The organism is Cohaesibacter gelatinilyticus (assembly GCF_900215605.1).
Lineage (GTDB): Bacteria > Pseudomonadota > Alphaproteobacteria > Rhizobiales > Cohaesibacteraceae > Cohaesibacter > Cohaesibacter gelatinilyticus.
Window position 1 is genome coordinate 288,107 of record NZ_OBEL01000004.1, and the last position, 115,343, is coordinate 403,449.

92 protein-coding genes and 1 pseudogene (2 of these 93 running past the window's edge) are annotated in these 115,343 nt (G+C 50.1%); 49 read left to right on the top strand and 44 right to left on the bottom strand.

Annotated elements, in window-relative coordinates; genetic code table 11:
• On the bottom strand, positions 1-26 hold the beginning of the coding sequence (locus CRO57_RS17310) for a GFA family protein (protein ID WP_097154730.1). 352 nt of this gene lie to the left of the window's left edge; only the first 26 of its 378 coding nucleotides appear in the window; it begins with the start codon at positions 24-26; its stop codon lies off the left edge, out of view.
• A 289-nt stretch (positions 27-315) separates the two neighbouring features.
• On the opposite strand from CRO57_RS17310, the gene CRO57_RS17315 reads away from it, so the two are divergent.
• From CRO57_RS17315 to CRO57_RS17330, 4 genes are all read left to right on the top strand, one after another.
• Complete coding sequence (locus tag CRO57_RS17315; RefSeq protein ID WP_097154731.1) at positions 316-621, top strand: virulence factor; 306 nt, start codon at positions 316-318, stop codon at positions 619-621.
• A gap of 4 nt (positions 622-625) precedes the next feature.
• Entirely contained in the window at positions 626-1,528 is a 903-nt protein-coding gene (locus CRO57_RS17320; RefSeq protein ID WP_097154732.1) for a methylenetetrahydrofolate reductase, read from the top strand.
• Positions 1,525-2,445 (top strand): methyltetrahydrofolate cobalamin methyltransferase, encoded by a 921-nt coding sequence (locus CRO57_RS17325; protein ID WP_097154733.1) that lies wholly within the window; start codon positions 1,525-1,527, stop codon positions 2,443-2,445. The genes CRO57_RS17320 and CRO57_RS17325 overlap by 4 nt, the downstream gene beginning before the upstream one ends.
• Positions 2,446-2,538: 93 nt before the next feature.
• Positions 2,539-4,614 carry an ASKHA domain-containing protein gene (locus CRO57_RS17330; RefSeq protein ID WP_244580134.1) on the top strand — a complete coding sequence of 692 codons (2,076 nt, stop codon included), beginning with the start codon at positions 2,539-2,541 and terminating at the stop codon, positions 4,612-4,614.
• Positions 4,615-4,669: 55 nt separating this feature from the next.
• On the opposite strand, the gene bmt is transcribed toward CRO57_RS17330, so the two are convergent.
• Together bmt and CRO57_RS17340 are read right to left on the bottom strand one after the other, a co-directional pair.
• Positions 4,670-5,713: a betaine--homocysteine S-methyltransferase gene (bmt, locus tag CRO57_RS17335; protein WP_097154735.1), complete on the bottom strand. Its 1,044-nt coding sequence runs from the start codon at positions 5,711-5,713 to the stop codon at positions 4,670-4,672.
• Between the two features lie 207 nt (positions 5,714-5,920).
• On the bottom strand, positions 5,921-8,431 hold the full coding sequence (locus CRO57_RS17340; protein ID WP_097154736.1) for a GcvT family protein: 2,511 nt from the start codon (positions 8,429-8,431) through the stop codon (positions 5,921-5,923).
• A 421-nt stretch (positions 8,432-8,852) separates the two neighbouring features.
• Between CRO57_RS17340 and CRO57_RS17350 the strand changes: the two genes are divergently transcribed.
• The gene (locus CRO57_RS17350) at positions 8,853-10,412 is read left to right on the top strand and encodes a trimethylamine methyltransferase family protein (RefSeq protein WP_097154738.1); all 1,560 of its coding nucleotides are present in this window, start codon (positions 8,853-8,855) and stop codon (positions 10,410-10,412) included.
• A 58-nt stretch (positions 10,413-10,470) separates the two neighbouring features.
• Here CRO57_RS17350 and CRO57_RS17355 read toward each other — a convergent pair whose 3' ends face one another.
• Together CRO57_RS17355 and lhpI are read right to left on the bottom strand one after the other, a co-directional pair.
• Complete coding sequence (locus CRO57_RS17355; protein WP_097154739.1) at positions 10,471-11,826, bottom strand: MFS transporter; 1,356 nt, start codon at positions 11,824-11,826, stop codon at positions 10,471-10,473.
• A gap of 255 nt (positions 11,827-12,081) precedes the next feature.
• Positions 12,082-13,824, bottom strand: a complete 1,743-nt coding sequence (lhpI, locus tag CRO57_RS17360; RefSeq protein ID WP_097154740.1) for a cis-3-hydroxy-L-proline dehydratase — start codon at positions 13,822-13,824, stop codon at positions 12,082-12,084.
• Positions 13,825-14,016: 192 nt separating this feature from the next.
• On the opposite strand from lhpI, the gene CRO57_RS17365 reads away from it, so the two are divergent.
• Positions 14,017-14,811: a dimethylarginine dimethylaminohydrolase family protein gene (locus CRO57_RS17365; protein ID WP_097154741.1), complete on the top strand. Its 795-nt coding sequence runs from the start codon at positions 14,017-14,019 to the stop codon at positions 14,809-14,811.
• A gap of 87 nt (positions 14,812-14,898) precedes the next feature.
• Here CRO57_RS17365 and CRO57_RS17370 read toward each other — a convergent pair whose 3' ends face one another.
• Both CRO57_RS17370 and CRO57_RS17375 read right to left on the bottom strand, forming a co-directional pair.
• Positions 14,899-15,525: a TetR family transcriptional regulator C-terminal domain-containing protein gene (locus tag CRO57_RS17370; RefSeq protein ID WP_097154742.1), complete on the bottom strand. Its 627-nt coding sequence runs from the start codon at positions 15,523-15,525 to the stop codon at positions 14,899-14,901.
• Between the two features lie 77 nt (positions 15,526-15,602).
• Entirely contained in the window at positions 15,603-16,547 is a 945-nt protein-coding gene (locus tag CRO57_RS17375; protein WP_097154743.1) for a LysR substrate-binding domain-containing protein, read from the bottom strand.
• Positions 16,548-16,688: 141 nt separating this feature from the next.
• Between CRO57_RS17375 and CRO57_RS17380 the strand changes: the two genes are divergently transcribed.
• The 7 genes from CRO57_RS17380 to CRO57_RS17410 all read left to right on the top strand — a co-directional run bounded on the left by CRO57_RS17380 (position 16,689) and on the right by CRO57_RS17410 (position 23,398).
• Positions 16,689-17,717 carry an ABC transporter substrate-binding protein gene (locus tag CRO57_RS17380; RefSeq protein ID WP_097154744.1) on the top strand — a complete coding sequence of 343 codons (1,029 nt, stop codon included), beginning with the start codon at positions 16,689-16,691 and terminating at the stop codon, positions 17,715-17,717.
• Between the two features lie 121 nt (positions 17,718-17,838).
• Positions 17,839-18,894, top strand: coding sequence for an ABC transporter ATP-binding protein (locus tag CRO57_RS17385; RefSeq protein WP_097154745.1), 1,056 nt, complete (start codon positions 17,839-17,841; stop codon positions 18,892-18,894).
• Positions 18,894-19,772 (top strand): ABC transporter permease, encoded by an 879-nt coding sequence (locus tag CRO57_RS17390; RefSeq protein ID WP_170956154.1) that lies wholly within the window; start codon positions 18,894-18,896, stop codon positions 19,770-19,772. Before CRO57_RS17385 ends, CRO57_RS17390 begins: the two co-directional genes overlap by 1 nt.
• A 12-nt stretch (positions 19,773-19,784) precedes the next feature.
• Positions 19,785-20,579, top strand: coding sequence for an ABC transporter permease (locus CRO57_RS17395; RefSeq protein WP_097154746.1), 795 nt, complete (start codon positions 19,785-19,787; stop codon positions 20,577-20,579).
• Positions 20,580-20,581: 2 nt separating this feature from the next.
• Complete coding sequence (locus CRO57_RS17400; protein ID WP_097154747.1) at positions 20,582-21,670, top strand: NAD(P)/FAD-dependent oxidoreductase; 1,089 nt, start codon at positions 20,582-20,584, stop codon at positions 21,668-21,670.
• Complete coding sequence (locus CRO57_RS17405; protein WP_097154748.1) at positions 21,670-22,014, top strand: (2Fe-2S)-binding protein; 345 nt, start codon at positions 21,670-21,672, stop codon at positions 22,012-22,014. The genes CRO57_RS17400 and CRO57_RS17405 overlap by 1 nt, the downstream gene beginning before the upstream one ends.
• Positions 22,004-23,398, top strand: a complete 1,395-nt coding sequence (locus CRO57_RS17410) for an NAD(P)/FAD-dependent oxidoreductase (protein WP_097154749.1) — start codon at positions 22,004-22,006, stop codon at positions 23,396-23,398. The genes CRO57_RS17405 and CRO57_RS17410 overlap by 11 nt, the downstream gene beginning before the upstream one ends.
• 91 nt (positions 23,399-23,489) lie before the next feature.
• On the opposite strand, the gene CRO57_RS17415 is transcribed toward CRO57_RS17410, so the two are convergent.
• Positions 23,490-25,937 (bottom strand): GcvT family protein, encoded by a 2,448-nt coding sequence (locus CRO57_RS17415; RefSeq protein WP_097154750.1) that lies wholly within the window; start codon positions 25,935-25,937, stop codon positions 23,490-23,492.
• Between the two features lie 142 nt (positions 25,938-26,079).
• On the opposite strand from CRO57_RS17415, the gene CRO57_RS17420 reads away from it, so the two are divergent.
• Positions 26,080-26,829, top strand: coding sequence for a DeoR/GlpR family DNA-binding transcription regulator (locus CRO57_RS17420; RefSeq protein WP_097154751.1), 750 nt, complete (start codon positions 26,080-26,082; stop codon positions 26,827-26,829).
• 91 nt (positions 26,830-26,920) lie between these two features.
• Here CRO57_RS17420 and phnY read toward each other — a convergent pair whose 3' ends face one another.
• The 3 genes from phnY to CRO57_RS17435 all read right to left on the bottom strand — a co-directional run bounded on the left by phnY (position 26,921) and on the right by CRO57_RS17435 (position 30,932).
• Positions 26,921-28,369: a phosphonoacetaldehyde dehydrogenase gene (gene phnY, locus CRO57_RS17425; RefSeq protein WP_097154752.1), complete on the bottom strand. Its 1,449-nt coding sequence runs from the start codon at positions 28,367-28,369 to the stop codon at positions 26,921-26,923.
• Between the two features lie 93 nt (positions 28,370-28,462).
• The gene (gene phnA, locus CRO57_RS17430) at positions 28,463-29,707 is read right to left on the bottom strand and encodes a phosphonoacetate hydrolase (RefSeq protein WP_097154753.1); all 1,245 of its coding nucleotides are present in this window, start codon (positions 29,705-29,707) and stop codon (positions 28,463-28,465) included.
• A gap of 37 nt (positions 29,708-29,744) precedes the next feature.
• Positions 29,745-30,932 carry a 2-aminoethylphosphonate--pyruvate transaminase gene (locus CRO57_RS17435; RefSeq protein WP_244580135.1) on the bottom strand — a complete coding sequence of 396 codons (1,188 nt, stop codon included), beginning with the start codon at positions 30,930-30,932 and terminating at the stop codon, positions 29,745-29,747.
• A 118-nt stretch (positions 30,933-31,050) separates the two neighbouring features.
• Between CRO57_RS17435 and CRO57_RS17440 the strand changes: the two genes are divergently transcribed.
• Positions 31,051-31,923, top strand: a complete 873-nt coding sequence (locus tag CRO57_RS17440; protein WP_097154755.1) for a LysR substrate-binding domain-containing protein — start codon at positions 31,051-31,053, stop codon at positions 31,921-31,923.
• 94 nt (positions 31,924-32,017) lie between these two features.
• Here CRO57_RS17440 and CRO57_RS17445 read toward each other — a convergent pair whose 3' ends face one another.
• The 7 genes from CRO57_RS17445 to CRO57_RS17475 form a co-directional block, all read right to left on the bottom strand.
• Positions 32,018-34,033: a putative 2-aminoethylphosphonate ABC transporter permease subunit gene (locus CRO57_RS17445; RefSeq protein WP_097154756.1), complete on the bottom strand. Its 2,016-nt coding sequence runs from the start codon at positions 34,031-34,033 to the stop codon at positions 32,018-32,020.
• Positions 34,026-35,192 carry a putative 2-aminoethylphosphonate ABC transporter ATP-binding protein gene (locus tag CRO57_RS17450; protein WP_097154757.1) on the bottom strand — a complete coding sequence of 389 codons (1,167 nt, stop codon included), beginning with the start codon at positions 35,190-35,192 and terminating at the stop codon, positions 34,026-34,028. The genes CRO57_RS17445 and CRO57_RS17450 overlap by 8 nt, the downstream gene beginning before the upstream one ends.
• A 106-nt stretch (positions 35,193-35,298) precedes the next feature.
• Positions 35,299-36,318, bottom strand: a complete 1,020-nt coding sequence (locus CRO57_RS17455) for a putative 2-aminoethylphosphonate ABC transporter substrate-binding protein (RefSeq protein ID WP_097154758.1) — start codon at positions 36,316-36,318, stop codon at positions 35,299-35,301.
• Positions 36,319-36,587: 269 nt separating this feature from the next.
• On the bottom strand, positions 36,588-37,703 hold the full coding sequence (locus tag CRO57_RS17460) for a RuBisCO large subunit C-terminal-like domain-containing protein (protein ID WP_097154759.1): 1,116 nt from the start codon (positions 37,701-37,703) through the stop codon (positions 36,588-36,590).
• A 60-nt stretch (positions 37,704-37,763) separates the two neighbouring features.
• Positions 37,764-38,768, bottom strand: a complete 1,005-nt coding sequence (locus tag CRO57_RS17465) for a transketolase family protein (protein ID WP_097154760.1) — start codon at positions 38,766-38,768, stop codon at positions 37,764-37,766.
• Positions 38,769-38,787: 19 nt separating this feature from the next.
• Positions 38,788-39,717: a transketolase gene (locus tag CRO57_RS17470; protein ID WP_097154761.1), complete on the bottom strand. Its 930-nt coding sequence runs from the start codon at positions 39,715-39,717 to the stop codon at positions 38,788-38,790.
• A gap of 163 nt (positions 39,718-39,880) precedes the next feature.
• Positions 39,881-41,944, bottom strand: a complete 2,064-nt coding sequence (locus CRO57_RS17475) for a bifunctional aldolase/short-chain dehydrogenase (RefSeq protein WP_097154762.1) — start codon at positions 41,942-41,944, stop codon at positions 39,881-39,883.
• Positions 41,945-42,037: 93 nt separating this feature from the next.
• Between CRO57_RS17475 and CRO57_RS17480 the strand changes: the two genes are divergently transcribed.
• Positions 42,038-43,012 carry a sugar-binding transcriptional regulator gene (locus tag CRO57_RS17480; protein WP_097154763.1) on the top strand — a complete coding sequence of 325 codons (975 nt, stop codon included), beginning with the start codon at positions 42,038-42,040 and terminating at the stop codon, positions 43,010-43,012.
• Between the two features lie 113 nt (positions 43,013-43,125).
• Here CRO57_RS17480 and mtnA read toward each other — a convergent pair whose 3' ends face one another.
• Both mtnA and mtnK read right to left on the bottom strand, forming a co-directional pair.
• A complete protein-coding gene (mtnA, locus tag CRO57_RS17485) occupies positions 43,126-44,220 on the bottom strand; it encodes an S-methyl-5-thioribose-1-phosphate isomerase (protein WP_097154764.1) in 1,095 nt (364 codons plus the stop codon).
• Positions 44,217-45,488 (bottom strand): S-methyl-5-thioribose kinase, encoded by a 1,272-nt coding sequence (gene mtnK, locus CRO57_RS17490; protein ID WP_097154765.1) that lies wholly within the window; start codon positions 45,486-45,488, stop codon positions 44,217-44,219. The genes mtnA and mtnK overlap by 4 nt, the downstream gene beginning before the upstream one ends.
• Before the next feature lie 347 nt (positions 45,489-45,835).
• Here mtnK and CRO57_RS17495 point away from each other — a divergent pair, with 347 nt between their 5' ends.
• From CRO57_RS17495 to CRO57_RS17505, 3 genes are all read left to right on the top strand, one after another.
• Entirely contained in the window at positions 45,836-47,365 is a 1,530-nt protein-coding gene (locus CRO57_RS17495; protein WP_097154766.1) for a sugar ABC transporter ATP-binding protein, read from the top strand.
• Between the two features lie 75 nt (positions 47,366-47,440).
• Complete coding sequence (locus CRO57_RS17500; RefSeq protein ID WP_097154767.1) at positions 47,441-48,451, top strand: ABC transporter permease; 1,011 nt, start codon at positions 47,441-47,443, stop codon at positions 48,449-48,451.
• 42 nt (positions 48,452-48,493) lie between these two features.
• Positions 48,494-49,543 (top strand): substrate-binding domain-containing protein, encoded by a 1,050-nt coding sequence (locus tag CRO57_RS17505; protein WP_097154768.1) that lies wholly within the window; start codon positions 48,494-48,496, stop codon positions 49,541-49,543.
• 145 nt (positions 49,544-49,688) lie between these two features.
• Here the strand turns inward: CRO57_RS17505 and CRO57_RS17510 are convergent, their stop codons facing one another.
• Complete coding sequence (locus tag CRO57_RS17510) at positions 49,689-52,001, bottom strand: cytochrome P450/oxidoreductase (RefSeq protein WP_097154769.1); 2,313 nt, start codon at positions 51,999-52,001, stop codon at positions 49,689-49,691.
• A 113-nt stretch (positions 52,002-52,114) separates the two neighbouring features.
• Here CRO57_RS17510 and CRO57_RS17515 point away from each other — a divergent pair, with 113 nt between their 5' ends.
• Entirely contained in the window at positions 52,115-52,792 is a 678-nt protein-coding gene (locus tag CRO57_RS17515; RefSeq protein WP_097154770.1) for a helix-turn-helix domain-containing protein, read from the top strand.
• A gap of 15 nt (positions 52,793-52,807) precedes the next feature.
• Here the strand turns inward: CRO57_RS17515 and CRO57_RS17520 are convergent, their stop codons facing one another.
• A complete protein-coding gene (locus CRO57_RS17520; protein ID WP_097154771.1) occupies positions 52,808-53,446 on the bottom strand; it encodes a glutathione S-transferase family protein in 639 nt (212 codons plus the stop codon).
• Positions 53,447-53,755: 309 nt separating this feature from the next.
• On the opposite strand from CRO57_RS17520, the gene CRO57_RS17525 reads away from it, so the two are divergent.
• From CRO57_RS17525 to CRO57_RS17540, 4 genes are all read left to right on the top strand, one after another.
• The gene (locus tag CRO57_RS17525) at positions 53,756-54,853 is read left to right on the top strand and encodes an RHE_PE00001 family protein (protein ID WP_097154772.1); all 1,098 of its coding nucleotides are present in this window, start codon (positions 53,756-53,758) and stop codon (positions 54,851-54,853) included.
• A 315-nt stretch (positions 54,854-55,168) separates the two neighbouring features.
• A complete protein-coding gene (locus tag CRO57_RS17530; RefSeq protein WP_097154773.1) occupies positions 55,169-57,376 on the top strand; it encodes a dehydrogenase E1 component subunit alpha/beta in 2,208 nt (735 codons plus the stop codon).
• A 20-nt stretch (positions 57,377-57,396) separates the two neighbouring features.
• Positions 57,397-58,422, top strand: a complete 1,026-nt coding sequence (locus CRO57_RS17535) for an ACP S-malonyltransferase (RefSeq protein WP_097154774.1) — start codon at positions 57,397-57,399, stop codon at positions 58,420-58,422.
• A gap of 99 nt (positions 58,423-58,521) precedes the next feature.
• The gene (locus CRO57_RS17540; RefSeq protein ID WP_244580136.1) at positions 58,522-59,430 is read left to right on the top strand and encodes a LysR family transcriptional regulator; all 909 of its coding nucleotides are present in this window, start codon (positions 58,522-58,524) and stop codon (positions 59,428-59,430) included.
• 100 nt (positions 59,431-59,530) lie between these two features.
• Here CRO57_RS17540 and CRO57_RS17545 read toward each other — a convergent pair whose 3' ends face one another.
• On the bottom strand, positions 59,531-61,057 hold the full coding sequence (locus CRO57_RS17545) for an alkaline phosphatase family protein (protein WP_097154775.1): 1,527 nt from the start codon (positions 61,055-61,057) through the stop codon (positions 59,531-59,533).
• 374 nt (positions 61,058-61,431) lie between these two features.
• Between CRO57_RS17545 and CRO57_RS17550 the strand changes: the two genes are divergently transcribed.
• Together CRO57_RS17550 and CRO57_RS17555 are read left to right on the top strand one after the other, a co-directional pair.
• Complete coding sequence (locus tag CRO57_RS17550; RefSeq protein ID WP_097154647.1) at positions 61,432-63,003, top strand: Re/Si-specific NAD(P)(+) transhydrogenase subunit alpha; 1,572 nt, start codon at positions 61,432-61,434, stop codon at positions 63,001-63,003.
• Positions 63,004-63,013: 10 nt separating this feature from the next.
• A complete protein-coding gene (locus tag CRO57_RS17555; RefSeq protein WP_097154648.1) occupies positions 63,014-64,447 on the top strand; it encodes an NAD(P)(+) transhydrogenase (Re/Si-specific) subunit beta in 1,434 nt (477 codons plus the stop codon).
• Between the two features lie 100 nt (positions 64,448-64,547).
• On the opposite strand, the gene CRO57_RS17560 is transcribed toward CRO57_RS17555, so the two are convergent.
• The 3 genes from CRO57_RS17560 to CRO57_RS17570 all read right to left on the bottom strand — a co-directional run bounded on the left by CRO57_RS17560 (position 64,548) and on the right by CRO57_RS17570 (position 66,147).
• Positions 64,548-64,841 carry a CcdB family protein gene (locus CRO57_RS17560; protein ID WP_097154776.1) on the bottom strand — a complete coding sequence of 98 codons (294 nt, stop codon included), beginning with the start codon at positions 64,839-64,841 and terminating at the stop codon, positions 64,548-64,550.
• Positions 64,842-64,850: 9 nt separating this feature from the next.
• Entirely contained in the window at positions 64,851-65,069 is a 219-nt protein-coding gene (locus CRO57_RS17565) for a type II toxin-antitoxin system CcdA family antitoxin (protein WP_097154777.1), read from the bottom strand.
• Between the two features lie 136 nt (positions 65,070-65,205).
• On the bottom strand, positions 65,206-66,147 hold the full coding sequence (locus CRO57_RS17570) for a LysR substrate-binding domain-containing protein (RefSeq protein ID WP_097154778.1): 942 nt from the start codon (positions 66,145-66,147) through the stop codon (positions 65,206-65,208).
• A 130-nt stretch (positions 66,148-66,277) separates the two neighbouring features.
• Between CRO57_RS17570 and CRO57_RS17575 the strand changes: the two genes are divergently transcribed.
• The 3 genes from CRO57_RS17575 (at position 66,278) to CRO57_RS17585 (ending at position 68,969) form a co-directional block, all read left to right on the top strand.
• A complete protein-coding gene (locus CRO57_RS17575; protein ID WP_097154779.1) occupies positions 66,278-67,111 on the top strand; it encodes a transporter substrate-binding domain-containing protein in 834 nt (277 codons plus the stop codon).
• 10 nt (positions 67,112-67,121) lie between these two features.
• Positions 67,122-68,096, top strand: a complete 975-nt coding sequence (locus CRO57_RS17580) for an amino acid ABC transporter permease (protein WP_097154780.1) — start codon at positions 67,122-67,124, stop codon at positions 68,094-68,096.
• 96 nt (positions 68,097-68,192) lie between these two features.
• Positions 68,193-68,969 carry a gamma-glutamyl-gamma-aminobutyrate hydrolase family protein gene (locus CRO57_RS17585; RefSeq protein ID WP_097154781.1) on the top strand — a complete coding sequence of 259 codons (777 nt, stop codon included), beginning with the start codon at positions 68,193-68,195 and terminating at the stop codon, positions 68,967-68,969.
• Here CRO57_RS17585 and CRO57_RS17590 read toward each other — a convergent pair.
• The 6 genes from CRO57_RS17590 to CRO57_RS17615 are packed head-to-tail and all read right to left on the bottom strand — an operon-like array spanning position 68,931 to position 75,862.
• Positions 68,931-69,815 (bottom strand): LysR family transcriptional regulator, encoded by an 885-nt coding sequence (locus CRO57_RS17590; protein WP_097154782.1) that lies wholly within the window; start codon positions 69,813-69,815, stop codon positions 68,931-68,933. The genes CRO57_RS17585 and CRO57_RS17590 overlap by 39 nt on opposite strands.
• A gap of 46 nt (positions 69,816-69,861) precedes the next feature.
• Positions 69,862-70,071 (bottom strand): formate dehydrogenase subunit delta, encoded by a 210-nt coding sequence (locus tag CRO57_RS17595; RefSeq protein ID WP_097154783.1) that lies wholly within the window; start codon positions 70,069-70,071, stop codon positions 69,862-69,864.
• Positions 70,072-70,086: 15 nt separating this feature from the next.
• Positions 70,087-70,932, bottom strand: a complete 846-nt coding sequence (gene fdhD, locus CRO57_RS17600) for a formate dehydrogenase accessory sulfurtransferase FdhD (protein ID WP_097154784.1) — start codon at positions 70,930-70,932, stop codon at positions 70,087-70,089.
• A complete protein-coding gene (gene fdhF / locus CRO57_RS17605) occupies positions 70,919-73,771 on the bottom strand; it encodes a formate dehydrogenase subunit alpha (RefSeq protein WP_097154785.1) in 2,853 nt (950 codons plus the stop codon). Before fdhF ends, fdhD begins: the two co-directional genes overlap by 14 nt.
• Positions 73,772-73,781: 10 nt before the next feature.
• Positions 73,782-75,341: a formate dehydrogenase beta subunit gene (locus CRO57_RS17610; RefSeq protein ID WP_097154786.1), complete on the bottom strand. Its 1,560-nt coding sequence runs from the start codon at positions 75,339-75,341 to the stop codon at positions 73,782-73,784.
• Positions 75,338-75,862: an NAD(P)H-dependent oxidoreductase subunit E gene (locus tag CRO57_RS17615; RefSeq protein ID WP_244580137.1), complete on the bottom strand. Its 525-nt coding sequence runs from the start codon at positions 75,860-75,862 to the stop codon at positions 75,338-75,340. Before CRO57_RS17615 ends, CRO57_RS17610 begins: the two co-directional genes overlap by 4 nt.
• A gap of 388 nt (positions 75,863-76,250) precedes the next feature.
• Between CRO57_RS17615 and CRO57_RS17620 the strand changes: the two genes are divergently transcribed.
• Positions 76,251-77,036: a YdcF family protein gene (locus CRO57_RS17620; RefSeq protein WP_097154787.1), complete on the top strand. Its 786-nt coding sequence runs from the start codon at positions 76,251-76,253 to the stop codon at positions 77,034-77,036.
• A gap of 118 nt (positions 77,037-77,154) precedes the next feature.
• Here the strand turns inward: CRO57_RS17620 and CRO57_RS17625 are convergent, their stop codons facing one another.
• The 3 genes from CRO57_RS17625 to CRO57_RS17635 all read right to left on the bottom strand — a co-directional run bounded on the left by CRO57_RS17625 (position 77,155) and on the right by CRO57_RS17635 (position 79,307).
• The gene (locus tag CRO57_RS17625; protein ID WP_097154788.1) at positions 77,155-77,535 is read right to left on the bottom strand and encodes a VOC family protein; all 381 of its coding nucleotides are present in this window, start codon (positions 77,533-77,535) and stop codon (positions 77,155-77,157) included.
• 69 nt (positions 77,536-77,604) lie between these two features.
• Complete coding sequence (locus CRO57_RS17630) at positions 77,605-78,345, bottom strand: helix-turn-helix domain-containing protein (protein WP_097154789.1); 741 nt, start codon at positions 78,343-78,345, stop codon at positions 77,605-77,607.
• Between the two features lie 95 nt (positions 78,346-78,440).
• On the bottom strand, positions 78,441-79,307 hold the full coding sequence (locus tag CRO57_RS17635) for an AraC family transcriptional regulator (RefSeq protein ID WP_244580141.1): 867 nt from the start codon (positions 79,305-79,307) through the stop codon (positions 78,441-78,443).
• 118 nt (positions 79,308-79,425) lie between these two features.
• Here CRO57_RS17635 and CRO57_RS17640 point away from each other — a divergent pair, with 118 nt between their 5' ends.
• Positions 79,426-79,782, top strand: coding sequence for a cupin domain-containing protein (locus CRO57_RS17640; RefSeq protein WP_097154791.1), 357 nt, complete (start codon positions 79,426-79,428; stop codon positions 79,780-79,782).
• 38 nt (positions 79,783-79,820) lie between these two features.
• Here the strand turns inward: CRO57_RS17640 and CRO57_RS17645 are convergent, their stop codons facing one another.
• Positions 79,821-80,447 carry a LysE family translocator gene (locus CRO57_RS17645; RefSeq protein WP_097154792.1) on the bottom strand — a complete coding sequence of 209 codons (627 nt, stop codon included), beginning with the start codon at positions 80,445-80,447 and terminating at the stop codon, positions 79,821-79,823.
• Positions 80,448-80,504: 57 nt separating this feature from the next.
• Complete coding sequence (locus tag CRO57_RS17650) at positions 80,505-80,891, bottom strand: RidA family protein (RefSeq protein WP_097154793.1); 387 nt, start codon at positions 80,889-80,891, stop codon at positions 80,505-80,507.
• 66 nt (positions 80,892-80,957) lie between these two features.
• On the opposite strand from CRO57_RS17650, the gene CRO57_RS17655 reads away from it, so the two are divergent.
• Positions 80,958-81,488, top strand: a complete 531-nt coding sequence (locus CRO57_RS17655) for an Lrp/AsnC family transcriptional regulator (RefSeq protein WP_097154794.1) — start codon at positions 80,958-80,960, stop codon at positions 81,486-81,488.
• 37 nt (positions 81,489-81,525) lie between these two features.
• Here CRO57_RS17655 and CRO57_RS17660 read toward each other — a convergent pair whose 3' ends face one another.
• The 3 genes from CRO57_RS17660 to CRO57_RS17670 form a co-directional block, all read right to left on the bottom strand.
• Positions 81,526-81,804, bottom strand: a complete 279-nt coding sequence (locus tag CRO57_RS17660) for a WGR domain-containing protein (RefSeq protein WP_097154795.1) — start codon at positions 81,802-81,804, stop codon at positions 81,526-81,528.
• Positions 81,805-81,906: 102 nt separating this feature from the next.
• A complete protein-coding gene (locus CRO57_RS17665; protein WP_097154796.1) occupies positions 81,907-83,808 on the bottom strand; it encodes a sensor domain-containing diguanylate cyclase in 1,902 nt (633 codons plus the stop codon).
• A gap of 283 nt (positions 83,809-84,091) precedes the next feature.
• On the bottom strand, positions 84,092-84,340 hold the full coding sequence (locus CRO57_RS17670; protein ID WP_097154797.1) for a hypothetical protein: 249 nt from the start codon (positions 84,338-84,340) through the stop codon (positions 84,092-84,094).
• Between the two features lie 244 nt (positions 84,341-84,584).
• On the opposite strand from CRO57_RS17670, the gene repA reads away from it, so the two are divergent.
• The 3 genes from repA to repC all read left to right on the top strand — a co-directional run bounded on the left by repA (position 84,585) and on the right by repC (position 88,385).
• The gene (gene repA, locus CRO57_RS17675) at positions 84,585-85,802 is read left to right on the top strand and encodes a plasmid partitioning protein RepA (protein WP_097154798.1); all 1,218 of its coding nucleotides are present in this window, start codon (positions 84,585-84,587) and stop codon (positions 85,800-85,802) included.
• On the top strand, positions 85,799-86,860 hold the full coding sequence (gene repB, locus CRO57_RS17680) for a plasmid partitioning protein RepB (protein ID WP_097154799.1): 1,062 nt from the start codon (positions 85,799-85,801) through the stop codon (positions 86,858-86,860). The genes repA and repB overlap by 4 nt, the downstream gene beginning before the upstream one ends.
• Before the next feature lie 226 nt (positions 86,861-87,086).
• Complete coding sequence (gene repC / locus CRO57_RS17685) at positions 87,087-88,385, top strand: plasmid replication protein RepC (protein ID WP_097154800.1); 1,299 nt, start codon at positions 87,087-87,089, stop codon at positions 88,383-88,385.
• Between the two features lie 2,122 nt (positions 88,386-90,507).
• Here repC and CRO57_RS17690 read toward each other — a convergent pair.
• From CRO57_RS17690 to CRO57_RS17705, 4 genes are all read right to left on the bottom strand, one after another.
• Positions 90,508-91,533, bottom strand: a complete 1,026-nt coding sequence (locus tag CRO57_RS17690; protein WP_097154801.1) for a trans-3-hydroxy-L-proline dehydratase — start codon at positions 91,531-91,533, stop codon at positions 90,508-90,510.
• A 43-nt stretch (positions 91,534-91,576) separates the two neighbouring features.
• Positions 91,577-92,824, bottom strand: a complete 1,248-nt coding sequence (locus tag CRO57_RS17695) for an NAD(P)/FAD-dependent oxidoreductase (RefSeq protein ID WP_097154802.1) — start codon at positions 92,822-92,824, stop codon at positions 91,577-91,579.
• A 223-nt stretch (positions 92,825-93,047) separates the two neighbouring features.
• Positions 93,048-93,983 carry a 4-hydroxyproline epimerase gene (locus tag CRO57_RS17700; RefSeq protein ID WP_097154803.1) on the bottom strand — a complete coding sequence of 312 codons (936 nt, stop codon included), beginning with the start codon at positions 93,981-93,983 and terminating at the stop codon, positions 93,048-93,050.
• On the bottom strand, positions 93,974-94,933 hold the full coding sequence (locus tag CRO57_RS17705; RefSeq protein WP_097154804.1) for a dihydrodipicolinate synthase family protein: 960 nt from the start codon (positions 94,931-94,933) through the stop codon (positions 93,974-93,976). The genes CRO57_RS17700 and CRO57_RS17705 overlap by 10 nt, the downstream gene beginning before the upstream one ends.
• A gap of 274 nt (positions 94,934-95,207) precedes the next feature.
• Here CRO57_RS17705 and CRO57_RS17710 point away from each other — a divergent pair, with 274 nt between their 5' ends.
• The 14 genes and pseudogenes from CRO57_RS17710 to CRO57_RS17775 all read left to right on the top strand — a co-directional run.
• The gene (locus tag CRO57_RS17710) at positions 95,208-95,867 is read left to right on the top strand and encodes a GntR family transcriptional regulator (protein WP_097154805.1); all 660 of its coding nucleotides are present in this window, start codon (positions 95,208-95,210) and stop codon (positions 95,865-95,867) included.
• A gap of 1,732 nt (positions 95,868-97,599) precedes the next feature.
• Positions 97,600-98,367, top strand: coding sequence for a tetratricopeptide repeat protein (locus tag CRO57_RS17715; protein WP_097154855.1), 768 nt, complete (start codon positions 97,600-97,602; stop codon positions 98,365-98,367).
• A gap of 26 nt (positions 98,368-98,393) precedes the next feature.
• The gene (locus CRO57_RS17720; RefSeq protein ID WP_210200918.1) at positions 98,394-98,978 is read left to right on the top strand and encodes an invasion associated locus B family protein; all 585 of its coding nucleotides are present in this window, start codon (positions 98,394-98,396) and stop codon (positions 98,976-98,978) included.
• Entirely contained in the window at positions 98,978-99,799 is an 822-nt protein-coding gene (locus CRO57_RS17725) for a tetratricopeptide repeat protein (RefSeq protein ID WP_097154807.1), read from the top strand. The genes CRO57_RS17720 and CRO57_RS17725 overlap by 1 nt, the downstream gene beginning before the upstream one ends.
• A gap of 4 nt (positions 99,800-99,803) precedes the next feature.
• Positions 99,804-101,543 carry a ShlB/FhaC/HecB family hemolysin secretion/activation protein gene (locus CRO57_RS17730; protein ID WP_097154808.1) on the top strand — a complete coding sequence of 580 codons (1,740 nt, stop codon included), beginning with the start codon at positions 99,804-99,806 and terminating at the stop codon, positions 101,541-101,543.
• Between the two features lie 37 nt (positions 101,544-101,580).
• Positions 101,581-108,309 carry a two-partner secretion domain-containing protein gene (locus CRO57_RS17735; RefSeq protein WP_141401270.1) on the top strand — a complete coding sequence of 2,243 codons (6,729 nt, stop codon included), beginning with the start codon at positions 101,581-101,583 and terminating at the stop codon, positions 108,307-108,309.
• Complete coding sequence (locus CRO57_RS17740) at positions 108,306-108,779, top strand: SMI1/KNR4 family protein (protein WP_097154810.1); 474 nt, start codon at positions 108,306-108,308, stop codon at positions 108,777-108,779. The genes CRO57_RS17735 and CRO57_RS17740 overlap by 4 nt, the downstream gene beginning before the upstream one ends.
• Positions 108,780-108,929: 150 nt before the next feature.
• Positions 108,930-109,190: a hypothetical protein gene (locus CRO57_RS17745; RefSeq protein WP_141401271.1), complete on the top strand. Its 261-nt coding sequence runs from the start codon at positions 108,930-108,932 to the stop codon at positions 109,188-109,190.
• Positions 109,191-109,210: 20 nt separating this feature from the next.
• Positions 109,211-109,693 carry a hypothetical protein gene (locus tag CRO57_RS17750; protein ID WP_097154812.1) on the top strand — a complete coding sequence of 161 codons (483 nt, stop codon included), beginning with the start codon at positions 109,211-109,213 and terminating at the stop codon, positions 109,691-109,693.
• 15 nt (positions 109,694-109,708) lie between these two features.
• A pseudogene (locus tag CRO57_RS17755) lies at positions 109,709-109,993 on the top strand (transposase); the annotation flags it as partial.
• Positions 109,994-110,037: 44 nt separating this feature from the next.
• Positions 110,038-110,418 (top strand): hemagglutinin repeat-containing protein, encoded by a 381-nt coding sequence (locus tag CRO57_RS17760; protein ID WP_342068284.1) that lies wholly within the window; start codon positions 110,038-110,040, stop codon positions 110,416-110,418.
• On the top strand, positions 110,415-110,774 hold the full coding sequence (locus CRO57_RS17765; RefSeq protein ID WP_097154814.1) for a hypothetical protein: 360 nt from the start codon (positions 110,415-110,417) through the stop codon (positions 110,772-110,774). Before CRO57_RS17760 ends, CRO57_RS17765 begins: the two co-directional genes overlap by 4 nt.
• Positions 110,775-111,056: 282 nt before the next feature.
• Entirely contained in the window at positions 111,057-111,692 is a 636-nt protein-coding gene (locus CRO57_RS17770) for a hypothetical protein (protein WP_097154815.1), read from the top strand.
• Between the two features lie 25 nt (positions 111,693-111,717).
• Positions 111,718-115,343: part of a calcium-binding protein coding region (locus CRO57_RS17775; RefSeq protein WP_244580139.1), annotated on the top strand (this coding region is incomplete at its 3' end). 7,115 nt of the annotated region lie beyond the right edge of the window; the window shows 3,626 of its 10,741 annotated nt.

Here is a 115,343-nt window from a genome sequence, read left to right on the forward strand (position 1 = left end):
GCGCCACATAAACATTGTCCTCTCATATGATCTACTCCTCGTGGTTGATGTCAACAGACGACGAAGGTGCTCCGCCACGTCATATGATATGCAATACCTTTCTCGATAATTATCCGCAAAACGACATGTCGCTTTCAGAACGATTTTAGTCGCCGTGGTTACAGACGGAAGAATTCCCATATTTCTGCCATTCTTGAAGGATGAAAGCGCCGTTTTTTCGAGCGCGGATGTCGCCTTCAGGATAGCTCCATATCCGAATGAGAGAAAGAATATCGGATATACGAGGCGATTGGAGCGCCTTGATGGGAGGATATATTGGCTCAGAAAATCATTGTCTATTGGAGGGATATTCCGGCTCAGGTGATCGTCAAAAAGGGACGAATAAACGCCAAACGAGAATTACCGGACATCTTCATCAAAGCAATCGACAAATGCGCCATGATTGACGGTGCCAAGGATAGCGACGCCTACCTGGCAGACTGGCGTCGTGAGGTGCCGATTACCGTTTCCGACAATCTGGATGACGAAGCTGCGATGGCACATGACATCCTGGTTGAAGCTTATCCAACTTCCCGTCTCGCTCAATTGGTTTCCCGCAAAGGCTTTGAACAGAAGGACTGAGGCTATGATGCGACCAACTTTGAATGCGGCAGGCAGACTCCCCGCTTCTATTGAAGTATCGCCAAAGCAAGCCGTGGAACGAGACGATATTTATGATCTCATTCCAAAAGGCTGTCGTGTCTATGTGACCGATCTAGGCAATGCGCCCGAAGACATGATTATCGCTGCCAATGCCCGTTTGGCACGGGCGGGATATTGCCCCGTTCCTCATTTTGCTGCTCGCCGTTTCGCAAGTGTCGAGCATTTTGAAAAGCGTCTGGAAAGGCTGGCAGGTGAAGCTGGTATCACGGATGTTTTGACCATTGCTGGTGAAGCAGTTCAACCAGGCCCTATTGCCTCCTCGCTGGATATGATGCGCACCGGCGCATTTGACCGGCATGGTATCAGGCATATAGCGGTTGCTGGGCATCCAACCGGAGCACCTGATATTCCAACTCCGACCATCCGATCCTTCCTGATGCAAAAGCATGAATATGCCCAGACCAGTGATGCAGATTATCGGATCGTCACCCAGTTTGGATTTGATCCAGGTCGCATTCTGGAATGGTTTGATGAGTTGAAAAGCTGGGGCAATGAATTTCCTGTCCATGTCGGAATTGCTGGTCCTGCCAAGACGACCACCTTGATGAAATATGCCGCAATGGTCGGGTTGGGAAATTCAGTTCAGTTTCTGAAGAAAAAAGGTTCCTCTTTGATGCCATTGCTCACCGGTTATAACCCCGATGTTGTGGTGGGGCCATTGGAAGAAGCAGTGAACCGAGATGCTGCCAAACAATTGGCTCAAATTCACGTTTATCCATTTGGTGGCGTTGCCAAGGCAGCAGAATGGTTGAATAACCGGCAGAGTTGGCCCGGCTTGACCCAAGACAATACCCCATCCCCTTTTAGAGCAGAGGCCGTATCATGACTAGAACCATTGTCAGCTCCCATAAGCAGGAAGTCGTGATCGGCTTTGATCAACCCTTCTGTATCATTGGTGAGCGTATCAACCCGACAGGCCGCAAGAAGCTTGCCGCTGAAATGAAAGAGGGTAACTACGAGACCGTGAAGGCTGATGCACTCGCGCAGGTGGCAGCTGGCGCTCATATGTTGGATGTGAATGCTGGTATTCCTCTTGCCGATGAGCCCGCCATTCTGGCAGAGACGATCCAGCTCGTTCAGTCTCTGGTGGATGTACCAATTTCCATCGACAGTTCTATCATCGACGCTCTGGAAGCAGGTCTTTCTGTTTATCAGGGAAAGGCATTGGTCAATTCCGTAACAGGAGAAGAGGAAAGCCTTGAGCGCGTCCTACCATTGGTCAAGAAATATGGTGCAGCCGTCGTTGCCATTTCCAATGATGAAACAGGCATTTCAACCGACCCCGATGTGCGTTTTGCTGTTGCCAAGAAGATTGTCGAACGCGCTCAGGATCATGGCATTCCAGCTGCAGATGTCGTTGTCGATCCTCTTGTCATGCCAATCGGTGCCATGAATGATGCAGGACGTCAGGTCTTTCATTTGCTGCGTCGGTTGAAGGAAGAGCTGAAAGTCAACAGCACCTGCGGAGCCTCCAACATTTCCTTTGGCATTCCCAACCGTCATGTGATGAATGCCCATTTCCTTGCCATGGCATCGGTCGCCGGCATGACATCTGCTATCATGAACCCTCTCCATAAGGAAGAGCTGGATGGCATTCGCGCTGCCGATACTCTGAATGGCGTGGATCCGGATTGCATGGCATGGATCAAGGCCAATCGTGATCCGGCTGCAGCTGGAGGAGAAGATGCTGCTGGTGGTCGCCGTCGTCGCGGTGGTCGTCGGGCACGCAGCAGCGCTGCATAATGCGATCAGGCCCGGCCAACTAGTTCAGACCAAATCTACCCGAGGGGGCTATTTCGCACTCTCGGGCTCGTGCATTTGAAGATGAGGCAAATCGTGCAGGACCCAATCACTTCTGATATTCCGAACAAAGAGCAAAAAGAAGCATTGGTCGTGTTTCAACCAAGTGGCAAGCGCGGCCGGTTTGCTCATGGAACCAACGTTCTGGATGCTGCACGATCACTGGGTGTTTATATTGAGTCTGTGTGTGGCGGACGGGGAATCTGCGGGCGTTGCCAGATTGAGATAGCTGAAGGGTCCTTTGCAAAAGACGGAATTCAATCGCACCAGGACCACCTCACTGCTTTTTCCGAAAAAGAAAAACGCTATTCTGAATTGCGAGATCTGAAGGATGGGCGCCGTCTTTCCTGTTCGGCTCAAGTTCAGGGCGATCTGATGGTGGATGTACCTCAGGATGTTCAGATCAATGCCCAAGTGGTTCGCAAGCGTGCAGAAGTCCTGCATATCAAGCCGGATCCCTCCACCCGTCTGATTACCGTATCCGTTGAGGAGCCGGATATGCATAAAGGGGAAAGTGACGCCAGTCGTCTGTTGCAAGCGCTTCGCCAACAGGCGGATCTGAGGCATTTGACGCTCGATCCATCTCTTTTTGCCAAATTGCAGACTTGTCTTCGAGAAGGAAAATGGCAGGTCACTGCAGCCATTCATCAGGACCGAGAAACTGATCCTGCCAGTGTGATTGCCTTATGGCCTGGTAAGCGACCACGTGGTTATGGCATTGCCATTGATATCGGCTCGACAACCATTGCGGCTCACTTGTGCGACTTGAGTAATGGGCGCGCCGTTGCTTCATCAGGAACTGCCAATCCTCAAATCCGCTTTGGCGAAGATTTGATGTCGCGCGTCTCTTATATCCAGATGAATCCCGGCCGCCTACCGGATCTGGTCAAGGCTGTGCGGGATGCCGTCAATGTTCTGATCACAAAGCTGGCAGGACAAATTGGACTTGCACCACAAGATATTCTGGAAGCAGTGATCGTCGCCAATCCGGTTATGCATCACATTTTTCTTGGCATAGACCCAGTTGAACTGGGTGGCGCTCCCTTTGCCCTATCCATCTCCGAAGCCCAGAATATTGCAGCACGAGATCTTTCTCTATCTCTGCATCCAGCGGGACGTGTTTATGTCTTGCCGTGTATCGCCGGGCATGTCGGTGCGGATGCAGCTGCCGTGGCATTGACTGAAGTCCCCTACCAATCGGATGAAACCCAACTGATCATCGATGTGGGAACCAATGCCGAAATTCTGCTTGGCAACAAAGATCGGTTGCTGGCGGCTTCTTCGCCTACGGGTCCTGCCTTTGAGGGGGCGGAGATTTCTTGCGGGCAACGTGCTGCGCCGGGTGCGATAGAGCGGGTCCGTATCGATCGTCAAACCCTGGAACCGCGCATCAAGGTGATCGGCATTGATCACTGGTCGGATGAACCTGAATTTCTTGAAGAAATTGATAAGGTTGGGGTAACTGGTATTTGCGGTTCCGGTATTGTGGAGGTTATTGCCGAGATGTATCTGAGCGGCATTCTTTCCAGCGATGGTGTTATCCAGCCGCATATGGCAGAGCGTAGTGATCGAATCGAGGCGGATGGACGGACCCATCAATATTGTCTCTGGGATGGAGCAGTGCCGCTGACAATCAAGCAAACCGATGTTCGGGCCATCCAGTTGGCCAAAGCAGCTCTTTATGCAGGGGCAAAATTGCTGATGGAAAAACTTGGCGTCACCCAGCTTGATCGCATCAAACTGGCAGGTGCCTTTGGTTCCTTCATAGATCCTGATTATGCCATGATCCTGGGCCTCATTCCCGATTGTTCACTGCAAGTGGTATCAGGCGTTGGCAATGCTGCAGGGACAGGCGCGCACAAGGCTTTGATCAGTCGAACTGCCAGACGGGAAATTGAGCAGGCGGTTCATGACATTGAAAAGGTGGAGACCGCAGTGGAAGCCAAGTTCCAGGAACATTTCATTGATGCAATGGCCTTCCCTAACAAGGTCGATCCATTTCCTCTGCTCAGATCTCAAAGAGAATTACCTGCTTTCGAAGCTATGACGCAGGAAAACAGCAACAAGCCCCGCCGCCGGGGTGGCAGAAGGGCTCGTGGTCGTGCTTCTTAATTCATTGGGCGTGCGCAACATTTGGTGCCTGATTAAAAGTCTCTAAATGAGACTTTTAGCTGCGGCGTCTGCGTCCGCCACGACGGTTTCGTGCAATATCTTCATCGTCGCGTGGTGGCGATACAAGGTGGCCGATTTCACTTTCAATCGCTTCGCGCGTTGGACGTTCGCCCCGCACATGGCTATCCATGGCCTCACGCATTGCTGCCAGATGATGCGGAGATGTGCCGCAGCAGCCGCCGACGATTGAGGCCCCAGCATCCAGCGCCATATGCATATATTTGCCCATCAGATCTGGCGTGCCGGTATAAACGACCTTATCGCCCTGAATCTCGGGAATACCGCAATTGGCTTTGGCAATGACAATAGCTTCTGGATAAGCCTCGGTGAGTGAGAGGATCGCTACCAGCAAATCGGATGCGCCAACACCGCAATTTGAGCCAATGGCTGCAGGCTTATGGCCAATTTCCTCTTCGATCTTATCCGCAAGGTCACCAAGACCTTTAGGCGGCAAACCCATCATGGTTTTGCCCGCGCTGTCGAAACTCGCGGTGACAGTGAAAGGAAGGCCGACACCGGCGCAAGCTTCAGCCGCCGCTCTGATTTCATCAGGTGACGACATTGTTTCGATCCAGAGCAGATCAACGTCGGCATCTTTCAATGCCTGTGCTTGTTCGCGGAAACTATCAACCGCGTCTTCATGGGTGAGATCACCCATTGGTTGGAACAATTCTCCGGTTGGGCCAATGGAACCCGCAACAAGAACGTCTCGATCTTTAACGCTCTGGGCAACCTCGCGGGCGAGCTCGACAGCCAACTTGTTCCACTTGCTCACATTGCCCTGAAAGTGATGCAGCTTTAGCCGATGGCGATTGCAGCCAAATGTATTGGTCAGGATGATATCGGAGCCCGCATCCACAAAACTCTGATGCAGAGCTCGGATTTTATCCGGCTGGGTTTCATTCCATTCTTCTGGTGGCCATCCGGATTCCAGCCCTACGGGGAAGAGATTGGTGCCGGTTGCCCCATCCGCCAGCAACGCTCCTTTTTGGGAAATCAGCTCTTTAAGCCTATTCAGCTTGGCATTATCAACCGCCATGGGGACAGTCCTTCCTTCAGTCAAATCCAGTCTGTAGCTAATAGGGATGGGGCCGGTAATAACGATATCAATTGCGACATGCTCTGGAGCAAATGCGACATCGGTAATTCATTTGCCCTGTCAGCATCTGATACAAAAGAAAAAGACCCTGCTATACAGGGCCTTCATCCAGCTTGCTCACCATTTATTCAAAGCATCAACGCTCTATCAGCTCCGCAATCTTTCGTTGGTTGGATCGAACGGAGAATCTCCGATGATGGTGGCACGATGGCGATTGCCGAGAATTTCAATCTCGAATTCTTCTCCTTCACCAGACATTGCAGGAGGAACCATAGCCAATGCCAGGCTTTTTTCGAGACGCCAGCCATAGCCGCCAGATGTGGCACGGCCGATCATTTCACCATCTTTATAAATGGCTTCGGAACCACGCGCATCCGCATCGGTGACATCATGAACTTCCATCGTGACCAGCTGCCATTTGCGTCCCGCATCTTCGCGAGCCTGTAGACCTGCCTTGCCACGATAATCATTTTTCTTGTTATTGATGAAGCGATCCAGACCACTCTCCAACGCGCTATATTCAATGGACAATTCTCGTGCGATGAATTTGTAGGTCTTCTCAAGACGCATGGAATCCATGGCACGAATGCCATATGGCTTCAGACCATGCTCGGCACCCGCTTCCATCAATGCATCAAAGATTGCATTCTGTTGTTCGATTGGGTGATGCAGCTCCCAACCAAGTTCACCGACAAAGTTTACCCGGACCGCCATTGCAGAAGCACGTGCAATGCTGATCGGCTGGCCGGTGAGCCAAGGGAAGGTCTCATTTGAGAGATCTGTATCAGTTACCTTCTGCAAGATTTGACGGGCTTTCGGACCGGTCAGAACTAGCACACCATATTTGGTCGTGACCAGTTCCATTGAAACCGAACCGTCATTTGGTAGCAGTTTCTGTAGATAGTCATAATCATGGCGCTCCAGTGCACCAGCAAAGACCAGATAATAGCTCTGATCGCCAGTTTTCAGAACCGAGAATTCCGACAATACACCACCGCTCTCACTGAGCAGATAGGACAGGATGATACGGCCGGACTTCAAAGGCATCTTGTTGGTGGTGATGGCGTTTAGCCATGTTTCAGCACCGGGGCCTTTCACTTCAACCTTTGCAAAGGCAGTCAGATCCAGAAGACCTGCATTCTGCGTGGTATTTTTGACTTCATTGCCGACATGCTCGAAGTAATTGGAGCGGCGGAACGAGTATTTCTCGACAATCCGGCCATCTTCAAATGCAGGAGAGTGGTTTTCTTTCAAAAGAACGTCTGGCAGGTTCAAATCCGCTTCGCTCAGCTCATAGCCTTCTGGCGCAAACCAGTTCGGACGCTCCCAGCCATAGACAGATCCGAAGACGGCGCCAAGAGCCTTCATGCGGCTATAACAAGGAGAGGTTTTAAGAGGGCGAGCCGCAGCGCGCTCTTCATCAGGATAGTGAACTGTGAAGACAGCTGCATAAGCCTCTTCGCACTTTTCCTTCAGATATCCACGACTTGCATAAGGGCCAAACCGACGTGGGTCTACGCCCATCATATCAATGGAAGGCTCGCCTTCGACCATCCATTCAGCCAACTGCCAGCCAGCGCCACCGGCCGCGGTGATGCCGAAGGAATGACCTTCATTCAGCCATACATTCTTCTTGTTCCAAGCCGGGCCGATGATTGGGCTGCCATCAGGGGTGTAGGCAATTGCACCATTATAAACCTGCTTGATGCCCACTTCACCGAAGGCTGGAACGCGCTCGATAGCGGTCTCGATATATGGCATCAAACGATCGAGATCTTCCTGGAAGAGCTCATATTCTGATTCATCCGATGGGCCATCAACATAACAAGCAGGCGCACCAATTTCGTAAGGGCCAAGCAGAAGGCCACCATTTTCTTCGCGCATATACCATGAACTGTCAGATTCACGCAGGACGCCCATTTCTGGCAGACCTTTTTCGCGCAACTCACGAATGGCGTCATGAGGCTCGGTAACAATATATTGGTGCTCAACAGGCAGAACCGGAATGTCGAGGCCTAGCATCGCACCGGTTTTGCGAGCGAAGGAACCGGTACAGCAGACAATATGCTCACAAGTGATATCACCCTTGTCTGTCTTGACCACATATTCGCCATTTGGTTTTTCATCGACACCAAGTACACTGGTATAGCGATAGATTTCCGCTCCGCCAGCACGCGCGCCTTTGGCGAAAGCCTGGGTTAGATCGGCAGGCTGCACATAACCATCATCAGGATGCTGAATAGCACCGATAATACCTTCCGGATTGTAAAGTGGCCAGATATCGGAGACTTCTTCGGGTGTGAGGAAATTCACGTCAACACCGATGGTCTTAGCGACGCCGGCATAATACTTATACTCATCCAGACGATCTTGCGTGCGGGCAAGGCGGATATTGGAGACCTTGCGCAAGCCAACATTCTGACCAGTCTCGGCTTCAATGGAATTGTACAAATCAACAGAATAACGATGGATTTGGCCGACAGAATAACTGAGATTGAACAGCGGCAATAGCCCGGCAGCATGCCAGGTTGAACCTGATGTCAGCTCCTTGCGTTCGATCAGAACGACATCATCCCAACCTTTTTTGACCAGATGATAGAGTGTGGAAGCGCCAACAACGCCTCCACCAATGACGACTACACGTGCGTGCGATTTCATGCCAATCCTCCCGCATGATCAAGGCACCCTGTTCTCGCCATTCCTTCTGAGCAAGTCCGAATGAAAAAAGGGGCCTGTTCTGTCTTTCTTTTCAAGATTAGAAATCTTTCATCCAAACAAGAGGTTTTGGAGCGACAGGAAATATCGTGATATCGCCATAGAGCAGATAAATCATGCATAATTTGGGAAATGCCATGGCCTTGTTTTTGTTTGATCCAAAGAAGAGATCTCTCCGTTTCGACCCAAATGTCGTTTTTGAACCGATTGAAGACGCAAACAAGGCGTGATCAAAAAGCACAGAACGGCAGAGTGGATAGACAGCTTGTTTTTGCCACCCTTGCATAATCAACAAATTGACAGCGATGGTGCGCAAAGATCGAAACATGCCAGATGACAAGATAAGTAAGAATGGGAGAGAGCTATGGCCGATGGGGATGCCCGTGGAGCAAGACGGAGTGCTCGAGGAGGAGGACGTGCCGCAAGAAGACAGGCACGGGGTGCTTCTGTTTCCAGCGTTGCAGCGCCAAGTTATCTGAAGCGGCAGATTCCTCTGGTCGAATATCTTACCGAGGAAGGCCTGAATAAAATCGAGGCTCAAGCCGATCGCATGCTGGCGGAAATAGGTCTGGAATTTCGTGAAGATCCGGAGGTGTTGGAGATCTGGCGCACTGCAGGAGCAGAAGTAGAAGGAGAGCGGGTTCGTTTTCCAAAAGGAATGCTTCGTGAATTGATCAAGACTGCTCCGTCCGAATTCACGCAATATGCTCGCAATCGCGAGCGTTCGGTTCAGATTGGTGGCAACAATACTGTCTTTGCTCCGGTTTATGGCCCCCCTTTTGTTATAGATCTGGATAAGGGCCGCCGCTATGGCACCATTGAAGATTTCCAGAATTTCGTAAAACTGGCCTACCAGTCTCCGCACCTGCATCATTCAGGTGGCACAGTTTGCGAACCGGTAGATATTGCGGTCAATAAACGCCATTTTGATATGGTTTATGCGCACCTGAAATATTCAGACAAACCATTCATGGGATCAGTCACAGCTCCGGAACGGGCCGAGGATTCCGTGGCGATGGCTCGATTGGCCTTTGGTGAGGAATTTGTCGATCAGAACTGTGTCATGATCCAGCTGATCAACGCCAATTCTCCGCTTGTCTTTGATGCGACCATGCTGGGTGCTTTGAAAGTTTATGCTCGCGCCAATCAGGCCTGTATCGTATCACCTTTCATTCTGGCAGGAGCCATGAGCCCGGTTACCGTGGCTGGTACCTTGTCCCAAGTCTATTGTGAAGGGCTTGCTGCTGCTGCATTGACCCAGCTGATCCGCCCCGGTGCGCCAGTTGTTTTTGGTGCTTTTGTGTCTTCCATCTCCATGCAATCCGGCGCACCGACTTTCGGATCTCCAGAGGGCTCATTGTTGCTTTCTGGCGCCGCTCAAATTGCCCGTCGTCTTGGTTTGCCATTCCGCTCCGGTGGGTCTTTCACAGCCTCAAAAGTGCCTGACGCACAAGCGGCTCAGGAAAGCGCCCATACCATTTTGGCCACCGTGCAATCTGGTGTTAACTTCTGCCTGCACTCTGCTGGTTGGCTGGAAGGTGGACTTTGCTCCTCTTATGAGAAGCTGGTCATGGATGCAGATCAACTGGGCATGATGCATGTACTTGCAAAGGGCATCGATCTCAGTGATGAGGCCCTTGCATGGGATGCTTTCAATGAAGTGGGACCAGGCGGCCATTTCCTGGGCGCAGAACACACTCAGCGCAACTTTGAGACCGCTTTCTATCGTTCAACTATTGCTGACAACAATTCGTTCGAGCAATGGGAAAGTGACGGCAAGCTGGATGCTGCCTCGCGCGCAAACAAGCAATGGAAAGAAATGTTGGCCAATTACCAGCCACCTGAGCTTGATGTGGCAATTGATGATGCTCTGCAGGATTTCATTACCCGACGTAAATCGGAATTTCCGGACAGCAATGTCTAAAGCATGTTCCCGCAAATATCAGGGCAGTTGTACAACTGCCCTGATTTGATCTTGTGGTTCATTCTTCCGGATTCACGATGTTGGAGGTAGACTCTGGCTCCTCGTCCAGTTTGCCCTCTTCCTGTACTTCTTCATCTTGAGGTTCCGCTTCCCATTCATTGGGTACAACCACATATTTGTCTTCTTCGCTCAACAATTCAGGCGTCACGATACCGCCAACCGCAGCAGAGGTTGCCGCCAGATCGAAGCCTTCCTTGTCTTCGATCTGGATTGCATCCTTGCGAACAATACGTTGGACCAGATAGAGGCAAAGCAATGCGAGCATGACGGCAGGGAAGAGAAACAGGGCGTCCGGCCCGAAATAACTCATCATGATTGAAGTAATGAAAGGGCCCAATGTTGAGCCAATACCAAAGGCGACCAGCAGGCCAGCAGCCATTTTTACATATCCTTCGGTCTCGGCATGGTCATATCCATGAGCTGCAGCCAGAGAATAGGCGGGCTGTACCATCGCACCAATGAACCCACCCATCAGCAACAAAAGCATGAAGGGAGCTTTATCAAAGCTTGAAATCAGCAATGACCCCAGAATACCAAAGATGCTGATGATAAGCAGGACTATACGGCGATCAAAACGATCGGAAATTCTGCCGATGGGCCATTGACCGATCATTCCGCCAATCACAAAAACAGCAGCAAAAACCGGAGCCTGCGATAAAGTTTCGTAGCCCTTGTCGACCGCATAGATCGCAGCAAATGAAATATGCGAGCCTTGCACGCTCCCAACAAGAAGCGCGGCGACAATGGCAGCGGGAGCTGTGCGAAAAACCTTGAACAGTTCCAGTTTGACCACAGCAATGGGTGCTGGTTGTGCCGCCTTTGTCATGGCAACGGGCATTACGGCAACCGAGATAATGATGGAAGCGATGGCAAACAGGAAGAAATTTTCGGGATCACTCAGCGTGGCCAGCAGCTGACCTGTCGTGAAGGCCGCATAATTGACCACGATATAGATCGACATGATCAAGCCACGATTGGTATTGTCGGCAAATTCATTCAACCAGCTTTCGATGATCAGATAAAGTCCGGCAACGCAAAAGCCTGTTGTGAAACGAAACAGGATCCAGGCATATTGATCTGCGAGAAGTGGATGCAAGAGAGCCGCCGCTGACATGGATGATACCATGACTGCAAATCCGCGAATATGGCCTGCTCGCACAACCAGATGAGGTGAGATAATTCCGCCCATGACGAAACCGGCAAAATAGGCCGAGGCAGCCAAGCCAATGGACAGATCAGGAAATTCCATGACCTTTGAGGCCAGAGGAATGATGGTGGATTGCAGTCCGTGTCCGATCAGCAAAAGGACAACAGAGAAGAGCAATGAGGCAACGGGCGCGACAGCTTGAACCATGGCGACGACTCATGAAAATGGCACATCAATCAGAGGTGCGAAAACCGAAAAAATAGAGTGAGCGGATCAAGGTGAGATCTGTCACATAGCCAAATATACAAGGATATGGACGCACGACATCACATTGCCGAACCTTCAATCTAGCGACAGATCATCCAAAAGATCATTCTGATCCCGACACCAAATATTGGGATTAAGACGCAAGTCCAGATCCCGGGTTGCCAATGATCCTTTCGCCAGCCAGGAAATTTGAAGTCACATCCAATCTGGTTTGAGATTTGGCAGCTTGCCTGATATTGCCGCCTCTACACATTTGATCAGGCTGGCAAGTTTGAAAGCACGTCCGGTGAGTCCGGGACCATAGTGAGCGTATTTGGCGGAGTTGGTCAGAATGGTGTGTGCAGATGGGGGGATGACAGGTTCACCAATCATGCACCAGCAGGTATCGGTCACGATCTTTGCTCCAAAAGCCTCAATCTTGGCCAGATGGCCTGCATCTGCCGCTTTCTTTACCATCACGCGACTGGATGTGATAACCATCTCCACCGCTTCAGCCTTGCTTTTACCCTCGCAAAGACTGGCAAGTCTTGCGAACTCGCTCAAGGAAAAATGGGGATTACCGAGGGAGACAAAATCCACTGTCTCATTTTCAGCTTTATTGAGCACTTGCCAACTTTCGATCAGATCTTCTGTTCCAAGTACACAATGCTCAATTTCTTCGTGTAAACTCATGGCGCTTGCAAGGTCGGGTGCATCAGGCGTTACGCCAACGATATGAAACATGGGTGCGCTGGAGATTGTTGCAAATGCAGCGCCAAACGCTTTCAGATCATCATGGTCGGGTGACAAATGCGCCATTCCCTCTACAGCCGCTACCCGGTTTCCAGCCAGTTTGCCAACCTGATATCCAAGCAAGGGATAGAGATCATCATCAATAGTTTTGGAAACCGCTTTAAAGCTCACATGCAATGTGGCTTTGCGATTATGCTCAATATGAGCACCCGCAGCGGGGGCACGACCAGTCAGCGCGATACAAACATCCAGAAAGTCCGGATATTTCATTGTACGAGCGCCAAGCACACTATTGGCGAATACCACGGCGTTCGATTCCGCCCAGGCAATCTGATCTCCCTGTTTTGGAGCACTATCCAGTAAATAAGGAGCACAAGTATAACTTGGTTGAGCTCCCATATCAGTATAGGCATCGGCCAGGGCGCTGGCTTGTTCCCCAAATTCGCTTGGCACGCCTTGATCACGCCAACGGCGATAATCGACGGAAATGGAATTCAGAGTTGTCGGAACAGCGACTTTCCCTCCCATTCGCCGCAACTCCTGAGCAAAAACCAGGGACGCCTCACCCGTATAGACGCAGCCGTCAATATGAACCTGTTTTACATCCATCAGCTTTGTAGCCCCAACCAACTGCGCCATCTGCAGGGTGATTTTCATGGCCACTTGTGCCGCCTGTCCGTGTTCTCCATCCAATATGGCCTGATCCAGATCGCTGAGTTCCATGGAAACCAGTTTTGGTTGGGGAGCCGTATCCGCTATCACATTATCATCCAAAGCCTGGTCACCAATGATGACCTGACCATCTGCAACAAGCGCGTGTTTTTTTTGCAAGGCGTGTTGGAAATCAGGACCATCCAGCATTACAACAGGAATGGATCGATTGAATATCTCACGCGCAATCAAAACACCCAGTGTGATTATATCATCCGGTCTGGACACCAGAATTGCTTCAGGTCCCTTGCCATTCACCAGCATTTGCAAGATCACACCGCTGCCAGAGCAGGACCCACGGCCACCTGGCAATGCCAGAACCCTGCCTTCAAGCAATTGACCACTTAACGGATGATGGCGATCGATTACCTCACCCTTGATCGGATCCACACCTCCCCAAAAGCTCAATTCTGTATCTGTCGCAAGGATTTCTCCCGTTGATGTTCCAGACACGAATGGCTGTCCAAATAGTGTTTGAATTGGAGAATTGGTCATGGTCACTTTCCAAAGCAAGGTCAAGATTTGAAGGATCGCGCTATCCGGGTTTGATTAAATATCGATACCTCGCCCAGGTCAAAAAAAGCTTGTCACTTCTTCAATTAAAATTATGCACTTGTATAAATTTATGCGTTTGTATAATTTACTGATCATGAAATACTATTTTTTGCCTGTCAATGGAGAGATCCCATGAGCAGACGCTCCTACACCTTCACCCATGCGATAACCCGCAAACCCGGGTCATCCATCACAGATGGCCTCAGAGCAGTTGATACAGGTAGTCCAAGCCTGCAAATTTTCCTGCAACATCACGCTGAGTATGTAGCCGCACTGAAATCAACCGGTGCCTGTGTCACCGAATTGGAAGCTCATGAAGATTTTCCGGATTCGGTATTTGTTGAGGATGCTGCGCTTTGCTTGCCAGAGGGTGCTATTGCCATGCGGCCAGGCACCCCCAGCCGACTTGGCGAAGCTGCTGAAATGAAGCCAATTCTCAAAGAATTCTATGGCAGAGTGCTTTCCATTGAAGGGCCTGGTTTTATCGATGGTGGCGATATTCTGACCACCGAGAGGGAAATTCTGGTTGGCACATCGGCAAGGACTGATTGTCGAGGAATTGAAGAACTGCGTGATCTGGTAAAAACCTGGGGCTACAGCGTACGCGAAGTAAAAACGCCGAAAGGGGTTCTGCATTTCAAAACCGACTGCTCTCTGCTGGATGAGGAAACAATCCTGTCTACAAAACGTCTTGATGCATCAGGTTGTTTTGAAGGCTACAGAATATTGCATACCGCAGAAGGTGAAGAAGCCTGTGCCAATGCCATTCGCTTCAATGACCTGGTTCTGATGCCGGATGGCTTCCCAAAAACCGCAAAACTTCTGGAAGATGCTGGCTACAACCTTCGCCAAATTGGCAATAGTGAAGCTGCAAAGCTGGATGGTGGCATGTCCTGTCTATCCTTGCGTTTTACACCCTCCAGATAATCGACCGACCTACAAATCAAGACATCAAAAAGGTTCGTTCATGATCTGGACGAGCCTTGTCTTTGCAAATATGCGCTTGCCAAGCGCTCACAACGGAAACAATTTCTCTTTTGGAAGCTCTAACAATGCTGCAGCAGAGGAAAAACCGATCTCAACCAGCTGTTTCTGACAGAGTTCGGAATCCGGCATACCGCCATTAATCCAGATGCCATCAATCAGACTATTCAAAGCGAATGCTTTTTGCGAGATCTGCTCCTTGGTAGGCGAAAGATCGCATTCCTTGTAAGCATCTGAAATCAAGGTCTCGAAAGCCTGAACGGTGTCCTTGTTGAATTTGCGGCGGATCTCTGCCATGACCGGGTCATTCTGCGCCAGTGGCAGAAAACTTGCCCAAAGAGAGACCATATCAGGGCTGATAATCGAGCTGGAAAGATTGGCTCGGATAAAACTACCAAGGCGTTCACATCCTTTCAGATCAGATCCTTCCATATCGTTAAACGCAGTCCTGAAAATAACATTGAGAAGCCGAATATAGGCAGCCTGAATAATCTTGTCCTTGGAGGTAAAATAGAAGCGGATCAGACCATTGGTTACCCCTGCTGTCTCTGCAATCTTGCGCACTGTGGTCTTGCCCAGACCGTGTGTGGCAATGCATTTCAGCGTGGCTTCAACCAGTTCTTCCTCGCGAGTATTGGATTCTCTATGGGTTACCATCGATTCAGGCCAGGCCCTCTATGAATTCATATTGCCAATTTTCGGTCAGCTTTGCACATCATTGATCGTGCCGTCACCTACAAAGCAGAATTTTTGACATTAGTTTCTGGTTCAGATGGGGTTGAAGAAATTTCCGTCTGCAAACTTTCTTTCAGGAGATCCAAAAATGTGATGGCAATTTGTGAGCGAACGCGAATTGAGGGTAGTAAAACCTGATATTGATAATAAACAAGGGGGGTAAAGGGACGGATCTGAATATTCAATGTTTGGGCAAAGCTATGTGCTGTTATGGGATCGATAATCGATAGTCCGGCGCCTTGCGCAACCATTTGGCAAACTGCAAAGGACAGCTGGGTTTCTATCTGCATCTTGCGCTCGATATTGGCTGCGGTAAAAATCGCATCAATCCGGGTACGAGTTGGATAATTACTGCCAAAAGAAATATAGTTCTGATTTGCAAAATCCTCCGGTCCAAGATGTTCTTTATAACAAAGTGGATGGCCATCGGGCAAAATGGCGACCATCGGGGCTTCCCATAAGGGCTCGGTAATGACCCCATTATGATTTGTTTTGATTTCGGCAAACCCCAGATCAAATTGCTGGGAAGCAACATATTGTAGAACTTTTTGCGAAGAATGGATCTGTAGAGACACAGAAATATCGGGGCGTTCCGCACAGAATTGTGCAATCACTTTGGGCAAAAAACCCAAAGACAGAGCGGGCATGCCACAAATATGCAAAGCTCCACGTCGATAGGAACCAATCTCGCGCGCAGCTTCACCGATTTGATCCAGACCGATGAAAGATTTTTCAACTTCCTCAAATAAAGCAAGGGCTTCCGGGGTGGGTGTCAGGCGCTTTTTTTCGCGCACGAACAGAGCAAATCCCACATTGTGCTCCAGATCAGCGAGTAGCCGACTGGCTGCTGGTTGGGTAACCGCAATACGGTTGGCAGCCTCGGTGACGCTGCCCGTTTCGATCATGGCCCGGAAAGCTTCCAATTGTCGGTGGTTGAGTTTCATTGAGAACCAGTTGCTCACTTATTGCAAATTTTCATAACTATACTTCATAATATTTTGGAATGTTTTTGTCAAAAATATTAATTTGATTTATGAAATGGATAGGGTCTTTCTAAAGTCAGCAACACCCCAACGGAGGATCCTATGCGTTCACTCATTCTAGGAACATCGCTTTTGGCTCTTGGCCTGAGCTCGACCCTTGCAGCTGATAAAACCGTCTATCTGGCAGCTTATGGTGGTTCAACCGAGACTTTGTTCAAGGAAGTCATCATCCCGAAATGGGAGGCCAAAACCGGTGCCAAAGTGGTCTATGTCTCTGGCAATTCAACCGACACACTTGCCAAGTTACGCGCCCAGAAGGGTGCCCAGGAAATTGACATTGCCTTTATCGATGATGGTCCGATGACGCAGGCCATCCAGTTCGGTTTCTGCGACACCGTCAAGGAAGAAACCTATGCTGACCTTTATGACAATGCCCGTATGAAAGATAACAAGGCTGTTGGCATTGGCATTGTCGCGACCGGGCTCGCCTACAATGCCAGGATGTTCAAGGAAAAGGGTTGGGAGGCCCCTACATCCTGGAACGATCTGGCGGACCCGAAATTCAAGGGTAAGATTGCCATTCCGCCCATCACCAATGGCTATGGTTTGCATGCATTGATCGTGAGCGCTCAGCTCAATGGTGGCGGCGAAGATAACATCGAGCCTGGCTTCAAGGCATTTGAGGACAAAATTGATCGGAATGTATTGGTTTATGAACCATCCTCGGGCAAAATGTCCGAATTGTTCCAAAATGGTGAGATCGCAATGTCTGTCTGGGGCAGTGGTCGTTTGAAATCCCTGGCCGATCAAGGCTTTCCCGGTGAATTTGCCTATCCGAAAGAAGGTGCAGTCAATCTTCTGATTGCTGCATGCCCGGTTGTTGGTTCAGATGTACCGGAACTGGCCCAGGATTTCCTGAAATTCATGACCACACCTGAAATGCAATCATATTTTGCCATCCAGAAAGGTTGGGGTCCGGTCAATAGGAATGTGACATTGACCAGTGAACAAATTGGTGCATTGCCGGTGGGGCCAGACCGCGTCGATAAGCTGATCAATATCGACTATACTTTGGTCAATCCTGCTCGTGGGGAGTGGACCAAACAATGGACACGTCGCATCGAGCGTTAATCATCGCGTATTCGACTGTTCACATGTGACACGGTGGCCCGGTATTCCCTGCTGAGACCGGGCCATTTTTCCCTGTATTGACAGGCAGTCTCCTTCCGACCAAAGAAAAGCATATCCCGTCATGTCCTTTCTCACCCTTGAATCTCTTAGTAAACAATTTGGTGATTTCACTGCTGTCAAAGGCCTTGATCTTTCCATCGAAAAAGGGGAGTTCATCTCCCTGCTTGGGCCATCTGGTTGCGGCAAGACCACAACCTTGCAAATGATTGGTGGATTGTTGACGCCAACCAGCGGTCGTATCCTTCTTGATGGAAAGGATATCTCTCATACTCCGCCAAACAAGCGTGGTCTTGGAATTGTGTTCCAGTCCTATGCGTTGTTTCCACATATGACCGCAACGGAGAATGTTGCCTTTGGTCTGGAAATGCGTGGAATGAATAAAGTAGAAAGACTGGAGCGCGCTCATATTGCCTTGAAACAGGTAAAGCTCGATCAATTTGCAGATCGTCATCCCAAGCAGATGTCGGGGGGGCAGCGCCAGCGAGTTGCTTTGGCTCGTGCTCTGGTGATTGAGCCGCCTGTTCTGTTGCTTGATGAGCCTTTGTCAAATCTGGATGCCAAATTACGCGAAGACATGCGTATGGAGTTGCGCTTGTTGCAACAGGATATTGGTGTAACCACCATTCTTGTAACTCATGACCAGGAAGAAGCCTTGTCAATGAGTGATCGCATCGTGGTGATGAAAGAAGGGCAGATGGAACAGTTGGCCAGTCCATTGCAGCTGTATGAACATCCCCGCAACACTTTTGTTTCTGATTTCGTAGGTAAAACCAACCTGATCCCCGCCACGGCACAAGGCCAGACCGAAGAAGGGGCACAAGTGTTGATTGACGACGAAATGGTTACCCTCCCTGGCCAAACCCTGGAGCAAGGCAGCGAATTGACGATTTCAATTCGACCCGAAAAATTCCAGATGTCTGATGATTCATCGGATCATGAGGTAGAGGTGCGAGCAGCTGTTTTCCTGGGTTCCAGCTGGCTCTATCGAGTATCGAGCAAAATGGGAGATCTGTTCATCACGCAGCCCAATGACGGGTGCGCGGGATATAAAAAGGGCCAGACGGCCTATGTGCGGTGGTCACAGGACGCCATCACTTTGTTTTCGGAGGGCAACTGATGTCTGATGTTGCTCACGCGGGTCCAGGTAGCAAAAGCGCCCCATATTGGATGACAGGCCCCGGTGTCATTTTCTTCATCGCCCTGCTTGGGGCACCAATGATCATGACCTTATTGCTCAGTTTGCATTCCTATGATTTCACCCTTGGAATTCAGAATGACTGGACATTGACCAATTATATTGAGGTGCTGGGTGATCCCTATTTTCATAAAATCTTTGGACGCACCTTTGGTCTTGCCCTGCTGGTAACCGTGATCTGCATTGCCATCGGTGCACCGGAGGCTTATGTGCTCTCGCGATTGTCCAATCCCTGGAAATCCATTTTTCTGCTGGTTGTTTTGGGACCATTGCTGATTTCAGTTGTTGTGCGAACTCTGGGCTGGGCTTTGTTCTTTGGCGGAAATGGTGTTTTGACCATGACCGCACAAGCACTGGGGTTTGGTGAAGAACCGGTCAGCCTGATGTTCACATTTTCAGGGATGACCATTGCTCTGGTGCATGTGCTGGTTCCCTTCATGGTAATTTCGGTTTGGGCGGCCTTGCAAAAGATAGATCCGCAGACTGAAGATGCAGCTCTTTCACTTGGAGCTTCCAAATTTACCACTTTGCGACGGGTTACCTTGCCACAAGCCATGCCGGGAATTCTGTCGGGGAGCATAATTGTCTTTGCTCTGACCGCAAGTGCCTTTGCGACGCCCGCAATCATTGGTGGTCGCAGGATGAAAGTGGTCGCTACGGCTGCTTATGATGAATATCTCAGTACCTTGAATTGGCCGCTGGGGGCCACCATCGCCATTGTGCTGCTTGCCGCCAATATCGCAATCATTATCAGTTACAACCAGTTGGTCGAGCGTCGCTTTGCCAAGGTCTTTGAATAGGAGCTCAAGAATATGCAACGTCTTGGACCCATTGCTCTGATTTTTCATGCCTTGTTTGTGCTATTCATCATGGCGCCCCTCCTGATGGTGATTGCCGTCTCCTTCACTGACAAAGGCTATCTATCCTTACCAACGGATGGCTTGTCGCTGCGTTGGTTTTACGCCATTGCTGATAATCCCGATTTTATCGATGCCTTTTGGGTGTCTGTCTGGTTGGCGTTTCTCTCGGCAACTCTGGCAACGACGATTGCTGTTCCGGCATCTCTGGCCATTGCGCGCAAGCGGTTTTGGGGTCGAGATATCATTGCTGCTTTCTTGCTGTCACCGTTGATGATACCGCATCTGGTGCTTGGTGTCGCTTTCCTGCAATTTTATAGCAAGATCGGTCTTGGCGGTTCCTTTGTCGGTCTTACGGCAGCGCACGTCATCCTGGTCACGCCCTATGCCTTACGTTTGTCCCTTGCCTCTGCAACTGGTCTACCTCGTGATGCAGAAGATGCGGCCCTGACATTGGGCGCTTCTCGCTGGGTGACATTCCGGCGCATTACCTTGCCCTTGATCCTGCCTGGTGTTGCAGGTGGATGGCTCTTATCCTTCATCACCAGTTTTGATGAATTGACCATGAGCGTTTTTGTTGCCTCTCCTGCGACACAAACCCTGCCCGTGCGTATGTATCACCATATTACCCAGACGATTGATCCGCTGATTGCATCCATTTCAACCGTTTTGATTGTCCTGACTTTTCTGGTCATGTTGTTGCTGGATCGTTTCTATGGGTTGGACAAGGTCTTTGTCGGAAAGGGGTGATCATGCGCACAATTGTTGTTGGCGGTGGGGTGGTCGGTCTCTCTCTTGCCTATGGCTTGCTCAAGGCGGGCCAACCAGTGCTTGTACTGGATGGATCAGATGGTGACTTTCGCGCTTCACGAGGCAATTTCGGACTTGTTTGGGTGCAAGGAAAGGGAGCGGATTTTCCTCCCTATGCTCGCTGGACTCGCACATCAGCCAAGCTTTGGTCCGGTTTTGCAAAAGAGCTGGAAGAACTCACGAATCTGAAGCTTTCTTATGAGAATAAGGGTGGCGTGGAATATTGTTTCAGCGCGCAAGAAATGAAGGAGCGTAAAGCCGAATTGTCAGCTTTACGAGACAAACTGGATGGTGATTATCCTTTTGAAATGCTCAGTGCTGAGCAATTGAAAAAGAAAATTCCGCAAATAGGTCCGAAAGTTTATGGAGCCAGCTATTGCCCGGAAGACAGTCATGTCAATCCATTGTCATTGTTGCGTGCACTTTCCCAAGCAGTGCGTATGCTGGGTGGCGATATTCGTACCAATATTCGGGTGATGGAGATCATTCCTGGTGAGAATCAGGCGGAACTGATCACTGAGAATAGCGAGCGATTTGTTGCCGATCGGCTGGTGCTGGCTGCTGGATTGGGTGCGCAAGCTCTGGGGCCACAATTGGGCTTCAAGGCCCTGGTGCGGCCACAGCAGGGACAGGTTCTGATCACTGAGAAAATGCCACATTTCCTTGATCACCCGTCCGGTACTCTGCGTCAGGTCAATGAAGGAGGTGTCCAGATTGGTGCATCAAAGGCTGAAGTCGGACTGAACGATCATGAAGATGTCTTGACCACTGCATCACTTGCAGCCCATGCGGCAGATGTTTTTCCGATGTTGGCCAATGCTCAAATCGTACGAAGCTGGGCGGCCTTGCGGGTCATGTCCCCAGATGGGTATCCCATCTATCAACGTTCAGACAAACATCATTATGCCTGGTTTGTTACCTGTCACAGTGGCATTACTTTGGCAGCTGCCCATTGTGAGTTGTTGCCACGCTGGATAATGAGCAAAAATGATGCACCGGATCTTTCTCCTTTCAGTGAGGCGCGTTTTTGATGTTCCAGCCTTTGACAAAACAATCAGATAACGAAGAGATTACAGTTCATTTCAATGGTGAACCCTTACGTGTCGCGTCGAATATCAGTGTGGCGGCGGCTTTGTTATCTCATGATATCCAATCCTTGCGCCAGACCCTGCAAAACCAAAGCCCAAGAGGGCCCTTTTGCATGATGGGTGCTTGTTTTGAATGTCTTGTTCAAATTGACGGGGTAACCCGGCAAGCCTGCATGACCATTGTTGAGGAGGGATTGAAGATTACATCCATGCCCCAGAACCAACCCGTCTATGAAGATTTGAACCAAAGCCAGCATGAAAAAGGGACAGATATAGATGACCTTTGATCTTGTGATCGTCGGATCTGGACCGGCTGGCATGCAGGCTGCGCGCCAAGCAGCCGATTTTGGATTGAAAGTTGCCATCATTGATGAGCAGCATCAGGCAGGCGGACAAATATATCGTAATATTTCCAAGGCTTCTGCACGACAGCTTGATGTTTTGGGCCCGGATTATAGTGCTGGACAAAAATTGGTTGATGATCTGGCCGATGAACTGATTACGCATATTACGGTAGCAACGGTTTGGAAGGTACAGAAAACTGGCTTGGTCTACTTCACCCGGAACGGCAAGGCGGACCATGTGCAAGGTAGACATCTCTTGCTCGCCACTGGAGCACTGGAGCGAGCCTGCCCCCTGCCCGGTTGGACCAGACCTGGTGTGATGACTGTTGGCGCTGCTCAGATCCTGATGAAATCGGGGGGATTGGTTCCGAACAATGCTATTCTGGTTGGCTCGGGTCCACTGCTTTATCTCATGGCTGTTCAAATGCTGGCGGCAGGCTGTAAGCCAAAAGCCATGCTGGAAACACAAAGCTTGTCGTCGCTCCGCTCTGCTCTGCCTTTATTGCCCAAAGGATTTGCGGGCTGGTCCATGTTGATGAAAGGTGCGAGCTATCTGACCAAGCTTCAATGGGCGGGCGTAAAGCGTTATAAAGCGGTGGAGGAGATCAGCCTGCATGGAGAGGAACAAGATGGCGCAAACGGAATTGCAAAACATGTTTGCTTCACACATAAAGGGCAGCGCAAAAAACTGAAAGCTGATATCTTTTTGCTCCATCAAGGTGTGGTTCCCAATACGCAGATTAGCCGTTCACTTGGCCTGACCCATGACTGGCAGAATGATCAGGTTTGTTTCACACCTCATATTGACGAATTTGGGCGCACTTCTTGCTTTAATATCCATAACGCCGGGGACGGGGCAGGCATTGGCGGTGCCTATGTTGCGGCTCTTGAAGGAGCATTGGCAGTACTTGATATTGCCCATGATCTGGGGAAAATCGATCAGACAGAGCGAGATGCGAAAGCAAAATCCCTTTTCAGGAAACGTCGGGATGCTTTGGCGGCACGGCCATTTCTTGATCGACTTTATGCGCCGCCACTTGGCTGGCGATTGCCGCAAGACAAGACAATTGTCTGCCGTTGCGAGGAGGTAACCGCCGGAGATATCCGTTCCTATGTCGCTCTTGGCTGCACCGGTCCCAATCAAACCAAAGCTTTTGGCCGTTCTGGTATGGGTCCTTGCCAGGGACGCTATTGTGGACTTGTGGTGAGTGACATTCTTGCTCATGAAACCGGTCAGAGCCAGCAAGAAGTGGGATCATATCGTATCCGTGCGCCTATCAAGCCAGTCACAATCGCAGAATTGGCCTCTCTTGATCCGGGGGAATGAATTCCTTCAATTTTCTCATATATAAAACTGAGGGATGGCAATATCCCTCAATTTTCATGTCTGGCTGAAAGATCACTCCAAAGCAAATATCTTACAAACGTACCCGCTCAGACTTGGGATCGAAAGCCGGTCTCATGTGCAATGTTGCGGATACAACCTGTCCTGCGATATCAATTGTCCAGTCTCCTGACACCAGCCAGTCCTTCGGTAGTCCATCATCATCGTGGATATGAGCCAGACACACTGCAGCCCCGACGCTGTGTCCATAGGCTGCTGAGCGGACTTCCCCAATGGGAATGCCATTCCGCAAAACCAGCTCGCCACTCCATAGCATGATCTCCGGATCATCCAAGGTTAGTTGAATAATGCGGTTCTTCAACAGTCCGGTTTCCTTGGCTGCGCGCACTGCGTCCTGACCTATGAAACCTGATGGTTTATCCAAGTCTACGGCAAAGCCCAATCCCGCCTCATAAGGATTGATATCCGGAGTCAACTCTCTCGACCAGGCTCTATAGCCTTTCTCCAGTCGCAGACCCTCCAATGCATAATAACCTGCATCCATGAGCCCCAGATCTGCCCCCACCTGCTTGATGGCTTCATAGACGCCTACCGTGAATTCGGTTGGTACATAAAGCTCCCACCCGAGTTCCCCGACATAGGTCATTCGGTTTGCGAAACAGCTCGCATATGCAATGTCAATTTCCTGGATTGTTGCAAAAGGAAAGCCACTGTTAGAGAAGTCCGCATCCGAGATGCGTTCTAAAAGCTGACGGGATTTAGGTCCCATGACTGACAAAACAGAATAGGCGGAGGACATATCTGTGAGAGTTGCATGGCAATCTGGCTCAATAGCTTTTGAAATCCAATCCGTATCCCTCGTTGTCTGCGCGGATCCGGTGATAAGTAGGAAACGATCGTGATCCAGACGCATCACTGTCAAGTCGCTCTCATAGCCACCATGTTCGTTGAGCAATCCGGTATAAATTGACCGGCCAATTTCTGCGTCGATTTCACGAGTGCATAATCTGTTGAGGAGAGCACACGCATCGCGCCCCTGGATCAGGAATTTCGAGAATGATGTTTGGTCGAATATGCCAACATGATTGCGAACGGCGTCATGTTCCTGTTTGACATCATCGAACCAATTCTGCTTGCCAAACGAATAGCCCGTTTCCGGTTTCCCGGCACTTTTTGCAAACCAGTTGGCACGCTCCCATCCCATCTTGGAACCAAAGCAGGCTCCCTGATCTTTTAGATGCGCGTAGAGCGGTGACCGTCTCAGTGGACGTGCCGTATCAAGCTCACGGTTCGGCCAGGGCATGGCGTAGTGAAGTCCAAGTGTCTCTTTCACGCGGTCATGTAACCAGTTCGGATTGTTATTAAAGCGAGCAAAGCGTCTAATATCGACCGGGAACAGATCAAGCGTTGGAGCGCCATTGACGATCCATTCGGCCAGAGCGCGCCCCGCCCCGCCCGCACTTGCGATGCCCATGGAATTGAAGCCTGCACCCACATAGAAATTTTTGAGCTCAGGAGCTTCGCCAAGAAGGAAATTGTTGTCAGGGGTGAAACTTTCAGGCCCGTTATAGAATTGTCTGACTTGAGATTGCTCCAAAGCCGGAACCCTCAAAAGTGCATTCTCCATGAGGATTTCAAATTGATCCCAATCATCCGGTAGCAAGGAGAACTCAAAATCGTCAGGAATGCCATCCATACCCCAAGGTTTGGCCTCAGGTTCAAAGCCCCCCATCACAAGGCCGCCGACTTCTTCCTTGAAATAGATATATCCATCAGGGTCACGCATAACTGGCAAATCTGGCTTTACGCCCTCAATTTGCTCAGTGACAATATACATGTGTTCTGCGGAATGAAGAGGAACTGAAACACCGCACATTTGTCCGATTTTTCTTGCCCATTGTCCCGCACAATTGATGACATATTCGGTTTTGATCGTTCCCTGTTCGGTAACGACTGCACTCACTGCGCCATTTTCAGTCTCGACATTGGTGACACGGATCTTTTCAAACACCTTTACCCCGTTCTGGCGAGCACCTTTTGCCAAGGATTGTGTCAGATCGGTTGGATTTGCCTTTCCATCTCCTGGCAGCCAGACTGCTCCTTTGAGATCATCTGTTGCCATCAGTGGCCATAACTTGGCGGCTTCAGAAGGTGTAATGACTTCGATATCAATCCCTTGTGCGCGCGCAGATGCTGCTGACCGTCGCAAGACGGTCATTCTATCTTCTGTACGCGCGACGCTGACAGATCCGCAATTGTTCCAACCTGTTGCAAGCCCTGTTTCGGACTCCAGTTGGCTGTATAGCTCCGTGGAATATTGAATGAGGCCAGTCATGTTGGCATGACTGCGCAATTGGCCGACAAGGCCGGCCGCATGCCAGGTTGTACCACTGGATAGCTGACCTTGTTCAAGAAGAACAGTATCAGTCCATCCTAATTTTGCCAGATGATAGGCAACACTGGTGCCGATAATTCCCCCGCCAATAATAACGACCTGTGCTTGATTGGGCAGCTTTGTCATAAGACCCTCCAGTTGGCAATATTTTGCAAAATGATCTATTATTTTGCAAAATATTGCAATAGAGAATTTAAACAACCACTAGATTTGGGATGAGAACCAGATAAAATGAGCAATCAACGCAGCGTGTAAAATTGGAAATATCATGGTTGCCGAGCAACGATATAACGAAATTCTGGAGCATTTGAACCAGGCCGGCTCTTTGACAATTCGGCAAATTTCCGCGCTTTTAGGCGTTACTCGGGAGACAATCCGACGTGATTTGAAGCATTTGTCAGAGTTGGGCGAGCTTACGCAGGTTCGTGGAGGCGCTCTGGCAATCAAACAACGTGAGCCGGATATCGCAGATCGCAGTGATGTCAATGCAGATGGCAAAAACCATATTGCAAATATTGCCAAAAAATTTGTCACGGATGGTATGTCGATCCTGATGGATTCAGGATCCACAGCTTTGGCGATCTCGCGCGGATTGGAAGACTTTGAAAATCTCACCATCATCACCAATGATTTCACGATTGCAAGAATTGCGAGATGTCAAAAACACAAGGTTATCGTGTTGGGCGGTGAAATGTCTCAATCAGATTTTGGTACCTGCAGTATCGAAACCATTGAGGCAGTAAAAACCTATCAGGTCAATATAGCCTTTGTCGGTGTAGGTGGTCTGAGCGAGCAAGCGTTGGTTACTGATTATTCGCAAATAGCGGCCTATTTGAGAGCGACCATGATCAAGCAGGCAGAGCAGTCATTCTTTGTTGTGGATCAGACCAAATTTGCAAAGGTAACACCGATACGTGTCCCGGACCCCAACCTGGCAACGGGCATAATCGTTGATAAAATGCCGGACAAGCTCATCATGGAGCGGATTAATGAGATAAATCTGGAAGTTTACAATTGATCCGAACAATCATTGGAATGATCACAATGAAAAAATGACGACGGCCAGTTGCAATGCCGTCGTCATCAAGTTGTGGGGAATTATTTTAACTTCAGGTTTTCCATGGGAGAGAGTAGGTTTTCACATTCGTGAAAAACTTCATGGCTTCAAGTACGCCTTCCTTGACGGCATTTCCACTATCCTTGATGCCACCAAAAGGTGACATTTCAATGCGATAGCCAGGTTGCTCCCAAATATTGCAAGTGCCCACATCCAAACCCTCGATATAGGCAATTGCCCGGTTCAGATCATTGGTGCATACACCCGATGATAGACCAAACTCGGTGGAGTTGGAGATCTCCATCACCTGCGTGTCGTCGTCTGGAACCCGTACGATAGGTACAATCGGTCCGAATGTTTCCTCTCGAACCAGTTCGCTGTCATGGGGCACCTTGTCAACCACGATGGGCGGAAGAAGTGCACCCTGGCGCCCGGGATGATAGAGAATTTCTGCTCCCTGTTCTTTTGCCTGATAGACCCGTTTCTCAAAAAGCTCTGCTGCTTGCTCATGAATCACACATCCCAGCTGCGTTTCTGGATCTTGAGGATCCCCAAACTTGATCTTCTTGGCTTTTTCCAAAACCATCGGCACAAATCGATCAGCAACGCTTTCTTGCACCAGAATGCGTTTGACCGCCGTACAACGCTGACCTGAATTGCCGGTCGCGCCAGCAACAGCCAGAGCAGCGGCCTTGTCCAGATCCTCGTCTGACAAATCATTCAGAATGATGAGAGGGTCATTCCCTCCCAATTCAAGCGCGGTGCGTTTATAGCCGGCTTTATTCGCTATTATCTTGCCAACTGGCACCCCGCCAGTGAAAGTAATGATGTCAATATTATCATTGACGATCATCTCCTCACCGATATCTTGGGGCCAACCGGTAACAACCTGGAACATCTCCGGTGGAAGTCCAGCCTCATAAAGAATATCAGCCAGTGCAATAGCAGTCAGCGGCGTGAGCTCTGTTGGCTTGCAAACCACACAATTGTTGGTGGCAATGGCAGGCGCAATCTTATGGCTCACCATATTGAGCGGGTGGTTGAAGGGCGTGATGGCCGAGATTGAACGCACCGGTTCGCGTTTGGTGAAGATCTTGCGTTCCTTCCCATGGGGCGTCAAATCGCACGAGAAGATCTGTCCATCGTCTATAATGGTCATTTGGCCAGCCAGCATATAAACATCATAGGCACGGCCAGTCTCATAAAGTGCATGTTGATGGCAAATTCCCAACTCCAACGTCAGCCATTTGGCAAGCCACTCACGCTTCTCAACAATCAACTCTGCTGCACGGAAAAGGATCTTTTGTCGCTCATACCGGCTCAAGGTCGGTTTATAGTCAGCCGCAATCTGAAAGGCCTGTCGCGCGTGCTCGGCCTTGCCTGCGGGAACTGTTCCGATAACCTCGTTGGTATAGGGATAATGCACCGGCACGGTGTCTTCGGTAAAGACCACCTCTCCACCAATACGCATTCCCTCATTTCGGATTTCAACTCTGCTCATTTACAAGCCTTTCCTTCTGGGCTCAGGACATACCGATCCAAATTGTCGGGACAGAGATTACCGTCCCGATATCATAGTTCTCCGCATCAAGTGTTATTGCGCAGCCGCCATTGCCGCATAATAGAAAGCATCAAAGTTGCGCAAAGTTGGTGCATCCGGCAGGTCAATCTTGCGATTGACGATGAATGGCACTTCCTGCTCTGTCAAGCCACCATGACTGCGAAGTGGCTCTTTCAGTGCTGCCAGATCATGACGATGTTCCGAGGTGCCAATGCAGATATTCTCGCCAGATACCAGCACCAGATCACCAATACGATCACCAGGCAGTTCGAAAGCTGTCATGGCTTCTGCCTTCGTCAGAACATGGGTGATGCCATCGGTTGCATTCAGCTTGCCAATAACATCGCTCTGGTTGGCTTCGGTGGGAAGATAGACAGTCGCAAAGGAGCCAAGCGCGCCGTGATGCACCACATAAGGATCCGTAATGGGCAGAATGACACGCGCTTTGTCTTTTCCGAGCCATTCGTCCATCAGGTCTTGAACATAAACAACCGCTGGAGATCCATCAGCCAGATGCTTGGGCTTCATGCCGTGATCTGCCGTCACCACCACAGCTGCACCCAGCTCATCAAGGCGAGCGAGATATTTGTCAAACATCTCATAAAAATCTTTGGCACCTTGCTGATCCGGTGCATATTTGTGCTGAACATAGTCAGTGGTGGACAGATACATCACATCCGGTTTCCACTCTTCCAGCAGTTTTACACCGGCAGCAAATACAAATTCCGACAATTCAGCCGAATACACTTCCGGTACATCCATCCCCAACCAGGCTGATGCATTGTCCACGCCATTTTCCGCCTTGACTGCCTGATCGGATTTTTCGGAAGAAAAACAGATGGCACGATCCTCATCAAAACGCAGGCCTGCACCAAGCAAGGCACGCAATTTGTCCTTTGCAGTGATGACAGCCACGCGAGCACCAGCATCATAGAATTTGCTGAAAAGTGTAGGCGCACGCAAAAAGCGCACATCATTCATCATCACTTCTTCACCACTATCCGGATCAATCAGGTAGTTGCCGCAAATTCCATGAACCGCCGGAGGGCGCCCGGTTGCGATTGAGAGATTGTTTGGGTTGGTGAAAGACGGAATAACCGAATGAGCAAGACGATCCGTACCCGTCTCCCGGATTCTCTTCAAAGTCGGCATCAAACCTTCCTTGATTGCGACATCCAGATATTCAGGCTCGCAGCCATCCAGACAAATCGCAATTGCTGGTACCTTGGGTACGCTATAGGTTCGATCATTCGCTATCACAGGCGATTGAATCGTCATATCTTTTCCTTACTTGGGTCGTTTCAAACAATTGAAGTCAAGATGCCAGCTTGGCACGCTCTTCCAAAGCTATGGCAGGAGGAGAGGCATCGGATACTCCCATCTCCTCAAGTGCTTCTCGGGCCGCAGCCACCACGTTGCGCATCACATGCTCATCCATTTGACCAATACAGCCAACACGAAAGCTATCGACCACGGTGAGCTTGCCCGGATAGATGATGAAGCCTTTGTTTTTCATCAATTCATAGAAGCGATCAAAAACGAAATTGGGATCAGTCGGGCAGAAGAAGGTCACAATGATCGGACTGAGCCAACGATTGTCCAGCAAAGTCTCGAAGCCCAGCTCACGCATACCGGCAACCATGACATCCCGGTTGCGTTTGTAACGACCGCCGCGGCCTGCCACGCCGCCTTCCAATTCATGCGCACGCAATGCTTCGAGGAATGCTGCAACAACATGGGTTGGGGGCGTGAAGCGCCATTGTCCGGATTTGTTCATGTGTGCCCATTGAGCATGCACGTCCAGGCTCAATGAATGGCTATTGTTCCTGGCATCTTCCAGCTCGTCCTTACGCGCAATGATGAAGCCAAAGCCCGGCACCCCTTCGATACATTTATTCGCTGAAGAAACCATGGCTTCATAGCGTATCTGTGATGCTTCCAATGGAATAGCCCCAAAGGCGGACATGGAATCGATCAGCAATTTTCGACCCGCCGCATAGACAACTTCGGAAATCTCCTCAACCGGATTGAGGATGCCGCTGGAGGTCTCACAATGAATGGCCACGACATGTGTGATATCTGGATCTTCAAGCAGAATATTCGCCACCTCTTCACCACGCGGAGGTAGATAGTCGCCTTTGTTGAGCACAACATGCTCACGCCCCAGATATTCCAATGTCTCCACCGACCGCATACCATAGGCACCATTGGCAAGCACAAGTACCTTGCCGTTCTTGGGAATAAAGGATGCCAGCATCGCTTCGACGGCGAAGGTGCCACTGCCTTGCATTGGAACACAATCAAACTCGTCCGAACCCGGACCAAGCAAATCGAGCAATCTTTTGCGCAATTCTGCTGTCATTGCGCGGAAGTCACCATCCCAACTCCCCCAATCCTTCAGCATCGCCTGTTTAACAGCGTATGAGGTGGTCAGTGGGCCTGGGGTTAACAAGTAAGGCTCGCCCAGTTTTGGGGAAGCAATCCGAAGGTCGGAAACAGCCATTTGCATTCTCCGAAGTTAATTTCGTCCCCACTATTGCAGTGCACCCATCCATATGTAAAATTGTAAATTACAATGAAACCATAAGCTGAGCTTATGGAATTAATTTTGGGAATTTCTTATGCGTTACAGTCAGTTAAAAGCTTTTCATCATGTTGCAATGCTTGGTGGTTTTTCACGCGCGGCGGAAGCTCTGTATTTGACGCAACCCGCTATTTCCGAACAGGTGAGAAAACTTGAACAAGCTCACGATGTTCTGCTCTTCACACGAGAGCGAAAACGCATTTTTTTAACCCCGGAAGGGGAACGCCTTTTCCGTCTGACAAAGCAGTTTTTTGAAATTGAACAACAAATCGAGGACTATATTTCAGAATCCGGAGCAGCAATTGACGGAGAGTTGCGTGTCATTGTCGACTCCGCTCATCATATTACCGAAATTCTCAGTCGTTTTCGCAAGCGCTATCCCAATGTGACAGTTACCTTGCGTACGGGAAATTCGGAAGATGTTGTGAGCCAATTGCGCAGTTATGACGCCGAAATTGGTGTTATTGGCAGCCTTAGACCTGGCAATGACATGAAGATGCAGAAACTTTCGACTACTGAAATCATCGCATTTGCCTCACGAGACCTTATTCCGGATAGCATGTGTCATATATCTCTTGCTGAATTGGCTGATTATCCGCTTATTTTCCGGGAAGAAGGCTCCAAAACGCGCCAGAAACTGGAAGAAGCCTTGCGGGAACAAAATTTTACGCATCGTCCAGCGATTGTTGCCGAAGGTCGAGAGGCAGTTCAAGCTATCGTTGCATCGGGTGCCGGAGTGGGCTTTGTCTCTCAAGCCGAATATGGATTGGATGAAAGAGTGCGCCCTCTGCCAATAGATGAACTCAATATCACCATGAGTGAAGCCCTGATTCATTTGACGCAGCGGAGCGATGTAAAGCTGATCCGTGCATTCATGGATGTCGCCAATACCGTGCTGGCTGAACGTTGACATTCATGAGAATGCCGCCAGATGAGTTCCGGCGGCATGTTAGGACGTAGATTCATAGATGATCTGGATTTGGTAGATGCAAGGAAATCTTCTTCTATCTGAATCTCCAGGCCTGTGTGCGGGTTAGCAACCCTTTGGAAATGACCAAATGCAGGATACGGGCTGCGGCATTGGTATAGAAGATCATCATACCCATTGCGGCGGCTGGTGCGATATCACCGGCGTCATCCATATTCAGCACCGCGATTGATGCCAGGGTTGTCTTGGGTGAATAGAGAAAGACAACTGCAGAGACCGTCGTCATGGCATTGACGAACAGATAGATGGAAATATCCAGAACTGCTGGTAGACATACCGGCACCGTAACGCGTGTAAACAATTTCATCGTGGGTTGTTTGAGCGATGCAGAAACAGATTCAAATTCCCGATCCATTTGCTTCAATGCGGTCACAGCTGTGAGGTGAGAGACCGTATAAAAATGTGTGACGGTACAAATCACCAGAATGGCCATTGTTCCATAGAGAAAATGCAAGGGGTTGGATGGGCTGTTGAAGAAGAAGATATAAGCCAGTCCCAACACCATGCCCGGAATTGCCATGGGTAACATGGCAATCATTTGAAACAGCGAGCGGCCCACTTTGAACCCATTGGACTTTTCGACCAGATAAGCCCCGAAGAAGACGACCACGGTACCGATGATCGCAACCATCAATGCCATTTGGATAGAGTTGAAATAGGACCCCCATCCACCGCCATCCATTTTATCAAATTGATAATTATTCAGACTGAGGCTCAGATCATAGGGCCAGAACTTCACCAGAGCGGCAAACTGACAGACTGCCAGCAAACCGATAATGAACAGAGCCATGGCAGAACAATAGGCAAACAGAAGACGATCGCGTTTTTGATCTGGCTGCGGCTGAAATGGGACAGATCGTGCTGAAAGCAGGGCAACCTGTTTGGACTGCACAAAACGATCAATTCCAAATGCCAGAATAGCTGGAATGACCAGCACGACGGAGACGACGGCGCCCATCTCAAAGTTTTGCTGGCCGATCACCTGCTTGTAGATGTCAACCGCAAGTACATTGAACTGACCTCCGATCACCTTGGGCAAACCAAAATCGGTTATTACCAGATTGAAGACCACAAAAGCGGCTGAAATCAATCCATAGCGGGCGCCGGGAATTGTAACGGTCCAAAAGGTTCGCCATGGAGAGCTTCTCAAACTTGTCGCGGCTTCATAGAGCCTGGCATCTGATATGGCCAACGCCGTAGAAATGATCAGGAATGCATGGGGAAAGGTAAAAAAGACCGATCCGATGACAATTCCGATGGGGCCATAGATACTTGCCCCCAGCAGCAATTCCTTCATCATGCCCTGATTGCCAAACAAATAGACCAGAGCAATACCGGGCAATAGAGAAGGCACCAGAATGGGCGCCATGGCGATCAGTCTGAATACTCCCTTGTAGCGCATGCAGCTCCGGTTCAGGGCATAGGCAAACCAGAAGGCAAGGCTGACTGTGATCATCGTTGAGATGATCGAGATCCAAAGTGAATTTTTGATGGACTGAAACAGGGCGGGTGTAGAAAAATAGCTTACGAAATTGCCCAACCCCGTTGACTTGACAGGTCGCAATTGTACTCGTCGGAATTTATTGGAGTTGAGTTCAATCCAATCCGTTCCATCATACAGCGTGGAACTGACCAGAAAACGTCCACCCTGTTCTACATTGCGTACTTTATATTTGACGGGACTGCGGAAACTGAATTTCGGAAACCATTTGGTGACTGTCAAACGACCGTCTGCTCCTGTTGTCAGATCTGCATCTGAATAAACAGGGATTTTTGCATTCAACTCGGCAGCACTTATGATGGAACCATCAAAAATGCCGTCTTCGTTGCTTTGCTGGAACTCGAAGCGCGTCAGATCCACCCGATAGGTGGAAAACGACTTTGACAACATCGCATAGAGTGGAAATGCCAGGGAGATGATCAAATAAAGTGCAATCACAATCATTCCGCCGCGCATCATGATATCATCACGACTGAGCTTGCCTTTTATGACTGGCCCGGCAGGCAAAGATTGCTGGGAGAGATCAGTCATTATGGCGCCCTTCCTGATTGAAGCCCATAAGGCGATCCTGATCCAGTTCGATGGTCATATGGCCGCCTTCCTTCAAGCCAAGGCGTCTTACGGCGTTGATGGAGAAATCAGCAATCAGATCATTGTCCCCGAACATCTCATTGCGCAAGCGACAACGCCAGAAGGACCCTAAAAACTCCATCTCGGTTACATCGACTGTAACCGCATTTTCCGGTGTGATGATAATGTCATCTGCTCCTGGAGAACGTGCGCCCATACCATGCGGAATGATATCCTCGGGTCGGATGGCAGCCAGAATGGCATCACCTTTGGGCAAACCATGGTGCTCGCCTTTTACAATCGTACCACCAATATCAATGAGATTATCACCGGCAGAACGGGCCGGGAACTGATTCATCTCACCAATGAAATCAGCTACAAACAAGCTGGCCGGGTGGCGATAGACCTGTGTTGGTGATCCCACCTGCTCAATGACACCATGATTCATCACCACAATCCGATCAGCCATGGCCAATGCTTCTTCCTGATCGTGGGTTACCATCACAGTTGTAACACCCAGTTTTCGTTGCAACTCTTTGATTTCATGACGTAGATGCACTCGTACTTTGGCATCCAGAGCCGACAATGGCTCGTCCAGAAGCAAAAGACCGGGATTGGTTGCAATGGCACGTGCGAGTGCTATTCGTTGTTGCTGTCCCCCGGACAATTGTGCGGGATATTTGTCCCCCTGATCAGGTAGACCGACCAGTTCCAATAGCTCGTTTACCCGACCGGAAATTTCGTCCTTGCTACGCCCCATATTCTCAAGGCCAAAAGCGATGTTCTTCTTGATAGTCAGATTGGGGAACAGGGCATATGACTGAAAGACAATTCCAAAATCGCGCTCCGATGGAGGCAGGTTTGAAACATCCAGCCCATTCTGGGTCATACTTCCCTGAGTTTGCAGATCCAGTCCGGCAATGGCGCGCAACAACGTGGTCTTGCCACATCCTGAGGGGCCAAGAAAACAGACAAATTCACCTTCATTGATATCGAGCGAGATATCCTTCAAGGCCAGAAACGTGCCAAAGGCTTTCCAAAGATTTTTGATGCTCAGATACAATTTGGGAGAAGGCACAGCTTCGCCCTCTGCATCTTGCAGGGCGGTCATGGTTTGCATAATTACGATCTTTCAGGGACTTGTTGGAGCATCCGCTTGTTGCAGCGGAAAAGCAGGAGCCAGTATTGGTCAAGGCTCCTGCCTTCATCAAGAAACCAAAGGCTTATCACTTTGGATCAGATTTACCATCATAGCGTTCCTGCCACTTTTTCAAGATACTGGCACGATTGACGGCTGCAAACACAAAGTCGTTATTGATCATTGCATCAGCCAGACCTTCTGGAAAATGCTCAACCGGTTTCGCAATACCAGGATATGCTACGACCGCATAGCCTTTGTTATACATTTTGTTGGCATCCTTGGTGACCGTAAAATCAACAAGCTTTTTCGCTGCGTCCAGTTTTTCGGTCCCTGCAATGATTGCAGTGGCTTCCATATCCCAGCCTACACCTTCAGAAGGAACAATAATCTCAAGAGGCGCTCCTGCGGCCTTGGATTTTGCGCCACGAAAAGCAAATGAGATACCGATTGGAATTTCACCGGCAGCAGCCAGTTTGCATGGCTTGGAACCTGAATGGGTATAGCGTGCTATATTTTGATGCAAGGCATCCATATACTCCCAACCACCCTTGTCACCAAATAGTTGCAACCAGCTTGATACATCCAAAAAGCCGGTCCCGGATGAGTTCGGGTTCGGCATGATCACATGGCCCTTATATTGGGGATCCGTCAGATCTTTCCAGGATTTTGGTGGAGTCAGGCCCGCTTTTTTTGCTTCTACCGTGTTGTAGCAAACAGAAGCAATCCATGCATCCATTCCAACCCATGACGGCGGTGTATCATCATCTACGAACTTGCGGTCCAAGTTCTCGACACCTTTGGGAGCATATGGCTCCAGCATGCCTTCCGACTTCAGAAGCAACAATGAGGTAGCAGCAAGACCCCAAACGACATCTGCTTGCGGGTTATCTCGCTCGGCCAGCAGTTTGGCGGTAATGATCCCTGTGGAATCACGCACCCAATTGATTTTGATGTCGGGATATTTTTCATTGAAAGTCTCGGCATACCGACCAAGATCTTCAGCTTCTACTGCTGTATAGACCGTCAGCTCTGTTTCTGCCAATGCACTTGTTGCGAGTCCAAGTGAAAACACACAAGCCGTAAAAAGGCCAATCTTTGATGACATATTTATTCTCCTCCAAAGGTGATGCTGGCCAGGCATTCTTTCCGACCCGGTCCGGCTTTAACTGGATTACAGTAGTTTCGCAGTTTTTTTGGACAAGAAAAATCGATTATGCCTACCATACTATAAGTTGAGCTTATATATAAATTCCGACTTGGAAAATGCTGGGTCATGTTGCATGATTCAAAATTTCTGGATTTGGACGGAAGTTGCCAAAATCCAAATTATGCAACATTGTCATATCGAAATCTGCATAATGCAAGAACCCAAGCCTAGATCGCATCAAGGGCAGTTCGCATATCGCGGATACCCTCGCCTATTTTGTCCTGATAGCGCAACAGGCTGCCGCCGAGCAGATAGACAACATCATCTCCATACATCCCTGCCATATCGGCAGCGCGCTCGACGCTCATACCACCACCGGGGCTTGGCAACATAGTCTGACCGATGCTGTCATCTTCTGTACAAGCCTTGGCTATGGATTGGCACTGCTCTTTTGTGAAGCCAAACCGCCCCCCTACATTCGGAAAGACCGAAATGTCAGTACCAGCCAGACGCTGCAATGTTCCAAACATCATGGCATGGGTGAAGCCAAGTTGCTCTGATAGTACATAGGGGCCAAGAAAAGCTGGATGCGCCATGATTGGCAAGTCGAGATCAGGAGCACGGGCCAGATGATCAATTGCAGCAAAGCCGAAATGACCCGGCATTATCAGCAGGCCACCTGCTCCGGCTTCTTTTGCGAATTTCGCAAAAGCATCAATCTCTCCCACATGACCAGCAATATTGGGGAAATAGAGAGCATTGCCACCCGTTTCAGCATTCGCTTTGGCAACAGCAGCACTTATGGCTTCAACTCTTTGCTTGAACGGAGCCATATGCTGGTTTGTCAGACCATGATCATCCTTGATGATATCGGCCCCGGCCAGAGCGCAAAGATAAGCAATCGTAGCCAGATCTTCGACGCTTGAGCCTTGAGGTTTGATCACCGGGGAAATCATCCCGCCTGTGGGACGACCCAGTTTCTGACGAAGTCCCTTGATGCCAAAACGCGGCCCCTTGAAACGGCTGGCAAGCGTTTCTCCCAAATCCAGATCAATCACCTTGAGACCGGTTTGAATGCTGGAATTGCCAAAGATCACATTGTTGAGCTGTGCCAGTTCGTCACCGACACTATCAGGGCTGTAGGAGATGATCGCCTTGAAAGTACCCTCACTCTCCTGTCCGATTTCTTCTACCTTTCCCAGAATTTCATCTTCGATATAGCCCTTGGGCACGATATCGCGCGGAATTTCGACCGTTTGCTCAAGGGCGATATTCTCGGCCCGTTGTTTTGCCTCCTCAATATTGGAAGCAAAAATCCGGTAAGTGACGGTAAATCGGGACATGAAACAGAGCCTCTTGTCAGATCAGAAATGGAGAAAGTAATCAGCAGCGAACAATCTCGCCTACAGCCCTTCTGCCTTTGCGGTGGAATGAACAGCCTCAACACGCACGGCGTCCAGATCCTGCTCGCTCACACCTGTAGGCATCCCGAGTAATTGATCAACACCTTGAACCAAGGCCAGTGCATCCAAACCATAATGGCGCATGAGATAAGGCCGTGAACCACCATGAGCATAGGTGTCTTTGAGGCCAAGCCGGATCAGCTTTTTCCCAACCCCAGCATCAGCCATAGTCTCTGCTACCAGGGAACCGATGCCGCCCGCTATCACATGATTTTCCAGCGTGATCACACCCTTTTTGACAGAGCCTATATGATCGAGCAATGCCTTGGCGTCAAATGGCTTGATCGTGTGCAAATGCAGGTGACGGATGGAAACGCCAGCTTGCTTGAGAGCATCAGAAGCTCGCATGGCTTCCTCGGTGGTGATACCGGCCGTCACGACCAATACATCATCCCCGTCAGACAGAAGGCGCATCTCTCCTACCTTGATGGGACTATCGAACAAGCGTGGAACCTGCCCGCGCAATACCCGGCAATAGACCGGGCCATCAATGCTGTCAGCGGCTTCGCAGATGCTTTCCACTTCGCTCGCATCACCTGTCTCCAAAATGGTCATATTGGGAATGGACCGCATGATGGAGATATCTTCAATCGCCTGATGGGTCATGCCGCCAGGGGTCGTAACACCGGGCAAGAAACCCATGAGCCGCACTTTGCGGCGCGGATAGGCAACCGATGCCATCAACTGATCATAGGGGCGACGATAGAGGAAAACGCCGAATGTATGAATGAATGGGCGATAACCAGCCAATCCCAATCCGCCAGCAAAGCTGAGCATATTCTGCTCTGCCATGCCAAGGGACAGGAATTGTTCTGGATGTCGATCACGGAAGCCATCTATCTCGCAAGACGATGTCAGATCCGCAGACAAACAAAGGACGTCCGGGTTTGCCAAAGCGTGTTTTTCAAAAGCCGCTGCATAAGGGCGGGTGACCATTTCGACCATGTTCTTCTCTCCCTTGTGCTCAATGCTGATCCAACTGAACAGGCTCGATACCCAGTTCAGCCGCGATTGCAATATTCATGTCCCGACGCTCATCTTCGCTCTTGAAGCGCACGTAATGGAGACGCGGGAAGCGTTTTTTGAGAAAATCCATTCCCTGATAGGGAGAGGTTCGGGCAAGAATGATCAGGGGCTGCCCTTCATGGGCTTCCTGTTTTGCCTGACGCATGGCTTCAATATCATGCCCGTCAATCTCGACAACAATCGCGCCGAAAGCCCTCATCTTTGTTGCAATGTCACGCACTTCCATCACGGAAGACATCGCGCCGTCGCATTGCTGATCATTCACATCCATGATGGCCCACAGATTGTCGATGCCATGATGTGCTGCTCCCTGAATGGCCTCCCATGTCTGGCCTTCCTGGACTTCGCCATCTGACATGAACACACAGACCTTGCCGGTTTCGCCGCGCTTCTTACGGCCCCATGCCAAACCGGCCCCAGTAGACAGCCCGATACCGAGGGTACCGTTATGCACTTCCATTCCGGGAGAATGTTCTGCCCCGATCATTTCGACAGATGACCCATCCTTGTTGAACATGTCCAACCCTTCCGGTGCCATGCGGCCGACCTCGATCAAGGTGGCATAGGCTACGAGTGCATAGTGAGCAGGCGCAATGAACAGGCGATCATGGACCGGAGTAAATGGCCCGTTATAGCCTGCACCGGTGTGATAGTCGGGATTATCAGCAGACGGCACACCTTCAAAGGGTTTGGGGATCATGGGCAGAGTTGGATCACCAATATGCAGTGCTTCGTTATAGAGCCATGCCAACTGCTCAGCAGCAGAACAAGCCTGACTGAGATAGCCACCATTGTTGCGCATCGAGTGTTCAAACACTCGACGTCTGATACCAAGCGCTATTTCGCTGCTTGTTTTGCGGTTGCTCATCCTGCTCCCCTTTGATGCGGATTGGAAATTTGAGCAAAATATATCAAATGTCATCAATGGTGACAATTGTAAAATTTTAAATATTTACCCATAAAAAAGCTCCCCGAAAATCTATCGGAGAGCTTGGTATTGAGGTTAACATCCAATTGGGCACAGAGGCAGTCTAACGAAGGCTAGCTTCGATATTGCCCCCATCTACGGTCAAGATATGTGCGGTGGTTCGGTGCGAACTGGCCAACATGACGAATGCCTCACCTACATGATGAGCCTCCACTTCGCGTTGCAACAGATTGCCAGCCATATAGCTCGCCTCATCCAGCCCACGTGCATTTGAACGCTCTGCAATGAAGTCATCGGTAAGCAGCCTGGACCGAATACGGTCGGCATTGATACCATTGACCCGAATTCCTTCACCACCCAGTTCTAGCGCCAGCTGCTTGACAAGGAAGAGGCTGGTTGCTTTTGGCAAGCCATATGCCCCAAAGCCCTTGCCCGGATTGACGGCCTGCTTGGAGACATTGAGCAAGATCTGGCCTCCTCGTCCCTGATCACGCATCACTTTGATGGCCGATTGGGCCAGCTTGTGATGAGAGAAGAAGTTAAGCTCAAAGCTGCCTCGTAAAGTCTCATCAGACATCTCCGCCATAGGGCCAGACCATGCAGCGCCTGCATTGGAGACAAGAATATCCAAGCCACCAAATCGATCGAGACAGGCATCAATGGCATTCGTCGCACCACCTTGTGCAGTCAGGTCACAGGTAACGCCACCATGTCCCGATCCCAACTGTTTGAGAGCTTTAGCAAGTGCATCTTCATCTCTATCGACGAGGAAGATATTAGCACCTTCTTTGGCGAAAGCTTTTGCTGTTGCAAGGCCAATGGCCCCTGCTCCGCCAGTCACCAACACAATAGACCCAGTCAGTTTGGGAGGCTTGCCTTTGCCCAGTTTGGCTTGCTCCAAAGACCAATATTCCATATCGAAGAGGTCAGCCTCTTCAATCGGGAAGAAGCCACCAGCTGCCTCGCCCCATTCGCGAACTTGTAAATTCTGCACACCAATATCAGCTGCAATGCTCGCTGCCTTGGCATTGGCACCAATGCCAATCAAACCAAGACCAGGGATCCAAGCAAGATTTGGGGTTGGGTTCAACATGGTCTTCTGACCATCAAATCTTGGAACCTGCCGATCAAAATAGGCTTTATAATCAGAAATGAACCCATCCAGCTTGGCTTTGATACCATCTGAGCCCTTGGCAAGATCAGCATGGGTCAGAACCAGCGGCTTGCCCTTGGTTCGGATCACATGATCCGGTGTGGCAACACCGCGCTGGGATAGAGCATCCAGATCCGTCCGCCCCATGAAGACTTCGATATTTGGTCCATTGCGTACATCCATGACAGGCATGGCACCATCACGGTTACCAGTATGCTCAGCGTTGGCAGCACCAATCAAACCCCGTAAGGTAGGCAGCACCTGTTCTGGCGTCATAGGCAGAGCTGGTAGCTGAACGCAAGTCGCGGGATTGGCCGCCAACTTCTTCTCAAACCACGCTTCCACCGCATTCACGTGTTCGATCATTAGATCGTAGGATTTCTTGCCATCCTCATGGAATGTGAAATGCCCATGATTGACCAGAAGCATGCCTTCAATATCGGGATTGGCGTCATAGACATCCGCCGCAGCCTTGGCCAGCGCAAAGCCCGGCATGATATATGGCACAAGCGCAACCCGATCACCAAAGATCTCCTTGGTGACTGCTTCCACGTCCGGCAGGTTGGCCAAAGCCAGCATTGCCGTAGCATGAGTGTGATCCACGAATTTATGCGGCAGATATGCATGCAACAGTGTCTCAACTGATGGGTTCGGCCCCGTTGAATCAATCAGATTCTGGCGCTGCACATTGACCATGTCTTCATCACTAAGACTGCCGAGACTGCGCAAAGCCATCAATGGCTGCATCTGAACACCGGGAAGGCCGGGTGCTTCAATGGTTCCCAGGTCCCAACCACTGCCTTTGACATGCAGGACATCAATGGTCTCACCAAGCAATGTCTTACGGCGGGTTTTGACGGACGTATTCCCTCCGCCATGCATCACCAATTCCGGATCCTGCCCAATGATGCGGGAGGTATAAACACGTAAAGCCAAGTCTTGATCAGCCGGATCATCTCCTGCTGCCTCGACCAAACGCTTTGCGTCTTGATCCTGCCACCTGTATAGAACCATTGGAAGCCTCCATTGAATATGGTTGATTGGTATGATACATTGATTTTGACAAATGTCAGATAGGTGTGTCAAATATAAAATATCGGAGATCCAATGGCAAATGTTGTCCGTCGCAGAGCTGCCGGCCAGATCAGTGGTGAAGATATTGTCGTGGAAGCGGCCTGGATGTATTACCACGATGCAATGAACCAGAGTGAAATTGCTAAAAAGCTGCAAGTCTCGCGCGCGACCGTTGTCAATTATCTTCAGGAAGCACGCGAAAAGGGCATCATTCGCATCAGTCTGTCTGACGACGCATTTACCGGCCATCGCGCGGCTCTTGCCTTGACCCAGAAACTCGGCTTGAAGGCCGCCTATGTACTGCCTAACGGAGCAGGAAATCAGGAGCAAGCCTTCATGCGTGTGGCATTGGGTGCTGCAGAATGGTTGCCTGACTTGTTGAAACAAGGCGATCGGTTAGGTGTTGCATGGGGGCGAACCATCTATGAGATGGCTGAAGCCATGGAACAACATGAAATGGATGATCTGGTCGTTAGCCAGTTGGTAGGCTCCATGGCCACGCCTTATGGGTTCACAGCTGAGATTTGCTCAGCACATCTGGCCCGCGCTCTTGGTGCAAAATGCATCAACCTTCATGCCCCTGCCGTACTGACAGACCCGGATCTGGCTGCCAGATTGCGCCAGGAACCCCTCATTCAATCCCAGCTGGATGCCTTGAGCCATTGTAACAAATCTGTCTTTGCGGCAGGTTCCTGTCAAAGCGACAGCCATATCGTCAGCTCCGGCGTAGCCAGTCAGGAAGACCTGGACTGGTACAAGGCCGAGGGTGCTACAGGCGTGATTTGCGGCCGCTTCATCAATGCACAAGGTGAGGCCATTCCCGGTCCTCTGGATGAACGCATGATCGGGGTGACATTGGACCGATTAAAAAATTTGGAAATGGGACTTCTGGTCTCTGATGGCCTCGACAAGGTCGAAGCCATGAATGCCTGTATCAAGGGTGGCTATGTGACCCATGTGGTCACCAGCGCCGACACCGCCCAAGCCATGCTGGATACTGCCGACTAGCTATCAGCTCGTTCGGCCAACTCATCTCAAAAAGCAAAAAAGAGGAGAGCAATGCTCTCCTCTTTCCCTTTGGATGCCCAGCCTGATTGCGGGTCAGGCTGTTCACCCGGCTGCTATTTCGCAAATTCCGGGAAAAGACCCGCCAAACCTTCACGTGATGCATCACATACACCGCGCTCCGTGATAAGTCCGGTGACAAGACGCGACGGCGTCACGTCAAAGGCAGGGTTGCCATGCTCTGCCCCATCTGGGGAGACTTGAACCTGACCAATACTGCCATCTTCCTGTTTGCCCCATAGATGAGAAATCTCTTCTCCGTCGCGCTCTTCAATGGGAATTTCCTTCACCCCATCTTTCACGGTCCAGTCGATGGTTGGTGATGGCAGAGCCACATAGAAAGGCACATTGTTGTCATGGGCCGCCAGGGCCTTGAGATAGGTACCGATCTTGTTGCAAACATCCCCATGAGCGGTGGTCCGATCCGTCCCCACGATGACCAGATCCACCTCGCCATGCTGCATCAAATGCCCTCCGGCATTGTCAACAATCAGCTTATGCGGAACCCCATGACTGACCATCTCCCATGTCGTCAAATGGGCACCTTGATTGCGCGGGCGTGTTTCATCGACCCACACATGCACCTCGATGCCTTTTTCCAAAGCATGATAAATAGGCGAAGTGGCTGTCCCCCAATCAACCGTTGCCAGCCACCCAGCATTGCAGTGGGTGAGAATATTGACCGGCTTTCCGCATTTTTTGGCGGCAATTTCTTCAATGATCTTGAGGCCATTAAGACCGATCTGGCGGCAAATCTCGACATCTTCATCGCAAATTTCAACCGCACGCCTATAAGCTGCTTCGACCCTGTCTGCCGGCGCCAATGGCATCAGCAAGGCACGCATATCATCCAGCGCCCATTTCAAATTGATGGCGGTCGGGCGCGTATCATGCAAGATATCCCAGGTCTCGTGCAGTGAAGCATCCGACGGGTCGATCCCCATCTGAATGGCCATGCCAAAGGCTGCCGTCGCACCAATCAAAGGCGCACCGCGCACCCACATATCTTTGATGGCAATTGCGACATCCTCTCGACTGGTAAGATCCACAACGCGGAACTCGTGGGGCAACCAACGCTGGTCTATTGTCTTGACTGTGCGACCATCGTCATCGAGCCAGATCGTCCGATAGGGAGTTCCATTAACTTTCACGCGCGTGTCTCCTTTTCCATGACAAGGGCAAGCCGGGACAGGTCTGCCGGGGCGCCAAGAGCATGGCGGTTTTTGATAAGATGACGGCCAAACAAAAGAGCCTTGGTCTCACACTGAGCACGCAAAGTTTCGTCTTCAATCGTGTCCAGTTCAGCAATATGGGCCAAGCCAAGGATGCGACGATGCATTTCCACGCCACAGAAACCCAGCATGTCCTGCCAGATTTTCGAGAGCATTTGAGTCAAGGCTTGTTCGGAGGCCAGATGATGTCCCTGATCTTCATAGAGGCTGGCAGGATAAAGGATGCCTGTCCGCTCGGTGCGCCACAGATGCGAGAATTCACTCACGAAATGTTGCCAGATGTCTTCACAGACCTGCAGGATCCATGCTTGGTAATCCGTGCAGCCTTCAGCATCGGCGATATGTCCCGGTTGGGCGAAATAGGCCATATAGAAGTTGGCTAGCAACATGCCTACATCAAATCCCATAGGGCCATATAGCGCAAATTCAGGATCAATGACTTTCACATCAGACGGGGTGACCATCACGGATCCGGTGTGCAGATCCCCATGCAGCATGGTTTCTGCATTGGCGCAGAAGATACTTTTGAGATGCTGCACTTCTACCTTGAGATCCATATCAGCGCGCAGTTCTGAAACAACACCATCCAAATGCGGCGTGGTGTGGCGGTTCATTTCTGCATCGAAATATGGATCATTGAAAATCAGGTTTTCGGTGATGTCACAAAGCTTGTCATTCCCTGCAAACAGAGCCACATCTTGCTTCCGCTCCGCTGCATTCATGGAAAGATCGGATCCACGGAACAAGGTGCGTGCTACGAAATTCCCCAAGACCTCAGCCAATGTTTCATGTCTGGTGGCCGACATCAGATCATGGCGAAGAATGATGTGTGGTGTCAGAAATTCCATGATGATGAGGGCTTGCTCTTCATCGAAATGGTAAATCTCGGGCACACTGCCTGGATCACGAAGAGCCTGTCGCTTCAAAGCGTGATATTCAAAGAAGGCACGGCTCAGAGGCAGCGGCCAGCTATCACCGACAAGGCGCACATATGGCAAAGCCTGCTTTACGATGACGCTTCCAGATGCGCTCTCCACAATAAAAACCAGATTGAGGTTGCCATCCCCCACTTCCTTGACCGACCATGTAGAAATGTCTGTCCCCAGATATTCGGTGAGAACATCAAGTTTGCCTAACCTTTCCCCCAGCGTCTGAGGGGTCAAGGCTTCATACACGCTGTTCGACATGCTTCTTTCCTCCCTTGCAACGGGATGTTTCCATCACGTTGTATTCACGCCGACGATCCACATTTTTGCAGCAGGTTCAATGGTTCTGCCTATGTTGTCATCCACTTTGTTCAGGCAAATTGACCTGGCGTCGATCCCCAAAAACACGAGGGAACTTATCTCATTTCACCCGAACAGAGCTGAACCATGCCAGACATGTCCGGGTTTCCTGTCAATTTTCCTGCCTGCATCAAGGTGATGGTCAGCTTTATTCCCCCTTACCATCATAGCGATTTAATCAAATGTCAATACTATTTGACATTTGATACATCTTGGATTTATGCTCATGGTCGGGAGGATGTAAATCCGTGGAAAATACTGCCGTTGCGCTAAACAACATTGAGAAGACCTTTGGAGCGAACCGTGTTCTGCGGGGCGTCAATCTGGATATTCCAAAAGGCAAAGTCACAGTCCTGATGGGCGCTAACGGCGCTGGAAAGTCCACCCTGGTGAAAATCCTGTGTGGCGTATATGCCCGTGATGGTGGAGACATTCGCCTTGATGGCCAAGAATTTCATCCCGAGACACCCTCACAGGCCATTCAACAAGGGGTCGTGACCGTTCATCAAAACATCAATGATGGCGTTATTCCAGACTTGGATGTTGCATCCAACCTCATGCTGGACAAGCTGGCTGGTGGGGATCGATCTTTCTTCTTCAATCCGACAAAAAACCGGCGTGAGGCCCAAAAAATTGCTGAACGCATGGGGCTTGAGATTGATGTATCTACCGAGGTGCAGAATCTGGCCCTTGCTGATCGGCAGTTGGTCGCCATTGCCCGGGCCATGGCCCATGAGCCGAAGCTGATGATTTTGGATGAGCCGACCTCATCTCTGTCTGCAAGCGAAGCAAAAAGACTGTTTTCACTGGTGGATATGCTGAGAGATCGTGGTGTCGCCATTCTCTATATTTCTCACAGAATGTCCGATATTCGCCGTCTGGCGAATCGCATTGTTTCCATGCGGGATGGTGCGATATCCGGTGTGTTTGAGGAAGACAATCTGGATTATGAAGGGGCGGTCAATGCAATGCTTGGCCACCGGATGACGGACGTCGATATCGATGTGCAAGCATCAGGTTCAATCGCCCTGTCACTCGACAATGTGATCCTGAAACCCGGTGCATCCCCGATCAGTCTACAAGCTCACCGTAATGAAGTGATTGCAATTACCGGACTTGTCGGCACAGGCAAATCCCGTCTTGCCGAAACCTTGTTTGGTGTATGCCCTGTCGAGGGGAGCATTACGGTGAATGGGGAGACTTATGCCCCCAAGACAACTGGACAGGCCATCGAGAAGGGTGTGTTTCTTTGCCCAAAGGATCGCGGTTCCAGTGCCGTTATCCCGGAAGCAGACATCACCCGTAACATCACCTTACCTTTCCTCAAACATATGGCAACGTTGTCATTTGTGAACAAGCGGGCAGAGCGGCGGGCGGCTCAAGAGCTGATCAGCAAGCTTGGTGTTGTCTGCCAGTCTGAGAACGATGACATCGGGACACTGTCTGGCGGCAACCAGCAAAAAGTCATGGTGGCCCGTTGGCTTTCCCAACCGTGCGATGTGCTGGTGCTCGATGAGCCATTTCAAGGGGTCGATATTGCAGCGCGCAGGGATATTGGCCGCAAATTGCGTGAAACCGCCGACCAGCGCGCAACCATCGTCATGGTGGCTGAGCTGGACGAAGCGCTGGAAATTGCCGACCGCATTCTGGTCATGGCCGAGCACACGATTGTGGGCGACCATATCAACGATGCCAATATCAATATCGATCAGGTGCTGATGGAGGTTGCGGGGCAAGCCGCATCACCATCTGGTCATCAAGAAAAAGTTGCCAGCTAAGCCCAACAGGGGCAGGCAAAAGAGCCTATGTGAGGACATGTTTTGACAGACACTGTGGTACAAAACGAAGACACCATGAAACCACCATCCCGTAGTCTCACAGACCTGGCAATTCGCTATGGCTTCCTGATGCTGCTTTTTGGGCTTGTTCTATTTTTCAGCCTGGCCGCTGACGGTTTCGCCTCGCCTTACAGTGCGGTTTTCATTTTTCAGTCAGTTGCGATCACTGGCATTCTGGCTCTTGGCGTGACGGCGACACTCGTTGTAGATGGCTTTGATTTGTCCATTGGATCTGTCGCAACGTCTGCCCTGATGCTCTCGGCCTATGTAATGGTAATCTGGGAACAAAGCGCATGGGTTGCCGTACTTGCCTGCATTATCATGGGAGCAGTGGTTGGCTTCATAAATGGTTTTCTGATCGTGAAAATGCGGGTCCCGGATCTGCTCGCTACACTGGGCATGATGTTCCTGTTGGTAGGTTTGCAACGCATCCCGACTGAAGGACGTTCCATTGCAACTGGTATGACGCTACCGGATGGCACGGTTGCCGAAGGCAAATTCTCAGCTTCATTCCTGGCTCTTGGCCGTCACCGGTTTGATCTGATCATCGACAATCTGGTGCCAGTCTCCGTGGTCTTTCTGATTGTGATTGCCATTCTGATCTGGGTCTTTCTGGAATATACCCGCCACGGTCGGGTTATGTATGCAATCGGCTCCAATGAACGCGCAGCCGGTCTCGCAGGGGCACCGGTCAATAAATACAAAATCATCGCTTACATGATTTCAGGCGTCATGGCGTCCATTGGTGGCATCTTGCTGGCCGCTCGCCTTGGGCGCGGCGATATTGCCTCAGGCAACAATTTGCTGCTCGATGCTGTGGCTGCTGCTCTCATCGGCTTCGCCGTTCTGGGGGCCGCCAAACCCAATGCTTTTGGCACTGCCATTGGTGCCTTGTTCGTCGGCATTCTCTTGCAGGGGCTCACCATGATGAATGCCCCATATTACACACAGGATTTCGTCAAAGGTGGCGTTCTCGTCGTCGCCCTTGTCTTCACGTTTGCTCTTTCAGGGCGACGTGGTCGCTAACTTGAATAAAAACACTGACTTGATATTTCTTGGGAGGAAACAATGAAACTAACTCGTCGTATTTTTGGTGCTCTTGCAATTGGTGCCATGTCTTTCGGCGCTCTGGGCTCTGTTGCTCAGGCTGCAGATATGCCCAAGCCATTTGATAAGCCCGGTGATGTAAAAATTGCCCTCGTTCGCTATCTCTCAACTGGTGATTTCTTTCAGGCCTATCTGTCTGGCGTAGAGAAACAAGCTGCTGCTCTGGGCGTTGACCTTCGCGTGCTGGACAGCCGTCAGGATGCCGCTTTGCAGGCTGATATGGTTGATCAGGCAATTGCCCTAGGTGTGGATGGTATCATCGTTCAGCACGGCCTGACCGAAAGCATGCAAGAAGCTGTACAGCGCGCAGTGGATGCAGGCATCAAGGTGGTTGCGTTTGATGTGAATGTTAAGAATAAAGCCGTTCCACAAGTGGAACAATCTGACCGCGATCTGGCCCGTCTGGCCCTTGAACAAGCGGTAAAAGACAATGGTGAGAGCTTCAAGGCAGGATATGTCTATGTCCCTGGAATTGCTCCGCTTGATCGCCGTGACGAGACCTGGAAAATCTTCAAAGCCAAATATAGCGGCATCAAAGAAAAAGCCATGTTCGGCACTCTCGATAACCCGATTGCCAATTCCAATGCCAACCAGGCCCGCTCCATTTTGGCAGCCAACCCTGATATCACTGTGATGTTCGCTCCTTATGACGAATTTGCCAAGGGCGTGAAAATCGCAGTTGATGAAGCAGGCATGACCGAGCAGATCAAGATTTACTCTGCTGACGTCTCAACTTCTGACATCGCAGCCATGCGTGAGCCAGGTTCCGCTTGGGCCGCGACCGCAGCGACCAACCCTGCCGTTGTCGGTGAGGTTTCTGTTCGTTCGTTGGCAATGCTGCTGGCAGGTGAAAATCCAGGTGCCAACGTGATTGTACCGCCAACCCTGATCACCCAGAAAATGCTCAATGAGCTGGATATCAAAAATATGGAAGATCTGTCTGCAAAGCTGCCACAGTTCGCTCATGCTGATGTTGCAACTCCGGCGTGGATGCCGCTTCCAAAGCGCTAAGCTCCACATTCAAGTGATCAGTATAAACAAATGCTGCAGTATGAAAACACTGCAGCATTTTTCCTTATTATTTCTGGAAATAAGATTTAAGCATCACGATTTGCTTCAGCCAATAAAGCAGTATTTTGAAATTGGCATTGAGCAATCATAATCCAAGTATGAGCCTGTCTCCCTTGGCTCTGGAACAACAGGTCATCATGCGATCACCAGCCGCTCGTTCGGCTTTGGATAGCACCCGATCACGATGATCTATCTCGCCTTCCAGAACTGAGGCCTCACAGGTGCCACATAATCCCTCTCCGCAATCGACACTGATATCGACGCCAACCGAACGAAGTGCGTTATAAACCGTCTCATCTGCCGCAACTTGAATGGTCAGATCAGTGTCGGACAGCACCAGTTCGAAGGATTTCTCATTTGACGGATCAAGTCCGGAAGAGCCGGAAGAAAAATATTCGAAATGCAGCGTGCCTTCCGGCCAAGCCTCGGCCATTTCTTCCAATTGAACCAGCATCCGATCCGGGCCGCAGGTATAGATCTGATGGCCAGACGACAAATCCGCAAAGTGCCTTGCGAGGTCCAGCCTTGTCTTCTCATTCGAAATATGAAGTGACAATGCCTCCCCGTGATCATGCATGACACGATCCAGCAAGGCCAGATTTTCCCGACTGTGACCGCAATAATGAAGCTCATAGGATTTTCCAAGTGTCTTCAGTCGATCTGCCATGGCCAAAATCGGTGTGATGCCAATCCCGCCGGCAACAAGCTGATAATGCTCCGCCGTCTCATCCAGCTTGAAATGATTGCGAGGACCGGCAATCCGCACATCATCACCAACGGCAAGCGTCTCATGAAAATGCTTTGAACCGCCTCGCCCGTCTTCTTCCAACGAGATGGCAATCACATAGCTTTCAGTATTCAGTTGATTGCCGCAGAGCGAATATTTGCGGCGAATATCACCTGAGACCAGATCCACATGGCTCCCCGGTGTCCATTTTGGTAAGGTTTTGCCCCGTGGATCAGCCAGAACAAAGCCTTTCACATTCGGGGCAAGCTGGAGGATATCCTGCACGACCACCCGGCGCAGAATATCATCCTTGATCGGGGCACCAATCTTGAACGAGATGGATTGCTCAAGAATGGAAGGATCATGCTTTTCCGGATTTTGCGCCGGATCCCATTCCACGAACAATTTGTCAGGCCCTCGGAAGGATGTATTGGGAAGATTTTCAAAACTTTGCCCGGGTAACAAACGCAAGTGAGGCAAGCGGCGGGTAAATTCTTCCAGAAAGATCCGCATTTCCATGCGGCCGATATTCTTGCCCATACATTGATGGGCCCCATAGCCAAAGGTCATATGGTCGACGGCATTGTCGCGATAGATATCGATCTCGTCCGGATTCTCCCAATAGCGATCATCCTTGTTGGCGCTGGCCTGCACGATCAGCAGCTTTCCGCCTTTAGGAATTCCGACGCCATTGATCTCGGTATCATCGGTGGTGATCCGGCGCCAGGCAACGATGGACCCTGCCACACGCAGGCATTCTTCGACCGCGCTCGGGATCAGGCTTGGATTTTCACACAATTCATCCCAGGCATCACGATTGTTCAGCAAGGTCCAGAGTGCATTGGCGGACGCATTGGAAGTTGTTTCGTGAGCGGCTGCCAAGATCGCCATCATCATGGACCGCATATAGCTCTCGGTCACGATGTCAGGATGCTTGAAATGCTGACGCACGGTTTCATACATCCAGCCCTCCCCATCCGGGTTGGCAATCATGTCATCCAGAATGTCATTGGCAGTTTTCCAGAAACGGCCGACTTTTTCCGTGATCTTCAACTGCTCCTCGGGCGTGGGTCTCCCCCAGGTATTGAGGGTATGGGCTACCGCAAACTGACGCAACTGCTCGGCGCCTTCATCAGGAACGCCAAGAAAATGCAGTGCAATGGTGAGCGGGATCTCATAGAAGAATTCACTGATCAGCTCCGCCTCTCCGCGCTCAATGAAGCGGTCCATATATTGGCGGGCGAGCTTGCGCACTGCCGGTTCATGCTTGGCCAGATTTTCCGGCAGGAAATCGTCGAGCAGCAGACGGCGACGTGCCATATGATCCGGCTCATCTTCATTCACCATCGTGCGGCGCATGTCGAAGCCATATTTCTTCAAGATATCCATGGCTTCAGGCGGCGCAGGCGTGATCTTCTCCAGGGCAATGGCAGGCGAGAAGAGAATGTTGTCGCGAAAGACCGCCTTCACATCTTCATATCGTGTCACCACCCAATAGCCGATTTCGGGGCTGTAAAAAACCGGCTCATTTTCCCGCGCCCAACGCAGTGCATCCCCGGGGTCAACCTGATACGGGCCTTCGAACGGATTGAAGGCAGCAGCTTGGGAGGAAATGGGACATCCTGTCGGGGAATTTCCATGATCTTTGACCGGACAGCGCTGGTTTTCCATTTTTCATCACTTCCAATATTTACTTTTATCGCACATCTATATACTTATAATGAAAAACTATTCAAAGCCGCCTGTCAATATTCAGCGCGGACGATCTATACATGGAGAAAGCTATGGCGATGCTTCAAACACTGGATCGCGGCCTCAAGGCGCTGTTCTTCATTGCAAATTCCGAGAATGGAAAAAGTGTTGCAGAGCTGGCCAACGAGCTGGAAATCGACCGGGCTGTTGCCTATCGCATTGCCAATACGCTGGAGCATAACGGTCTTGTTTCCCGAAAAATGGGGGGGCGCCTGTTTCTCGGTGCCTCTATTGTCGGTCTCGAAAGCAGTTTCGAGCCTCAGTTAAGGCAATTGGTTCGGCCTTTGCTGAAAGAACTGGCTCAGAAAACCAATGCCACTGCTTTCATGACCATCGCGCAGGATGAGGAAGGCGTTGCCATATCTGTTTGCGAGCCGGATACCGCACTTCTGCGCGTTGGCTATAAAGTCGGCAGCCGCCATCCCATTAATATGGGCGCGGCCGGGATTGCCATTCTTGCAGCACGGCCAGAGACAGCCGCTGATAGACCAGAGATTTGTGAAGCAAGAAAAGCCGGTTACAGCATCACACGTGGCGCTCTCCAGAAAGGGGCAGTGGGTGTTGCTCGTGCCCTGTCTCGGATAGAGCGAAATACCGGCCCTTTTGAGGCCAGTATTGGTGTTGTCGCCATGGAAGATCTTGATATCGATAACGCTGTTTCGTCTGTGCTCAACTGCGTGCAAAAAACTGATCACTTGCTATCCAACTAATCCGCCTCTTGAAAATCATTCCGTTGGCTTTTTCGTTTTGAATACGGACCGATCATCAAAGAATCTACAGGCCTTTGATGTCGCTGGTCTGGCCTTCACCGCCTTCCACCAACGAGCAACATTGGGAGCATCCTCAAGGGATAGGCCCAGATGTCCATAATCATTGATCCATGGGAAAAGCGCGATGTCAGCAATGCTATAATCATCGCCGTAAAGATAATTCCGGCCCTCCAGCTCATCATTCAGATAGGCAATCGACTTGTGCGCAATAGCCTTATATTGGGCCAACGCATCCGGATTGGGCTTCTTTGCAATTGCCGACCAATATTCTACCTGCCCGAAATAGGGGCTCTGAGATGACGCCTGATAAAAGAGCCAGAAATTGATCTGCGCTGCATCATCTGCAGACTGGCCCAGACCCCACTCAGCTTTCTGAGCAAGATAGAGCAAGATGGCATTGGATTCTGCCAGAACAAGATCTCCGTCCACAATCACGGGAACCTTGCCGACCGGGTTCAAGGCGCGAAATTCCGGACTATGCTGCTCCCCTTGCCTGATATTGAGGGGAATGAACTCATGCTCGAGCCCGGTTTCCAGCAAAACCATCAAAACTTTCAGCGAATTGATGGTGTTATAGGCATAAAGCTTGATCATTGATTATGGAGCTTCCTTTTCATTCATCCCACAGACGCTAACTCTTTACTGATGCGAATCTTTTACGTTGGATTGTGAAGCCAATCCAACGAGACACGCACTAGGCGACCCCTGCCCCAGTTTGCTGATGCCCCAGATTGGTTCTCATGAGCGCCATCAGCATCGGCCCGACCGAGAAGTCATGATCCAGAGCCTTTTCCTATGCACCTGACTTCCTATAAGCACGGTAAGAAAGAGTTTGTCCATCAATGGGTTTCGCTGATATAGATTGATTAGATATCATAGTGCCAACGGGTTTTAGTGAATTCAATGGTTTATCCTTTTCTTTCTCATGCGATCAAGCTGGATTTTGAGCGCCTTATTGGGCCGGTTGAGAAATGCGGTCGAGCGTTGAGCCGTCTGGATGAGCGATTGAGACGATCTCCGGATCTGGCAGAGGGCTTTCGCATTCGCAGCCATTTCTGGGAAGCTCACGCAACCAGCTGGCTGGAAGGTGAGCTGGTGCCTATGGAAGATCTGGTTCTGCATGAAGCCAAAACGGATGTGCGTCTGCCTACGCAAGAATTGGGGCGTGCGCATCATTTTCTACAATTGAGAAAGCGTGTGGATCGTCACGAGCAGGGTTGGTGTCTGGAAACAGCCTCGCTCATGAAATTGGCGGGCCATGGGAATGATGAAATTGACAGCAAACCATCACGATATGAAACCGTGGATCCAGAACATGATGACCATGAAACCTGGGCGGCATTGTTTGCGGATCTTGATGAGGTTTCAAAGCGCACTGATGCGCTTATATCTGGAAATATTGCTGAGTTTGATACAGGTGCCAAAATCCAAATGAGTGCTCAGGAACAATCCCGGCACAATGCGTTGGATCAGTGGTGTCAACTTCAAGGAATGGTTGCGCATTATCCGCCACAACTGGCAGCAGCCATATTGCTTGATGCCTGGTTGTCTCTTATCCCAATTGAAAATCAGGCCCGGCTCGGGCGATTGATGGCAGCAGATTATTTGCGCACCGAGATATGCCCAAATTATTTGCCGCTCGTAGCCTATGGGCTCTATCGATCTTCTTTCCGCTGGCGGCGGACTGACCCACTGCATACACGATTGGTCATGTTGCTTGCGGGGTTCGAAAAAGGTGCCGAACAAGGTATGGAACAGCTTAATCGTCTGGCCATGGCACAGGACCACATGGCCCGCGCATGCGCAGGTCGACGCAAGAATTCTCGCCTTCCGGATTTTGCGGCCCTTTTCATTGCCAATCCTTATGTTTCAATTCCTATGGCGCGTAAGAAATTAGATGTCACAGCCGCAGCAATTGATCGCATGATAGAGCAAATGGGACCGGCCATGCCGCGAGAGCTCACCGGACGCGGTCGATACAGGGCTTGGGGGATTGTGTAGTCGCGTAGAATTACCAGTCAATTTGGTGCGATCAGCTCGATTTTGTATAGGTCTGGTTCTTTCCCTGCATATGCGGTGCTTGCAAAAAACTCATATGTTGAAGTGAAAATTTCAATATCCATTCTTTGTTTTATTGGATAAATTGCCAAAAATGACCTTCTGTTGGTGAAGGAAAAATCATGCCACCTATGGTGCGGATCGGCTTATTCTTTGTGGTGTTGTTCCATCTGTGTATTACGCACAGTTTGAAGACAAGCAGAATAGGCAGGGCACCACTTGTGTTTTTGGCGCAGATTTGTTGAATGAGGAAATGTGATGGATAGAGCCGAGATCGTCCATGAGAATTTTTTGCGTCGAATTGGCGATGGAACACTGCCGGAGCTGGCCAGTCAGACAAGCCTGCAGCAATCAGGGCTGACAAAAGCGCAGCTCGTTGATCTGTTCCACGCTCAGGTTCAAAGTCGACATCTGGACCGGCATGCCCGCAAGCTACAGGGACGTGGTGAAGGCTTTTATACCATCGGGTCCTCCGGTCATGAGGGTAATGCAGCAATTGCTGCTGCAATGCGTGTGACCGATCCGGCATTTCTGCACTACCGCGATGCAGCTTTCCAGATTGCCCGCTCTCAGCAACTTCCTGGCCAAACTCCGGTTTGGGATATGCTGCTTAGTTTTACCTCTTCTTCCGACGATCCGATCTCCGGTGGCCGTCACAAGGTGCTTGGGTCCAAGGAACTGAGCATCCCGCCGCAGACCTCCACGATTGCCAGCCATCTACCAAAGGCTGTAGGTGTTGCCTATTCCCTTGGCCTTTCTCGCCGTATCCGTCCTCATCATCGTGAATGGCCCGAAGATAGCGTTGTGATGTGTTCTTTTGGTGATGCATCGCTGAACCATTCCACGGCTCAAGGCGCGATCAACACCGCTGGCTGGACATCTTACCAGTCCGTGCCATTGCCACTTCTGTTTGTGTGCGAAGATAACGGTATCGGCATTTCCACCAAGACACCGAAAGATTGGGTCTATGCAAGCATGGCGCACCGTCCGGGGTTGAAATATATCCGTTGCAGCGGCCTGGATCTGGTTGAATCCTATGCTTGCGCCAAAGAGGTGGTCGATTGGGTGCGTAAACGCCGTAAACCTGCCTTCTTGCATATGGGAACTGTTCGTCTCTATGGCCATGCGGGTGCAGATGTGCAGACCACCTATATGTCCAAGGCAGAAGTCGAAGCAGGAGAGGCAAGAGATCCTTTGCTCTATTCTGCTCATCGGTTGATGCGGGATGCAGGCCTCTCAAAGGATGACGTCCTTTCCATCTATAACCAGACAGATCAACGTGTTGCTCGTTCTGCGGAACAAGCCATCACGCAGCCAAAGCTGCGTACCGCAACTGAAGTAATGGAGTCCATTGTTCCAGACTTGCGTGAATGCCCGAAAAGCAATGGGCCGGATCCGGAAAAGCGCAAAGGAACTTTCGGATTATCTGATATGCGCGCAATCGAGGCGCCGCAGCATCTTGCCAAGATCCTCAACTTCACTTTGACCGATTTGATGCTGGAGCATCAGGAAATCGTCATGGCTGGTGAAGATGTGGGCCGCAAGGGTGGGGTCTATGGCGTCACCCAGCGTTTGCATGCCCGTTTTGGTGCCGATCGCATGATTGATACCTTGTTGGACGAACAGTCCATTTTGGGTCTTGCCATTGGTTTGGGGCAGAACGGCTTCCTTCCGATGCCGGAAGTCCAGTTTCTGGCCTATCTGCACAATGCGGAAGATCAGATCCGTGGCGAGGCGGCGACCCTTTCCTTCTTCTCGAACAAACAATATACCAATCCGATGGTGATGCGCGTTGCTGGCCTTGGCTATCAGCGCGGCTTTGGCGGTCATTTCCACAATGACAACTCGCTGGCGGTGTTGCGCGATATCCCTGGCGTGGTCATGGCTTGCCCATCCAACGGCCGCGATGCAGCGTTGATGCTACGCGAAGCGGTGCGTTTGGCCCGTGAAGAACAGCGCATTGTCGCCTTCATTGAGCCAATCGCTCTTTATATGACCCGTGATTTGCATGAAGCAGGTGATGGTGGTTGGCTGACCAATTATCCGCAGCCAGGCTCGGGAGAGACTATCAGACTGGGTGAAGTCGGTACCTATGGTGACGGCACGGACCTTGCGATTGTCACCTATGCCAATGGCTATTACCTCTCTAGGAAGGCTGAAAAGATCCTCAAGGAACAACATGGTTTGAACATTCGGATCATCGATATGCGTTGGCTTTCCCCGATGCCGTCCGAGGCGATCATTGAAGCTATTGGTTCTGTTGAGAAAGTCATGGTGGTGGATGAATGCCGCCGGACAGGTTCTCAGAGTGAAGCCTTGATTACCATGCTTTCAGAGCATGGCATCAAGGCAACCAGCCGTGTGACAGCAGAAGATTGCTTCATCGCTACCGGGCCAGCTTATGCGGCTACCTTGCCGTCGGTTGATGGCATCGTTGAAGCCGCCCTTGCTGCCGCAAAAGACTAAGCCTTGAAGGAGTTAAAGATATGAGCCGCAAATCTGCATTGGTCATCGCTCCTGGTCGGGGCACCTATAACAAGGAAGAGCTGGGCTATCTGCAACGCTTCCATGCTGACAAAGCTGCTCTCTTCGCCCGCTTTGATCAGCAACGTCAGGCACAAGGTCAGGAAAGCATCAGGGCACTTGATGGTGCTGAGCGCTTCTCGCTGTCCAAATTTACGAGGGGCGACAATGCGTCTGCTCTGATCCATTCCTGTGCTTACGGAGATTTTCTCTCCATCGATCAAAACCAGTTCGATATGGTGGCAGTGACGGGTAACTCCATGGGTTGGTATACTGCCCTTGCCTGTGCTGGAGCTGTAAGCGCCGAAGATGGTTTTACCATCGTCAACACCATGGGGCGTTTGATGCAGGAAGCCCTGATTGGTGGTCAATTGATCTATCCATTTGTCGATGAGAACTGGCAGCCGATCCCGGGCAAAAAGCAGGACGTTCTGGATCTGATTGATGCTATTGATGGACTATATCTCTCCATCGATCTTGGAGGCATGCTGGTGCTGGCTGGTACCAAGGAAGCCTTGGTTGAAGCCGAACAGCGTTTGCCTGTTGTACAAGAACGTTTCCCGATGCGTTTGCAAAATCATGCTGCTTTCCATTCGCCTTTACAGAATCCAGTGGCTGATCTAGGGCGCAATCTTTTGGGGGCCGATCTGTTCAGATCGCCCAAATTGTCAATGATCGATGGTCGCGGTCATTGCTGGATGGCTCATGGAGCCGAACCAGTTCAGGTGCATGATTATACCCTCGATCACCAGGTGATTGAGCCTTATGATTTTACCAAAGCCATTCAGAATGGTCTTCGGGAATATTGTCCGGACGTGCTGATCATTCTTGGGCCAGGCAAAACACTGGGCGGCGCAGTTGCGCAAAGCCTGATCGATTGTAATTGGCAGGGCCTGAGCTCCAAGCAAGATTTCCTTGATCGTCAGAAATCAGACCCGATTGTCCTTTCCATGGGCATGGAAGGTCAGCGTGAGATGGTGACTGGTTAAAAGCCCACACTCTTCCTTTGCAGTGGGCATAAGCAAAAGCGCCAGGTCTTAAGCTCTGGCTCTTTTTTTCTTGATGGAATACGTTTTGAGGAAAGAAGAATGACCAAAGGCTCCTTCATGCTTGCACCTCGGCGATATTTGCCCTCAATCAGTTCGCTACTGGCGTTGGAAGCTGTTGATCGACTGGGGGCAGCATCAGAAGCCGCCAAAGAGTTATCCCTGACCCAAAGCGCAATCAGCCGTCAGTTGCGCACGTTGGAGGGCCAATTGGGCATGGAGCTTTTGGTGCGGGATAAGAAGCGCCTTTCCCTGACACCCGCAGCCAAGGAATATGTCCAAGAAGTGCGCCTTGCTTTGCAGCAGATAGCCAAGGCCTCGTTGAAGATCAAGGCCAATCCTTATGGGGGTAGCCTCAATCTGGCCATTCTTCCTGCCTTTGGCTTGCATTGGCTTTCCCCTCGTCTCGGTCAGTTCGCCTCTCAGCACCCTGAAGTCACCATTAATCTTGGTACGCGCCTGCAGCCGTTTGAGTTCGCTCAGGAAGGGTTCGATGCTGCAATCCATTTTGGTGTGAAAGACTGGCCGAATGTGGACTATCAGGAGCTGATGACAGAGACAGTCGTTCCGGTTTGTGCGCCGCATTTATTGGAAGACAATCTCATTCAATCTGCCTCAGATCTGTTGGAGTTTCCGTTGTTGCATTTGGAAACGCGCCCTGCCGCGTGGGAGCAATGGCTGGCACATCATGATCTACCCGCCATGATGCCTCAAGGTATGCTGTTCGATCAGTTCGCCACCATGGCACAAGCCGCCATCCATGGTATGGGGATTGCCTTGCTCCCAGAATATTTGATTGCATCAGATTTGGAGCAGGGTCGTCTCAAGGTTGCTTATGGTCGATCCACCCAATCTCTAGGGAAATATTATCTCGTCTGGCCCAAGGAAAAAGCTCAAAACCCATCACTGACCGTTTTCCGCTCTTGGCTCGCGGATATTTTTGATACGTGAAAGTCAATCCAATAGGATCGTGTTGCCGTATCGAATTGAGCAATCTGTAACATGCTGTCATTGTTTGCGCGGATTGTGACATGCAACAGGTTGACATGTACTATCGTCGCTGCCCTCGTACCGGGCCTCCTGGTTTGTTCATGATACTGGCTAGAGTATGGTCAGTATTTTCCATCCGATGAGAGAGCAGCTTTTGTGTCATTTTCAGAAGAACTGCTGCCATCTCGGGCTCGTTCGCCACATTTTGCATTTCACCCTCGCCTTCCCGATCAAAGAGAAGAGGTGGTAGGCCACCGCTGAAATGCACCAGCGTATAGCGTGGGCCGCGCAGGATGTTCAGATTGCACTGACTTGGTCCCAATTCAAGCTTTTGTTGCCATATAGTTGGTTCTGTGGGATCGCCAAAATCCAATTCTGAAAAGCTATAGTCAGGCCAATCGGGGTTCTCTCCCGTCAGGAATGGCATCAGTGAGCGACCATCCATGCTGTGTGGAATATCCTGATCAGCCCAATCGAGAATGGTTGGTGCCAAGTCCACACTTTCAGTGGGCTTGGAAATTTTCAAACCATGACCTGCAGCGTGATCCGGATCGCGAACAATCAGCGGTGTGTGATAGGCGGCATCGTAAACATTATGCTTGCCCCATGCATGATGGTCCCCAAGCATTTCTCCATGATCGGCGCTGACTACAATCAGAGTGTTGTCCCACTGATCAGTCTCTTTCAGAAACTCGATTACTCTGCCTATATGAGCATCCACTTCTGTTGCCAAACCCAGATAGACAGCGCGCATGGTATTGATGACATCGTCATTGACTTGCAGATCCGGAAAGCCATCAACGAAGCTTTGTGCCGTTTGATTTTCATGTGCAGGTGCAAAGAAAGGATGCACAGCCTGCTCGTCAGCTTGCGAACCAATGCGTTCTGGTAAAGGCAGGCTAGCCGGATCATACATTGCATTATAGGGAGCGGGCGCAACCAGTGGCGGGTGGGGACGAATGTAAGTCAGATGCGCAAACCAATTTTGATCGGTGCGCAACGCCAACTCGTTCAGACAAGCATTGGTGAGAAAAGCTGTGTCACTGTCTTCTGCTTTGTAAAATGCTGGATCATTGATCTTGCGCTCGGAACCCTGCGCAACCGGAACGTAATGGTCCGCATAGTCCTTGGGCAGATCATACCCTTTGGACTGCAAATAGGCACGCCAAGGATAGCTCTTCTCCAGCCGCATTTCGACCACCTCATGAAAGCCATGCATGGGCATTTCATAGGTGTTGAGAATTGGATCTCCTTCGGCGAAGGCTCTTGGATCCATGGATGTGTCAGTGTAGCCAATCAGCAACGGCAAATACCCGGCTTTGCGCATTTCAGTTGCAATATTGGGCGTATCGTGGCGCAAAGGCGTGCCATTTCGAATGCTGCGATGGTTCATCGCATAACGGCCGGTCAGAAGAGAAGCACGAGACGGTCCACACGGGTTTGTGACCGAATAATTGCGCTCAAATGTGGTTGCATCTTCCATAAAAGCGCGTAAATTTGGCAAATCCACATGTTTGGCGAGGTTGCCGAAAAGTGCGTCTGCACGCAATTGATCGATGATAATGAAGAGTACATTTCGCTGAGACATCTGATTTCCTCCGCACACGCTTTTTTCCAATCCAGAGACGATGAAACAAACCTTTCTGCAAGATGGTTTCTGAAAAAATACCAAGATTTTTATGCTCTATAGGCAGTTTTTTGCGGTTGAGCACACTTATTGCTCGTTGCGGTGCAGCAAAGACAGAGGCAATGTCTGGGTGAAACAATAAGACAAGACTGAAGTCTAATTGGTCAAATTGTCGCTGGCTCACAATTATTTGTTTGGCTTAAATCGGGGCTTGCAAGCGCTTACATATGGGTGTTATTTCCACTGACGCACGGATTGAGCCTATTGACCCATGTCAATAATCCTAGCAATGTTGTGCCAGTTTGAACCTGTTTCAGGTACAGAGGGGATTTATTTTGAAGATAGGAACACCTAGAGAGGTGTTTGGTGGGGAGGCTCGTGTTGGAATGACGCCTTCAGTTGCCAAGCATTTACAGAAGCTGGGCTATGAGTGTGCGATTGAGATTGGTGCGGGTCAGGCAGCGGGTTTTTCGGATGCGGACTATGAAGCGGCGGGCGTTGAGATCATTGCAACGGCAGCGGCTTTGTGGAAGGCTTCTGACATCATCGCCAAGGTCCGTCAGCCAAATGTGACCGAGACCAAACGCCTGAACAAGAACAAGACGCTGATCAGCTTCTTCAACCCGGCCGGGAATGAGGAAGGCATGGAGATTGCGAAGTCCAAGGGCGCCAATGTGATTGCGATGGAAATGGTCCCTCGTATCTCACGTGCCCAGAAGATGGATGCTCTGTCCTCCATGGCCAATATTGCCGGCTATCGTGCGGTGATTGAGGCTGGCAACAATTTCGGACGCTTCTTCACCGGTCAGATCACGGCAGCGGGCAAGGTTCCGCCAGCCAAGGTCCTGGTGATTGGAGCAGGCGTTGCAGGTCTGGCAGCGATTGGCACCTCTACCTCTCTTGGTGCCATCACTTATGCCTTTGACGTGCGCCCTGAAGTGGCCGAGCAGGTTGAATCCATGGGCGCGGAATTCGTCTATCTGGATTTTGAGGAAGAACAGCAGGATGGTGCTGCCACAGGCGGCTATGCAGCTGTCTCCTCTCCGGAGTTCCGCGAAGCCCAGCTGGCCAAGTTCCGTGAACTGGCACCAGAGATTGATATCGTCATCACCACCGCCCTGATCCCGAACCGTGAAGCACCGGAGCTGTGGACCGAGGATATGGTTGCCTCCATGAAGACCGGATCCGTGATCGTGGATCTGGCAGCGGAAAAGGGTGGCAATTGCAAGCTGACCGTGGCTGATGAGAAGATCGTGACCGAGAATGGTGTGACCATCATCGGCTATACCGATTTCCCATCCCGCATGGCCAATCAATCTTCCGAGCTTTATGCCTCCAATATCCGTCACATGCTGACCGATCTGACCCCTGAGAAGGATGGCCAGGTTGTCCATGATATGGAAGATGATGTGATCCGTGGTGCGACCGTCACCTATCAGGGTGAGATCACCTTCCCGCCTCCTCCTCCAAAGATTGCAGCCATTGCGGCTCAGCCGAAGAAGGAAGTGAAGGAGCTGACGCCGGAAGAGAAGAGAGCGGCCGAGGTTGCCGAGTTCAAGGCCCAGACCAGGAGCCAGGTGACCCTGCTTGGCGTTGGTACGGCTCTTATGTTGCTCGTCGGTGCTGTGGCGCCTGCCAGCTTCATGCAGCATTTCATTGTGTTTGTGCTGGCCTGTTTCGTGGGCTTCCAGGTCATCTGGAATGTCTCTCACAGCCTGCATACGCCTTTGATGGCGGTGACCAACGCCATTTCATCCATCATCATTCTGGGGGCCCTGATGCAGATCGGCTCCGGTTCCTGGCTGGTGATCATCCTGGCGGCCCTGTCCGTCTTCATGGCCGGCATCAACATCTTTGGTGGGTTCCTGGTCACCCGGCGCATGCTCGCCATGTTCCAGAAGTCATAAGGAGGGCGACATGGATTTTGGTTTTACCACTGCCGCCTATGTGGTTGCGGCTGTTCTTTTCATTCTTAGCCTTGGCGGTCTGTCCGGTCAGGAAAGCGCCAAGCGCGCTGTCTGGTATGGCATTGCCGGTATGGCTCTGGCGGTTCTCGCCACCCTGATTGGTCCGGGCTCCGGCCTGTGGCTGCTCTCGCTCCTGCTGATTGCCGGTGGCGGTGCCATTGGCTATCAGGTGGCGCAAAAGGTTCAGATGACCGAGATGCCACAGCTTGTGGCTGCGATGCACTCTCTCGTTGGTCTGGCGGCTGTCTTTGTCGGCTTCAATGCCGATATCGAACTGAGCCGTGTTCTGGCCATGGACGAGAGTGCCCGCAAGGGTCTGGAAGGCTTTGCTGCTCTGCTGGCCAAGAAGTCCAGCGCCGAGCTGTCCATCCTCAAGGTTGAAGTCTTCCTTGGCATCTTCATTGGTGCTGTGACCTTCACCGGCTCTGTCATTGCCTTTGGCAAGCTGGCAGGCAAGGTGACTTCCGCTGCAGAAAAACTGCCCGGTGGTCATGCCCTCAATGCCGGTGCAGCCATTGGCTCCCTGATCCTCGGCATCATGTATTTCAATGACGCTGGTATCTGGACCCTTGTGGTCATGACCCTGCTGGCCTTCTTCATTGGCTATCACCTGATCATGGGCATTGGTGGCGCGGATATGCCGGTTGTTGTGTCCATGCTCAACTCCTATTCCGGTTGGGCGGCAGCGGCCATTGGTTTCTCCCTTGGCAATGACCTTCTTATCGTGGTCGGTGCGCTTGTTGGCTCCTCCGGTGCGATCCTGTCCTACATCATGTGCAAGGCCATGAACCGCAACTTTGTCTCTGTGATCCTTGGCGGCTTTGGTGGCACCGGTGGTCCTGCGATGGAAGTGTCTGGTGAGATGATTGCCATCGAGTCTGATGGGGTTGTTGCAGCGTTGGAAGAGGCTGACAGTGTCATCATCATTCCAGGCTATGGCATGGCTGTGGCGCAGGCTCAGCAGTCCGTATCCGAGTTGACCAAGCGTCTGCGTGCCAAGGGCAAGAATGTCCGCTTTGCCATCCATCCGGTGGCTGGCCGTCTTCCCGGTCACATGAATGTTCTGCTGGCTGAAGCCAAGGTTCCTTATGACATCGTTCTGGAAATGGACGAGATCAATGAGGACTTCCCGGAAACCGATGTGGCCATCGTCATTGGCTCCAATGACATCGTCAATCCGGCGGCACAGGATGATCCGAACAGCCCAATCGCTGGCATGCCCGTCCTTGAATGCTGGAAGGCCAAGCAGGTCTTCGTTTCCAAGCGCGGACAAGGCACCGGTTATTCCGGCATCGAAAACCCGCTCTTCTACAAGGAAAATACCCGCATGTTCTACGGAGACGCTAAAGCATCTCTAGATAGCCTATTGGGTAGCATCAGCTAAGTAGAAGCTAATCAAGAAAATCGAAAAGCCCGATCTCCATGAGATCGGGCTTTTTTGTATGGACGATTGTAAAAGGGCTCAAGCCAGATACTTTCCGCGTTCAGAAGCCGTCAATCAGGATATCCAAAGCCCGTTTGAGATTATCTCTCTCTTCTTGCAGCGACCCAACACACTCATGCAGTTCCGCACCAGAGACAGCAGCGAGTTCCTGAATACGAACAATCCAGAACTTGTCATTCAAATTTACTTTGGGGGTCAGACCGGGAAATGCCGTGTAGCTGCCGATCTCTCGTAAAGGAGCAACAATTCGGGATGCATCTATACCGATCAGGTCTGTTTGAAGGTCAACAACAAGGATCCCGCTGCGTAGGCGGAAGACATCAAACTGAGCCATTTTATTCCCTTAGAAAGTACGGTGTTCTGCGAGTGGCAGACCATTTTCTTCAACTTCACGCGCATATGCATCAAGAGCGTCGCTGTTTTCTTCACGCCAGCGCCGGTTACGCTCCAGCTTTGCGGCTTCTGCAATGGCAGATTCCGCCAAACGGGACATATTGAGACCAAGCTCTCGTGCCTCATTGGCCACATCGCTGTCCAAAGTAAGATTCACTTTCGCGCGCATTGCAATAAACTCTCAAAGGATTGGTATGTATAAGGAGTATATATCATGCGCCTATAATAGGCAACATGGATATGTCTTTGTTGAATGCTAATCAGAACAGTGCGGAAGCATTTTCAGATGACTGTTGCGCACTGACCTAACCTGTTGTTCCATCCATTGCTTTGATTTCTTCACACAACCAACCAATGAAATTCCAAGCTGCTTGAGTAGGCATTGCATTGTCCGGCAAAACGAACTGAAAGGCGCGCTGGCAGGCCAGGGTTGGTGCAAAGGGCTCAACCAAATCTCCCTTGGCCAGAGCATCAAAAACATAGAGATCGCGCAAGATAGCGAGGCCCCTCCCGGCAATGGCACTTTGCAGAATCATGTCAGCATTATTGAAGATCAGTTTTTGTGTCATGGAGCTAGTATAGTCTGGCCAAAAGCTGGTGAGGTATTTCTGCCAATGGAATGCTTCGTCTTCATGAATGAAATCGGCGTTCTCAAGTAGTGATAGATTTGCACTTCGTGGCGCAAGATCTGTTCCAGTTAGCTTCCTTAAATAGTATGGCGAACACACTACCCGCATTCGTTCATTGGGCTTTGGAAGCAGCAATGAGGGGGCGAGATCGTCATCAGGTTTGGGTAGAAGCCGTAAGGCGAGATCAATCTTTTCCTCGCTGAATTTCACGTAACGATTGGTTGCGCTGATGCGAATTGGAATATTGGGATGCGCCTCCTGGAAGCGTTCAAGTCTTGGAACCAGCATGATTGAAGCGAGAGAGGGGGCAATACTCACAGCCAGCGGCTTTTGCGCAGTCTGGCTGGCCAACATATAGGATAAATTCTCTATGGACTGGTTGATACTGGAAACCTCTGACAGAATATCCTCGACCAGTTCGGTCTGTTCCAATCCTCGACCCTTTGAACGAAAGAGCTTGGTTTCCCACTTTTCCTCCAACTGTTTGATATGGTAGGAAATTGTTGGCTGAGAAACGTTCAGTTCTCGTGCGGCTGCCGAGATGGATTTATGCCGAACAACAGCATCCAGGGCGCGTAATTCTTGTAAGGAAGGAACGAAGCGACGAGAGATAGACATGACCTATATATAGAGAATATCTATGGAAGGCTCAATGCGTTCGATTTGTTATTTCTTCATTTTGCCGTCTATCATCTCGACAAACTGAAGCAAAAATATCGTCAGAATGACGGAATGGGAGTAATTTGACATGAAAACAACCAAGGCAATTTTGCTCGGCGCTCTGCTGAGTGCTGCTGCATCACTCTGTGCAGCGAGTGTGCAAGCCGGCGAAGCCCTCGATGCCATCATGAAGGATAAGATGCTGGTTGTTGGCTCCAACTCCGATTATCGCCCCAATGCCTTCATGGGAGATGACAATCAACTGCAAGGCTTTGATATTGATGTTTCCAAGGAAGTGGCCAAACGTCTTGGCGTTGACGTGAAATTCGTCACACCGGGTTGGGAAGTGATGACTGCTGGTCGTTGGTCTGGCCGTTGGCACATGGTGGTTGGGTCCATGACACCGACCAAAGCGCGTGCTGAAGTGCTCGACTTCCCTGCAGTTTATTATTACACACCAGCGGCATTTGCGGTTCACAAAAATTCCAAAGCGACCAACCTGGAAGAGTTGAATGGCAAGACCATCGGTGTTGTTGGATCTTCTACCTATCACAAATATCTGCAGCACAATCTCGAGATCAATGCGGTTGGCGTGCCGGAATTTGAGTACAAGGTAAAGCCGGGTGAAATCAAACTCTATGGCGATATCAATGAATTCGACGAACTGGCATTGGGCGATGGTGTCCGTCTGGACGCGTTAGTTCAATCAGTGACCGTTATTCAGGAAGCCATCAAGAAAGGTTTGCCAATCAAACAACTTGGTGATCCGATATTCTATGAACCACTTGCCATCGCTATCGATAAGGGAGACAAGGAATTCGCCGACAAACTGGCTTCGATCGTCGAAGATATGAAGAAAGATGGCACACTGGCCAAGCTATCCGTTAAATGGCACGGCGCTGATCTTGTAACCACCAAATAAGACAAGAACCATGATTACCTTAACCAATGGCACTCTTTGGTCTGGCCCCACTCGGCTAAGAGCTTGTCTTGTGATGGGAGGGCTAGTGTTCGCACTGGCTCTCCTTACTTCCGCCAATGAAGGGCTGGTCGGCTCTTTCCTGCGTCCAGCCATGAGCGAAGAAAGCCTTGCTGGATGGTGGGGGCGTCTATCGACCTCACTTGTGCTGGCCGGCTTCACCTTGGGCCTTGGTTATGGACTACTAAGCCTGTCGCGCAAGGCACAACTGGTTATTGTGTGGATTCTCTTGGCCATGGGGGCCCTTGGCTTCTTCCTGTCGTTTAATCTCAGCTTCGAGTTTATCGGTAGGAAGTTACCCTTTCTCATCACGACCGGGGCGTTTACGACCCTCTATGTGTCGGCCATATCCATCACGTTGGCTTTCATCCTGGCATTGCTTGGCGCATCAGCCAAAATGTCTGGAATTGGTGTAGTCGAGGGAATTGGAGCGTTCTATACCTCTTATTTCCGTGGTGTCCCTTTGCTGGTGCAATTGTTCCTGATTTATTTGGGGCTGCCACAAGTCGGGATCATCGTCCCTCCGGTACCTGCCGCCATAGCAGCCTTGGCGCTGGTCTATGGGGCCTATATGACCGAGATTTTCCGATCTGGCATTCAGTCCATCTCGGTAGGGCAATGGGAAGCGGCTGATGCACTCGGTCTGCAACGAATGTTGACCTTTAGAAAGGTTATCTTGCCACAGGCGATGCGGATCATTGTTCCACCGACTGGCAATCAGTTCATTGCAATGTTGAAGGACTCCTCGCTTGTTTCCGTGGTGGGCGTCTGGGACATCATGTTCATTGCAAGAACACAGGGCAGAGCTGACTTCAAGATTCTGGAAATGTTGATTACGGCATCAGTCATCTATTGGATGCTGTCGGTCTTGCTTGAATTCGCGCAACAGCGGATTGAGGCCCATTATTCCAAGGCCCATCAGCGCTAGGTTTCACAAGATTTCTTCACTTGACAGCAGCGCTATGCGCTGCTGACGGCACCGCTTTGCCGAAAGAAAGACCGATCGTCAGCAAAGGACATAAAAATGGGTGGTTCTGCTCCAATCGTTGGCATTCTTGCGACTTCTACCAGTGATGCTGGACTGGATGCGCAAATTATTGATGACAAATATCTTCTGGCTGCAATGGAAGTGATCGATGCAGTTCCCCTCATCCTGCCAACCTTGTTTGGCAAGAAGGAGTTTGAACGGATTTTGCCAATGCTGGATGGCGTGATCCTGACTGGTGATGCCTCCAATCTTCAACCCTCCTTATATGGTGCTGGTGGGGATGAGAAAAGCCATGGGCCGTTTGATACAAAGCGCGATTCTTCAGCTTTTGAGCTTATTCAGTTGGCCTTCGATCGAGATGTTCCATTGCTTGGTATCTGTCGTGGCATGCAAGAGATGAATGTCGTGTTGGGCGGCACCATGCGCAATGATGTCAATGAAAACAAAGCCTTCGACCGTCATCATCCAACGGACTATAGCCAACCGCCTAACCAACGCTATGGCGCTGCGCATGAGTTGAAATTGGAAGCGTATGGTTTGCTCGCTGAAATCCTCGGTCCGGGTTCTCATTCCGTCAACTCCCTGCACGAGCAAGCCGTTGAGACTCTGGCACCAGCGTTGATGTTGGATGCAATATCCGAAGATGGATTGATCGAAGCTTTTCATCATCCGGACAAACGCTTCTTCTTGGGCCTGCAATGGCACGCAGAATTTGCCGCAAAAGACAATGAGATCTCTAGCGCTATTTTTACAGCGTTTTCTAAGGCTATGGCGTCAAAGAACCAATCCCTGACTGCTCTGGCCAAGGGCTGAGAGCAGCCGTGGCATGGGATCACGGTTTTGCATGACAAGGCCAACCATATGTTCCACTTCCGGCTCAACCAACGGAATGGCGCATAGGCCTTCCATTTCGCTGAGATGAATTTTGCAATTCTCCGGCAGAACAGCGGCATAGTGACCAGTCTGGATGAAGGCGTAGAGATTGTTGATGCTATTGCTTTCGACATCTGCATGAGGAAAGCAATCAACCTGTTTGAAGGCAGCATCGACAATCTGGCGGAACTGCATGTCCGGGGTTAAGCAACAAAGGCTTTGTTCTGCAGCTTCTTTCCAACTCAAGGCTTCCCTGCTCGAAAGCTCATGATCGCGATGAATGAACAGGCAATAGCGTTCGGTATAAAGTGGCCAGGTGCGTGTATTGTCCAGCTTTTCATTGCCAAGGTAGGAAATCCCGGCATCGATTGAGCCATCTTCAAGTTGGCGCTGGATATCCTTGGAACTACGGGACAAGATTGTGAATTGAACCGCCGGATAGCTGTTGCGCATGGCTTGCACCACCTTGGGGACCATGGGGAGAGCGGAAGGAATTGCCCCCACAGTTATGCGCCCGCGCAGATCACCAGTCAGGCCTGCCAATTCATCCCGCAAGCCGTCACAATCTTCAACAATGCGCTTGGCCCAAGCCAAAACCCGCTCGCCATCATCCGTAAGACCAAGATAGCGCTGTCCTCGGCGCACAATGGAGACGCCTAGCTCCTGCTCCAGCTGGCGAATACGGCCAGAGAGAGTTGGCTGGGTGACATTGCACACTTGCGCCGCCCGGGTGAAGTGCTTCTCCCGAGCCAATGCAATCAAATATTGAAGCTGACGGATATCCATAGTTGGTCATAACATGGTCAGGCATTGGCCTGACAGAGGTGATCTTCTAATCAAGGCACTTTTTCAGACCGTCGATGGCGAGTGGCTTCAACTTATCCCCTTGCTCGTCGATAAGTGTTGAGATCTGCCCCTTCATGCGCGGATCCCAGAAATCACGAACATGGGTAGCGACGCCGTCTACAGCTCGGGCTTGCGGATAGGATTGAAAGAAATCCGCGATCTGATTGGCCATTCTGATCAGCTCATCCTGATTCATTATGATGTCTCCACCTTATTCATTGCCTTTTTCGGGCATATCTTTGGGATCAAAGCACATCAGCTCGTCCCGATTTCTGATGACTATGTGCATGTTTGCTGTCTTGGCAAGTTTCAGGGCCAAAACGCTAGGGGCAGACGCTGCTGCAACCAGTGGAACACCAAGAACAGCAGCCTTCTGAACCATCTCGAAGCTCAAGCGGCTGGATAACAGCAAAAAGCAGCGACTTGGCTCATAGCCTTGCTTGATGGCGGCACCAGCCAACTTGTCGACGGCATTATGACGGCCGATATCTTCTCGCAGCAGCAAGATATTGCCTTGCCGATCACAAAGAGCTGCTGCGTGGGTCGTGTGATTTTCCTGCCGCATGATCTGCTTGGCACCAAAAGCGGCAAAGGCTTTGCGCACCGCATCCAGTTGTGGTTGAACACCAAATACCCGAGGTGGTGCGGTGACGCTGGCCGATAAGCTTTGAGCCCCGCATAGCCCGCAGGAAGAGCGGCCTGCCAATGCGCGGCGGCGAGCAAAACTATCACTTTTCCCCTCACCTTCGATGGTGAGGTTCAGCAGATAGCCATCCGCAACCGGTGTCAGGGCCATGCGTTTGATCTCATCCGGGGATGAGACCAATCCTTCGGATAAGGCAAAACCGAGAGCGAAATCTTCCAGATCTGAAGGTGTGAGCATCATGACTGCAAAATCTTCGCCATTGACGAGAATGCCAACTGGCATTTCCTCGGCGATGATCCAGCTGTCATCGATGCTCCCCTCAAGACCGACGCGCTTGCCTGGCATCAGGCGAGACGCGGCGACCTCTTCCATCTGGTTCAACTCGCTGATTTTGACCTTATTCTGCGGCATCAACACGGATCCGGTAGTGGGTTTGCGCCTTGTCCTTATGTTCTTCCTGCCAATCAGATGGTCGGTTGGAGCGATGGACCTGAACGGCAGTCACCTTATATTCCGGGCAATTGGTAGCCCAATCAGAATTGTCAGTGGTGATGACATTCGCCCCGGATAGAGGATGGTGGAATGTGGTATAGACCACACCAACCGGCATCCGGTCTGTGAGCTCCGCCCTAAGCGTCGTGGAGCCCATACGGCTTGCGATGGAAACCTGATCACCATCAGCGATGCCGCGATCCTCTGCATCATGCGGATGGATTTCAAGGATATCCTCTTCATGCCAACGGCTGTTTTCCGTACGGCGGGTCTGCGCCCCCACATTGTACTGGCTAAGGATACGACCGGTGGTAAGCAGCAATGGATAGAAGCGGTTGCTGCGCTCAGATGTCGGTACATAATCGGTGATCATGAACTGCCCTTTGCCACCAGCAAAGCCATTCACATGCATGATAGGCGAGCCATCTGGATTGGCATCATTGACCGGCCATTGCAGGCTTTCACCGTTATCCAAACGCTGATGAGAAACACCCGCAAAGGACGGAGTAAGACGTGCAATTTCATCCATGATCTCAGCGGCATTGTTATAGCTCATGTCATAGCCCATGGCCTTGGCCAATCGGCAAACAGCTTCCCATTCTGAGAGTTCCGACTGCTCTTTCATCACTGGACGCACGCGGTTGATACGACGCTCCGCATTGGTGAAAGTGCCGTCTTTCTCAAGGAAGGAGGTTCCTGGCAGGAAGACATGAGCAAAAGCTGCAGTCTCATTAAGGAAGAGGTCCTGCACAATAAGAATGTCCAAAGCTTTCAGTGCTTCTTCCACGTGAGAAGTATTCGGATCAGATTGGGCGATGTCCTCACCTTGCACGAACATACCCTTATAGCTGCCATCAATGGCAGCAGCGAACATGTTCGGGATACGAAGGCCAGGTTCTGCGAGCAACTCGACGCCCCAGTCAGCCTCGAACAGAGCACGAGTTGCATCGTCAGCTACGTGGCGATAGCCAGGCAGCTCATGCGGAAAGGAGCCCATGTCGCAGGAGCCTTGCACGTTATTCTGACCACGCAGGGGGTTGATACCCACGCCCTCACGACCAAAATTGCCGGTTGCCATGGCGAGATTGGCCATAGCCATGACCATGGTGGAGCCTTGAGAATGCTCGGTCACACCAAGGCCGTAATAGATGGCGCCATTGCCACCAGTCGCATATAGGCGAGCAGCTTGACGGAGCTCTTGCGGATCAACACCGATGATTTCAGCGAGGCTTTCAGGACTGTTGCGCTCCTCAGAGGCGAATGCGCGCCAGCGTTCAAATTCAACTGGATCGCAACGTTCAGTCACAAAGTCTTCGTCGACGAGACCTTCGGTGACAACAACGTGGGCTAGGGCATTCATCACTGCCACATTGGTGCCAGGGCGGAGTTGGATATGATGATCTGCACGGATATGCGCGGATTTTACCAGATCGATGCGGCGTGGATCCACCACGATTGACTTGGCCCCTGCCCGCAGACGTTTCTTCATGCGGCTTCCAAATACCGGATGTGCATCGGTCGGGTTTGCTCCGATCAGGAGGATGACATCTGATTTATCAACGGAGGCAAAGGTTTGGGTGCCTGCGGAAGTACCAAGGGTGGTTTTCAGACCATAACCGGTCGGAGAGTGACAGACGCGGGCGCAGGTATCGACATTGTTCGTGCCAAAGGCTGCGCGGATCATCTTCTGGACCACATAGACTTCTTCATTGGTACAGCGTGAAGAGGTGATGCCGCCGATGGAGCCTTTGCCATGCTTTGCTTGTGTTGCTTTCAGGCGGTCTGCCGCAAATGCAATGGCTTCATTCCAACTCACCTTGCGCCATGGATCGGTATAGCTCTCACGGATCATAGGCTCAGTCTGACGATCCTTATGGGTAGCATAGCCAAAGGCAAAGCGGCCTTTGACACAGGAATGGCCTTCATTGGCCTTGCCATCCTTGTAAGGAACCATGCGGATCAGCTCGTCGCCTTGCATCTCTGCCTTGAAGGAACAGCCAACACCACAATAGGCGCATGTAGTAACAACGCTGCGGGATGGGGTGCCATGATCAGCTACAGCTTTCTCAACCAATGTTGCAGTCGGGCAGGCCTGAACACAAGCGCCACAAGAGACACAATCGGAAGAGAAGAAATCATCCATGCCAACGCCGGCAGAGACTTTACTATCGAAGCCACGGCCTTCGATGGTCAGAGCAAAGGTGCCTTGGGTCTCTTCACAAGCGCGTACGCAGCGGGAGCAAACGATACATTTGGAAGCGTCGAACTGGAAATAAGGGTTGGAGCCATCAATCGGCGCTTTGACTTCCTCTTCGAAATGGTTCTCACCTTTCATGCCATAACGCACTTCACGCAAGCCAACGGTGCCTGCGGTGTCTTGAAGTTCACAATCGCCATTGGTTGGACAGGTCAGGCAATCCAGAGGATGATCGGAGATATAAAGCTCCATAACGCCTTTGCGCAAACGCTCCAACCGGTTGTTCTGGGTCGTAACCTTCATGCCATCGCGCACAGGCGTCGTGCAAGAGGATGGTGTGCCACGCACGCCTTCAATCTCGACAAGACACATGCGGCAGGAACCCCATGCTTCCAGACTGTCGGTTGCACAAAGTTTTGGGATCGGACGTTCCACCTTGCTGGCGGCATGCATCACCGAACTACCTTCCGGCACGGTCACTTCGACATCATCAATCCAGAGGGTTATCGGTTTGCCAGCACCTTCGGGGGTGCCATGATCGGTCTCTTTAATCAAGCTCATGACGTCTCTCCTATTCGGCTGCTTCGGCTGGTTGGGACGGGGTGCGGTCGAAATCTTGCGGGAACAGACGCAATGCGGACAGAACCGGCATAGGTGTCAATCCACCCATGGCACAGAGGGAACCATCTGTCATGATTTCGCAGAGATCTTCAACCAGTGCGATATTATTGGCGACATTCTCGCCGCGTAAGATTTTCTCGACGGTCTCGCGGCCACGCACCGCGCCAACGCGGCACGGCGTACATTTGCCACAACTTTCAACCTGACAGAATTCAAACGCAAAGCGAGCCATATCGGCCATATCGACTGTGCTGTCGAAAACAGTGATGCCACCATGGCCGAGCATGGCCTGACTTTGGGCCAAGCTTTCATAATCCATTGGCAGATCAAGCATGTCCTCAGAGACATAAGCGCCCAATGGACCGCCAAGCTGAGCGGTGCGAAATGGCTTGCCGGAAAGGGTGCCACCACCAAAATCTTCTATCAATTCGCGGATGGTTACGCCGAAGGCTTTCTCAACCAAACCACCTTGTTTGATGTTACCAGCCAATTGGAAAGGCTGGGTGCCGGTCGAGCGCCCCATGCCATAGTTCTTGTAGAAGTCGGCTCCGTTGGCCAGAATGATGGGAACAGACGCAAGGGTCAGAATGTTGTTGACGATGGTCGGTTTGCCAAACAGGCCTACTATGGCCGGTATTGGCGGTTTGGAGCGCACGGTACCACGCTTGCCCTCGATGGAGTTGAGCATGGAGCTCTCTTCACCACAAATATAAGCACCTGCTCCTTTACGAATGGAAAGCGTAAAGCTCTTACCGCTGCCCTGAATATCGTTGCCCAGCCAATTGGCTCTTGTCAGGACATCAATGGCACGGTTCATCTTGGAGATGGCGTGAGGATATTCGGAGCGAATATAGACATAGCCTTTTGTTGCGCCCGTTGCGATACCTGCGATGATCATTCCTTCGATCAGGCAGAATGGATCACCTTCCATCAGCATGCGGTCGGCAAAGGTACCACTATCGCCTTCATCGGCGTTGGCACAGATATATTTCTGCTCGACAGATTGGTCGAGCACAGTCTTCCATTTGATGCCTGCGGGGAAACCAGCACCCCCGCGGCCTCTGAGACCGGATTCCGTTACCTCGGCACAAATGTCCGCAGGCATGAGGGCCAAAGCCTTTTTGAGCCCGGCCAGCCCACCATGTTGCTCATAAGCGTTCAGATCCAGCGGATCGGTCAATCCGACGCGAGCAAAGGTAAGGCGTTCTTGATTTTTGAAGTAAGGTATTTCTTCGGTCAGACCCAGACCAAGTGGATGGTCGCTACCAGCCTGCATGGCGTCAAACAGGCTATCGACAGCATCCAGTGTGACAGGAGCAAAGGCCAGGCGCCCCTTTTCCGTCTCAAGCTCTACCATCGGTTCCAGCCATAACATACCGCGAGAGCCATTCCGAACGATGATCAGATCCACATTACGCTCATTGCCCAATACAGCAAAACGCTCAGCAATTTCATCAGCACCGACTGAGAGAGCGGCAGCGTCATCCGGTATATAAAGGATCATGCTCATGACAGGCTCTCCTTCATGCTCTTGCTAATGGATGCATCAAGAGAGGCGTCACTTACACGCCCAAGCAGACGCTCGTTGACCATGGCAGAAGGACCAAGTGCGCAATTGCCGAGACAATAAACCGGCTCGATTGTGATGCCGGATACAGAGGTGCCGAAATCATCCATGCCATGCTTGGAGAGAATGCGATCAATCAATGCATTGGCCCCAACGGATTGACACGCTTCAGCTCGACACAATTTTACAACAACCTTACCTGCAGGTTTCGTACGGAAATCATGATAGAAGCTGACCACACCGTGAATCTCGGCTTTGCCAACATTCAGGATATCTGCAAGGACTGGCTGTAGTGCAGGGGATACAAGGCCGAACTCTTCCTGCATGGCATGCAAAATTTCCAGCAAATTTGCGGTGTCATTGCCGTATTCCGCGCAAATCATGCGCGTACGCGCTTCCCACTCGGCGTCAAGCGGGTCTGTATGTTCTGGGTTAGCCCCAATTGCGGGCATGGGTGGCGTCATGATCGGGTCCTCCAGGCATTCGGACTGCATGAGCAGGATGGTCTTTTCGAATGCAAATTGTCTGCCTGACGCATATAGTGGTCTTATCGCGTCAAAGCGTTGCTTTCATGGATGCCATGGATGGGAATGCATAGGCCAATTGTTATTGACTATCACCCTATAGAGGACATCTATCAAAGCCGGGCCTCAAGACGCATTATAGCGCAAATGAGCCATTCTTGCTTGCAAATTGGCGTGAGGGGAAGACGTGAACCCGAAGCAATTATCTCTCAACCTGCTGATTGAGAGGTAATTGGTGATGAACATGCTGAACGCATTGCAGTTTGACAGGACCTCTGATTAAGTTTGCAGTCTGATTTTATGCGTGTTGGGAAGAGACCTCCATTCCATGTCCGATATGATATTTTTTCTTTTATCCAAGACATTGGTTGTTGGCTTGCGGGTCGAGAGCTGGATCCTATTTGGTATGTTGGTGACCATATGGTTCAGTTATCGCAATCAGCGCCGCGCTTCGCTGGTAACGGGCCTTATTATCGCTGGTGCTGTCTTTGCATTCTCGCTTTTTCCGTTGGGGTACCCTTTCCTGCAAAGCTTGGAACGGCAATACCCGGCCTCTCCCTCTCTTTCTCAAGTTGATGGCGTGATTGTTCTTGGGGGTGGGGAGCTTTCTGCTCGCAGTGCCTATTGGAAACAGAGCCAAATGAGCGGCAGTGCTGAGCGTTTGATTTTTGGAGCCAGTTTGGCGCAACAGTTTCCAGAAGCAAAAATCGTCTTCTCAGGTGGTTCCTCTCGATTGAGAGACCAGTTGAATGAAGGACCCACTGAGGGACAAGTCGCACGAGATCTTCTATTACGCCTTGGAGTTTCTGCCGATCGACTGGTAATCGAAAGCAGAGCTCGCAATACCCATGAGAATGCGATTTTTCTCTATGATTTGGTCAAGCCCAAACCAGATGAAACCTGGGTCTTGGTGACGAGTGCTTTCCATATGTCCCGTTCCATGCGCAGTTTTGAACGCGCCGGATGGTCCAATGTCGTAGCCTATCCCGTCGATTATCAAACTGGTGCCTTTAGTGATGATATCGGTTGGGGGTTATCCGGGCATTTGGATGGGTTCAACACCGCCATCAGGGAATGGGTCGGACTTCTGGTTTATGATCTGACCGGAAGATAAGTCTGGTCCCGATCGCCACAATCGTGGATATGGCCATCGGGATGCTTCAAGCTGACACGGCACTCTAATAGCAGGCATGAATTTTGGCAGCGAGGTGTGATTGCCGACGGGGCTGTCACTATTTCATCGAGCTGATACCGAACATATTGCCTTCGCTATCTTGGCAGAGCGAGACGAAGCCGAACTCACCGATTGAAAATTTTGGTCTGACAACCTGTCCTCCCGCATCTCCCACGCGGGCTTCTTCCACCGCGCAGTCTTGTGCGGAAAAATAGACGATGGTTCCGCCAAATCCTGGCGAAGCATGTGGGGACTTGGTAAGTGCGCCACCGGCACCATAGACAGACATATCAGCTGGAAAGCTCATCATCTGATTTTCTCCGGTTGGATCGCCAATTGGTTCCAATTTGCAATCCAGGATGGTCTCGTAAAAGGTGACAGCTCGATCTAAATCCGAGACATAAATATCGAACCAACCGATTGCGTTCATTTTAGACATGGTCAACTCCACTTCATTGTTTCCGTTGCCCAAAATGTAATGTCTCAGTATTGACCCGTATTGTAGATATCAGACATCGAACTTTTTTGAATATTGCCCTGGCGTATATCCGGTAGCATTGCGAAAGGCATGGATGAAGTGAGACTGATCGGCATAGGACAGCGATGGCTCACCACGGATGGACTGCTGCAATCTGAGAACCTTCAGGAAATCATGGGGTGCAAAGCCAGTGGTGCGTTTCAATATTCGTTGCAGTTGACGCGTTGACAGATCTGATATCTCCGCCATATCGGCAACTGAGTGAATATCGTCAATATGCAGGAATATTCTCTCCGTTACCGGATTTTTGATTACCAAATTGTCCTTGACCAGTTGCTCCACAAAATCACAAAAGATGCTCTGCTGAACGTCAAAATTCTGACCGATAAGAGCCGCATTCAAGCTAATCAAGGGAAGTTCGCCTCGATAGGCGCTATCTACCAGACCGTAAGTGGCTTTAATGCTATCTTGCTGCCATACGCCGGGCAGAAATCGAATATTGACGAAGTGAAATTCTTTCTTGAGATTAAGTTCTTCGGAACTGGCTTTGAGTCTGGTTAATCCTGCGACTTCGACGTTGCGCTGATCAAAAATCAGATAGGTGCAGGCATCAGGTAAGGCATGAAACCGATAGTTATCCGTTAGCGGCGTGGTTGTTCGTAGCTCCAGAAAACGATGCACGATGCCTTTCAAATGCGCTGGTGGTTCAGCTTCTACAAACTGCACTGCTTCAACTGCACGTTCTTTGCTGTTGCCCTTTGGGTCGTACATTGCCTGGTTTCCCCATCGTGGAATCAAGTCTGATCTCCATCGGACTATCCTAAAGTAAATTCGGGTGTGAATGGACAGGAAAGCGAAAACTGCTGTTAGACGTTTGTGGTCAGCCGTTGCCATTGACCAGGAGAAATGCCGAAGGTTGATTTGAAGTGTCGGCTCATGTGGGGTTGGTCACTGAAACCCGCCATGATAGAGGCATTGACCAAGCTATTGCCCTTTTGAATTTCGGCACGAGCCAGATCAAGACGACGGAGCATTTGATAGCGATAGGGGCTGGTTCCAAGAGCTTTACGGAATTGGCGAGCAAGTGAAAATCGATCTTGGCCGGAAACCGTTTCCAGTTCATCTGATGTAACCGGACGTTCAAGGTTGGCTTCCAGATAGTCCTTTGCCCGTTTGATGGCCTTGAGATCAATCAGACTGCCGCTAGATCGTTTCACGGATTGGTCATTGGCGAGTAAACCGTCTGCCAGCAGCACGGCTATTTCATCCAGCGCAGTTGGTTCCAACTCGATGGCCATATCAGCAAATGCAGTCTGAATTGCGTGAAATAGCCGTGGATCTGTCAGAATGGCCTCTTTGACGAACGGAAGCGTTGATGCCCCATCTCCAAGTGCTGCACGGATCAGAGAGGGGTCAATATAGAGCATCTTATAGTGAAAGCCCTCATCAGAACCTGCACCACCATCGTGCACTTCGTCAGGATGTAACACCATCACGCGCCCGGCCGTGCTGGCAGTACGAGCTCCTCGATAGGAAAAACTTTGAATGCCATGAATGGTATAGCCAATGGAATAGGTGTCATGGCGATGGGGCGCATATGCGTCACCGGAAAAGAAAGCTTCAATGCGATGGATGCCCGGTTGGTATGGTGCAGCCTCGACCCAATCGCGTTTGCACGATCGTTCAAGACCGGGAGCAATGTCTTGTGCTTTCAATTCATCAGATGATGCCACGATCAAAACTGGTTGCCTCCCAATCATCAGGCTCGTACGTCAAGTGCCATCCATAGACCATATCAAATCAATAGCAGGGCATCTCGAACTCGCAATTCAAGAAAGCAGGATCATAAAGATGAAAGCAATCAACCTTTCAGAAAAGCTCTCTCATTTTTCATCCCATTGGGACCCTCATGTGGTGTCCGACTATAATGGCAATGACGTCATGGTCGTGAAATTCGTGGGAGAATATCCTTTCCACAAACATGAAACCACTGATGATTTCTTTCTGGTGCTCGAAGGTGAGATGCAGATGGATATAGAAGGAGAGCCTTCCCATACAGTCAAAGCGGGAGATTTGTTTGTCGTTCCCAAAGGGGTAGTGCACCGTCCGCGCGCTGAGAAAGAGGTGAAAGTGCTTTTGATTGAACCAAAAGGCGAGCCGAACTCGGGAGATTCTGATCGGGAACCAGCTCAGAAACCACGTATTTAGGAGAAGCATCAAAGGCAGGGAGAAGTCCCTGCCCTCATCTATTGTGTTGTGCTTACGGTTGCCATTCTGAAGCCGGCGAAAAGGAGTGCACCGCCAGCCAGTTTGTTTATGACACCCACGAACCAATCCTTGAAGCCGCCTCGGGCCAATCGGTCACCAAGAAACGCGTAACAAGTATAGGATGCCAGATCCAGTGCCAATGTGGTGATGCCCATGACAAGTAGCTGAGGCAGGATCGGAAAGCTTGTATCCATGAATTGTGGCAAGATGGCCGCAAAATAGAGCAAGGCTTTCGGATTGGCGAACTCAATTACAAACCCATGAGTGAATAGCTTGAGCGGGCCCGATTTCTGCTGATTGGCATTCAATTTGATCGCACCCGATGAGCTGAAGATTGCCATCAAACCTAGCCAGACCAGATAGGCAACACCGGTCCACTTGATCACTGAGAATAAAAGATTGGATGCAACAATGAGCGCTGCAATACCAGTGGCAGACAGGATAAAGTAAATCACATTGGCGGAGGCTATGCCTACGACACCAGCCATGGCCCGGCGTCCACCGTTGGCAGCTCCTTGTGAGGCCACTGCGATGGCGGCAGCTCCAGGAGTGAAGACGACGATCGTCGTTGTCAGGAAAAAAATCAAATAAGTATCAAGAGACATTTTTCAGCTCCTTTTGGAGAATTTTTGAGACAGATCTGGACTAGATATGGCTTGCTGTCATGCCATGGCGATAATCTCGATCTCTATCAGCCAATGGGGATCTAACGTTTGCAGCACAATTGCCGTCGTTGGAACATGGCGCTCACCGAGCGCTTTCAGACGGGCATTCTGGTTTTTCTCGGCATGAGCGGGATCCGTCAGGTAGCTTGTCACCCTCATGATGTTTTCCGTACTCATGTCAGCAGCAGCGAGGATTGTTCGAATATTGTTCCAGACAAGATCAAGCTGCTCATCCAGACTTTCCGGTGGTGTGCCATCTTGCAAGAGACCCATTGTGCCGCTGACCAATAACTGCCGTTTGACCCCGGATATCTCCAATGCATGAATATAGTCCTCGGTTGCAGGATAAATTCCGTCTGTAGGGTTGATTATTCTTTGTTGCATGATGAATATCCTTTCGTAATATAAATAGATATCGAAAATTTATTCGGCTCAATTGAAATTTGCCGAATGAAATTAAAAACAGAAGATATTCAGCCAAACGGACAAGGGAGCCCGGTAGTGGACGATTTTGATCGAAAAATATTAGGAGAAATGGTTGGTGATGCGCGGCAGACCTATGGCGATATCGGCAAATCTGTGGGTCTGTCGGCCCCGGCCGTGCATGAGCGGGTCAAGCGCTTGAAGGCTGCGGGAACCATAACTGGGACATCAGCTCAGGTCGATGCGCATGCGATCGGCAAGCCATTTCTGGCTTTTGTTCATGTCAATTCAAAAGGCTGGGGCAAAAGCGAACGGATGATGCGTTTGCGTGAATATCCGGAAGTCGAAGAGCTCCATTCCGTCACAGGTGATACTTGTGTAATCATGAAAGTCCGAACGGCTGATGCGCAGGCGATGGAGCAATTCCTTGCCCAGATCTATGCTCTGCCAGGAGTACAGGGTACCAAGAGTTATGTGGTGTTGAGCACCTATGTCGAACGCCCGGTTCAAGCAGAAGTAACCGAAGAATGGCCTGAGATTCCTCTGCCACCCGAATAGCTTGATCTGGAGAGTATCGATCGCCCTGGTTGCTGGTTCATAAGATCGATAGATAATGAGGGGTGTTCGCGACTGGTTGATATCCCTTGCGCAGTTTGGAATTCAGAAGGGCATCCAGAGCTTCCTGTGCGCTGGCCGTATCAGCAAAATGCATATTCAGCTGTTGTCCTAGTGTGCCAATGCGTCCGTAGCTGCGTTCCAGTGTGATCCCGCCGAAAAGATCATTGCTTAGATCAAGACAGTAGAAGCGTGCCATATTCTTTGATGAGTCACGACGGTGGAGCAGATAGGGTGTTTGGAGCGATATTTGGGTCATACCCCAATGTGCCGTGAGGAATTGGTGGCGTCCAATGAAAGATGGGAATCAATAAAGTCCCATTGATTCCCATTCTTGATCATTTGATTGGAGCAGCGATACCTACCCAGTTGCTTTGACAAGGGCCTCTTGCAAGTCCTTTATATCGGCGCTGTCTTTGGTGTCGTCGATGTTACGATCATCTTCCGAAGATTCAGCTTGCCAATCGATATCAGACTCTGCATCTGTCGGAGCGTTGACCAGCATGACCTGATTGCGCCCGGCTGATTTGGCCCGATAAAGTGCCTGATCGGCTGCTTTCATCAGCTCCTGAGGCATATCACCGTCACTTGGGAACATGGCAACACCAGCTGAAATGGTAACATTGGGTAAGGTCTTATCCCCATAATGCAGAACTATGTCTTCTATTTTTTTACGCAATTTCTCAATCCGGTCAAAGGCTTCTTCTTGTATTACATTATCGAGCAGAATGGTGAATTCTTCGCCGCCGATGCGGAATGCAATATCATTGCCATCAAACTCCTCCAGCAAGCATTCACCAACGGCTCGTAGGACTATATCACCTGCGTCATGGCCATGATTATCGTTGAATAGCTTGAAATGGTCGACATCGAACGAAGCAATGGAGAATGTCTGGCTTCTGCGACGAGATCGACCAATCTGATTGCGACAAGTATCGAAGAAATGGCGGCGATTAAAGAGGCCGGTCAACGGATCGCGAATGGATTGGTTACGCAGTTCATCGCGTAAGCGGACATTGGCGATGGCAAGGCTGAGCTGCTCTGCACAAGTCTGGGCAAGCTTTATTGATTGATCCAACAGCTTTTCGTCTTGCGAAGGGGTTCCAAGCCCAAGATGGAGCAATCCGATCGTATCACCATGAGCGACGATGGGAATACAGACATAGATTTCGTCATGGCTATGATGGTCATGCGAGCAGGCAAAATCTATCTCATCCCGGCCATGGATATATACCCGGCCACGGCGCAGACCCCAGCATTCATCTGGCAGCATTTCGGCCTGATGCTTGCCACCATTCCAGCTTGTCATCCCTTCCAGCACATCGCGTGAATTGGAATATACATAAATGGAGCCAGCCGCATCAGGCAACAATTTATGCAAGATTGAGGATGCAATCTCAAACAATTCATCCATTGATTTGGAGGCTTGCATCCATTCGCTTAATTGAGATAACAGGCGAACTTCGCGGTTGCGGCGCAACTCCTTGCGTAGGGCTGCCTGTTCTTTCTCACGCTGTACATCAGCCAATATACGGGTGCGTTTACGATATTGATAACTGTAAAGCAGTGCTGAACACACAGTGAATGTGAGGGTCAGAGATATGATCGCTCCCGCAATGAGCAGTCTGGTTTTATAAATGGAAATCTGATCTGTGATATCTCGATAGGCTTCCACAATCCCTTTGAGTTGGCTGCCTTGCATGACCGGGATATAGATGCGTGAAACGGTGCGGATATCTTCATTGGCGTATACTTCACCAACATGTTCCGCATCATAGCCTTCGATCTCGGATGTCTTGCGTTGCGCCAGTTTCTGAACACTTTTGCCACGTTTGAGTTTGGTCTGATAAAAGCTTTCGTTGCTGATATCATCTACCATCTCGGAACCAGTTGACCAAAAAGATTTGCCCTCGCGATTGAACAGGCTTACACGATATGCATCCGACGCCTGAACGAAATGCTTTATGGCTTCTTGTGAATGATTATCAAGATGGGTGAAATTGAAACCATAGCCACCAGCGCTTGTCTCAGTTCGATGGGTTTTATCATGATCATCATGTTGATGCGGCACTTCGTTGTGCTCGGCTTCTTCCAACAAACTCAGAACGCGCACTTGCCACAGACCTGCACGCCGCTCTGTTTCGGCAATGACCAGTTTTTCCGCCAAATAACCGGGTGCGAAATACAGGCTCGACCCGATGATTGTGAAATAAATTCCAAGTGCCGAGGCTGTCAGTAGCCGAAATACCCATTGTCTGGTCATAACATCTTGCCCTTTGTCTCGCCCCGTTGGTCCCAATCTGGCATTTGGAACATAAGGATGGAGTTCTATCGTTGGGCTGAGTGTGGAACGGTGATACTGTCATAACTTTAATATCCGCGATTTTCTTAGAGCTATGGTTGCTGAAAGGTAAAGCGACCTGGAAATGAAAATTGAATCTGCTTCTGATAGGCGATCCTGGTTCTGTTTGAGACTGGATGATCGGGTCAAAGCGAGTCGCGGCAATGATTCATTCAGACTTGTTACGGGATGAGGCTTTGTGCATCTAACTCGATTTAACGTCTTTGATCAGCCATGCGACAAGAAAAAACGCCGCAGAAACGCTTTCGATTTTGTGTGTATCTCCCATGCTTGTTCCTTTTGTGATGATGATCATGGTCAATAACGTGAGTGACAGTGTTTGTTTTGTTTGAATGACGCAATTGGCCTGGAAATGAAGCTTGAAAAAGTCCGACTTGCTGGCGATCCAATTGACATATAACCCAATTCCAAGATCAGCTTGGTGATCCGTCATTTGAAATTTGGATCATTTGCGTAAGGGCAAACTCATGGTCCATTGCCCTTACCGCGTTGTCTGTAAAGGTTTTAACGGTGTGGTTTGCGATGTTTCCAACCCCGAATCGCAGAAACCTGCCACTCTGTGTTAAGGCTTTGTTAACCAAAAAGAGCTGGACAGAATCGAAAAATACAGACAATAAGAATTATGACGCTTTTGTTCGTCAAATCCGACATTATTCGTCGCGGTATAAAAAATCGATATGGGGTCCGTTTTGCAAAATCAAGCTTTTCAAGGTCGGCCATCTGAACAGGTAGGGCATTATGCCAGCCTTTTGTCAGGTCAGCTGAATGCGCTACGCGAGCGGATGTATCCGCCCCAGGCGCAAAAAAGCCTTCGCAAATTTACCGCACCGGAATCCGCCCGACTATTGGGCATTGCGGAGAGCACCATCCGTCAGATGTCGCTTGATGGTGAAGGACCGGATCCAGAGCGCCTTTCCAATGGCCGCCGGATTTACTCTTTGTCTGAAATTAATCAATTGCGGGCTCTTCTGGCCAATAAACGCCCTGCGGAGTCCTTGAAATTTCAACCCAATCGTCAGCAAGGCGAAGGCTTGCAGGTTCTTGCTGTTTCCAACTTCAAGGGTGGTTCTGCCAAAACGACCACGAGCGTTCATTTGGCACACTTTCTTGCTCTTCAAGGATATAGAGTTCTTGCGATTGACCTCGATCCACAGGCTTCCATGAGTGCAATGTTTGGTGCACAGCCAGAGCTTGATGTCGCAAGCAATGAAACGCTCTGGTCTGCCATTCGCTACGACGAAGAACGCCGTCCTTTGAAAGAGGTTATTCGCAAAACCTATTTCGACGGACTGGATCTGGTTCCTGGCAATCTGGAGCTTATGGAGTTTGAACATGCCACCCCTCAGGCCATCGCGTCCGGCCAGGCGCGAGGGGATGGGGTTTTCTTCCGCCGGATTGCCGCTGCGTTGCAGGAGGTGGAGGCTGATTATGACGTGGTTATCTTCGATACCCCTCCCCAACTTGGTTATCTTACACTAGGTGCCCTGTTTGCTTCCACCGGTCTGTTGATCACTGTCCATCCGGCGATGCTGGATGTTGCATCGATGAACCAGTTTCTCCTGATGATGAGTGACATCATGAGTGTGATTGAGGAAGCCGGTGGCCATATGGATATGAGTTTCCTTCGTTTTCTCATCACCCGTCACAATCCCAATGATGCACCACAGCAACAAGTGGTGGGCTTGCTACGCATGCTATTTGGTGAGGCGGTGCTCAATAGTACAGTCTATGAGACAACCGCAGTTGCCAATGCCGGGCTCGACAAACGCAGTTTGTACGAAATCGAAGCCAATTCCATGGGTCGCGATACCTACAAGCGGGCCATAGAAAGTATGGATGGCGTCAATCATGAGGTTCTGAACCTGATCAAGGATTGTTGGGGGCGTGCACAATGAGCAAGAAAACTTCCCGAACGCAAATGTTTGGCTCTTTGGTCAGTTCCCTGGCCGAGACCGTAGAGGCAGAGAAAGCTGAGCAAGGAGGAAAGGTTGCGCCCTCTCCTTTGGCCAGTCGTGTTGGTTCAGGTGTTGTTGCCGCGACCAAGGATACCCTGGTTGCCGAGTTGCGTGATGAGCGGGATCGCCTTAAGGAGCAACTGAACGCCAAGGATGCGTTGGACGTGATTGAGCTGGATCCAGCACTGATTGATCCCTCCCCCTTCCCTGATCGCCTGAATGATGAAGCGAGCGAGGGAGCGATTGAAGAGCTTCGTCGTTCCATCGAACAACGTGGACAGGAATTGCCCATATTGGTGCGTTCTCATCCCGATGTAGAAGGTCGTTATCAAGTTGCCTATGGTCATCGACGTTTGGCGGCGATCAAGGGATTGCAGGGCAAACGGATCAAGGCAATAATTCGCGATCTTGCTGATACGGATCTGTTACAGGCGCAAGGGATAGAGAATTCTGCCCGGCAGAATTTGAGCTATATCGAGCGTGTCTTGTTTGCGGCCCATATTCGAAATTTGTGCCGCAATTCCGGAGAAGAAGTTGCTCGTGTGAAAATGGCTCTGTCCATTACTGACGCCGAAGCCTCCTATCTGAAACGGATTCATCAAAATGTGCCTGGACGGCTGATCCGGGCTATTGGTCCTGCACCGAAGATTGGGCGACCGCGTTGGATGAAGCTTGCAGATTTCACCAAAGATGAAATCTGGGTCAATTTAGGGGAGCAGCTGATTCAGGAAGCAGGCTTTTCTGTTCAAACCGACTCGGATAGTCGATTCCAATATGTGCTGAACGGTCTGCAGAGAGCAGAAAAAGAACAACAGAACGATACGAACAAGAAAAAATCCGCGCAGCCGGATCCAACGCCAATTCGGTATGATGATCAGCTGTTGGGACATTTTGTTCCAGGGGTAAAGAAATCGGAGCTGAGTTTGAGCGAACGAGCTTTTGCTGAATATGTTGCCGATCAGTTGCCCAAGCTTTATGAGGCTTATAAAAGCCGGTAAGCGTATCTCATCACTTTTGTTGCGCGTAGGATGGGAAACATGAATTTGAATTGAAACTCAAATCTAAGGAGACAGCGCAAAGAAAAAGGCTCCCAAGCAGCGTAACACCACCCAGAAGCCCTGTATCTTTTAGCACTTTATACAGAATCAGCTTCTCCCAAAAATGTCAAGTTCTGACGCGCTGTTTGCGTGAACAATTTTTCTTTGCCTTGAGAAAGGCAAAGGCATGAACTTTTTATTGTCTGCTCCCTTCGGGGGGAGCGGTCTGTCGACCGAAATGGTTGACGGACAGCGGATTTCTGCGTCTTGTGATCAGGATCTGACAAAAGATAAATGGCAAATCCTGCGCGATCTGACCGATTGCAAGCACCTGTTCGGGCTTTCGGATCGCGCTCTTATGGTGCTGTCAGCATTGTTATCTTTCCACAAGGAAGTAAAACTGGACGCACAGGACAGCCTGGTTGTTTTCCCTTCCAATAAGAAGCTGAGTGAACGGGCTCATGGCATGGCAGAGCCAACTTTGCGACGTCATCTGGCTGCTCTCGTGAAAGCTGGAATGATCGTGCGTCAGGATAGTCCCAATGGCAAACGTTATGCCAGGGCCGACCAGGATGGATCTATCTTGCGAGCCTTTGGGTTTGATTTGCGTGTATTGCTTGCTCGTTCCATGGAGTTGGAAGATGCAGCAGCGCAGGTACGGCGAGAAAAGGCACTTAAGAAAGATCTGCGTGAGGAAGTTGTCCTGACAAGAAGATCGATTTCCAAATGCCTTGAATTTGCCCTTGAGAGAGGCGCTGCGGGACCATGGCTGGATCTTGTAGAAACCTTTGCGTCATTGAATATGCCGATTGCGCGGCGCATAGAACTCGAAGAGTTAAAGGAGTTGCACAGGCAAGTTCTCAATTTCAATGAAGACGTGCATAACCTTCTGGAAAAGATGGTTTTTTCACAAAAAACGAGCGGCAATGAGTCGCATAATGAGCGACACAAACAAGATTCAAACCATAAAACTAATATTGATTCTGAAATTGGCTTTCCAAAGAAAGACCATGAAGCAAATTATAAGCGTCTATCTGACCTTGAGATGGATTTCGAAGCCACTCCAATGCAAAAATCAAAGTGGTTTGAGGAAACAGAGCATAGTTATCAAACTGACCCACCTGCCCTATTGGAGGAGGAAGCAAAAAGATCTATTTCGCAAGATCTGGATCTTAGCGCTGTGTTGATGGCATGCCCGGATATAGCCTTTTGTAACACAAGTGGCGTTGGAAGTTGGGCTGATTTGATTGAAGCAGCTGAGAACACCCGATCAATGATGGGGATTAGTCTCTCGGCATGGCAAGACGCCAAACAATCTCTGGGTGCTTTGTCTGCATCTGTGACAATAGCGGCCATGTTGCAAAGAAGCTCGGAAATTCGTTCGCCCGGGGGTTATTTACGGTCATTGGTGGCTCGAAACGGATTTACGCCGAAGCCTATGATTAACAGTTTATTAAGAGCGAATTTGAGTGATCATGCTCATTAATTGCTTTTGAGTGACCATTGGCAAAGTTCAATAGCCGTTGTGCTGGTTGCAGGTGGGTAGAAATTTCCGATGAAACGCGACATGACGATGTGTGGTTTTAACAGGTGTTAAAACCAGGAGAATGACGAGAATATGAGTGAAGATGTTCTTTTATTTGGGAAGCGGATGCTATGCCCCTACCCTGCTCAATGATGAGATGAGAAATTTGGAAATTGCCATGACGAACCTGTATTCTGTGTCTTGCTTCTTTAAGATGCTTCGGAGCCTGAGGTGTTCAGCGTATGTAACGGCCTAAAGCGAGTTCGATAAATAATCATGGGTGATGTCGAGTGAAAATGCGAATCTGAGCAATTGTCATCATTCGTTGAAACAGGAAATTACTCGCAGTCTTGTTATGTGATTTATAGATGGCTGACCAACAAGGAGAGCAAGTCATGTCCATCTATATGATTGAGGAAGATCGGTGTGTGTTTGAGGTTTTCTGTTTCTGTATTTTCCTTGCCTGTCGCGGCGCAGGGGATTGATATAGCTGGTTTCTAAAAGTCGTTGATTATTTCTGCATACCCAATATCGCTTGGGAGCTGGGGTAACTCAGTCCTGCTAACCAGATTTGGATCTGGAAATGCTTTGTTAGGCTGAATTCCGTTGGCGTTTAAGATTTGTTTTAATGTCTTTGGTTGTCGAGATGCATGTGGCCTTTCTATGTTTGGTGAAAGTTGCCAAAGAGAAGAAAAAGAACGATTTTATCAGCTGCTATATATTTTGATCGAGGGGCAGTCGATAGTGGGATGGATCTGTTTCGTTATCTTTTGCGCAGGTGCTTACTGCTAAAAGTGCTCTATGTGGTCGAAGGCAGATCTTGGTGAGAAAATTCTTCAAAATTCAGTTTTGGCACGGAGCGCGGCCTAAGCTTATATGACCAAGCGTAAATCCTCGGATATCCGTTGTTGTGATTCCCCTCCCCTCTGCGTTCTGACTGGGGGAATATTCTATGAATGCTTGCGTCTTCCCGTATTGATTTGATGCTGAAATTTATGAATTTTATCATTGATGGCATGTCTTCCCTGAAGGGGATGAAACGCTGTTCAAGTGATGTCGTTTTGCCTGGTTTGTTTGCCACGACTTGGAACAAGAAGAATTGTTTGGTAAGAATTAGGCTGAACAATTGAGGAAATGAAGTTTGGCATCCCTGTCGTTACTCGAGGGTTTAAGCCTTACAATCATTGTCAATGATCTTTATGGCAGAGACTATATTTTCAGGTCCGTCTTTTTTAGGCTGCCATCATTTGATTTTAACAGCTGTTAAAATCAAATGATGGCGAACCGCTGGAAAGCGGCGACCATGTCATCAGCAAGCGAATTGACTATTGAGAGCCTTCGCAACCTCCATTGAAGAAATGCTCACTCCAAGCTGCTTACATCTTGTCGATTTAGCCTCTTTCTTCGAGGTCGATGCGAGCAGGGGAGGGTATATTCCGACTTCTCTGGCACATGGAAAAATGAAGATCCATGGTGATAGCGTCGGCAGGTATCGTTATAATCGTCGGTGCAAAAACAGATAAAATTGAATTTGGGATTTTATTTCCTGATGCTGATCCAGAGAGGCGTCATCTATTTAATTGATGTGGTATCAGGAAAATCTTCAGTTTGATGGGAATATGTACGGTTGGATCAATCTGCGTCAAAGTCTTGTGTTGTAGCATTGTGTCCGTGAGGATTGAGTGGAGTGGTGATGAGTATCCTTTATGCCATTTCCTCACTTTTTGAGGGAAATTCGTTGTACGTAGAATCTCGCTGAGAAAGGTTGCTGACTTGGTGGCATGACAGGCAGCCAGCATGCTTGATTATAGGTCCGTGTCCACGTTTTGAATGAAATCTATGCAGAGAAAATCAATTGGGAATTGTCATCAGCGTGGAGGATCTTGTCTGAATAACAGCATAAATGCGGTCGTATTTCGATCCTCCAAATCCTGAGGTCTAGGTTATTGCTGATGAATTATCAGGGAGGACGTCTACTGTCGCAAAGATTTATATCAATTAACCATTTGATAACCATAAGAAAAAACCGCTCTACCATCTGATAGGGCAGTTTTTCTTGTTTGGGTTTGATTGGATCCTCTCATTATGCACCCCAAGTATCACGGAGCTTGTATCCACTTGGCCATGGATCGGACGGGTCCAGCATATGCTGATGAATGCCGGTCACCCAGCCGCGTCCTGAGATTTGCGGGATGATTGCCGTACGATCAGCAAGGGCATGTTCAGATACTATTTTGCCGCTGAACTGAGAGCCAATGATGGAAGTTGCGATAAAGGTTTCACCAACTTTCATCAAACCGCGTTTGTGGAGCAGTGCCATGCGTGCAGAGACAGCGGTTCCGGTTGGTGAACGATCTACCTTGCCTGGCTGAATTGCCACCGCAGATCGGGCGGTATAGCCACCATCGACCTTTTCAAGCGGGCCGGCAAACAAGCAAAAGGAAATATGCTTCCAATCAGGATTTTCCGGGTGATGGAAGCCGATTTGCTCATTTGCGGCATTCGTGATTTTAACGCCAAAACGGGCGATATCACCAGCTTCCTCTTCCTTGATGTCGAAGCCAAGGGCTTGTGCGTCCACTACGACAAAGCTGTCGCCACCATAGGCAGTATCAATCTTGATGGTCCCGAGGCCTTCGACTTCCAGATTGACGTCCAGCTCACCGGCGAAACTTGGCAGATTCTGTACGGTGATACGTTCTGCCTTGCCATTGGTGCAATCCGCTTTCACATGTACCAAACCGCCGGGAGCTTCCAGAATCAGCTCGGTGACAGGCTCTTGCATCGGGATGATACCACCGTCCAGCAACACGGTAGAGACGCAAATGGAGTTGGAACCGGACATTGGAGGCGTGTCTTCAGGTTCCATGATGATGAAGGCTGCGTCTGCTTCTGGGTGTTTGGGCGGAACCAGCAGGTTCACGTGGCGAAAGACACCGCCACGCGGCTCATTGAGCACAAAATTGCGTAAGGTCTGATCCTTGGCAATGAACTTGCGCATTTCCCAGAGCGTGTCGCCAGGAGGAGGGGCCACTCCGCCAACGATGACGTCTCCGACTTCTCCTTCTGCATGGCAGGAGATCACATGGACAGTTTTACTACTCCGCATAATGCGCCTCTTTGCTTCAGTTCCCGTTGTGAATTGGGAGGATCTAAAAGCGATCCGGATTGAAAGGAGCCAGTGACAGGGGAGCTGGCTTGTTGCAAACCAATGACGCCACCAATTCTGCTGTACCCGCTGCTTGTGTAAGGCCCAGATGGCCATGGCCAAAGGCATAGATGATATTGTTCGCCTTGCTGGAGGTTCCAATCACAGGCAGGCTATCGGGCATCGAGGGGCGGAACCCCATCCACTGCTTGCCATTATCGGTGTTCAGTGAAGGCAGGAATTTCTTGGCTTTGTTCAGTAAAATTTCCGAGCGTTTATAGTTCGGAGGAAGCTTCAGACCACCAAGTTCTGCTGCGCCACCTACGCGCACACCAGCATTGATGCGGCTAACCACAAAGCCGTGATTGGTGAAGGTCAAATGCGTACGCAGATCAAAAGCGCCTTCGGGCAGGGTGGTGTTATAGCCGCGCTCTGTCTCAAGGGGGATCCTGTCTCCTACCATGGCTGCCAATTGGTGCGACCAGGCGCCTGAAGCAACGATGACTTTTTTCGCTCTATAAGTGGTTTGATCTGTTGTGATCTCCACAATCTCGCCAGATTGTTTGAGATTACGCACTTCTTCGGTGATCAATTTTCCACCATTTGTCAGGTATTGCTCCGCCAGATAATGCGTCCAACGTTCCGGGCAGCAGACATTGATCCAGTCCGGGGTAAAGCCAGCATGGGTGAAGCGAGGATCGATACCCGGTTGGATCTCGGCAATGGCCTCATTGCTGGTGAGCAAGTCGAAGCGTATGTCATGCTGTTTGCGGATTTCCCAAGAAGGAAGCGAGGCTTCGAACTCCTTCTGTCCTTCATAGAGCTGCATCTGCCCCTCGCGCTGGAACATCGCTTCGCCTCTAACAGCGTCTATTTGGCGCTCCAAAGCCGCTCGAGAATGATTGTTCAAGGATGCTTGCGCCTCCATAGCCCCTTGATACCTATCCTTCCAGCTGGCCCTCCAGAAGCGCAACATCCACGGGGTGATTTTCAGGGCATAGGACGGGGGAATGAAGAGGGGGCCCAGAGGGTCCAGAAGCCATTTCGGGGCCTTCTTCATGATACCTGGTGTTGCCAAGGGCACGATATCGGTGAAGGCATAGGCACCGGCATTGCCTTTCGAGGCTTCTGCGGCAATGCCCTTGCGGTCCAGAAGTGTCACCTGGAACCCATTTCGGCTTAGTTCCAGCGCAGTAGAGACGCCAATGATGCCACCACCAATGACGATGATCTCTGAAGGGTCGTGTTGCATGGCTGATCCTTTACTTGAATATTTGCTGACGCGAGTTCTTATCCGAAACGTGCTGCAACTTTTCGCAGAACGCGCGCTATTGCCGTGCTTGCGCCTGATATCCGCCCGATATCGGTATGTAAGAAGCGAATGCGGAAGAAGGAGCGATCGGCTCCGGGGACCATGCTCCCGCATTCGCTGTGTGGCCCGGATTTGCGGGGTCCGAGCCAGGGAGGTTCGTTGACTAGTCTGCCTGAATGCCCTTGGCATAAGGATCGTTTGGATCAAACAGAAGTGTAGCCTCTGCTGTGACATAGGCTTTGCCTGTCACTGTTGGGATGACACCACCGTCGCGGCCAGGTGTGTAGCTTAGCTGATAGGTGCTATCGATTATGCTTTCCTGAACCCAGAGCTCATCCGCTGCCAGTTTGCCATCTTCTGCAAGACACGCGACTTTGGCGGATGTACCGGTGCCACAGGGAGAGCGGTCATAGGCCCCGCCTGGGCAGAGCACAAAGTTACGTCCGTGATTGCCAGCATGCTTTGCTGGACCGGTCAGCTCGATATGATCGATCTCACCACCATCCTTGCCGGTGATGCCATTGGCAACAAGAGCAGAACGGATCTGGTTGGAAATACGGGTCAGCTCGACGATATTTCCGAAATCCAGTGGCAAAGGGCTGTCCTTTGTCAGGAAAAACCAGTTACCACCCCATGCAACATCACCAGTGATTTTGCCGATAGCTTCGACATCAAGCTCCACGTCTTTGAGGTGCCGATAGCTCTCTACATTGACAACAGAGGCTTCGTTCATGTCGTGCAGATCTACACTCACCACACCCACCGGGGTTTCGATCTTGTGATGGCCGGGCTTGATCCGCCCCATATGGGCCAGTGTGATGGCAAGGCCAATGGTGGCGTGACCGCACATGCCCAGATTACCCGCTGGGTTGAAATAAATCACGCCGGTCACGCAGTCAGGATCAGAGGGTGGAACGAGCAAAGCCCCGACGACGGCATCATGGCCGCGGGGCTCCAGCAAAACAGCTTTGCAGAAATCACTATGCTCTTTTTCAAGGCGCACAGCGCGTTCAGCCAGCGGCCCATCCCCAAGGGATGGACCACCTTCAATGATGGTGCGGGTGGGTTCACCTGCGGTATGGGTATCGATTACGCGCATAGAGCTTTTACATCCGCCTGTTGGCTCCAGTCCTGATACCAGTCCTTGAACAGATTATACTGCTGTTCAATATAATTGCGCTGGGCATCTGTTAGAACATCGCTTTCGTTGAAATGAAGCGTATATTCGGTATCGCCGTTCAGAACCATCAGATGCTTGTAGAAGAGCACCAGATCCGGGCCTTCGTCAAAGGAAGAGAGAACGCCGAGGGCTTCTTCCAGCTCTTTGGCTTTTACACGAGCATTGGCATTGCCAGCAGCAGCTTTCTGGGACAGATCGACCAGATGCAGGACTTCTTTTGGCAGGGCATTGCCGATACCGGTGATGGCGCCGGTTGCACCGCAATTGACATAGCCATGATATACGGTGGTATCAACACCGATCATCAGGGTGACATTTTCGTCCTGAGAGGTGATGTTTTCAGCCGCGTAGCGCAGATCTTCCGCACCGCCAAACTCTTTGAAGCCGATCAGATTTGGATAATCTTTGCGTAGATCGAAGAAGAGATCGGCACGGGTCGCAAAACCATAATATGGGCTGTTATAGATGACAGCTGGCAGATCGGGTGCTGCCCCGAGAATGGCAGAGAAATGGTTGCGCTGGGCGGTAGCTGAGATGCCGCGAGACAGAACGCGTGGGATCACCATCAGGCCAGCTGCGCCTACTTTCTGAGCGTGCGTTGCGTGCGCAACGGCCAGCTTGCTGTTTACCGCACCGGTGCCGACAATGGTAGGAACGCCGGCTTTTACCAGAGCTTCCACACCCTGCATACGCTCTTCATCAGTAATAAGCGGCCAATCACCCATGGATCCGCAATAGACAACGCCCGACATACCTGTAGCGATCAGCTCTTTGCCTTTGCGTACCAAAGCATCAAAATCCGGGGTCCGGTCTTCCTTGCAAGGGGTCATCAGGGCCGGGATGGTACCGGTAAAAATGCTCATATCCATGTCAGTCTCCTTTGCCAAATTGGCATCTTGGCTCTTGGAACGTAACGCATCTGAGGGTTTTGTCCGTTTCCGACTTGACGTCAGTATGATGCGGCTTGTTCAATCACATATGTATACAGTACGTTTTGCGCCGTTGTAGGGGAGGGCGTTACCGAACCGTTCAGGTATAATCAATGTTATATTGCATATTGGATCCAATTTTCAATGCTAAAATTCCCTTCTTTTCGAAACTGGTCAGTTTGCCTATTGCTTATAAACAAAGAAGGACCCCGCCATGAAGCTGACTCCCGTTGATATCTCCAAAACCGCGTCTGCATCGGAAATCGTGTTCGATGCGTTGAAAAAAGCTATTATTGAGGGGGAGCTTGAAATTGGAACCCAGCTGAAACAGGACGAAATTGCTCGCCTTTTCAACACCAGTCGTATTCCTGTCCGGGAAGCAATCTCACGCTTGGAGCAGCAGGGGCTTGTGAAGTCGCAGCGCTATAAAGGGGCTGTGGTGTCTGGTTTGTCTGTTGAAGAAGCGGAGGAAATCTTTCAATTTCGCATGTTGCTTGAGCCAGAAGTGATGCGCCATGCGGTACCGAAAATGTCCGCCAGTGTACTCAAGCAAGCGCAATTTTATTATGAGGAATTCTCCAAATCCAAGGATCCCATGGAGTGGGGCGATTTGAACCGCAAATTCCACTCCACACTCTATGATGCCTGTGCGCTACAATATCATTTGGGAGCGATTGATCATGCCATGGATCAGATTGACCGTTATTTGCGGGCGCAGCTTGTTTTGAGTGATGGTATCGAGAGAGCGAATATCGAGCATAATGCGATCCTGCAGGCCTGCAAAGACAGGGATGCTGATTTGGCGGCCAAACTGACCTATGAGCATATCAACGGAGCTAAGGATTCTTTGCTGGTTCATATCGCCAAGGCATAAGTATTCCGGCGAATGATCTCATAAAAAAGCCCACGAAGTGGATGAGAATTCATTCAACCATCGTGGGCTTTTTTACTCTTGCAACAGAGCGGCCTGCTCTTTTGAGAGATATCCATTGAGAAAACATTGTTTTGTGGCGCCCTGTATAACCGCGTTGATAGTCAACACAGAGGCTATGCCCAAACCAACGGTTATGAATGCGAAATACCCGATTGCAGATTTGGATGACGCAAAGATAGCCGCATTTCCCTGTAAAAGGCCTCAGGGGCAGATGGACAATATTCTTTATTGATCGCTATATAGGCTCCCCTCCAAAAAATGAGAACGAACAATGCTGCAAGACAGCCCTGCATTTCTCGAATGACTGATGAGGAAGTGGGTCATGTGATTTGTGATCGATCAGTTCTTTCCATCAGATCATCAGACCATGCCAAACCAAAAGCATCTCTGTTTCACGCGTTTTTGGAAAGCACATAGAGATCGCGAACGCCTCCAACTGAGAAAAGAAGACCATAGTCTCCATTGATATGAAGAGAATGAGCGAGGTGATGTCTGAATCAAAATGTTTTTATCGCCCAGATATGGACGAAACCCGAAACCCACCAGAAATTCGCTATTTCAGAGCTAGTTAAAAAGATAGCACTAGATTTCCACTCGGAAGTCGCAATTTGCTACACCTATTTTATCCCGCTTACTCTGCAATTATCCTACTGAGGAATATCACAGTATTTAATATTGATAAGAGTTACTTATCATTAATTATAAGACTCTGTTAACCATGTTCAAGTGATGATAGCTAAGTGATTTATAATTATTATTAATGTATTTTTTTGTTTTATTTCAATTGAATATTATCTGTCGGTTCTTGGTGGAGTTGGATTGTAGGCGGAGTGATAGGCATGTGAAAAGCAACAACAAATGATCCTTCACATTTGGAGCAACAATATATGGGATAGCCGGCTCAGAACGTCTCGATGTTATTTTCGTGGTTTCGGTTAGTGCACTTTGAAATGTGCCTGCCCCTTATAACCGTTCATTCATCGAGCGTAGATTGACCTTGTTGTCTTGAAGTGAATCCATGTTTTGGGTGAGGTCACCTAAACACGCCATGTGAACTCAGAAGAAGAGGCAGATATGGGGCATGGCTATCGAATGAAAATGGATCCAATTGTTTTGAATGCCAGTATTGTTTATCAGGAACCAATATTCACAGCTTGTTAACATATTTGAAATTGACGTATTAATGTGAGTTGTAAATTTTTGTTTAAAACTTTTTGATTGTATGTGTCTGAAAATATTACCTTTTGAAGTTTCAAAGGTAGGCGTGATTTTTATAGTGCATTTTTCCAGTCACTGATGATCCGGAGAACTGGTAGAATAAATATTGACATCAACCTATGGTATTTATAGAAGTTCCAGCGGGGGTGCGCATTGTATTTCGAGTAAGCCAATGCGTTTGATATCTATACGAAATTATTTTTCTTCATGGAAAGTATTGCCTGATGGGCTCGTTCCAATCGGAGATTTTTCTTTTTCTTTTTCTTTTTCTTTTTTATCCGATAAATCCAACAAAGCAGATCGTTTATATTTCATTCAGAAGGCGCTTTCTAGCTCTTGTAAACAAAGCCAGGAAGTTCTGCAGAGGCTCCGCGATTTAAAGCGGAGCTATGTGCTATTTGGCGACCGGAGATGGTCTCCTGCGTTTCTGGGATTGCTTGTTGGTCTACTGGTTATGTCTTCTACCTCTGTTCGAGCTGATGTTGCTTCAGCAATCAAAACGCTGGAAAGCGGCGATGTTTCAGGGTCTGTGAAGGAATTTCAAGCTGCCTTTGAAGCTGGTGACCCTGATGGTGCTTTTTATATTGGTCGCTTGTTTGAAATGGGGTTGGGAACAGACAAGGATATGCGACGTGCGGCTCAACTCTATGCTGCAGCTGCATCCAAACAAAGTGCGAAGGCACAAAATCGTCTTGGATTGATGCATCTGAACGGAGAGTTCGTTCTGCAGGATTATCAACGGGCAGCAGAACTGATCTGTGCATCAGCCGATGCAGGGGATGCCAATGGCCAGTTCAATTGTGGTCTGTTGTATCAAGATGGCAAGGGCGTTTCCCGTGATCTGTCCAAAGCAGTTTCCTATTGGGATCGCGCCGCTGAGCAGAATAATGTTGCTGCTATGAATTTCCTTGGTCAGGCGTATTTGTCCGGAAAAGGTGTGAAGCAGGATCCTGCAAAAGCCGTTACTTATTTCAGCAAAACGGCTGCAGCTGGAAATCCGATGGGATTGTATGAGCTGGCAAAGGCCTATCAGACCGGGGCGGGCCTTCCAAAAGATCTGGTGCTTGCTCATGCCTATGCCAATCTCGCGGCTATCCGCAGCATGGAAGGTGCTGCAGACTTGCGGAACAATCTGGAAAAACAATTGAAAGCTGATGAGCTTGTAAAAGCCCAGGAATTTGCCCGAACCTGGAAAGCCGTCCCGCTTGACGGCAACGGATAATATTCCAGCTTCACAAGGACAATCAGATGATCAGTTTTCGGCAAGCAATGGTTGCCGTTGTCGCGACCACTTTGACTTTTTTCAACCAGGCACACGCTTCCGGTTCGCCCTCTTTGCCAACAGCGGAAGACAAAAATGATCAGGTCAGGATAGATCATTTTGAAGATTGGAGGGTGGTTTGCCCCGATGCAGAAAAGGCGCGCACTGCTGAAGCAGGGCAGGGTTGCCAGATGCTTCAGTCCGCTTCGATCAAGAATGACAAAGCCGATGAAAAACAGAAGAACCTCTTCCTGCTGACGATTTCAAGAAGTCGGGGAAAGAAGGGAGACAGCTTCGCCGTCATTACCGTTCCTGTTGGGGTTTATCTTGCTCCGGGTATCCAGATTTTGGTGGATCGCAGAAGGCCTTTCAAAGTGCTTTACGAGATATGCGGCGCCACTGCCTGTCATGCGGGGTTCAAGCTCTCCGGACATGCCTTGCATGCTTTCAAGCGCGGGAATTTGGCAAAATTCCGGGTTTGGATTGGTAAGGATCGTGTTGTCGATTTTCCTGTTTCTCTCAAAGGTTTCACCAGGGCCTTTACTCATTTCAGATCGGAGACTTCAAGGTAATGCGTATATTCTCTTCGACTTTAAAGCTCGTATTGATGGGTCTGATACTTGTGCCGGTTTCGGCCATGGGCGGACCAATCGAGGATGGAAAACAGGCCTTTGAGGCTCGGAATTATGATGATGCCAGGCAATCTTTTGCCAAGGCATTTGGCGATGGAGAGGCGGAAGGCGGGTATTTTCTGGCACGCATGTTTGAGCTGGGGCTTGGTGTCGAGGTCGATGACCTCGCTGCGGTAAGATTATACAGGCAAACTGCGCAGAGCGGCTATGCTCAGTCGCTCAATCGTTTGGCGCTGATGCATTTTCGCGGTGAATTGGGTGTAGCTCAGGATTTTGTCCAGGCACGAGACTATTTCAGCCTTGCTGCGAAAGCAGGCGATAAAAATGCCCAATTCAATCTCGGCAAGCTTTATTTCGAAGGCAAAGGCACAGACAAGAACCTTGATCAGGCGCTGGCATTGTATCGTCAGGCCGCAGCGCAAGATCATATCCTTGCCCTCAATACTTTGGGAGCTCTCTACAAGAAGGGAGCCAAAAGTCCGGCAGACAAGGAAAAAGCCCGTCAATATTTTCAAAGATCAGCCGAATTTGGCAATGCCGTTGGTCTGTTTGAAAGCGGTCTGTTCCAGCTGGAGCAGGGGGATGATGTTGCCAATCGGATTGCGGCCCATCGGCTCTTCAATCTCGCTGCCGCCAGAGGCCACCCCCGGGCGCTTGAGGCTTTGCGGGAATTGACCGCAGTGATGATGAGCGATGATCTCAGGCAGGCGCAAGAAGAAGCGCGGGCCTTTGTCGCGCTATCCGTCAGCGAGGGAAAGTAGGATCATGACCCATCTTACTTTTTGCAAGCCTATTGGATCTGCTCTTCTTGTTTCGGCTCTGGCGCTCTGTTTCATGTCCCCGATCACGGCAGTTGCACAAGGTGTGCCGAATGTGGATCGGAACAGACTTGAGAGTGAATTGCGGCGCGAGGCCCTGTCTCGTGCAGAGGAGCAGGAAGAGCGCCAACGCTTGGATCGCGAGCGGCGCCAAAGCAAGCGCCAGCCGGATATATCTGCCGTGCCTCTCACCGGTCCACAAGGTGGCCCCTGTTTCACGATAAACAGAATTGATCTGAAAGGGTATGAGCGGTTCGGATATCTGCCCAAGGGATATTACCGGCTCCTTGGCACATGCGCGTCTCTTTCGGATATCATTGCAGTGCTCAATGACATCAACAGCCATTATCGGGATCTTGGTTATATAACGACGCGTGCCTATCTGCCCGAGCAGGATATTTCTGATGGCAGTCTGGAAATTGTCATCATTCCGGGACAGATCGAAGGATTTGTCTATGCAGGTGGCAAACAGGCGGACCGTCGTATCAAGGCCGCATTTCCCACGAAACGGGGAAAGCTTCTCAATCTGCGTGATCTGGAACAGGGGCTTGAGAATATCAATGCTCCCCGGTCTGCGAAAGGCAAGTTTCAACTGATTCCGGGAGAAAAACCGGGCGGTTCCTTCGTAGAGGTCAATGTGGAAGACGGGCGACGGTTTCATGCAGGGCTGGATGTCAAGAATACGGGATTTGAGACAACAGGCATTGCCAAAACCACCGCCAATCTGGGGGTAGACAATCTGCTCGGTCTCAATGATCAGCTGAGCTTCGCCCTGACAACGACCCCCTTTGATGATCGTGCGGAAAAATATGCGGATAGTGTATCGCTCAGCCTGTCCGTCCCGTTTGGCAACTGGAGCTGGAGTGGTGAGAGCGGAGCCAGCCGGTATTATTTCATTCTGCCAGGGATCAACCAGTCCTATCCGGTCAGGGGGCGGTCACATTATCTGACCCTGTCGGCAGAACGGCTGCTGATGCGCAACCAGACATCGAAGATATTTGCCTATGGAGGCCTTAAACTCACCCGTACGCAGACCTTCATTGATGGTCACGAGATCGAAAGTCAGCGGCGGAGCCTGACCATTGGCTCGGCCGGGCTTCGGGGAGAGCATGCAATCCGTGCGGGCAAGCTGCACTGGGACATCGGGGCAAAATTCGGCCTTGATGCTTTCAGTGCCTATGTCTTCGACAAGAGCATCGTTGATCCGGAATTTCGACTGATCAAGGCAAGGGTCAGCTATCAGCAGCCGCTTGCCGGAACAAATCTCCGATATAAGGGCACGCTGGTCGGACAATATTCGGAGTCAATTCTTCCGGGCACCGAACAGTTCTCCATCGGCAGCTGGTCCAGTGTTCGCGGTTTTCATGAGGACACCATGTATGGGGACAGCGGCATCTATCTGCAGAATTCATTGGAATGGACTGCCATGAAGCGTCCGGATTTTGAGCTGACCTTCTCTGCCGGGCTGGATGCCGGTTATGTCGAGCCATCGAAGCTCCGGTCCTGGTCGCAGGATTATCTGGTTGGTGCAAGCCTTGGCGCAAAAATGAAATTTCACGAGAAGGTCAGCCTGGAGCTGCGGGTTGCGCACGCCCTTTCGCGGCCAACCAGAAATCCGCCCAATTCAATGCCGGCCTTCGAAGCCTCACGTACGGTGGGTTTCGCCAGTCTGACCATGGAATTTTGAAAAAACAATTATTTTGAACCATTACGGGATTTTGATCATGACCAACGGGATAGAGCGTTTTATTGCAAGGCTGCTGATTGTCATCCTGAGTCTGCAACCGACACTTTTATATGCAGACAATATTCAGGTGGTTGGTCCTGATAATGGTCCGCGCCCTCATGCTGATCAATCCTATAATGGGACGCGTGTGCTGAATATTGCCACGCCGAAAGGGGGAACATCCCACAATATCTATAGTGATTTTGTTGCCGATGATCTGATCCTGAACAATTCCGCCACCAATGTGGACACACAGCTCGGAGGATGGATTGAGGGCAATCCCAATCTGACACCCGGCAATGAGGCAAATCTCTGGATTGGTGAGGTTGTTGGAGGCAATCAGACCCGCCTGAACGGAATTCTGGAAGTTGGTGGCAAAACGATGGATGTGATCCTTGCCAATGAATTCGGAATTACCTGCAATGGCTGCGGCTTCATCAATACCAATCGGGCAACCCTGACCACCGGTAAACCTGTTTTTGCTCCGAATGGTGCCTTGCAAAGTCTGGATGTGAAACGAGGGCTTGTGGAAATTGGACCAAATGGCCTGAATCCCGAAAGCCGACTGTCGCTCTCCGACACCAGAAGGGTGGATGTCATTGCCCGGGCTGCAGCCCTCTATGGCAAGATGCGGGGGTCCGAGCTGAATATCGTCGCCGGAGCCAACAAGGTTGATTATAACTGGTCGTATGATCCGGAAACGGGGGCTGTTACCGGTATTGCCGAGCAGAGCGGATCAGGGGCTGCGCCTGCCTTTGCGGTTGATGTGGCTGCCCTTGGCGGCATGTATGCCAATGCCATCAAACTGGTTGCGACCGAGAATGGTGTCGGGGTTCGCCTCAATGGCGAGCTTGCCTCGGCAGGAAATATCTCCCTTCGCGCCGATGGCCAGCTGCGACTGGGGGCTCCATCCGCAGGTCATGTCCCCAAAATCAAGGCGAAAAAGAAGATCCGCATCAGGAATAACGGGCCGATCCTGCTCGAAGGGTCACTGGTTTCCGAGGACAATGATCTTGTTGATGTGCGAACCTCCAGTGGCGGCCTGACCTTTACCGGAGAGGCCCAGGGTGGAAATGTCACGCTGGAAAGTGCCGGTCTTGCCGATATCAGGGCCTCGGTTACTGCGCAGGGTGCCCTGCGGATCAGCTCTCTTGCCAATGATGTTTCCATTGGTACGCAAGCGGAACTGTCTGCGCAGACCATGGATATTGATGCTGCCGTCAATGCCATTCTCAATGGCAAGCTTTCCGCCATCAATAGTCTTGATATTGATGCGGTGACGAGCATCAATGCGGCTGCGGGTTCGTCACTGACCGGCGACGATATTCAGCTTGATGCACAGACTGTTCTTGCCAGCGGATTGATAACAGCTGATGACAATCTTGCCATCACTGCTGGTGCGGGTGGCGTCTCGACATCAGGAACACTAAGCGCCCGGACCTTGTCCATTGCCTCGGGCGGGACCGTGATCAATAGCGGCACGCTTTCAGCCGGTGACAGCCTGACGGTGGAAGCTGTTACATCCATCACCAATGCTGCGGTCATGATTTCAGGCAATGATCTTGCTCTGTATTCGGACCAGATTCTCAACAATGGTGGTGTGATCTGGGCCAATGACAGCGTGACCTTGGCTGCGAATGCAGATCTGGATTCCGCTTCTCTGGTTCAAAATACCAATGGCCGGATCGAAGCGTTTCAGGGTGATCTGACCATTCGGGCCGATGCAGTTGATAATATCGGCATTGCTCCGTCCTCCGTCACCAGTGAAATTATCAAGTGGGTTGAAGAGGGTAGTGGTGAGCCAATCATTCCGTCCACGGAAATTCTGAAACTTGTCAAATCTGAATATCTGGGCAGCGATGGCAAGATCCTTGCCGCTCACTATCCTGCTTATCTGGCACTATGGGTAGATTTGATCAGTGGTGCCGATACCATGTCAGCAGAAGCACAGGCTCTTCTCAAATCCACGGTCACAACCCCCAGCGGAACAGCTCTGGAATCCGAGCTGAAAACTCTTTGGTCCAATATGTTTGCCAAGGCAAACGAGGCCGGAACGACGGACCCGGCGGCCAAAGTGAAAGATATGGTCGATCCGGCCATTTTTGATGCTGATGGCAATGTTCTGCCTGCTCATGAAGCCGCTTATGTAGACTTGTGGGAAACCCTTGCGGCAGGCAACACAGTCGTGTCGGATGATGTCAAAGCCATCCTGAAGCCGGGTAGCCTCACAACGGAAGAGGTGACCGATCCGGACACCAGTATCACGACGACTGTCACAACCAACACATTGACATCCGAGAGCACGAATGTCTGGGCCGCCATGATCAGCGGTTCCGATGCCTCTTACGATATTGTCAAAATCCTTTATCAGGACAAATTCAGCAATGATGGCAAGCTGGCCGAGCTGGTCGCTGGCAAGGATATTGATATCAAGGCCGAGAAGCTGCGCAATATCTTCGGCACGGTTTCTGCTGGCGGTGATATTCTGATTACTGCCAACGAGGTGGAAAACAAGGCTCTTGGAGCAACCCAGGTATTGCTGGAGGTTCACAAGAAGCCGGGATGCTTTACCTGCCATGAAGGTGAAACCGACTTCTATGACACATTTGGCGGTCGCATTGAGGCGGTTGGAAATGTCACCATTGTCGGCAGCCTTGCCAATGAAACGGTCCGGTCCTCGGAGATGTCCATTCAGGATGTCATGAATGAGATGAACGCCTATATTGCCGAGCAACAGGCAGAGGGTGACAGTTCTCTTGCCGGGGTTCCCGGTCTGAGATCCAACAATTTTCATCTCGATGATCACCGCACGGATGCCTATACCGAACCGGTATCGGGCAACGGTGATGATATTCGCAAAATCATTCCTGTTGATACAGACAAGGTGATTGATGTCGCTGTAGCCCCGACAGTGACCCCGGGTGTTACCCCGACAGCACCAGTGGATGCCCTGCTGGCCGCTGGCCTGAATACAATTGCGGAGCGCAATCCGGAATTCACCGATTATGCCAATTTCATCACATCCAACTACATGATGGATGTGGACCGGTTGCAATATCGCGATAGTCTGATCAACAACACCCATGAGAATAATGACGCGGTCATCGGATCCGGTGATGGCTCCCCGGTGAAACTGGGGCCAATCTCATGGTTGAACAAACCGGTTCAGGTTCCGGCCCCGGACGGCTCGGGCCTCAGAACCATCTATCCCTCTGCCAGCAGCTTGGAGCTTGATCCGCGTGGTGCGGTCATCAAAGGTAAGAATGTCTCGGTTACAGGGGCCGATATTGACAATTCCGGCCAGATTCTGGCCTCAAACAATGCATCGCTGACAGCCTCGGGCTCCATCACCGGCAGGGACGGCAAAGTCTCCGCCGATACGGGGCTGGTCGCAATCACCGCCCTTGGCCGGATTGACTTCGAGGAGACAAAGATCGAGGCCAATGAGGTCGATATCATTGCCGGACAGGATTTTGTCGGCAAGGGCCTTGCTATCTCGTCCGAAAGCGATACCTCGATCTTTGCAGCAGCCGGTGTGACGCTGACTGCGCTTGAAAAGAATTATACGGCGAATAGTCCCTCCACCCGTGTCATTCCGGGCAAGGATGGTGAGTCCGCAAGGATCGTCAATACCGGTGGCGGGCGACAGGTCAGCATTCGGGACCAGAAGATTTCCACTCTTGATGTGGGCGGGGATCTATCCATTGTCACGTCGGGGGATCTGGTTCTTGCTGGCCTGAAGGGCAAGATTGACGGCAAGACCAATCTTTCTGCAGGGGGCGATCTTCTGCTGGCGGCTGTTCAGTCGGAAACAAAAATCAAGGCTGGCAATACCAGAATTCATCAGGTGACCAGCCATACCACCTCGCTGGAAAGTGGCGGTGACTTTGTGGCCAATGCCGGTGGCAAGGCCATTCTGGTTGGAACCGATATCGACAGTGGTGGCAAGGTTCAACTGGCCGCAGCTGATGATGTTGTTCTGGCGGCAAGCCAGGATATCTACACCTATGATTACAGGAAAAAGAAAGGCGGTTTCTTCTACAAGAAGGAAACTGTTGTCTCCAAAACCCGTGTGACCAACAAGGGCACCAGCATTGCTGCGCTTGGAGATGTGGACATCATTTCCCAGACGGGAGATCTGACCACAGCCGGGACGCGCTTTGCCTCAGGTCAGGGAGATGTCAATCTTTCTGCGATCGAGGGGGATATCTATGCCGGTGTATATACGGATATCTTCCGTTCCTACAGCAAGACCAGCAAATCCATTCTTGGTGGCCTTCTGGGTTCGACCAGGATTGCCAATAGTGTTGACCGGATCAATACCGGCACGGCGGCCCTTGCAGCTCTGGATCTGTCGCTGGTCTCCGGTAATGACACCACCCTGATCGGTGCACAGCTTTCTGCGGGTCGCCAACTGAGCATCAAGACCGGTGGCAACTTCAGTGTTCAGGCTGCCATTGACAGTCAGCGCCGTGACTTCTTCTCCCATGAGACGGGTCTGGTGCTGATGACCACCATCACCGAGAAGAGTTATGTCGAGACGGCAGTTCTGACCCGGTTCCTTGCCGGTCAGGGCATGGCCTTTGACATTGGCGGTGAGGCGGCTCTGACCCTTTACAATTATGCCGGTGTTGATGCGCAGACGGCACAGGATCTCTATCCTGAGGAATTGCTGGCCATCGATGGCCTGAAACTGCTGAACCAGCAGTTGGCCGATGACTATTTCTATGATGAGAAGGTTGCCCTCTCACCTGCCTTCAAGGCACTGGTTTCTGTTGCGGTGGGAGCGTTTGTCGCCCCTTACCTTGTCGGTGCGATGTTCCCGGCCCTTGCTGCGGCCGAAGCAGGAACCTTGCTCAGTGCTTTGGGATCAGGTCTTGAGGCCTTTACCGCCTCTGCGCTCGTCAATGGCCTTGATATGGCGGTTTCGGGTGACTTTGATCTTGGCGAGTTGCTCAAGGGAGCGGCCTTCTCGGGCGTGACGGCAGGTCTGACCTCCGGCATCAATCTCAGCACCTTCGGTATCACGCCTGAAAGCAATCCTGATCTGTTCCAGGGTTTGCTTGGGACCTTCGGGAACAACAAGCTCTCGCTCGGCAATATTCTTGACGGGGCGCTGGATGGTGCCATCCGGTCGGGTCTGTCCTCGGCTGTTTATGGCACGGACTTTGGTGAGGGCTTCTCGCAATCTCTGATCAGGACCGTGGTCAATCTGGCCCTTGCCGATGCGCAGTTCGAAATCGGCGAGCTGGGCTTTGCCGAGGGGTCTCCGCCTCACATGCTGTTGCATGGCATAGCGGGCTGTGCAGCAGCGGCAGCATCAGGCAACAGTTGCGCCGCAGGAGCAGCGGGAGCTGTAGCACAAAGCGTCTTTGCGGGGGTATTGAGTGGAACTGATCTGAAGCCGGAAACCGCAACCAAGCTTTCCCGGATGCTTGGAGCCCTGGCTGGATTTGCCCTTTCAGAAGGAAAAGCCGAAAATGTGAATATTGCAGCCGACATTGCCCAATCGGCCTTTGAGAACAACTATCTCAAGCACACAGATATCGCCGAGCTTTCGGAGGAGATTAAACAGTGCAAGGCCAAACAGGGTGGATGTACCACTGAAGAACAACGTGAAATTGCCCTGAAATATGTGCACCGGGCTGTGGGCAATGACAAGGAGTTGGCGCAGAGCTGTTACACGGATGAATGCGTTAATAGTTTCTTGCAGAATGCAGCCAAATATGGCGATGTTATCGCGGAGATTTCCAAGCAGAGCCCTCTGATTGCAACCTATCTTGCCAGGTCCGGCTCCTTCTTTGTATCTGGTCCGGCCCAGCGGCAACTGGCAGTCAATATTGACTACGCCAAAGGATATCTGGACTATCAGCAAACCAAATGCTCTGGATTGTCTGCCATTCAATGTCAGGCAGATTATGCGGTTGCCTATCAGGACTATCAGGAAGATATGGTTCTGGTGCAGAAAGCCAAGCTTGTATTGGCGCTTGCAACGGGTGCCTTGCCTGCTGGTGCTAGTGCTCTTCTGAGTATGCGTACCTGTCTTTCCAACCCGGTCTGTATCAATGAAATGGCTATTCTTGCAGCTGAGGTAGCTGCCGGTGATGCTCTGACTGGCAACAGTCTTTCAATGAGTGTTCATACTGGCGGCAAGGTTGTGATGAAGGCAGGAGACCAGATTGTTGGTCTGATTGATGATGCCGGTCGGGTATTGGCCAGGGTCGACGATGTGGCAGGCAACGCTCTTGTCTTCCGCAATACAGATGGTAGTCTGCTAAGGCTGAACAATACTGGTGACCTTGTCGCTACAAATAGAATAGTGCCCGATGAGATACTGGATCAGGCAGACTTAGATCGCTTTGTGACCCTGAGAAATGATCTCGGTATTACAAGCAACAATCAGTTGAGGCGGAATGTTGCAGTGGGTGAAGGTAATGTGGATGGAGTAGATATAGGTGAAATTATTGGTGTAAGTGGCAAACGTGGTCCTGGTGTTGATATGCCTGAAAACCCGATTTTCGCGACCACGACTGTTGGCCATCCAAGGAATTTAGATTCAGAGGTATTTGTGCTAGAGAATTTGGCACAGCGCCTGACTCCGCAATCAACTGGAACAGTCCGACTTCTGAGCGAGAGAACTGTTTGTAGTTCTTGTCAAGGCGTCATCACTCAATTCAGAGAAAAGTTCCCGAACATCAATCTGATCGTAAGGGCTGGTAGCCAATGATGCAGAATTTTGATTATCTACAAGACTGCCGGAAACTCTATGATCAAAGGTTGCTTTCAAAATTTGGTCCACCAGTAGGGGCTGCTGAGGTAGAAATTACTGAGCTACAGGCTAAGTTGGATAAAAATCTACCGATTGCTTATCGTCAGTTTTTACTATGGATGGGTAAGGATAAATACGGTGCCCTAAAAGGGAGCGAGTGGTTTATTGATGAGGTTTATGAAAATGGAGAATTTCTGGAGGAGTTTTTGGCTGAAAATGAAGTCAAAGGGATGGCATCAAATCCTATAGTCTGTTTTTTCAGCCACCAAGCATACATGGCAGCATGGTTCTCACTAGATAATCCGCAACCAGATCCATTGTGCGAATTCTATTCGGAGGTGAGTTCAAATTCTGTTCCAGTTAACGTCGGACCGTTCAGCTCTTTTTTGCTAAAAGAACTTCAAGGTGTAGCGGAGACATTGGTTTAAAAAGTGCGAAAACTGTGCGAATGTGTTTGGAGCGGAATAATGCTTGCTGATGGCGAAGATTCTAGTGGTCTAGACATCGATTAGTTCGCAGTCGATGTTAATGGTAAGGTTGCCCTCTCACCTGCCTTCAAAGCACTGGTTTCGGTTGCGGTGGGAGCGTTTGTCGCCCCTTACCTTGTTTGTGCGATGTTCCCGGCCCTTGCGGCCGAAGCAGGAACCTTGCTCAGTGCTTTGAGATCAGGTCTCGAGGCCTTTACTGCCTCTGTGCTCGTCAATGGCCTTGATATGGCAATCTCGGGTGACTTTGATCTTGGCGAGTTGCTCAAGGGAGCGGCCTTCTCGCAATCTCTGATGAGGACCGTGGTCAATCTGGCCCTTGCTGATGTGCAGCAGGGGCCGCAGGAGGAATAGCACAAAGCCTGTATTCGGGTGTGGTTGCAGACACAGAGCCAAAGCCGGAAGATTACGGCTCTCTGGATGCCTATGAAACCGCACATAATAAATGGTCCAAAACGCATTTGACCAATGTCGAGATGGTTTCGGCTATCGCAGGTTTCTTCTTTTCTGGAGGCGACGCCCAGAATGTCAATATTGCCGGTTCGACAGGACAATCCGGGCTTCAGAATAATTACCTCTCACATTCGCAATTTTCAGAATTGGAAAGAGAGTATGATGCATGTGGTGAGGATTTGGCCTGTGTCGAGAAAACTCTGGAGTGGTTCCTGCAGCTCTCGCTTGATCAGGAGCACAAATTGGCAATGTGTGGTGCCAACTTCGTGTGTTCAGCACCCCATATTGTTGCTTTGGGTGAAACATTTGATAGTGCCGAAGTAAAGGACTTCATTTACCAGCTTGGACAACGGGTTCAGGAGAATCTGAACCGCGCCGGGTTTGGCGGAGGCTCCAACACTTGAGTAGTATGGAGCATCATGGGCAAAGCAGTAAACAAATATTCCCCTGAAGTGCGCGAGCGTGCAGTACGGATGGTTTTTGACAATCAAGGCCAGCATGCGAGCCGTTGGTCAGCAATCCTGTCTATTTCCTCGAAGATCGGCTGCTCGCCGCAAACCCTGAACGAATGGGTGAAGAGGAGCGAGGTTGATAGCGGCCAGCGCAGTGGCATTACGACAGAAATGTCTGAGAAGATGAAGGCGCTTGAGCGTGAGAACCGTGACCTCAAACAAGCCAATGAGATCTTGCGCAAGGCATCTGCATTGCTGCGCTTGGAGATGTAGACATCATTTCCCAGACGGGAGATCTGACCACAGCCGGGACGCGCTTCGCCTCAGGTCAGGGAGATGTCAATCTTTCCGCGATCGAGGGGGATATCTATGCCGGTGTGTATACGGATATCTTCCGTTCCTACAGCAAGACCAGCAAATCCATTCTTGGTGGCCTTCTGGGTTCGACCAGGATTGCCAATAGTGTTGACCGGATCAATACCGGCACGGCGGCCCTTGCGGCTCTGGATCTGTCGCTTGTCTCCGGTAATGACACCACCCTGATCGGGGCGCAGCTTTCTGCGGGTCGCCAACTGAGCATCAAGACCGGTGGCGACTTCAGCGTTCAGGCTGCCATTGACAGTCAGCGCCGTGACTTCTTCTCCCATGAGACAGGTCTGGTGCTGATGGTGGGTTGAAGTCCTTCGATGAGGAAATCAAACTCCTTGATGGCAAATTCAATTGCCGCATTCGTGAGCACAAATTTGTTCGTGAATGTACGGGCGGTGCCATTGTTCAATGGTGGGTCTTAAAAGCCAGCAATGATGATGTCGTCAAAGGGGTTGAGCTTCAATGGAAGAGAGACACTGCAACACAGAGTGTTCTCGATTATACGGAAACTCGTGGGCTGCCAGAAAATGAATTCAAGAGCTTACGATTGGCCATCGCTACAGAAGATGAGTTCAAGCTTGTATCTGAGAAATCTTTGATTTGGTACAAAAAAGACCGCTCCTCGATCTATCACTCTCAGATCAAGATCAGACCATTTCTCTAGACCTGACAAAGGGGGGGAGAGGTTAGTAGCGACTGCGATCTCTTTCCCCTTAGAACGGCATTTTTTTAGCAGCCTGATTCTTGATTTTTTAATTCATGAATATGCAATTAAAGATTGTTTTTCAGGTATTTTTTAATGTTTTGTGACTCTGGATTGTATGTGTCCACAACTTAATAACGATGAAAATCCTGTCTTTCCCTCACTGGTGGTGATTTTACCCATTGTACTGCCTTGCGATTTCTGCTCGATAGTTCTCAGGTTTTAAATTAGGAAGGCTAAGTAATGCCTCGGGAACTTGTGTCGGTGATCACTGGGCTTCTACTCCTTGTCGTGGTAGCTGGAACGACCTCTGCAATGGCTGTTTGGGCTATGCATGAGCAAGTTGTGCTTGCGATCTGGATTGGTATCCTGTTCCCTCCGTTAATATCCTCGTCGATTTTCTGGAGTTTTTTATCAAAACACGATTTTGAAAGAAATGACGATAAAATATTATCGATAGTTATGCCATTTTCTAGTATTTGCATTGTAACATTCATATTTTTTGTTTTATATATTAAAAGTTTTATTCTTTTTGATGATCATATTTTTTATGTTGTTTATTTTTTGATTTTTTTTGGAGTTTTATTTGGAGCTACAATTTCTTTATTGAAGGGCTTTGATAAGCTAAACTTGTATTTAGTGATATTAGTGACTGCTATATTATATTTATCTCTTGTTCATTTTATGTCTATTGTGATTGAGAGTTCCAGTTTTACTGGTGTTTTTTCTAATTTTAAGAAAACACAATCCTTCAGAATACGAGGTGAAACGGAAGGAGAGGCAACTTTTATGCTTGTTGCTTTTTCATTTCTGTTTTTCTCTACAAGCCTTTCCATCACTCTTCGTCGTATAGGTAAAGAACTTTTCTCTAGAGTTTAGAGATTGATTTGAATAGGTCGAATTTATGACAAGTATCGTTGATTTAACAGAAGAAGAACTTTGGTCAGAATTAAGTGACGCTGTAGGAAGTTCGTTAAATGCCTTAGAGGCAGCGTTCAAATATCTTTACGATCAAGCTACCGATCCAGATAACATAAAAATCCTTGCAAAATACCTCGATGAAACTTCGAAGGCTAATATTGCGGTTACTGGCTTTTTTGCTGCTCATAAGTCATTTAACGAAGTGGACGATTCCAATACTGCTGAATTTGCAGCACTTCGAGGTGCTATTGAAGTTATAGCAACCATTGGAACAGGTTTTGTTATCGGAACAGGTGTAGTTGCTGGATCTGCGGCGCTTATGGCTTCGGCAATTCCTGCTTTGACAACAGCTGGCCTTGTTACCGGTCTTGTATTCGCGGGTACAAAATTTACTTCACTCTATCAAGACTATGCCAGCAGTTCTCTTGTTGAATGGCTCAGAGATAATTTGGCAATCTCATTTACAACCGATGTCGACTTGCCTAGCTCATATGAAGATAAAAGTCTGTTTCATATTAAGCGACATGCCGATTTTGTTCTTGAGGCCAAGAATGGTGCTATCATTTTCATGGGCGGCGATGGTGTTGATTTTATCACAGGATCGAATGACGTTAACACTGGAGACAGAATCGAAGGGTTCGGAGGCAACGATATTATTCGTGGAAGGGCTGGTGATGATATCATCTGGGGTGATGCCGGAAATGATATTCTCGAAGGCGGAGAAGGTGCTGACGAGATCCATGGTGGTATCGATGATGATGTTATAGCTGGCGGTACTGGCTCTGATGAAATCTGGGGAGATAGTGGTCACGATACTATTTTTGCCAATTCTGAGTCCGATGAGTCTGAGGAAGAAGGTGTTCTTGATATCATCCATGGTGGACTAGGCAATGATTTAATCTACGCCAGTGAAACTGAGAATGAGATTTATGGTGACGCTGGAAATGACCAGATTATTGGCTCAGATACATTTGGGATGTTTGCCGGTGGATATGGTAATGATCGCTTTTATGTCTCGGCAAAAAAAGACGATAATGAATCCCAGATTCTAGGTGAAGACGGTAATGATCAAATCTGGGTTGGCAGTTACGTTGATATTGTAAATGGTGGTCAAGGCGATGACTATATCTTTGTGGAAGGATATGGCTCCAAGACAATCATTGGAGAGGCTGGATTTGATCGTGTCTATTACTCAGACTATTATTCCTTCCAGGGCTCCGGAACGGAAATTGATGTCTACGATAACACACGTCCTGAACTAAGGGTCGGTTCGAAAGAAGGCTTCGGTGATGATTTTACTGCTTCGTTTACATGGACCTCAGGCGAGTTCACGCTGACTCCAATTAAAGATGAGTTCACCGATAATCTCTTTGGTGTTGAAGCCATTGCCATGACTGATTTGGATGAAGTCGCGTATATTGATGGGCTGAATCACAATCTTAATTTGTATTTTGGGCTCGGCAATCACGATATTCATATCAATAGTGGTGATGGAAGCGAAATCACTGCTGGTCCAATGCGTTTTGACTTCAATATGCTGTTTGCAGAAGAAGAACAGACAAATAGCATAAGTGGGCATAGCTCTCTATCTCAGGCTGAACGTAGCAATGCAATCATATCTCTGGATGGTAAACAGTTAGTCGGCGGGGCATCCTTCGATTTTAATATTTTCGAGAAGCGCACGGAAGATTTCAAATCCTATAATCCTTTTCTATCTGATCGCATTTATAGCAATGTACTGACCAACTCGGATTGGCTTCAAGCTCGAAATAATCACGTATTGGGCATTCTTGATACCGCAAAAAATCTCGCGACTGGCACTGGTATTTTCGGTATCAGTTTATCTATGGTGTTTGGCGGGTTCGCGCTCGGTGAAAAGCAGTCGTGGGATGAAAATTACATCAGCATCGCCGAGCAGAGAATATTCGGAAAACATGATGAAGAATATATAGTCACAGATTCACTCGGCCGAAAAGTCGACGTTGTCGAGAGTGGGGTTGTCTATAATCTAAAAATCGTTGTCGATAGTTCCGAAGATGAAAAGCAGGAAATTATCATCGGTGAATGGCAACAGGGTGATTTTGGTATTCATCTTCAAGCTGACGGATTAGGAAAAGGTATCGATACAGGTACCAGCCGCAATGGCAAGTATGATATCCCTGAAGATTACTCTCCCTCTGATCGTGATAAGGCTCTTGAACCGTCCGGGCATACTCCTCCGCAAATAGATGATCAGACCGGTGATCCTGCCGATCCAACCAATCCAGAAAGCCCCACTCCTTCCAAGTCCAGGAGAGAGCATAGTGAAGCCACTCCGTATCACCGTGGTGGAACAGATGGTGATGATACGTTGTCAGCTGGAGAAGGGGATGATGTCTTCCGCTCAGGTGAGGGCAATGATGATCTTTCTGGTGGTGGTGGACACGATACTTATCACTTTGATGATGATGATGGAGACAATATCATCCGTGATGGTTCGTCAGGTAATACCATTGCTCTTTATGGCTTCAATACCGAAACAGTAACCTTTGTTGATGTTCCTGGGCTGATTGGCGGTCAGACAGATAGGTTGATTACCTTTGGCTCGACAACAATTCGGATTGTAGGCTGGTCTGAGATGGATCAGGCAACCAGAGATGCTTGGAACATTATCACCGTTGAACGTCCTGCCACTACACCGGAAAATGAAGAGGATTTACCTGATCTGGTCTCGCATGGCCTTGAGCTAGAAGGGGATGATACAGCTAATGAACTGAATGGCTCTGCTCTCAATGATGTTATCTACGGCCGAGGTGGAGATGACACACTTCAGGGGGGTGGGTCTGACGATCAAATCTTTGGTGGACTTGGGAATGATCTTATTTCTGGCGATGCTGGCGATGATCGTCTGTTTGGTCATTCAGGCAATGATACAATCTTTGGCGGAGATGGTAACGACTATATCGATAGTGGTGATGGCAGCGATCATGTCAGCGGTGGCAAAGGTAATGATACAATCATCATTGGCGATGGAGTCGTTGACGGAAGTTCAGGTAATACCGTGTTGTTTAACCATGGCGATGGGAACGACACGGTTACGGTGAATGATCGTGCTAGCACTTTGATCTCAGTGCCAAAAGTCAATCAAGATAAGTTAGTTCTTGGTTATGGCATTCAGCCAGACAATGTCACTCTGCGTGGTTCTCTAGAGGATTCTGATAGCCTGATCTTGAGTTTTGGTGATGGGGCAGGCTCGATCACGATTAAGAACCAATACGAGTTTTCTTACGGGCTTTTTGATGTAAATATTGGTGGTTTTGATGTAATCGAGTTTGCCGATGGAACCATTTGGCAGCGTGAAGACCTAATCAATAAATATTATGCGCAAAATCTGACCGCAAATTCTGACATTTTTGTAGGTGCAGGTAATCGTGACGACGATATCAGAGCGACTACTGGAGATGATATCTTAGCTGGTGGAGCTGGCAATGATATCTATCACTGGGAAAGAGGCAGCGGGAACGATACGATCATTGATCATGAAGGTATCAATCAGCTGATATTTGCTTCTGGCATATCTCCTGAAGATCTCAGCTTGGTGTTGCAGGAGAACAGCGATCCTTCAAATCC

Coding starts and splice junctions, on each gene's coding strand:
- CRO57_RS17320 (WP_097154732.1), top strand. CDS start 626: ATGATGCGACCAACTTTGAATGCGGCAGGCAGACTCCCCGCTTCTATT.
- CRO57_RS17325 (WP_097154733.1), top strand. CDS start 1,525: ATGACTAGAACCATTGTCAGCTCCCATAAGCAGGAAGTCGTGATCGGC.
- bmt (WP_097154735.1), bottom strand. CDS start 5,713: ATGGCGGTTGATAATGCCAAGCTGAATAGGCTTAAAGAGCTGATTTCC.
- CRO57_RS17340 (WP_097154736.1), bottom strand. CDS start 8,431: ATGAAATCGCACGCACGTGTAGTCGTCATTGGTGGAGGCGTTGTTGGC.
- CRO57_RS17350 (WP_097154738.1), top strand. CDS start 8,853: ATGGCCGATGGGGATGCCCGTGGAGCAAGACGGAGTGCTCGAGGAGGA.
- CRO57_RS17355 (WP_097154739.1), bottom strand. CDS start 11,826: ATGGTTCAAGCTGTCGCGCCCGTTGCCTCATTGCTCTTCTCTGTTGTC.
- lhpI (WP_097154740.1), bottom strand. CDS start 13,824: ATGACCAATTCTCCAATTCAAACACTATTTGGACAGCCATTCGTGTCT.
- CRO57_RS17365 (WP_097154741.1), top strand. CDS start 14,017: ATGAGCAGACGCTCCTACACCTTCACCCATGCGATAACCCGCAAACCC.
- CRO57_RS17370 (WP_097154742.1), bottom strand. CDS start 15,525: ATGGTAACCCATAGAGAATCCAATACTCGCGAGGAAGAACTGGTTGAA.
- CRO57_RS17375 (WP_097154743.1), bottom strand. CDS start 16,547: ATGAAACTCAACCACCGACAATTGGAAGCTTTCCGGGCCATGATCGAA.
- CRO57_RS17380 (WP_097154744.1), top strand. CDS start 16,689: ATGCGTTCACTCATTCTAGGAACATCGCTTTTGGCTCTTGGCCTGAGC.
- CRO57_RS17385 (WP_097154745.1), top strand. CDS start 17,839: ATGTCCTTTCTCACCCTTGAATCTCTTAGTAAACAATTTGGTGATTTC.
- CRO57_RS17390 (WP_170956154.1), top strand. CDS start 18,894: ATGTCTGATGTTGCTCACGCGGGTCCAGGTAGCAAAAGCGCCCCATAT.
- CRO57_RS17395 (WP_097154746.1), top strand. CDS start 19,785: ATGCAACGTCTTGGACCCATTGCTCTGATTTTTCATGCCTTGTTTGTG.
- CRO57_RS17400 (WP_097154747.1), top strand. CDS start 20,582: ATGCGCACAATTGTTGTTGGCGGTGGGGTGGTCGGTCTCTCTCTTGCC.
- CRO57_RS17405 (WP_097154748.1), top strand. CDS start 21,670: ATGTTCCAGCCTTTGACAAAACAATCAGATAACGAAGAGATTACAGTT.
- CRO57_RS17410 (WP_097154749.1), top strand. CDS start 22,004: ATGACCTTTGATCTTGTGATCGTCGGATCTGGACCGGCTGGCATGCAG.
- CRO57_RS17415 (WP_097154750.1), bottom strand. CDS start 25,937: ATGACAAAGCTGCCCAATCAAGCACAGGTCGTTATTATTGGCGGGGGA.
- CRO57_RS17420 (WP_097154751.1), top strand. CDS start 26,080: ATGGTTGCCGAGCAACGATATAACGAAATTCTGGAGCATTTGAACCAG.
- phnY (WP_097154752.1), bottom strand. CDS start 28,369: ATGAGCAGAGTTGAAATCCGAAATGAGGGAATGCGTATTGGTGGAGAG.
- phnA (WP_097154753.1), bottom strand. CDS start 29,707: ATGACGATTCAATCGCCTGTGATAGCGAATGATCGAACCTATAGCGTA.
- CRO57_RS17435 (WP_244580135.1), bottom strand. CDS start 30,932: ATGGCTGTTTCCGACCTTCGGATTGCTTCCCCAAAACTGGGCGAGCCT.
- CRO57_RS17440 (WP_097154755.1), top strand. CDS start 31,051: ATGCGTTACAGTCAGTTAAAAGCTTTTCATCATGTTGCAATGCTTGGT.
- CRO57_RS17445 (WP_097154756.1), bottom strand. CDS start 34,033: ATGACTGATCTCTCCCAGCAATCTTTGCCTGCCGGGCCAGTCATAAAA.
- CRO57_RS17450 (WP_097154757.1), bottom strand. CDS start 35,192: ATGCAAACCATGACCGCCCTGCAAGATGCAGAGGGCGAAGCTGTGCCT.
- CRO57_RS17455 (WP_097154758.1), bottom strand. CDS start 36,318: ATGTCATCAAAGATTGGCCTTTTTACGGCTTGTGTGTTTTCACTTGGA.
- CRO57_RS17460 (WP_097154759.1), bottom strand. CDS start 37,703: ATGTCCCGATTTACCGTCACTTACCGGATTTTTGCTTCCAATATTGAG.
- CRO57_RS17465 (WP_097154760.1), bottom strand. CDS start 38,768: ATGGTCGAAATGGTCACCCGCCCTTATGCAGCGGCTTTTGAAAAACAC.
- CRO57_RS17470 (WP_097154761.1), bottom strand. CDS start 39,717: ATGAGCAACCGCAAAACAAGCAGCGAAATAGCGCTTGGTATCAGACGT.
- CRO57_RS17475 (WP_097154762.1), bottom strand. CDS start 41,944: ATGGTTCTATACAGGTGGCAGGATCAAGACGCAAAGCGTTTGGTCGAG.
- CRO57_RS17480 (WP_097154763.1), top strand. CDS start 42,038: ATGGCAAATGTTGTCCGTCGCAGAGCTGCCGGCCAGATCAGTGGTGAA.
- mtnK (WP_097154765.1), bottom strand. CDS start 45,488: ATGTCGAACAGCGTGTATGAAGCCTTGACCCCTCAGACGCTGGGGGAA.
- CRO57_RS17500 (WP_097154767.1), top strand. CDS start 47,441: ATGAAACCACCATCCCGTAGTCTCACAGACCTGGCAATTCGCTATGGC.
- CRO57_RS17505 (WP_097154768.1), top strand. CDS start 48,494: ATGAAACTAACTCGTCGTATTTTTGGTGCTCTTGCAATTGGTGCCATG.
- CRO57_RS17510 (WP_097154769.1), bottom strand. CDS start 52,001: ATGGAAAACCAGCGCTGTCCGGTCAAAGATCATGGAAATTCCCCGACA.
- CRO57_RS17515 (WP_097154770.1), top strand. CDS start 52,115: ATGGCGATGCTTCAAACACTGGATCGCGGCCTCAAGGCGCTGTTCTTC.
- CRO57_RS17520 (WP_097154771.1), bottom strand. CDS start 53,446: ATGATCAAGCTTTATGCCTATAACACCATCAATTCGCTGAAAGTTTTG.
- CRO57_RS17525 (WP_097154772.1), top strand. CDS start 53,756: ATGGTTTATCCTTTTCTTTCTCATGCGATCAAGCTGGATTTTGAGCGC.
- CRO57_RS17530 (WP_097154773.1), top strand. CDS start 55,169: ATGGATAGAGCCGAGATCGTCCATGAGAATTTTTTGCGTCGAATTGGC.
- CRO57_RS17535 (WP_097154774.1), top strand. CDS start 57,397: ATGAGCCGCAAATCTGCATTGGTCATCGCTCCTGGTCGGGGCACCTAT.
- CRO57_RS17540 (WP_244580136.1), top strand. CDS start 58,522: ATGACCAAAGGCTCCTTCATGCTTGCACCTCGGCGATATTTGCCCTCA.
- CRO57_RS17545 (WP_097154775.1), bottom strand. CDS start 61,057: ATGTCTCAGCGAAATGTACTCTTCATTATCATCGATCAATTGCGTGCA.
- CRO57_RS17555 (WP_097154648.1), top strand. CDS start 63,014: ATGGATTTTGGTTTTACCACTGCCGCCTATGTGGTTGCGGCTGTTCTT.
- CRO57_RS17560 (WP_097154776.1), bottom strand. CDS start 64,841: ATGGCTCAGTTTGATGTCTTCCGCCTACGCAGCGGGATCCTTGTTGTT.
- CRO57_RS17565 (WP_097154777.1), bottom strand. CDS start 65,069: ATGCGCGCGAAAGTGAATCTTACTTTGGACAGCGATGTGGCCAATGAG.
- CRO57_RS17570 (WP_097154778.1), bottom strand. CDS start 66,147: ATGTCTATCTCTCGTCGCTTCGTTCCTTCCTTACAAGAATTACGCGCC.
- CRO57_RS17575 (WP_097154779.1), top strand. CDS start 66,278: ATGAAAACAACCAAGGCAATTTTGCTCGGCGCTCTGCTGAGTGCTGCT.
- CRO57_RS17580 (WP_097154780.1), top strand. CDS start 67,122: ATGATTACCTTAACCAATGGCACTCTTTGGTCTGGCCCCACTCGGCTA.
- CRO57_RS17585 (WP_097154781.1), top strand. CDS start 68,193: ATGGGTGGTTCTGCTCCAATCGTTGGCATTCTTGCGACTTCTACCAGT.
- CRO57_RS17590 (WP_097154782.1), bottom strand. CDS start 69,815: ATGGATATCCGTCAGCTTCAATATTTGATTGCATTGGCTCGGGAGAAG.
- CRO57_RS17595 (WP_097154783.1), bottom strand. CDS start 70,071: ATGAATCAGGATGAGCTGATCAGAATGGCCAATCAGATCGCGGATTTC.
- fdhD (WP_097154784.1), bottom strand. CDS start 70,932: ATGCCGCAGAATAAGGTCAAAATCAGCGAGTTGAACCAGATGGAAGAG.
- fdhF (WP_097154785.1), bottom strand. CDS start 73,771: ATGAGCTTGATTAAAGAGACCGATCATGGCACCCCCGAAGGTGCTGGC.
- CRO57_RS17610 (WP_097154786.1), bottom strand. CDS start 75,341: ATGAGCATGATCCTTTATATACCGGATGACGCTGCCGCTCTCTCAGTC.
- CRO57_RS17615 (WP_244580137.1), bottom strand. CDS start 75,862: ATGACGCCACCCATGCCCGCAATTGGGGCTAACCCAGAACATACAGAC.
- CRO57_RS17620 (WP_097154787.1), top strand. CDS start 76,251: ATGTCCGATATGATATTTTTTCTTTTATCCAAGACATTGGTTGTTGGC.
- CRO57_RS17625 (WP_097154788.1), bottom strand. CDS start 77,535: ATGTCTAAAATGAACGCAATCGGTTGGTTCGATATTTATGTCTCGGAT.
- CRO57_RS17630 (WP_097154789.1), bottom strand. CDS start 78,345: ATGTACGACCCAAAGGGCAACAGCAAAGAACGTGCAGTTGAAGCAGTG.
- CRO57_RS17640 (WP_097154791.1), top strand. CDS start 79,426: ATGAAAGCAATCAACCTTTCAGAAAAGCTCTCTCATTTTTCATCCCAT.
- CRO57_RS17645 (WP_097154792.1), bottom strand. CDS start 80,447: ATGTCTCTTGATACTTATTTGATTTTTTTCCTGACAACGACGATCGTC.
- CRO57_RS17650 (WP_097154793.1), bottom strand. CDS start 80,891: ATGCAACAAAGAATAATCAACCCTACAGACGGAATTTATCCTGCAACC.
- CRO57_RS17655 (WP_097154794.1), top strand. CDS start 80,958: ATGAAATTAAAAACAGAAGATATTCAGCCAAACGGACAAGGGAGCCCG.
- CRO57_RS17660 (WP_097154795.1), bottom strand. CDS start 81,804: ATGACCCAAATATCGCTCCAAACACCCTATCTGCTCCACCGTCGTGAC.
- CRO57_RS17665 (WP_097154796.1), bottom strand. CDS start 83,808: ATGACCAGACAATGGGTATTTCGGCTACTGACAGCCTCGGCACTTGGA.
- CRO57_RS17670 (WP_097154797.1), bottom strand. CDS start 84,340: ATGACGGATCACCAAGCTGATCTTGGAATTGGGTTATATGTCAATTGG.
- repA (WP_097154798.1), top strand. CDS start 84,585: ATGGGGTCCGTTTTGCAAAATCAAGCTTTTCAAGGTCGGCCATCTGAA.
- repB (WP_097154799.1), top strand. CDS start 85,799: ATGAGCAAGAAAACTTCCCGAACGCAAATGTTTGGCTCTTTGGTCAGT.
- repC (WP_097154800.1), top strand. CDS start 87,087: ATGAACTTTTTATTGTCTGCTCCCTTCGGGGGGAGCGGTCTGTCGACC.
- CRO57_RS17690 (WP_097154801.1), bottom strand. CDS start 91,533: ATGCGGAGTAGTAAAACTGTCCATGTGATCTCCTGCCATGCAGAAGGA.
- CRO57_RS17695 (WP_097154802.1), bottom strand. CDS start 92,824: ATGCAACACGACCCTTCAGAGATCATCGTCATTGGTGGTGGCATCATT.
- CRO57_RS17700 (WP_097154803.1), bottom strand. CDS start 93,983: ATGCGCGTAATCGATACCCATACCGCAGGTGAACCCACCCGCACCATC.
- CRO57_RS17705 (WP_097154804.1), bottom strand. CDS start 94,933: ATGGATATGAGCATTTTTACCGGTACCATCCCGGCCCTGATGACCCCT.
- CRO57_RS17710 (WP_097154805.1), top strand. CDS start 95,208: ATGAAGCTGACTCCCGTTGATATCTCCAAAACCGCGTCTGCATCGGAA.
- CRO57_RS17715 (WP_097154855.1), top strand. CDS start 97,600: ATGTCTTCTACCTCTGTTCGAGCTGATGTTGCTTCAGCAATCAAAACG.
- CRO57_RS17720 (WP_210200918.1), top strand. CDS start 98,394: ATGATCAGTTTTCGGCAAGCAATGGTTGCCGTTGTCGCGACCACTTTG.
- CRO57_RS17725 (WP_097154807.1), top strand. CDS start 98,978: ATGCGTATATTCTCTTCGACTTTAAAGCTCGTATTGATGGGTCTGATA.
- CRO57_RS17730 (WP_097154808.1), top strand. CDS start 99,804: ATGACCCATCTTACTTTTTGCAAGCCTATTGGATCTGCTCTTCTTGTT.
- CRO57_RS17735 (WP_141401270.1), top strand. CDS start 101,581: ATGACCAACGGGATAGAGCGTTTTATTGCAAGGCTGCTGATTGTCATC.
- CRO57_RS17740 (WP_097154810.1), top strand. CDS start 108,306: ATGATGCAGAATTTTGATTATCTACAAGACTGCCGGAAACTCTATGAT.
- CRO57_RS17770 (WP_097154815.1), top strand. CDS start 111,057: ATGCCTCGGGAACTTGTGTCGGTGATCACTGGGCTTCTACTCCTTGTC.